This window comes from Jiella mangrovi, assembly GCF_017815135.1.
GTDB lineage: Bacteria > Pseudomonadota > Alphaproteobacteria > Rhizobiales > Rhizobiaceae > Jiella > Jiella mangrovi.
The window spans coordinates 338,567-451,551 of the sequence record NZ_JAGJCF010000003.1 but is presented as its reverse complement, the minus strand read 5'-3'; the positions used below and the strand labels follow the sequence as shown (position 1 = coordinate 451,551).

The following is a 112,985-nucleotide window of genomic DNA, read 5'->3' as shown; positions in this document are numbered from 1 at the left end:
CGGTGACGCCCTCCTCCGCCAGCACGAGCTCGTCGATGAAGAAGTTGCCCGAGCATTCCCGCGAGGGCTTCGTCAGGATCGCATGGGCGGCGTCGGCGACGATCTCGGGCGAGCGGCTCATCGAGGCGAGCGGCGCGCCGCCGAGGACGTTTCTGACGGCCGCCGTGTCGATCACCGTCAGCGGCCAGAGCGAGTTGGCGGCGATGCCGTCATCCTTCAATTCGCCCGCAAGGCCGAGCGTCACCATCGACATGCCGAACTTCGCCATCGAATAGGCGACATGGCCGGCGAACCACTTGGTCTGCATGTCGAGCGGCGGCGACAGGGTCAGGATATGCGGGTTCTCGGCCTTCTTCAGATGCGGGATGCAGCATTTGGAGACGAGGAAGGTGCCACGCGCATTCACGCCGTTCATCAGGTCGTAGCGCTTCATGTCGGTCGACAGCGTGTCGGTGAGCTGGATGGCCGAGGCGTTGTTGACGCAGATGTCGATGCCGCCGAAGCGCTCCACCGCCTTGTCGACCGCCGCGCGAACCTGCTCCTCCTCGCGGATGTCGCAAAGGACGGCGAGCCCCTTGCCGCCGGCCTTCTCGATCTCTTCCACCGCCGTGTGGATGGTGCCGGGAAGCTTGGGATGCGGCTGGTCGGTCTTGGCCGCGATCACGACGTTGGCGCCGTCCCGCGCGGCTCTCAGCGCGATGGCGAGGCCGATGCCGCGCGAGCCGCCAGACATGAGAATGGTCTTGCCTTTGAGTGTTCCGGCCATGGTTTCGTCTCCTCCGATTGACGTTTACGTCAAAGTGGACCGGCGCGATCATCGAAGCAAGAGCCATTGCACTGGCTGACCTTCGTTCGGCGAAAACCGGCGCAAATTGGTCGCGCATGTCCGACTTTTCGTCGTCACGCCCTAACTGCGGCAACGCAGACCAATGGCGAGGGGCGAAACATGTCCGGAAAATCCATCGATCACGCCTTCACGGCCGGCGGCGACCGCGAGGGCGCCAGCGATCCGACCTATGCCGGCGCTCTTTCCTTCCTTCGGCGGCGCTTCACCAAGGACGTCGATGGCTCTGACGTCACCATCTGGGGCATCCCCTTCGACAGCGCGGTTTCGAACCGGCCGGGGACCCGCTTCGGGCCGCAGGCGCTGCGCCGCGCTTCGGCGATCTTCGACAACGATCCGCAATATCCCTTCGACCGCGACCTCTTCGAAGCGCTTGCCGTGGTCGACTATGGCGATTGCCTCCTGGATTACCGCCTGCCCGAAACCGCGCACAGCTCGATCTTCGAGGAAGCCTCCGTGATCCTGAAGAAAACCGGCTTTCTCCTGACCCTCGGCGGCGATCATTCGGTGACCTACCCCCTGCTTCAGGCCCATGCGGCCAGACACGGCAGATTGTCGCTGGTCCAGTTCGACGCCCATCAGGATACCTGGCCGGTCGCGACGGGGAGCAATGGCAGACCCCGCGTCGATCACGGCTCCTTCGTCAAACAGGCGGTGGAGGACGGGCTGATTGATCCGGCAACCTCGATCCAGATCGGCATCCGCACCCATGCGCCGGAAACCTGCGGCATCGAGATCCTCGGCGGCGAAGAGATCGAGGAGATGAAGAGCGCCGAGATCGCCGCGCGGATCTACGAGCGCACCGGCGGCACCAATGTCTATCTCACCTTCGACATCGACTGCCTCGACGCCGCTTTCGCCCCCGGCACCGGCACGCCGGTTTCGGGCGGTCCCTCCAGCGCCAAGATGCTGGCCGTCCTCCGGCACCTGAAGAACCTTCAGCTGGTCGGCGCCGACGTCGTCGAGGTCTCGCCGCCTTATGACCACGCCGACATCACGGCCATCGCCGGATCGACGATCGCGATGTACATCCTCGGAACGCTTGCGGAAAAAAAGGCCGGCTGAGGACGTGCCGCCCGCGGTTGACGCCGCGCCAGAGTGCCGTGATCACCGTCGTAAGCTTGCGACACCAAACTTGAGTGGCGCGCGGGCTTAATTTGGCGCACCTCGTCGGCTAGCCACCTCACATACGATTCGCAATCTTTCCAAGGGCCTGAGGCATGCAGACCATCCCGCTCATCGATCTTGCCACCCAGCGCGACCGCATCCGCGACAAGGTCGATCGGCGGATCGCCGCCGTGCTCGATCACGGCGCCTATGTCATGGGCCCCGAGATGCGCGAACTGGAGGCCGCGCTTTCGGCCTTCGGCGGCATGGAGCACACGATCTCCTGCTCCTCCGGCACCGACGCTTTGTCGCTGCCGTTGATGGCCTGGCAGATCGGCCCCGGCGACGCGGTGTTCTGCCCGAGCTTCACCTTCGCCGCGACCGCCGAGGTGGTCGCACTTCTTGGCGCGACGCCCTATTTCGTCGACGTCGACATCGCGACATTCAACATGGACGTCGCCAGCCTGGAAGCGGCGATCGCCGAGGTAAAGGCCAAGGGTGACCTGCAGCCGCGGGCGATCATCGCCGTCGATCTGTTCGGTCAGGCCGCAGACTATCCGGCCATCCGCAAACTGGCCGACGCGCACGGCCTGAAACTCGTCTCCGACGCCGCCCAGGGCTTCGGCGCGACGATCGACGGCAAGATGTCGAGCCACTGGGCCGACGTCGTGTCGACCAGCTTCTTCCCGGCAAAGCCGCTCGGCTGCTATGGCGACGGCGGCGCGGTGCAGACCAATGACGCCGATCTTGCGGGCATCATGACGTCGCTTCGCGTCCACGGCCAGAACCTCGAGGACAAATACGACAACGTCCGCATCGGCATGACCGGCCGGATGGACACGTTGCAGGCGGCGATCCTTCTGGAAAAGCTGACGATCTTCGAAGACGAGATCGCGGCGCGCAAGCGAATCGGGGCACGCTATTCGCAGAAGCTTTCGGGGGTCGTCACGCCGCAGGCGCTCTTGCGCGACGCCGTCTCGACATGGGCGCAATATACCGTGCGCCTGCCCGACGGTGTCGATCGGACGCAGATGCAGACGAAGCTGCGCGAGGCGGGTGTGCCGACAGCGATCTATTATCCCAAGCCCCTCCATCGCCAGACCGCCTACCGGAACTATCCGGTGGCGCGTGGCGAACTTCCTGCCTCCGACGCCCTGTCCCGCGACGTGATCAGCCTGCCGATGCACGCCTATCTGAGCGAAGACACGCAGGATTACATCGTCGAAACCGTGATCGGTGCGGTTCGCGGCTGAGCGCCGAGAAAAGCCGGCAGACTTGCCTTTGACGGCGAACGAAAGGTTCTGCGCGGCAGGCCGAGCGCATCGGCTCGGCATGGAGTCGGTTTGGCCGCCATTCAAGCTCGCGCCGGGACTGTGCGAGGTGCCTGACCGACATTCGGCCGGTTCATCGCAGAAACTGTCTCCATAGTCCCAAGCCAGGACGGGCGATCGAGCGCCCGTCCTCCCGACCCCTCATCCGGACCACATGACGTTGCGAGACAACGTGATTGTGCCTTAAATCCTCTGGCCTTGCGGGCTCACCGGGCCTGTCATAAAACTGTCATGTCAACGCCTGCTGGCGATGCCGCCCGAACACATCTTCGGGCGTCATCAAGCTGTTGCAGAGACTGACCAATAAGCGGCCCACCGCATCTGTCTCAGAGGAAACCCCCATGTCCCTTCGCACCCTGATTCTGTCCGGCATTCTCGCCGCGACGACTGCCCTGCCCGCCTTCGCCCAGACCGAAATCCAGTGGTGGCACGCCATGACAGGTGCCAACAACGAGGTCGTCGATACGCTCGCCAAGGAGTTCAACGACAGCCAGAAGGACTACAAGATCGTCCCGGTCTTCAAGGGCACCTATCCCGAGACGCTGAACGCCGGCATCGCCGCCTTCCGCGCCAAGCAGACGCCGGGCATCATTCAGGTCTTCGACGTCGGCACCGGCGTGATGATGGGCGCCGAGGGCGCGGTGAAACCCGTTGCCGAGGTGCTCGAGGCCGCCGGACAGACATTCGACAAGTCGCAATATCTGCCGGGCATCGTCGCTTATTATTCCAAGCCCGACGGCACCATGTTGTCGTTCCCCTATAATTCCTCGTCGCCGATCCTCTACTACAACAAGGACATCTTCGAAAAAGCCGGCCTCGACACGGCCAATCCGCCGAAGACCTGGCAGGAGGTCTTCGAAGCGGCGCGCAAGATCAAGTCCTCCGGCGCGGCCAATTGCGGCTACACCTCGACCTGGCTCACCTGGATCCATCTGGAGAACTTCGCGGCCTGGAACAACGTGCCCTACGGCACCGAGGAGAACGGCCTGGCCGGCACCGACGTGAAGCTCGAGCTGAACGCGCCGATCTATGTCGAGCATTTCAAGGATCTCGCCGAGCTCGCCAAGGAAGGCGTGTTCCGCTATGGCGGCCGGACCTCGGAGGCCAAGCAGCTCTTTCTCTCCGGCGAGTGCGGGATCCTCACCGAATCGTCCGGCGGCCTCGGTGATGTCGTGAAATCCGGCATCAATTACGGCATCGGCCAGCTGCCTTATGACGCCAACGCCGAGGGCGCGCCCCAGAACACCATTCCGGGCGGCGCCAGCCTCTGGGTCTTCGGCGGCAAGTCCGACGAGGAGTACAAGGGCATCGGCGAGTTCTTCAAGTTCCTGTCGCGGACCGACATCCAGCAGCAGCTGCACGAGAAGTCGGGCTATCTTCCGGTGACCATGGCGGCCTATGAGGCGACCAAGAAGTCGGGCTTCTACGACAAGAATCCCGGCCGCGAGACGCCGATCACCCAGATGATGGGCAAGGAGCCGACGGCGAACTCCAAGGGCGTGCGCCTGCCGAACCTGCCGCAGATCCGCGACATCGAGAACGAGCAGTTCGAGGCGCTTCTCGCCGGTAAGCAGGATGCCCAGACGACGATGGACAACATTGTCAGGCTTGGCAACGAGGCGATCGCCGAGGTCCAGTAAGGCGAAGTGCCCGATCAAGCAGACGGCGTCGCCTCCCCGGCGGCGCCGATGAACGGTCAGGCTGTCCTTCACAGCCAAGCCGGTCCTGGCCACGATGGATGGCCGGACCCCATTCGCAGGCACCGCGTTGCAAAAAGCCGTCTTTCCCAACAAGCTTCTGCCTTATCTGCTGCTTGCGCCGCAGGTGGCCATCACCATCGTCTTCTTCTACTGGCCGGCCAGCCAGGCGCTCTATCAGTCGATGCTGAAGGAAGACCCCTTCGGCCTGAAGAGCCAGTTCGTCGGCCTCAGGAACTTTGCCCAGGTCCTCGGCGATCCCGATTACCTGAATTCGGTCAAGGTCACGATCGTCTTCAGCGTCTCGACGGCGGTGCTGGCCATGGCGCTCGCGCTCTTCCTTGCGACCGCCGCCGAGAAGGTGGTGCGTGGCAAGGGCTTCTACCGGACCATGCTGATCTGGCCCTATGCCGTTGCTCCGGCGGTGGCCGGGCTTTTGTGGCTGTTCATGTTCAACCCTTCCATGGGCACATTCGCCTATCTCCTGCGCAGCGCCGGCTATCGCTGGAACCCGCTGCTCGACGGCGATCAGGCGATGCTGCTCGTCGTGGTCGCGGCAGCCTGGAAGCAGATCAGCTACAATTTCCTGTTCTTCGTGGCCGCGCTCCAGTCGGTTCCGCGCTCGCTGATCGAGGCGGCGGCCATCGACGGCGCATCCTCGACCAAGCGTTTCTGGACGATCGTCTTTCCGCTGATCGCGCCGACGACGTTCTTTCTTCTCGTCGTGAACACCGTCTACGCATTCTTCGACACCTTCGGCATCATCGACGCGGTGACCGGCGGCGGGCCGGCACAAGCCACCCAGACGCTGGTCTACAAGGTCTATAACGACGGCTTCGTCAATCTCGACCTAGGCGGTTCGGCCGCCCAGTCGGTGATCCTGATGGCCATCGTCATCGCTCTGACCGCCGTCCAGTTCCGCTATGTCGAAAAGCGGGTGCACTATGCCTGAGGGCTTTTCCCGATGATCGAAAAGCGCGGCATCGGCCGCCCCATCGCCCATGTGGTCCTGATCCTCGGCGTCCTGATCGTCGCCTTTCCGATCTACTACACCTTCATCGCCTCGACCCAGTCGCTGACGACGATCCTGCGCCCGCCGCTGCCGCTGACGCCGGGCGACCAGTTCGTGCCGAACTATTCCGAAGCGATCTTCGGCGGCATCGGCCGGATCGGCGGCGTCGATGTTCTGACGCTCCTGTTCAACACCCTCGTCATGGCGCTCGGCATCGCGCTGGGAAAGATCTTCATCTCCATCCTCTCCGCCTTCGCGGTCGTCTTCTTCCGCTTCCCGCTCCGGATGCTGTTCTTCTGGCTGATCTTCGTGACGCTGATGCTGCCCGTCGAGGTGCGCATTCTGCCGACCTACAAGGTGATGGTTGATCTCGGCATGATCGACACCTATGCCGGCCTGATCCTGCCGCTGATCGCCTCGGCGACCGCGACGCTTCTGTTCCGGCAGTTCTTCATGACCATTCCCTCGGAGCTGGTCGAGGCGGCGCGCATCGACGGCGCCGGGCCGCTGCGGTTTTTGAAGGACATCCTCCTTCCCCTGTCGAAGACGAACATCGCGGCTTTGTTCGTCATCCTCTTCATCTACGGATGGACGCAATATCTCTGGCCGCTGCTGGTCACCAACGACAATCAGATGAACACGATCGTCATCGCGTTGCGGAAGATGGTTTCCTTCGCCGATGCCGATACGCCCTGGCACATGGTGATGGTGACCTCCATCCTCGCCATTCTCCCGCCGGTGCTGGTCGTGGTGCTGATGCAGCGCTGGTTCGTGCGCGGCCTCGTGGAATCGGAAAAGTAACGTGGCGAAGATCGAACTGACTGACGTGCGCAAGGTCTATCCCGGCAATGTCGAGGCCGTGAAGGGCGTATCCCTCTCCATCCCCGACGGCAGCTTCGTCGTCCTCGTCGGCCCATCCGGCTGCGGCAAGTCAACCCTTCTGCGCATGGTGGCGGGTCTGGAATCCATATCGTCGGGCACCGTCGAGATCGGCGAGCGCGTCGTCAATGAGCTCGAGCCGGCCGAGCGCGACATTGCCATGGTGTTCCAGAACTACGCGCTCTACCCGCATATGAGCGTCCGGGGAAACCTCCAATACGGCCTGAAGAACCGCAAGATGGCGTCGGACGAGATCGCCCGGCGGGTCGACGCCGCCGCAAAGATGCTGGAGATCGGCCCGCTTCTCGACCGCAAGCCGGGGCAGCTTTCCGGCGGGCAGCGCCAGCGTGTCGCCATGGGACGGGCTCTGGTCCGCGAGCCGGCTGCCTTCCTCTTCGACGAGCCCTTGTCCAACCTCGACGCCAAGCTGCGTGTCCAGATGCGGGCGGAGATCCGACGGCTGCAACGCCGGCTGGGAACGACGAGCCTTTACGTCACGCACGACCAGCTGGAAGCCATGACGCTCGCCGACAAGCTCGTGGTGCTGAATTCCGGTCGGATCGAGCAGGTCGGCTCGCCGATGGATGTCTACGAGAAGCCGGCGAGCCTGTTCGTTGCGACCTTCATCGGTTCGCCGGCGATGAACCTCCTGCCCGTCGGCGAGGGCGGCGTGCCGGGCGTATCGGCCTCAGACCATCTTCTGTCGCCTGGCGGGCGTCCGCAGATCCTCGGCGTCAGGCCGGAACACATGCGGCTTGTCGCAGAGACTGACGCGACGCAGCCGGGAGACGCGATCTTCGAGCTGACCGTCAACGGCGTCGAGGTCGTCGGTGCGGAGAGCTTCGTCTATGGCGGATTGCCGCAGGGCGGTCCCGAGGTCGCGGTCCGGGTCGCGGGCTACAGCCATCTCGAGCCCGGCACGCAAGTGCGGGCTGCCACCTCCCACGATGCGTTCCATCGTTTCGATCGGGAATCCGGCCGACGCATCGTCGTGGCCTGACGCGGGCTGAAGCCGCCCGTGCGTTCCGTTCAAAAGTCCTGGCATTCCTCGCAGTCGTCGCAGATGGCGATGCCGCCGATGACGGTGCCGTCGGCCATCCCGAAAGGCATGGCGCAGTGGACGCACACGCCCACCGGCCGCTGATCGAAGAAGAACGGTTTCGGTCTTTCCCGCCGACGCTTGCGCGCGAGCCATTCGCGCCTTTCCTCTTCCGAAAAAACCACGGACCGCACCTCCGATGGACAGCGCAGCGTCGCCAAGAACTCCAACCGATCTTGCGAGGCGATCGCGCGCGCGCCGAAACAGCTTGGACGATGGAGCCGGGTATCGGCCCAAAACCATTCGACCAGACGGGAAGAGAATACCGGTTTGCGATTAAGGATTGCTGAGCGCAAGCCAAGCACGCCTGCTCATTCGCAAGCGTTATCAATCAGCTCTCCCGGTGACGCCGTCTTCAGCTTGCCGTTAGATCAGGCCGAGCGTCCACGTGACGATCTCGCCGGAAATCTGATCGAAGGCCCTGTTCAAAGCGGCGACATAGGCGCCGTTGCCGGACCCTGTGACGGGAGCCGATGCCGAGAAAATCCTCGTCTGACGCACCGAGCCGGTGCGATCGTTGAGCGCCTTGACCGAAATGTCGATCCGGGCCGTCCTGCCGCCCTCGATGTCGATCTCGAAGCGGCGGATCTCCATCACCAGCTGATAGTCGATTGCCAGTCCCTGCCCCGGCACGCCGACGGCGCCGATGCGGCCGGTATTTTCGAAGGCCTGCAGAAGCCTCAGCTGCACCATGCGCGGCAGCCGGTCGCTCCACTGGCTCTGGCCGAGATACTCGACGGCGTAGGGCGCCGTCTTGACGACGATCTTGTCGTTGTCGAGCGTCTTGATCGCGGTCGGCTCGGGGATCAGGATCTGCGCCCGGGTCGCGCCCCTGACGGGGACATTGGCGGGTGAGGACAGCTCGAACGTGTCCGGCGGAACCGACGTGCAGCCCGCGACCAGCCCCGCCACGAGCATAGCCAGTATCGGTGTTCTCACGCCGTTCATCGTCGCGATATTCCTTCATCCGTCGGCGCTAGGCGGGCGGACCCGCCTGTCATGTGCCAGGCGCACGCCAACGGGCGCGCTCCCCGTTGCTTGCATCCGCAACCGGAGCTGTCAATCGGACGAACCATGGTGAGCCCCCCGCCCCCGAACAAACTTCGGCGGCGGGACGAGATTGCCACAAACCGTCAGGGTGATTGGCTTCCGGCCGCGGCTGCCGCACCGAATTCTGCGAAAGACATGATCCGGGCCGGACCGCCCTCAGCGCCGGTTGCGTCCGTTATACTGCTTGACGTCGTCGCCGCCGTAGATGATCCGGCTCGGATTGTTCGAGAAGTCCGTCACGGCGTCGTCGATGCGGTTGACCGTCCGGTTGACCGATCGCATCAGCGTCTGGAACTCCTGCAGTCCCTGCCCCGAGAAACGCTGCAGATTCGCCGAGATCGGCTGCACCTGCGCCTGGATCGACGTGGCCGCACCGCGCACGGCCTGCAGGGCGCCGGCAAGGTCGGCCCCCAGCTTGTTGCCGCTGCCGGCACCCGCGAAGACGCCGTCGATCGACTGGATCACGCCGTCGATCTCGCCCGATGCGCTTTTCAGGCTCTCGCTGGTCGCCTGGACGTTGGCGATGATGGTGTCGATCTGGGGCTGCTTGTCACCGATGTCGGTCGCGACCCTGGCGATCGAATCGGCAGCCTTGGCGACGTTTCCGGTGGCCGCCGAAACGTTGTCGACGGCCTGGTTGACCTTGCCGGGATCGATGCTGGCGAGCAGCGTGTCAAGTTGCGCCCGCGTTTCGGAAAAGCCCTTCACGGCGCTGTCGATCGTCAGGACCGCCGAATTCACCCGGTCGACGATCGACTGGATCTGCGGCGTCTTTTCGCGGACCGCGTCGGTGATTGCGCCGACATTGTCGATCGACTTGTTGATCATCGCGGTGTCGATCGAATCGACCACGCCCCTGGCGCCGTCGAGGGTCGAGTTGAGCTTGGCCGAAGCTTGGCTGACATTGCTGCTGATCGGCCCGAGGCTGGCAAGCAGCGTGTCGATGTCGTCGACGCGCTGGGCAACGGCCGTGCTGATGCGGTTGACGTTCTGCGCAGCATTGGCAAAGCCGCTGATCGCGGACGAGATCGCCTCCTTCTGCTGGTTCACCGTATCCGTGAGCGACGCCGCATTGGCAGCCGTGGTGGAAACCGAATCGATCACCGAACTGACCTTGTTCGGGTCGATCGAGGCGACCACGCGGTCGGCGTTCTGTAGCGTGACGTCGAGGCGGTTGGCGACGCGATTTGCCGTGTCGGTCAACGGCGCGAAATTGGCGATCGCACGGTCGATCTCCTGGCTCCGCCCCGCAACGGCGCTGGTCACGGTTTCGACATTGGTCACGACATTCGAGGCGCCCTGCACGATCGTGTCGATGGCTCCGGACTGGTCCCGCAGGTTCTGGCTGAGAGCGGCGACGTTGGCGGCCGTGTTCGAAACACCGTCGAGGGTCGTCGAGACCTTTGCCGGATCGATCGCGGCGATCACCGTATCGGCGCTTTCGAGCGTCGTGCCGAGCTTCGTCGCAACGCTGGTTGCGGTATCGGCGAACGGCCCCAGCGCGCCGACGAAGCGATCGATGCCGTCGGCGTTGCGGGTGATCACGTCGCCGATTTCGCCAACGCCATTGGCTGCGGACTGGACTGAATCGACGACGCTGCCAATGCGGTCCGACTGGGTGCGGATATTGGCCGTGACCTGCGTCACGTTGTCGACGATCTGGGAAACTTCGTTGGTATCGACCGCCGCAAGGATGGCCTGCGCCTGGCCGATCGCCGCCGGCAGAGCATCGGCCACGCGCCGCGCGCTGACCGACATGTCCGACAGGTTTGACACGAAGGTGCTGATCTTGTCGGTGTTTGCCGCAAGGCTCGAGGTGAAGGTCTCGATGTTCTCGGAGGTCTTGGCCACGTTGGCGACCGTGGTCTGGACCCCTGGCCCTGCGCCCTTCACGATGTTCTCGAACTCGCCGAGAATGTTGTTCGCCCGATCGGCGATGTCGCGGGCCGTCGCCAGAATGTCGGTGACGTCCGAGGGATTGGCGCGAATGACCGGCGTCACCCCCTGCTCGCGGGCCTCCTCGATCAGATTGCCTTCCGAAGGATTGCCGCCCTTCAGCTCGATGAAGGCGTAGCCGGTGAGGCCCTGGAAGCCGATATTGGCCTGGGTGTTTTCCTTGATGGGGATCGTCGGGTCGACCATCGTCGTGGCGATGACGACGCCGGGATTGTTGTTGTCGATCCGCAGCGAGCTCACCTGCCCGACCGGCAGGCCGTTGAACAGGACCTGGCTTCCCTGCTGCAGACCGGTGACCGAGCCCTCGATGCGAACGAGCAGCGGGACCCGGTTGTCGCCGCTCGAGGCAAAGACGGTCCAGTAGGTGAGCCCGACCGCGAGCGCGAGAACGACAAGCGTGAAAATGCCGACACGGACGTAGTTGGCACTGGTTTCCATCAGGCGGCTCCATCGTATGCGGGCGACGGCGCAGGCGCCGCGTCGTCGGTGACGACGGTCCGGGCGCGCTTGCCGTGGAAGTAGGATTTCACCCAGGGGTGATCGTAATCGAGCATCTTCGACAATGGCCCTTCGACCAGCACCTTGCGATCGCCCAGAACGGCGATGCGGTCGCAGGCCTGGAACAGACTGTCGAGGTCATGCGTCACCATATAGACGCTGAGGCCGAGCGTATCGCGCAGCGTCATGATCAGCTGGTCGAATTCGGCAGCGCCGATCGGATCGAGGCCCGAGGTCGGCTCGTCGAGGAAGACGATCTCGGGATCGAGCGCCAGCGCCCGCGCGAGCGCGGCGCGCTTGATCATGCCGCCGGAGAGTTCGGAGGGGTATTTGTCGATGGCGTCCGGTGCGAGCCCGACGAGGTCGATCTTGAGCCGCGTCAGTTCGCGCATCAGCTTGGGCGACAGGTCGAGATATTCGCGCATCGGCACTTCGATGTTCTCGGCGACGGTCAGCGCCGAGAACAGCGCGCCCTGCTGGAACAGGACGCCCCAGCGCCGCTCGACCGAGAGCTTCTCGCGCTCGCTGGCCTCGTGATAGTCGATGCCGAAGACTTCGATCGACCCGCCCTGTTTGGGATTGAGGCCAAGGATGGTGCGCAGAAGCACCGACTTGCCGGCGCCTGACGGCCCGACGAAACCGAGGATCTCGCCGCGCCGCACGTCGAGGGAGAGGTTCTCCAGGATCTTCTTGCTGCCGAAGGCGACGTTGACCCCGCGCGCGCGGATCAGCACGTCGTCGTCGGACGCCGTCGAGACGATCGCGTTCGAGGGGTCGCCATCCTGTGCCGAAGGTTCACGTGTCACTGTGTCAAAGTCCGATCGAGGCATAGAAGATCGCGAAAAGTCCATCCATGACGATGACGATGAAGATCGACTTGACCACCGACGAGGTCACCCTGAGGCCGAGGCTTTCAGCACTGCCGCCGACCTTCATCCCCTCCAGCGCGCCGATGATGCCGATCGCGATCGCCATGAAGGGTGCCTTGATCAGGCCGGAAAAGACAGTGAACAAATCGACGCTGTTCTGAATGCCCTGCAGGTAGTTCGTGTAGGAGATGTCGGAATAAAGCTTCAGCGTCAGCATGCCGCCCGCGAGCGCCGAGATATTGGCGAGCACCGTCAGCAGCGGCAGCGCGATCGTCAGAGCGACGAGGCGGGGAAATACGAGAACGCTGATCGGATTGAGCCCGATGACATGCAGCGCGTCGATTTCCTCGCGCATCTTCATCGAGCCGAGCTCGGCGGTGATGGCGCTTCCCGAACGGCCGGCGATCATGATCGCGGTGAGAAGGACGCCTATCTCGCGCAGCACCAGAATGCCGACGAGATTGACCGCATAGACCTCTCCGCCGAAGCGGCGCAGCTGAAAAGCGCCCTGCTGGGCGATGATCCCGCCGATCAGGAAGGTGATCAGGACGATGATCGGGATCGCCTTCACGCCCATCTGGTCGATCTGGTTGAAGACCGCCGCCGGCCGGTTGCGGGTGCGGCCGGTCAGCCGGTAAGCGGCGCCGTAGATCGCGCCACCGATGATGTTGAGGGCGGCGACCGCTTCGTTGAAGACGGCAAAGACGCCGCGGCCGACATCGCCGACAAGCTCCGTCACCGGATTGGTGCGAGCGGGCGTGGCGGTCGGCGCCTCCTTCTCCATCGCGCCGCGAACGGCCTGAAACAGCGCCTCGTTGCGGTCGGCAATCCCGGCAAGCTCGACATTGCGGCCATCGGTTTGGAGGTCGCGCGAAAGCCGCTCGAGGACGAAGGCCCCGGCGGTGTCGATCCGGCCGACCCTGGAGCAATCGACAATGATCTGTCTGCCGAGATCGGAGCGAGCCGTCTCGGCAAGGAGGCTCTCCATTTCGCCGACGGTGCGGGCAAGCCAGTCCCCGCTGGCCACCAGCCGGACCCCGCCCTCGCGCTTCTCGCCTTCGAGTGCGGGCTTCACGGCCGAAAGCCGGCCGCGCGGAGCGGTCTTGTCGGTCGTTTCAGCCTCCAGCATGGTCCTCTTTCCGCATCCGGCGCGATCTTGTCGCCGACAGGAACCGATTTTCCCGCAATCTGATCGGGCTCGATCGGCCTGTCATGCTATTCGCATCGCAGCCAACCACTTCACTGGCACAGCGCTTCGTGGGAATAAACCGAAGCCGGCTTAAAGGAGATCATTTACCATGCCGCGTCGACTTTCGGTCACAGTGGAGCGTTTTCCGCTGCAACAGCCATTCCGGATCGCGCGCGGCGTCAAGACCGAGGCTGCGGTGGTCACCTGCGAGATCGGCGACGAATACGGCAAGGGCTGGGCCGAATGCGTCCCCTATCCCCGTTATGACGAAAGCATCGAAAGCGTCCTCGCACAGATCGAGGACGTCCGTCAGCTGATCGAGCGGGGCGGCTCGCGCGACAGTCTGGAAAAGGCTCTCGGCCCCGGCGCGGCGCGCAACGCTCTCGACTGCGCGCTGTGGGATCTCGAGGCCAAGTCGACGGGAGGCCGGGTTTCGGCCATCGTCTGCGGGCAGACGCCCCGCCCGGTCGAGACCGCCTATACGATCGGCCTGGACACCGCCGAGGCCATGGCCAGCGCTGCGCGAGCCGCGGGCCGCGACCTCCTCAAGATCAAGCTCGGCACCGACGACGACCGCGAGCGCATCCGCGCGGTCCGGGGCGCGGCACGCGGGGCGCGGCTCATTCTCGACGCCAACGAGGGCTGGACGGCCGAGAACATCAAGGCACATCTGCTTGCGGCCGCCGATGCCGGCGCGGTGCTCGTCGAGCAGCCTTTGCCGGCCGGGCAGGACGAGATCCTGCGCGCAATTCCGCATCCCGTGCCGATCTGCGCCGACGAATCCCTCCATGTCGGCGACGATCTGGACCACCTCGTCGGCCTCTATGACTATGTGAACGTCAAGCTGGACAAGACCGGCGGCCTGACGGAGGCAGTGCGCCTGACGAAACAGGCGCGCCAGCACGGATTCGGGCTGATGGTCGGCTGCATGGTCGGCTCATCGCTGGCCATGGCGCCCGCCCTCCTCATCGCCCAGAGTGCCGATTTCGTCGATCTCGACGGACCGCTGCTCCTCGCCAAAGACAGGGAGAACCCGCTGCGCTATTTCGGCTCGACGGTCTCGCCACCTGATCCGAAACTGTGGGGCTGACGGGCCGGACCTCACATGGCCTTGATCCTGTCCCGCAATCTTGCCTCGACGGCCTCCCGCTTAGCCTCGAGGGACTTGGTTTCGTTGTCGATCGCGCGCAGCTGATCCTCCTGCCCACGCATCATGTCCAGATAGCTGTCGCGGAGATCACCGGGGCCGACAGCCTTGATATTCTCGCGGATTCGATCCTGAGCAGCGTATATGTTGGACTTGTCCCCGTTCAGCTTGTCGATCTGCCGGTCGAGATCGGTCTTTTCGCCCTGGATGGCGGCGATGTCCTTGAGGCTCGCTGCCATTTCAGGATCGCCGGACTGGCTCGAAAAGCGCAGGAGCTCCGACTGGCTGGCATCGACGAGCGCGAAGCCCTCGTCGCGGACGAACCGATAGGTCGCGTCGATGTCGCGCGTCCCGCCGGCAGGGACAACGGCCTCCAGCCTGTAGGTGTTTTCGGTCTCGTCGGTCTTGTCCGGAGCGACCAGCTCCCAGCCGGACAGCTTGGGATGATCGATGACGAGCTTGCGATCCTCGCCCGCAGCGTTGGCGGCGGAGTAGACCGTGTTGCGCTCCTGGATCTCCTTGTAGCGAAGGACGCCGTCGATGACGCGGATTTCGCTGATGCGCTGCTGCGGGCGCTCGGTTGTGTTGACCGTCAGCTTGCGATCGAGCGCGAACTGGACCTGCCGCTCCTGCCCGGCCGGCACCGGCAGAAGCGTCGAGTCGCCGACATAGCCGGAGGCGTCGTAGACCGTCACGATGCCCGCCGGCAGCGCCGAACCGGTCTCGTTGTCGAGCCTGACCGCCGCCGTGGGATGGATCTCGCCGCGCTCCGGTGTGAACACCGCGATCCGCTCGGCCGGCACCTTCGCATCGACGATCGGCACCGAGAGTGTCGAGCCGGCCTCGAGGTTGACGGGCTGCGGCAAGCGATAGGTCACCGACACGTCGCCCTCGACGGCTTCACCGACGTCGTTCGCCCCGGAGATCGTGAAGGGCTCGCTCTCGGGCGACGGGGCGGCGGCCATCAGATTGTCGGCAAAGGCCGAGGCGCCGTCGATGGATCGCGTCGCCTTCGCCATTCTTGGCGCGCTCGGCACGGCGCCCCCATCCGCGTTCGGGATCGATTGTCTGTCAACGAAGACTGGGACTTCCGGCCGATCCTTGAAGTATGGGTCGAAGAGGTTCTGGCGCAAAGTCACCGGAGAACCCGATGACAGCGACACCTTCACGTCCTGCCAGTTTTCCCCGGTGGCGTTCTCGATCACCGCCCAGCTCTGGAGGCTGCCCTTGCCGTCTTTGCCGAGCACGAGCCGGTGCGAGGACTTCCAGACCGGCGCGGCGACGACATAGTCGAGTTCGATCGTGCGTTCGCCCGAACCCTCCACCTTGACCGAGACGAGCCGCGTGTCGTCGGAAAGGCTCTGGGCGAGCGAGGCCGCCGCCTTCTGCAATTCTTGTGCGGTCTTTTCGTCGAGGATCTCGACGCCCGTATCCGCGAAGATCGGCATCGAGCGCACCTCGCCCGTCTCGCTCAGGATCGAGACGATCGCCAGAGGCGTTTCGGCCTTGTCGTCGGGAGCGATGCGCGCCTGCGATGTGCCGAGAACCGTGCCGGTGACCGAGCGGCTGCCCTCGATGCGCACCTTCGCGCCCTTCAGCTTGTTCAGGAGAAGCGGCAGGGAATTGAGGTCCGCCGGCGCAAAATGCGCCGCGCGCGACAGCTCCTTGGCGTTGACCGAGCCTTCGAGCGAGACCTGGCCGACGCCGCCGCCCGGATTGCGCAAGACGAGGCTCTTCAGGACGTCATTGACCTGGTCGAGCGGCACTTCCATGCCGACCGTCGCATTTCCGCTGACGGCGGCTGAACGGACGATTTCCGCGACGCCGCCGGAATAAAGCACGATCGAGCGGATGTCGCCGGTGCGGGCCGGCTCGGAACGCGCCGCTTGATCGACAGTCGTCACCGTCGCCTTCGCCGGCTGCTGGCCCGCCCCGCCCGTCTGGGCTCGCGACAAGGTTGTCGTCGCCATCAGTGCGGAAAGGGCTGCCGCGGTGATCAGGGGAATGTTGTGCATGAAGTCTCCCAAGGACATGACCAGGGACGCCTGCCGCATTGCCGATCCGACCCACCGGTCCCTGCGACAATGCGTCTTGTGCCCCGCCCCGTCCCATGCCGGCCATTCGTGGCAAGTTGAAGAAGCGCGAACCGTAAATTGCGCGAATTTGTCGCGCGGTGCGATGCGAGGCCCACGACGCCCTGCCAAACTTGCAGGATCTTGAGCGGCAGCTTGTCAGCGGGAAGCTTGCGCCCAATCTTGCGCAAAGACCGTCGGCGCCATTGCGATCTTCGGGCCGACGCCTTAGGAGCCAGCACGACGTGATGAGCGAAGAGATTTTCAGCAGGGCCAAAGCGGCGGCAGATGCGCTGAACGAAGCCTTGCGCCAAGCGGCGCGTGAAGAACTTGCCCTGTCTGTCGCAATTCGGAGCGAGCCGCCCGATCACGGCAAGCCTGGCCCGAACATCGAGGTCGTCGAGGTGACGCGGCACGCCTCACAGCAAGGCCGCAGGCCCGAGGATCTCAACTCCGCCAACGACGACTGAGCTGCTCGCCGGCATCGCGTCGGGCCGAGCCGGGCCGACCGGACCCGTCGCCAGCATTTTCCGGGATCGCGTCTCCGGTCTCTTCACGGGCAATTGACCGCGCCGGCGGTTCTCTCCGGGCGTTCCGGCGTAACTCTATGCTGGAACGCGAAATCCGGGAGAGCCCTCGATGCGATCAGCCGCCACAGTCTTCCTCGTCGCTTCGTTGACGATCGCAGCCCCATTGAGCGCAAAGGCGGACGACGCCAGCGACATCCGCGCGGCCATCTCCGCACAGCTCGGCGCCTTCAACTCTGGTAACGGCGCCGAGGCCTATTCCTACGCCGCACCGAACATCAAGTCGATGTTTCCCAATCCGGACGTCTTCATGGGCATGGTCCAATCCGCCTATGACCCGGTCTACCACTCGCAGAGCGCCGTCTTCGGGCCGATGAAACCGGAAGGCCCGGGCTTCCGCCAGGAGGTCTACCTCACCGACCGCAAGGGCAAGAGCTGGATCGCCAGCTACACGCTGGAGCGTCAGCCCGACGGCTCGATGAAGATCACCGGCTGCGCGCTGCGCAAGGGCGAAGACGTCGCCGTCTAAGGCAGGCCGGCCGAAATGCGGGGGGCGGTGGCGCCTCGGCCGGTTCAGCCGAGTGGCGGCATGTCGCCCTTCGCCCAGGCTTCGCTCACCTCGGCGTGGAAGTCGTCGAAGCGCGCGGCCTCGATCGCCGCGCGAATGCCCGCCATCAGATCCTGATAATAGGCGAGATTGTTCCAGGTCAGCAGCATGCCGCCCAGGGATTCGCCCGAGCGGACGAGGTGATGCAGATAGGCGCGTGAATAGTCGCGCGCGGCCGGACAACCGGACTCCTCGTCCAGCGGCCGGTGGTCTTCGGCGTGCCGCGAATTCTTCAGGTTGATCTTGCCCCGCCGCGTATAGGCGAGGCCGTGGCGCCCGGCCCTCGTCGGCATCACGCAATCGAACATGTCGATCCCACGCGCGACCGACTTGATGATGTCGTCCGGCGTGCCGACCCCCATCAGGTAACGCGGCTTTTCCTGCGGCAGGACGGGGACCGTCTCGTCGAGCGTCGCCAGCATCACGTCCTGCGGCTCGCCGACCGCCAGCCCGCCCAGGGCATAGCCCTTGAGGTCCATCGCCGCGAGCCGCTCGGCCGAACGAATCCGCAGATCGATCAGGTCGCCGCCCTGGACGATGCCGAACATCGCCTTGCCCGGCTGGTCCCCGAAGGCGATCTTGCACCGCTCGGCCCAGCGCAGCGACAGCTCCATCGCCCGTTCGATCTCGGCCCGCTCCGCCGGCAGCCGGATGCACTCGTCGAGCTGCATCTGAATGTCGCTGTCCAGAAGGCCCTGGATCTCGATCGAGCGCTCGGGCGTCAGCGAGTGGACGGAGCCGTCCACATGCGACCGGAAGGTGACGCCCTTCTCATCGAGCTTTCTCAGCTCGGCGAGCGACATCACCTGGAACCCGCCGGAATCGGTCAGGATCGGATGCGGCCATCTTGCGAAGTCATGCAGGCCGCCGAGCCGCGCGACGCGCTCGGCACCGGGGCGAAGCATCAGGTGATAGACGTTACCGAGGATGATGTCGGCGCCAAGTTCCCGCACCTGGCTGAGATACATCGCCTTGACCGTGCCGGCGGTGCCGACGGGCATGAAGGCGGGCGTGCGCACGGTGCCGCGCGGCATGGTGATCTCGCCGCGGCGGGCGCGACCGTCTGTCGCATGAAGGCGAAAGGAGAAGGAGTTTGTCATCGCCCTTCCCGTAGCGCGGTGACGAACGGCTGGCAACGGAGAAGCTTTGCGGGCAAGGCCCTGGCAGCGATACCGCGTAACGCCTGTTTTCTCACCCATTTCTCCGATCCGACGTCGCCCACGAAGCGGTACGTCGAAGCGAAACGCGCCATTCTTTTTTCCCGGTATGGGAACGCACGACCGTGAACCGGTGTTGTCGGGCGGGACGAAATTCCAAAAGGATGAATTTGATGAAACGCCTGCTCCTCGCCGCCGCCATTGCCCTTGTCGCGCCGGCGGCCGCACTGGCCCAGACGACCACGACGACGACCACGGTCCAGACGACCGAGCCGGACTACGGCGCGATCAAAACCTATGTCATCAAGGAGAAGCACGAGTCCTACATGGCGCCGGACGGCTATACGGTGACCGTCGGCAAGCCGCTGCCTGCGCCGGTGCCGCTCTATCGTCTGCCGGACGACATGGGTCCCAACGAATACGCGGTTGTCGACGGCCATACGGTGCTGGTCGATCAGAACCGCAACATCGTGAAAATCATCGACTGATCGATTTCGCAGATCGCGTGAAAATGCGGGCGGCGCTTTCAGGCGTCGCCCGATTTCGTTCGAACAGCCGCGTTCCTGTCAAAGCTCGGATCGGTCGAGGAGACAGGCGTCGCCATAGGAATAGAAGCGGTATCCGCTTTCGATCGCGTGAGCATAGGCCGCCTGCATCGCATCCAGCCCCGAAAAGGCCGAAACGAGCATGAACAGCGTCGAGCGCGGCAGATGGAAATTTGTCATCAGCCGATCGACGGCGCGGAACCGATAGCCCGGCGTGATGAAGATGTCGGTCGGCCCGGAGAACGGCCGGACCACACCATCTTCACCCGCGGCGCTTTCCAGAAGCCGCAGCGACGTCGTGCCGACTGAGACGATCCGCCCGCCCTTTTGCCGCGCGTCATTCAGCCGTTCGGCCGTTTCGGCGTCCACATGGCCGATCTCGGAATGCATCTTGTGGCCGTCGGTGTCGTCCGCCTTGACCGGCAGAAATGTCCCGGCGCCGACATGCAATGTCAGGAATTCGGTCGCGATGCCGCGTGATCGAAGCTGCGCCATCGACTCCGGCGTAAAGTGCAGCCCGGCGGTCGGCGCCGCGACGGCGCCGCTCTCCCTGGCATAGATCGTCTGATAGTCGCGCCGGTCTTCCTCGTCCTCGGCGCGCTTGGAGGCGATGTATGGCGGCAGAGGGATGTGGCCCACCGCGGCGATCGCTTCGTCGAGGGCCGGGCCCTGGCGATCGAACCGAAGCGTCGTCTCGCCGCCCTCGCCGCGCTCTTCGGCGACGGCAACGAGTTGGCCTGCCCCCGTCACCTGCGCGTTTTCAGTCTCCTGCGCGTTGTCGGCGCCGAAGACGATCCGGTCGCCCACCTTCACACGCTTGGCCGGCCGCAGAAAAGCCTTCCAGCAATCGGGCGAAAGCCGCATGTGGAGTGTCGCCTCGATCCGCGCGACGCCCTCGCCTTCCGCCGCGCCCTCGCGCCGCCGCAAACCGGCAAGCCGAGCGGGAATGACCTTCGTGTCGTTGAAGACGAGCACGTCGCCGGGCTCGATCATCTGCGGCAGATCGCCGACCGTCCGGTCGGCGAGGGAACCGCCCTGGCCAACGTGCAAAAGCCGCGCCGCTTCACGCGGCACGGCGGGCCGGAGGGCGATACGCTCCTCCGGCAGATCGAAATCGAAGAGATCGACGCGCATGGTTCGCGTTCGCTTTTCCGACCGCCGTCAGATGTCGGCGGCGACCCGCATGGTGGTGATGGAGTCGGGATCGCGAACCGGCTCGCCGCGCTTGATCTTGTCGACGTTGTCCATCCCTTCGATGACTTCGCCCCAGACCGAATACTGCTTGTTCAGCCAGGGCGCGTCTTCGAAGCAGATGAAGAACTGCGAGTTGGCCGAATTGGGATTGGCCGTGCGGGCCGCCGAGACGGTCCCGCGCTTGTGGGATTCAGCCGAAAATTCCGCGGCGAGATCGGGCTTGTCCGAACCGCCCGTGCCGGTGCCCGTCGGATCGCCGGTCTGAGCCATGAAGCCGTCGATCACCCGGTGGAAGACGACGCCGTCGTAAAAGCCTTCGCGGGCGAGTTCCTTGACCCGAGCGACATGGTTGGGCGCAAGGTCCGGCCGCAGCTTGATCACCACCTTACCCTTCGTGGTCTCCAGAACGAGTGTATCTTCCGGATTTTCATAGGCCATTGTGACGTCCTCTCATTGCGTTTGGCGGGGTGAAGCTCGTGTCAGCCCGTTTGGCAGACGCTCAGCTGAACTTCAAACTGGAAACAGGCACGCGATCATAGAGTTGCCGAGTGCCGTCTCGATTGCGCAGTCCATCACAGGCACGGCGGCCCTTTGACGAACGACGCAAGCAACACCCTGGCGCCGAATTGCCGGGACAAGCCCGGCGACGATGACGGCTGTTTGGACGTTTGCGCAAGGCGGCGCAAGGGGAGCGCCGAACAGTGCCGGCAACGAGACGCCTTAAAAGACGCCGTCGCAAGGGCATGACCGGCCGCCGGCCTATTTTTTGTCAGCCGCGACACGGACCGTGAGCATCTTGTCGGGATTGTCGACAGCGCCGTTCGCCTGCTGGTCGCCCTTCTTGATCTTGTCGACCACGTCCATGCCTTTGATCACGTCGCCGACGATGGTGTACTGACCATCGAGGAAGTCGCCATCGGCGAGCATGATGAAGAACTGCGAATTGGCCGAGTTCGGATCCTGGGCTCGCGCCATGCCCACAGTGCCGCGGTCGAACGTCTCCTTGGAGAATTCGGCCTTGAGGTCGGGCAGCTTCGAGCCGCCCATACCGGCCCGCTGCGGGTTGAAGGTCGGGCTGCCCTCCTTGCCGAATTCGACGTCGCCGGTCTGGGCCATGAAGCCGTCGATCACCCGGTGGAAGACGACACCGTCGTAAGCCCCCTCGCGGGCGAGCGTCTTGATCCGCTCGACGTGCTTGGGTGCGAGATCGGGCCGCAGCTGGATGTCGATTTCGCCGTCCTTGGTCTCGATGACCAGCGTGTTCTGCGGATCGACCTTCGGCGCAGCGGACGCCGCCAGCGCCGAAACCGACATCGCGACCGCAAGGCCGAGCGTTGCAACGAGTTTCATGATCTTCCCCAATTGATATCAGACCGGCTATTGCGGGCCGTATTTCCCCCGGATCGCCGCAGCGACATGGGCCGGAACGAAACGCGAAACGTCCCCGCCCATGGCTGCGATCTGCCGAACCAATGTGGCGGTAATGGGCCTCGTAGCGGGCGTTGCGGGCAAAAACACGGTGACGATCTCGGAGCGCATGGCGCCGTTCATCCCGGCCATCTGCATCTCGTAGTCGAGATCGGTGCCGTCCCTGATGCCGCGGATCAGCGCGGCAGCGCCCGCCTTCGCCGCGGCATCGACCACGAGCCCGTCGAAGGAGACCACCGACACCCGCCCGGGTTCGGCACGTCCGGCAAGGCAGGAGCGGATCATCTCAGCCCGTTCGTCGAAGGAGAACAGCGGCTTCTTGCCGGGATGGACGCCGATCGCCACGACGACCTCGTCGAAGATCCGCAATGCGCCTTCGAGCACGGCCAGATGTCCATTCGTCATCGGATCGAATGATCCCGGATAGAATGCACGGCTTGTCATGTTCACCGCCTTTTCACGCCAATTCGACGCGCTCACGCAAAATTTGATCGCTGATTGGAGCCAGCAATACTTACATCAGCCATACACGGCCGAAAGGATCCCGATAACGCGCTTTTTGGATACCCAATTGATCGCCGTCGCCCGCCGCGAAGAAAAATTGGAACAAATTGCGCGAAAATCTGTTTTCAGGTCGAATTGGAGATGCGCACATGCTGATGATCGCACTGTCTATGACGATGATCCTGACCCTCGCGACCGCGACGGCGATTGCTCTGAAGGAAGAGCGTGACGACGCCAGCATCAAGGTGCTGGCGAAGAAGCAGGACGGTTTTGGCTTTCGGTCCACCACCCGTCGCTGATCGCTCGGAAAATAGCGAACCCAGCTCGGATGCCGCCCTACCGGTGTGCGAAGGCGGTTGGCGATAGCGGAAGAATATGCTTCAAGTCGCGACAGGCTGATGCCCGGTTGCTGGATGAGTTTAGTCTCATGAATCGACAAAGCCACCCCAGATTTCTGGAGTGGCTTTTTTCATGCGGATCAATCAGCTCTGTGGATCGTCGTCGCCCGGAACATCGCCCGCAGCGCCGGCATCGTCTTCGCCATCCGGCCCCTCGGCGGGATCGGTGAGATCTTCCTCCGCTTCCCCCGCCTCGTCGCTTCCCTGATCGGGAATACGCTCGACTGACACCACGCGCTCGCCATCGGCGGTGCGGAAGATCGTGACGCCGCCGGTCGAACGGCCCTTCATGCCGATGCCGTCGATCGGGACGCGGATGACCTGGCCGCGATCGGTGACCAGCAGCAGCTGATCCTCGCTTTCCACCGGGAAGCCGGCGACCAGCTGGCCGAGCTTGTCGAGCCGGTTCGTGTCGGTGGCGCGGATGCCCTTGCCGCCGCGGCCCGAGGTGCGGAACTCGTAGGACGACGAGCGCTTGCCGTAGCCGAACTCGCTGATCGTCAGGATGAATTCCTCATTGGCACCGAGGAAGGCATAGCGCTCCTGATCGATGGAAACGTCCTCGACGCCCTCTTCCTCGACCGAAGTAGCCTCGGCGCCAGCCTCGCCATTGGCGTCGCCTTCGACCGCCCGGCGCATTTTCAGATAGGACGAGCGCTCAGCCGGCGTCGCATCGACGTGACGCAGGATCGCCATGGAGACGACGCTCTCGCCCTCGCCGAGGGAGATGCCCCTGACGCCGACGGAGTTGCGCCCGGCAAAGACGCGCACATCCGTCGTCGGGAAGCGGATGCACTGGCCCGAGGACGCCGTCAGAAGCACGTCGTCGTCTTCCGAGCAGGTGGCGACGGCGAGAATCTCGTCGCCATCATCCTCGAGCTTCATGGCGATCTTGCCGTTGCGGTTGACCTGGACGAAGTCCGACAGCTTGTTGCGCCGCACGGTGCCCCGGGTGGTCGCGAACATCACGTTCAGCCGCTCGGCCGCATCCGGATCGCTCGGCAGCGGCAGGATCGAGGTGATCCGCTCGTTCTTTTCGAGCGGCAGAAGGTTGATCAGCGCCTTGCCCCGCGCCTGCGGCGTCGACAGCGGCAGCCGCCAGACCTTTTCCTTGTAGACGATGCCGCGCGAGGAGAAGAACAGCACCGGCGTGTGGGTGTTGGCGACGAACAGCCGCGTCACCGAATCCTCGTCGTTCTTCAAGGACATGCCCGAGCGGCCCTTGCCGCCGCGCCGCTGCGCCCGGTAGGTGGCGAGTGGCACGCGCTTGATGTAGCCGGTATGGGTCACGGTGACGACCATGTCCTCGCGCGGGATCAGGTCCTCGTCGTCCATGTCGGCCGCGCCCTCGCTGAGCTCGGTGCGGCGCGGCGTCGCGAACTCGTCGCGAATGGCGATGAGTTCCGCCTTGATGATCTCGCGCACCTTCACGCGCGACGACAGGATTTCCAGATATTCCTTGATCTCGGCGCCGATCTTGTTGAGCTCGTCGCCAATCTCGTCGCGGCCGAGCGCCGTCAGGCGCTGCAGGCGGAGGTCGAGGATCGCCCGCGCCTGCGCCTCGGAAAGCCGGTAGGTGCCTTCCTCCGAAATGCGGTGGCGCGGATCGTCGATCAGCCGGATCAGCGGCGCGACGTCCTTGGCGTCCCACTCGCGGGTCATCAGCTGTTCGCGCGCCGTCGCCGGATCGGGCGCCTGGCGGATCAGCTTGATCACCTCGTCGATATTGGCAACGGCGATGGCAAGACCGACGAGGACGTGGGCCCGCTCACGCGCCTTGCGCAGAAGGTACTTGGTGCGCCGGTTGACGACTTCCTCGCGGAAGGCGACGAAGGCCGACAGCATGTCGGTCAGCGTGAGCTGCTCCGGCTTGCCGCCGTTCAGCGCCACCATGTTGGCGCCGAAGGAGGTCTGCAGCGGCGTGAAGCGGTAGAGCTGGTTGAGGACGACGTCGGAGGACGCGTCGCGCTTCAATTCGACGACGACCCGGTAGCCGTCGCGGTCGGATTCATCGCGGATGTCGGAGATGCCCTCGATGCGCTTGTCGCGCACGAGATCGGCCATCTTCTCGATCATCGACGCCTTGTTCACCTGATAGGGAACCTCGGTGACGATGATCGCCTCCCGCTCGCCGCGGATCTGCTCGACATGCACCTTGCCGCGCATCAGAATCGAGCCGCGGCCGGTCGAATAGGCCGACATGATGCCGGCCCGCCCGAGCACCAGCGCGCCGGTCGGGAAATCGGGCCCCGGAATGATCTCGACAAGCTCTTCCAGCGTGATCGCCGGATTGTCGATCATCGCGATGGTGCCGTCGATCACCTCGCCGAGATTGTGCGGCGGAATGTTCGTCGCCATGCCGACGGCGATGCCGCCCGAACCGTTGACGAGGAGATTCGGGAACCGCGCCGGCAGGACCACCGGCTCCATCTCGCGGCCGTCGTAGTTCTCCTGGAAATCGACCGTTTCCTTGTCGATGTCCTCGAGCATCGGATCGGCGATCTTCTGCAGCCGGCACTCGGTGTAGCGCATGGCCGCCGGCGGATCGCCGTCGATCGAGCCGAAATTGCCCTGCCCGTCGATCAGCGGCGCGCGCAGCGACCAGTCCTGCGCCATGCGCACCAGCGCATCGTAGATCGCCGAGTCGCCATGGGGATGGAACTTACCCATCACCTCGCCGACGACACCGGCGGACTTGCGATAGGACTTGGTCGAATTCAGCCCCATCTCGTGCATCGCGTAGAGAATGCGCCGATGCACCGGCTTCAGGCCGTCGCGCACATCGGGCAATGCGCGCGACACGATCACGCTCATGGCGTAATCGAGATAGCTGCGCTGCATCTCCTCGATGATGGAAATGGAATCAATGCCGCTTCCCGGCCCTCCGGTCGGGGGCGGTGGCGGCGTATTCTCGTTTTCGTCTGCCAAGAAGATATCCTGATCAGCGGATTTCGCTGGCTACGCTATAGCGCGGCGAGGCGCCGAGCGCAAATTTTTACCCCATGGCAGGCCAGACAAAACTCCATTTTTCACAAGGACTTACGCCAAGGGTTAAAGAAAGTTGGGCATCGCCTTGTGGGAGTCCGGTGTCATTGCCTGAAAGAGCACGAATCGTTTGCAAATTGCGCGGCGCCGCCCCCTTGAAGTCCTTGCTCGGCAACGGGAAGCTGTTACGCAGGATCGCATCTCTAGGCTCCCGGCGGTGACCCCCAATGTTCGACGTCCTTTTGAATGGCTTCACCACCCTGTTCGTCATCCTCGATCCTCTCGGGCTGATCCCGCTCTTTCTCGCTTTGACCCCTGGAGCGAGCTCACAGGCGCGCAGCAAGATCGCCCTCAGGGCCTCGATCATCGCCTTCGCCATCCTCGCCCTGTTCGGTCTGACGGGCCTCGCTCTTCTCGAAGTCCTCGGTATCACCCTCGGGGCTTTCCGCCTCGCCGGCGGGCTGTTCCTGTTCTGGATCGGCTTCGAGCTGGTTTTCGAGAAGCGCTCGGAGCGCAAGCAGAAGAGCGCCAGTCAGGCGATAGACGAGCAGGACAGCGGCGACGTCGCGGCCTTCCCGCTGGCGATCCCGCTGATGGCAGGTCCCGGCGCGATCTCGGCGGTCATCCTGCTTTCCGGCAATCTGCCGGGCGTCGTCGGCAAGGCGGCGCTTCTGGCCGTCGTCTTCGCCGCGATGCTGGTGACCTTCGCTTTTCTCGCCATCGCCCACCGGCTCGACCGGTTCCTCGGTGCCACCAGCCGCGCCGTCATTTCGCGGCTCCTCGGCGTCCTTCTTGCAGCGCTCGCCGTCCAGTTCGTCGCCGATGGCGCGGCGGCCCTCATGCAAACGACCGGCACCGTCGCTCCGCCGTCCGCATAACGCGCACCGGACGGATCGCGCCGACACCGCGCAATTCGGCCCGTGACGCAACGTTTCGCGCCATCGCGTGTTGTTCGCTCGATCACGAAAAGGAGAGCTGAGAATGGCGGAAAGCGAAAAGCAGACGGGCGGATCGGACAGCTCCGAGGGAAGCAAAGGCGCGATCATAGCCGCCGCTGGCGCAAACCTCGCGATCGCGGTGACCAAATTCGTCGCCGCGCTGTTCACCGGCTCGTCGTCGATGATGGCGGAAGGCTTCCATTCGGTGATCGACACCGCCAATCAGGGCTTTCTCTTGATCGGCCTCGCCAAATCCAAGAAGCCCCCGGACGAAAAACACCCCTTCGGCTATGGCGCCGAAGTGTATTTCTGGTCCTTCCTCGTCGCCATCTTCCTCTTCGCCCTGGGCGCCGGCTTCTCGACCTATGAAGGCGTGATGGGGCTTATCTCCGGCGAGAGCGAACTGACCTCACCCCTCGTGGCGCTCGGCGTCCTGTTCCTCGCCTTCTGCTTCGAGGGCTATTCCTGGTCGGTCGCCTTCAAGGAGTTTCAGCACCGGCGTCGCGGCGAAGGCTTCCTGCGCGACTTCCGCAACATGAAGGATCCGTCGATCTTCGTGGTGCTGTTCGAGGACACCGCCGCCTGCATCGGCATCGTCATCGCCGCCATCGGCGTCGGGCTTTCCTGGGCGACGGGCATTCACATCTTCGACGCCATCGGCTCGATTCTCATCGGCATCCTTCTCGGCGTCACCGCCATCCTGCTCGCCATCGAGGTCAAAGGCCTGATCATCGGCGAGGCCGCTGGTCCAGAGGTCGATCGCTTCGTCCGCGATCATCTCGGCAGCAAGAGCGAAATCGCCGCGATCAACGAGATGCGGACGCTGCATCTCGGACCCTCGGACGTGCTGCTGACACTCAGCGTCGACTTCAAGGACGACGTCGTCTCGCAACGGATCGAATCGATCGTCACCGAAACGGAACGGAAGGTTCGCGACGAGTTTCCCATCGTCAGGAAAGTCTATGTCGAGGTGCAGTCGCAGACCGGTCACCGGGACATGAAGGTCGAAGACGCCGAAGCGCATCCCGCGGCCTGACCCCTGAGCGATGCCGCCTCGTCGCGGCATCGCTTTCACCGCCCGGTGCGAGCGCTGCAGTTTCATGTGCCGTGCCGCGAAACGTGGCACGGCAGACGCGGCATCAGCCGCTTCGGCCTCTTCGCCCAATCGGCATTATCCCTGGCGCCAAGACAGCCGCGACGAAAATCAGAATCGAATTTCTCAAAGCACGAGTCACCGATTCATATGCTCAGAACGCCTTTGCGCGTCCGATAGGGATGAAGGCGCTCTGCCCGGTGCCGCGTCCAGACCAGAACGATTCTCCCCCGAAGATCACCCTCAGGGGCAATGCCCACCTCAGAACGGGATTTCGTCGTCGAGATCGTTGGAGCGACCGCCGCCGTAATTGCCGCGATCATTGTTGCCGCCACCACGGTCCGGTCCACCGCGATCGTAGCCACCGCCGCCACCACCGCTGCCGCCTCGGCCGCCACCGCCCTCACCATCGCCGCGGCCGCCGAGCAACTGAAGCTCGCCGCGGAAACGCTGGAGCACGACTTCGGTGGTATATTTCTTCTGGCCGGACTGATCCTCCCAGGAGCGCGTCTGCAGCTGGCCCTCGATATAGACCGTCGATCCCTTCTTCAGATACTGCTCGGCAACCTTGACGAGGTTCTCGTTGAAGATCACCACATTGTGCCATTCGGTCCGCTCGCGGCGCTCGCCCGACGACTTGTCGCGCCAGTTTTCCGAGGTCGCGATCCTGAGATTTGCGACGGCATCGCCGGAATTCAGCCGGCGGATCTCCGGATCGGCGCCGAGATTTCCCACCAAAATGACCTTGTTGACGCTTCCCGCCATGCCCGTACTCCAAATTCGAATAAGTTGCGCAGACCCTAAACGACCGCGTCAGCCGACGAAAGCCGGCGGAGCCCGCACGAGCCCATCGTCCACGCCTTCATTTTTCCGGCCCTGCACTGCCGGGATGTTGATTTACCGATCGACTTCGCTCTTGCGCCGGACGATTTTCACGGTATAGAACAAAAAAAGAACACGCAAGGGGCGAGTCCGAGAATCGGGCTTCATGCGAACCCCGCCTTGGAGTTCGGGCGCAGAGTCTTAAGTAGTGGCCTGCCCCTCGGACAAAGACATTAGACGGACCGGCGACTTTCATGGCCGAATTGAAGACCATTTCCATTCGCGGCGCACGCGAGCACAATCTGAAGGGCGTCGATCTCGACCTGCCCCGCGACAAGCTCATCGTGATGACGGGCTTGTCGGGCTCGGGGAAATCCTCGCTGGCCTTCGACACGATCTATGCCGAGGGCCAGCGCCGCTATGTCGAGAGCCTCTCGGCCTATGCCCGGCAGTTCCTCGAAATGATGCAGAAGCCCGACGTCGACCAGATCGACGGGCTGTCGCCGGCGATCTCGATCGAGCAGAAGACGACCTCGAAGAACCCGCGCTCGACGGTCGGAACCGTCACCGAGATCTACGACTATCTGCGCCTGCTCTTCGCCCGCGTCGGGATCCCCTATTCCCCGGCGACAGGCCTGCCGATCGAGAGCCAGACCGTCAGCCAGATGGTCGACCGGGTGCTGGCGCTCGAAGAGGGCACGCGGCTCTACCTGCTGGCGCCGATGATCCGCGGCCGCAAGGGCGAGTATCGCAAGGAACTCGCGGAGTTGCAGCGCAAGGGCTTCCAGCGCGTCAAGATCGACGGCGAGTATCACGAGATCGCCGACGCGCCGGCACTCGACAAGAAGTACAAGCACGACATCGACGTGGTCGTCGACCGCATCGTCGTTCGCGAGGACATGAAGTCCCGGCTGGCCGATTCCATCGAGACGGCGCTCGGCCTCGCCGATGGTCTCGCCGTCGCAGAATTCGCCGACAAGCCGCTGCCGAAGGAGCGGCTCGCCGATGCCGGCGCCAACCGCAACAAGAACGAGACTCACGAACGACTGCTGTTCTCGGAAAAATTCGCCTGTCCGGTTTCCGGTTTCACGATTTCGGAGATCGAGCCGCGGCTGTTCTCCTTCAACAACCCCTTCGGCGCCTGTCCGACCTGCGACGGCCTCGGCTCGCAGCAGGCGGTCGATCCCAAGCTGATCGTTCCGAACGAGGGGCTGACGCTGAAGGCGGGCGCCATCGCGCCATGGGCGAAATCCACCTCCCCCTATTACGGCCAGACGCTGGACGGCCTCGGCAGGGTCTACGGCTTCAAACAGACCGATCGCTGGTCCGATCTGTCGGACAAGGCCAGACAGGCGATACTTTTCGGCACGGGGCGGGAAAAGATCGAGTTCCGCTACAAGGACGGCATCCGCTCCTACGCGACCACCAAGACCTTCGAGGGCATCGTCAACAATCTCTCCCGCCGCTGGAAGGAGACCGAATCGGCCTTCATGCGTGAAGAGATCGAGCGCTTCATGTCGGCGACGCCCTGCCCTGCCTGCAGCGGCTACCGGCTGAAGCCCGAGGCGTTGGCGGTGAAGATCGCCGGGCGGCATGTCGGCGAGGTCACCGCCTTGTCGATACGAGACGCCGCGGCGTGGTTCGAGGCGCTGCCCGCCGATCTGAACGAAAAGCAGAACGCCATTGCCGTACGCATCCTCAAGGAGATTCGCGAGCGGCTGCGCTTTCTCAACGATGTCGGCCTCGACTATCTGACCCTGTCGCGCAGCTCCGGCACGCTGTCCGGCGGCGAAAGCCAGCGCATCCGCCTTGCCTCGCAGATCGGTTCGGGCCTAACCGGCGTTCTCTACGTCCTCGACGAGCCGTCGATCGGCCTCCACCAGCGCGACAATGCGCGCCTGCTCGATACGCTGAAGCACCTGCGCGACATCGGCAACACCGTCATCGTCGTCGAACATGACGAAGACGCCATTCTTGCCGCCGACTACGTCGTCGACATCGGCCCGGCTGCCGGTATCCACGGCGGCGAAGTGATCGCCTCGGGAACGCCGGGCGAGATCATGGCCCATCCCAAATCGCTGACCGGCCGCTATCTCGCCGGCGACCTCGGCGTGCCGGTGCCCGACAAGCGGCGCAAGGCGCCGAAGAACAAGCGGCTGAAGGTCGTCGGAGCGCGGGGCAACAATCTCAAGGACGTGACCGCCGAAGTGCCGCTCGGCGTCTTTTGCTGCGTGACCGGTGTTTCGGGCGGCGGCAAATCGACCTTCCTGATCGAGACCCTGTTCAAGGCGGCATATCGGCGGATCGCAAACGGTCGCGACATTCCGGCCGAACACGACCGCATCGAGGGGCTCGAACTTCTCGACAAGGTCATCGACATCGACCAGTCGCCGATCGGCCGCACGCCGCGGTCGAACCCGGCCACCTATACCGGCGCCTTCACACCGATCCGCGACTGGTTTGCCGCGCTTCCCGAGGCGAAGGCGCGCGGCTATCAGCCCGGCCGCTTCTCCTTCAACGTCAAGGGCGGGCGCTGCGAGGCCTGCCAGGGCGACGGCGTCATCAAGATCGAGATGCACTTCCTGCCGGACGTCTACGTCACCTGCGACGTGTGCAAGGGCAAGCGCTACAATCGCGAGACGCTGGAGGTCACCTTCAAGGAAAAGTCGATCGCCGACGTTCTCGACATGACGGTCGAGGAAGGCGTGAATTTCTTCTCCGCCGTCCCTGTCGTGCGCGACAAGCTGGTGACGCTGAACGAGGTCGGTCTCGGCTACATCAAGATCGGCCAGCAGGCGACGACGCTGTCGGGCGGCGAGGCCCAGCGCGTCAAGCTCGCCAAGGAACTGTCGCGCAAGGCGACCGGCAAGACCCTCTACATCCTCGACGAGCCGACGACCGGCCTGCATTTCCACGACGTCGCCAAACTCCTCGAAGTCCTTCATGACCTCGTCGATCGCGGCAACACGGTGGTGGTGATCGAGCACAATCTCGAGGTCATCAAGACCGCCGACTGGCTGATCGACATCGGTCCGGAAGGCGGCGACGGCGGCGGCGAAATCGTCGCCACCGGCACGCCGGAGGAGGTCGTCAAGGTGGAGCGCTCCTATACCGGTCGGTTTTTGAAGGAGCTGCTCGAACGGCGGCCCGGGGTAAAGAGAGAAGCGGCGGAGTGAATTGCCCCGCCGTTTGACTCGCGAGCAAGCGACCGCCTTCGAGACATGCAACACGATGTGAGGACGATGGCGAGACAGAACGGCACGATCCGAACCGGCATCGGCGGCTGGACCTTCGAGCCCTGGGACGAGACCTTCTACCCGTCCGATCTGCCGAAGAAGCGCCAGCTGGGATATGCGGCCTCGAAGCTGACGACGATCGAGGTCAACGGCACCTTCTATCGCAGCCAGAAGCCCGAGACCTTCGCCAAATGGACGAGCGAGGTGCCGGAGGGGTTCGTCTTTTCGCTGAAGGCGCCGCGCTTTGCGGTCAATCGCAGGGTGCTGGCGGAAGGCGGCGAGTCGGTCGAGCGCTTCGTCCAGTCCGGCATTGCCGAACTCGGCGAGCATCTCGGGCCGATCCTCTGGCAATTTGCCGCGACCAAGCAATTCGACCCGGAGGATTTCGCGGCCTTTCTCGCCCTGTTACCGGACAAGATCGGCGGCATCGCGCTGCGCCACGTCGTCGAGCCGCGGCATGAGAGCTTCGCGGTTCCCGAATTTACCGCTCTCTGTCGCAAGGCCGGCGTCGCCATCGTCTGCGCCGACAGCGACGAGCATCCACAGATCGCCGACGTGACGGCGAACTTCGTCTATCTGCGGCTCCAGTGCGGCGACGAGAGCATCGACACATGCTATCCGCCCAGCGGACTGGAAGAATGGGCCCGGCGGCTTGAGATCTATGCCGAAGGCGGCGAGCCCGGCGATCTGCGCAAGGCCGACCCGGCGACCCCGGCCGAAAAGACGCCCCGCGACGTCTTTGCCTATTTCATCCGTTCGGGAAAACCCCGGGCCCCGCACGGCGCGATGGCGCTGAAGGATCGCTTGCGGAAAAGCTGACGGCGCGCCGCGTGCATGGGCGAGGCTTTGCTTCCCCCCCCGACCACGGCCACCACGATCTTTAAGCGGCACCGCAATCGAACGGCGCGGCGGCTCTTCGCACACCGGCTGACGGCGTCGGCCCTTGCGTTTCACGCCCGGCGCCAGGCCTGAGGTTCGCGCATCGGCTCAGCACGAAGCTTCGACCCCGGCGTGCAACCGGGGCCGTCGGCCTTATGTCTTGGCCTGCCAGGCCTTCAGCGCGTCCTTGAACACCCGATCGCCCGGAATACCCTTTTCGATGGAGATAAGCGCCCGGCGTCCGGTCGCATAGGCGATCGGAATATCGATCCAGTTCTGGTTCTCAAGAAGCGAAAGGTTGTTCTGAACTGCCTGGTCCAAGTTATTGAGAGCGATGATGAAATAGTTATCGGAGATTTTTCCCGCAACGCCGATCAGCGGCTCCCCGCGCGCCTGCTCGGTCTCCTTCAGCGCAAGCCTCTGGACATTCGCGATACTGCCACCTGAGAAATCCTGCGGGACCTCGAACTCGAGTTCGATCACGTGGCTCGCCGGCAATGTCGGGTCGCTGTTGCGCTTGATCGTCATGGTCAGCTTGAGCTTTTCCTCCGGCACGGTGACGACGGCCTGGATGGCAGGCTCGCCCGGATTGCCCTCGCTGGCGGGCTGATTGACGAGTGTCCAGACCGCCGTTCCGGTCTCCTGCGTCCCGGGAAGATCCTCGGTCTTTTCCTGATAGAAGACGGCCTTCTGCGCGACTTCGAGCTGACCCCCACTTGCAGAGGCGCTGTCGTTCGTTGCCGTTTGCGGATCGGCCGACGTCGCGTCAGGCGCGGCCGCGTCATCGGCCTGGCCGTCAGCCTCCTGGTCGGCGTTCTGACCGCCGACGACGGCCGGATCCTGACCGATTTCGCTCGAGATCGTCGGCGTCGCGCCGGAACCCGGGGCGTTCGGGTCGACATTCGTCGCGGCCGCGACATTCGTGCCCTCGTCGAAGGCGTTGGGCGTCTTGCGCGCCGGCCCCTCGTCGACCTCGCTTCCATCGGGCAGGAGCCGCTGGGTGAAACGGCGGGTCGAAGCAGGCTCCGATTCGGCAGAAGCCGTCTCGGTCGTCTGGCTTTCGTCGCTCGGCGTTCCCGCTACGGGCTGTTCTTGCTCGTCGGTGCCGGACTGCTCGGCGATCGTCCCGATGTCGCCGGGGCTGACAAGAAGCGCCTCGATGTCGTCGCGGTAGAGCCAGGCGGCCGTGCCGGCCCCACCAAGAAGCAGAATGACCGCCGCTGCCGCCGCGATCTTGCCGCCGCTCCCCGAGCGCTGTGGCCGCCTCGTCGGATAGCGCGGGGCCGTGACGTCGGCTTCCGGAATGTCGCTGTCGTCGATGCGGATATCGCTGGGGATGCGGGTCTCGCCGCCATCGTCGTCTTCGAGGGCCTGAGGCGCATGGGGGGGCTGGCCATGGGCCTGCCGCTCGTCGGGCACGAGAAAGGGCGCGCCGATCGCCTGGGGCTGATTGCCGGTCTCCGGCTCGGCGGTCTCGGGCGGAAAGAAGGGCTCGGCCTTGCGCTCGCCATTGTCGGAACGCTGTCCCGGCATGGTTGCGGCCGGAAGCGACGGTCGGCCCTGCGCCGGTTGCTGCTGCGGGCGAGGCGCCGCAGCGCCGCCATTGGCCGGCGCCGCATCTGTCCGCGCAGCGCTGGATTGGGCACTCGGCTGAGACCCGGCATCGGGCTTTTTGGGGGGACGCGCCTGCCCCTCCGCCGGCCCGTTTCGTGCCGGCGCCGGATCTCCCATCGGCGGCATCTGGCGCGGCGGCGCGCCCTCTGGCGAGCCCTGGACCGCCGAATTTTGCCGGGGCTGAGCCGGACGGGCCTGCGGCGCCGGCTTGTCTGCCGAGGCAGCGGGCGCAGTCTCGGACGACCGCTGGTCATCGCTGGCCGGCGGTTCGGATCGGGCGGGAGCTGCGGTCTTCGGCGGAGCGGGCGCTGGCTGGACGGTCTCGCCGGCTTCGCGCTGCGGGTCTGGCCGCTGCCCGCGGCCGGCGGCGTCCTGGCCCGGCGTCTGTGGCGCAGCGGGAACGGGAGCATCAGCCTGCGCATCGGCGGCCTCTGCGGCGCCGGCCTCCTGCGCGACATAATGCGCTTCGGTGCGAGAGATCGCATCTTCGAGCGCGCCAAGCCGCGCCGAGACGATGTTCTCCGCCAAAGGCGGATTGGCCGCGTTGATCTGCCTCTGGATCGCGGCGCGGGCCTTTTCGTAGACCTTTTCCCGCATTTGCGGCGATGCACGCGGCAGGCCGTCGATGGTCTTGCGAAGAACGCCGCTCAGATCCGCCATGGAATGCAGTCACTCGCTTGTCTTGAAGGATTAAGTCCCTGCGAACTCTAATCTAGTCCTGAAACGGATCGCGAACAAGTATTGTGTCCTCGCGCTCGGGCGATGTGGACAACAGCGTCACCGGCGCTTGAACCAGCTCCTCTATGTGTCTGACATATTTGACCGCCTGCGCGGGCAGCTCGCTCCAGCTGCGGGCCCCGGCCGTCGTCGCCTGCCAGCCCTCGAAGCTTTCGTAGATCGGCTCGATGCGCTTTTGCTCGGATAGACTTGCGGGAAGATAGTCGATCGTCTCGCCATCGAGCTTGTAGCCCGTCACGACCTTGATCTCTTCGAGACCATCGAGCACATCCAGTTTGGTCAAGGCGAGGCCGTGAATGCCGTTGATGGCGACGGCCTGGCGCACCAGGACGGCATCGAACCAGCCGCAACGGCGCTTGCGCCCGGTCACGGTGCCGAATTCCTTGCCCTTTTCGCCCAGAAACTGGCCGATCTCGTTGTCCTGCTCGCTCGGAAACGGTCCCTCACCCACCCGTGTCGTATAGGCCTTGGTGATGCCGAGGACGAAACCGAGGCTGCTCGGCCCAAGTCCCGAGCCAGCCGACGCCTGTCCCGCGACCGTGTTCGACGAGGTGACGAAAGGATAGGTGCCGTGGTCGATGTCGAGCAGCGAGCCCTGGGCACCCTCGAAGAGGATGCGGTCGCCGGCCTTGCGGCGTTCGTCGAGGAGCCGCCAGACGCGGTCCATATAGGGCACGATCTCGTCGGCGACGGATGTCAGCTCCTCAAGAATCGTCGCCGCGTCGATCTCGTCCTGGCCAAGGCCGCGGCGCAGAGGATTGTGATGGGCGAGCAGGCGCTCGATTCGCTCGGGCAGTCCCTCGGGATGAGCGAGATCCATCACGCGAATGGCGCGCCGACCGACCTTGTCCTCATAGGCCGGACCGATTCCCCGGCCGGTGGTGCCGATCTTTGTGCCGGAGTTGGAGTTTTCCCGGGTGGCGTCGAGCTCGCGATGCAGCGAGAGAATCAAGGCGGCGTTGTCGGCGATCCTGAGGCTCGTCGGGTCGATGGCGACACCCTGCCCGATCAGCCGCTTGCGCTCGGCGACGAAGGCATGGGGATCGAAGACGACGCCATTGCCGATCACCGAAAGCTTGCCGTTCCGCACGACGCCGGAGGGCAACAGCGAGAGCTTGTAGGAAACGCCGTCGACGACGAGGGTGTGGCCGGCATTGTGCCCGCCTTGAAAGCGCACGACGACATCGGCCCGTTCGGACAGCCAGTCGACGATCTTGCCCTTGCCCTCGTCGCCCCACTGCGACCCGATGACGACAACGTTTGCCATGAAATTCCCCACGAAACCGCCCGTCCGCGCCCCTGGCGCGTCGGATCACTGTCGGCGATGCTTCGCCCTTGAAGCTTGAAGTGCGAGACCTTCGTCAAGCTTGCCGGCTTGAATTCGCGTCGCGCTGTTAGCGCGTCAGACCCTCGCCTGTCCACAAAGTCGGCATTTTAGTTTCCTCCTCTGCGTGTCGAGGCCAGGTGGATCGCCCCAGCTTTGCAGGCAAAATCATCGGCGGCTCTGGCCAGCAGGCACAATCACGCCTAGACAACGAACGATGCCGCGACCATCCCCCGGCCACAATGAGGGGATCGGGGTCGGCGATCGGGGAAGAAATGCCGCAGCGCCTCATCCATCCCTATCTCGTTCTGACGACCGTCGCGCTTCTGTGGGCCGGCAATGCCGTCGCCGGCAAGCTCGCCGCTGGCCACATCTCGCCGATGCTGCTGACGCTCGTGCGCTGGTTCTTCGCAACCGCCCTGGTCACGCCCTTTGCCCTGCCGCATGTTCGGGCGGACTGGTCGGTCATCCGGCCCCGGCTCGTCTATCTGTCCCTTCTCGGCGCGATCGGCTTTGCCTCCTTCAACGCGATCTTCTATCTGGCGGCGAACTATACGACCGCGATCAACATCACGATCGAGCAATCGGCGATGCCGCTGGTCGTCTTCATCGCCAATTTCGTCCTGTTCCGCACACGGGTCGCATCCTTGCAGATCCTCGGCTTCGGGCTGACCCTCCTCGGCGTCGCCCTGACGACGGCGCACGGCGATCTCGGCACGCTGCTCGGTCTCGATCTCAATCGCGGCGATGCGCTCATGGTCCTCGCTGTCCTGTTTTACGGCGGCTATACGGTCGCCCTCAGAACCAAGCCACAAATCCACTGGCTGTCGATGATCTTCGTCCTGTCAGCGGCGTCGCTGGTGGTCTCGCTCGTCTATGCGGCGATCGAGTTCGCCCTCGGTCACACGAGGCTGCCAGACCTTCAGGGCGCGACCGCGGCGGCCTATACGGCGATCTTCCCCTCGCTCATCGCACAGTCGCTCTATATCCGCGGCGTCGAGATGATCGGGCCGAACCGGGCGAACCTCTTCATCAATTTCGTGCCGGTCTTCGGTGCGCTGCTCGCCGTCGTCATCATCGGCGAAGAGCTGCACCTTTACCACGTCGTCTCGCTGATCTGCGTTCTGGGCGGAATCACGCTGGCCGAACGGGGCGCGCGCGGCCGCCGGGGCTGATCGCTCATCCCAGAGCGCCGTGCGTGCGAATGCAGGGTGCACGACAGTCTCGTCGCACGGCGCATATCGAGTGCCTGACACTCCGAGATTAGGCGTCCGCTTTTATCACGTTCGTCATGCTCGGGCCCCGTCCCGAGCATCCAGTGCGCCGATCAAGCTGCTGTTGTGTCAAACGTTTCCGGATTCTCGGGACGGAGCCCGAGAATGACGAAGCGTCGAATGGTGCGCCTTGTCGATCGAGTCGTGGCCGGCCTTCGAGGATCGCATCGTGCACACCGGTCCGAATGGATGCACGCGCTCTAACCTATTGAATCCACGCTTCGCGCTCTCAAAAACTCGATTCCGATTTTCAGGCCGATGCAGTAAATCCAACGAAAAATGGCCGGAAGCGACATGCGCTTCCGGCCATCCGAACGGTTCGCCGTCGGCGAAAACCTTAAGCCAGCACCACGATCAGATGCCGAGGCCTTCGTAACGCTTCTTGAAGCGCGAAACGCGGCCACCGCGATCGAGCAGGTGCTGGTTGCCGCCGGTCCAGGCCGGATGGCTCGTCGGGTCGATGTCGAGGTTGAGCTTGTCGCCCTCGGCGCCCCAGGTCGAGCGGGTCTGGTACTCGGTGCCGTTGGTCATCACCACGGTGATGGCGTGATATTCGGGGTGGATGTTCTTCTTCATCGCTCGCTCAGCCTTGCGCCAATAGGGGTTTCGCCAAAACATCCCCGTCGCATCGGCGAGCCCTCGTTTCAAAACCGGAGGCCCGACGCGATGTCGCGGGGATCATGAAGCTTTGATCGCTTCCAAAATCGGGTTCGAGCCTATACATGAGGCGTGGGGCCGGCACAAGCTCCGGACGGCTTTTCGCGTCCGGCTCATGGTAATGCGGACGACGGAGGCATTTGTGCCCGACGACCAGACTGCCCCCACGAGCCAGAAGAAATCACGCCGCAATCTCAAACCGCTCGGCAGGCTCGTTCCCTATCTCCTTCAGTACAAGGCGATGGTGGCAGGAGCCTGTTTTTTCCTGGCTCTCGCGGCGCTGACGACCCTGTCCCTGCCGCTCGCCGTCAGGCGCGTCATCGACCATGGCTTCATCGAGGCCGATTCCGGCCTGATCAACGCCTATTTCGGGATGCTGATGGTGCTCGCCGCGATTCTGGCGCTTGCGAGCGCCGGACGGTATTTCTTCGTCATCACCCTCGGCGAGCGGGTCGTCGCCGACCTTCGCAAGGATGTCTTTTCACATCTGACGAAACTCTCACCGACCTTCTACGACACCGCCGAATCGGGTGAGATCGTCTCGCGCCTTGCCGCCGACACGACCCAGGTGAAAGCGGCCGTCGGCTCGACCGCGTCGCTGTTCTTGAGAAACGCCATCCTCTTTCTGGGCGCGCTCGCCATGATGGTGGCGACGAGCCCGGCCCTGTCTCTCATCGTCATTGCGGCGATCCCGTTCATCGTCCTGCCGCTGGTCGCCTTTGGCCGCGGCGTCCGGCGTCGTTCGCGCCATGCGCAGGACACGCTGGCACTCGCCACCGCCTATGCCTCCGAGGCGATCGGCGCGATGCGCACCGTCCAGGCCTTCACCTCCGAGCGTGCGGTGACCGGCCGCTTCGGCGCCGCGGTGGACGAGGCTTTCGGCGCGGCGCGCGCGTCGATCAAGGCGCGGGCCCTTTTGACGGCGATCGCGATCTTCCTGATCTTCGCCTCGGTCGTCGCCGTCATGTGGATCGGCGCAGCCCGGGTCACCTCGGGGACGCTTTCGCCCGGAACGCTCAGCCAGTTCCTGCTCTATGCGGTCTTTGCCGCCGGCGCGCTCGGCCAGCTCTCCGAAGTCTGGGGCGAGCTCTCGCTGGCGGCCGGTGCTGCCGAGCGTCTTTCGGAACTCCTCGCCGAGGAACCGGTGATTCTCGCCCCGGAACAGCCGGCCGCCCTGCCCGCCCCGGCCACCGGCCGCGTTGCCTTCGAGGCCGTCGCCTTCGCCTATCCGAGCCGGCCGGACATGCCGACGCTGAACGGGCTGTCCTTCACGGTCGAACCCGGCGAGACCGTCGCGATCGTCGGCCCTTCCGGTGCCGGCAAATCGACGGTCTTTTCGCTGCTCGAACGCTTCTACGATCCGACGGGCGGGAAGATCCTCGTCGATGGCGTCGACCTGACTGCGGCCGATCCCGTCGATCTGCGCGCTCGCATCGCCCTGGTGCCCCAGGACACGACGATCTTCGCCGCATCGGCCCGCGACAACATCGCCTTCGGCGATCCCGGCGCGACCAACGAGGCGATCATCGCGGCGGCGCGGCAGGCTCTGGCAGACGGCTTCGTCACCGCTCTGCCGGAGGGCTACGACACGCTTCTTGGCGAGCGCGGCGTGACGCTGTCGGGCGGCCAGCGCCAGCGCATCGCCATCGCCCGCGCGCTCTTGCGCGACGCGCCGATCCTCCTCCTCGACGAGGCGACCTCGGCCCTCGACGCCGAAAGCGAAGTGCTCGTCCAGCAGGCGCTCGACAAGCTGATGGTCGGACGCACGACCCTCGTTATTGCCCATCGGCTTTCGACGGTCCTGAAAGCCGACCGGATCCTGGTGCTCGATCACGGGCGACTGGTCGAGGAAGGCAACCATCAAAGCCTGATCGCCAAGGGCGGCACTTACGCCCGCCTCGCCAAGCTGCAGTTCGAGGCCGGGCGGCTGGAGGACGCGGCGGAGTAGGGCTTTCAATAGACTGCGCTTCGCCCGCCCCTATCCCGCCCGCTTGAATGGAGTGCCGGCGGAACACGCTTTGGAGGGGGGAAGCGACGATGACGGAAGACGGCGTTCATGGCGTCTCACTCGACGGCTATGGCCGCGCCGCGCATGTCGGGCGAACGGACGCGGTCTTTGCCTGGTGGAGCTTCACGAAGACGATCCTCGCCATCGCCGCCCTGCGGCTTTGCCATGAGCAGCGGCTCAGCCTCGACACGCCGTTTGCAGGCCAGCCCTACACGCTGCGGCACCTCCTCCAGCACAGGGCCGGCGTGCCGGACTATTTCGCCCTCGCCGCATATCACGCCGCCGTTGCCCGCCGCGAGCCGGCCTGGCCGCGCCAGAAGCTGCTTGCGGCGACGGGGAGCGACCAGCTTGAATTCGCGCCGGGAACCGGCTGGCGCTACAGCAATGTCGGCTATCTCTTCGTCCGCGATGCCATCGAAGCGGCGACGGGCAGCGATCTGAACACCGCTCTGGAAGAACTGGTCTTCGGCCCACTCGGCCTTCGACGAACGCGCGTCGCACGAGGACCGGCCGACCTCGCCTGCGTCCACGGACCGTCGCTGCGCGGCTACGATCCCGGCTGGGTCTATCACGGCTGCGTCACCGGGCCGGCGACGGAGGCGGCTGCGATACTCGCTACAACGATGTCGGGCCGGCTCCTGCGCGCCGACAGCCTCGCGATCATGCTGGAGCGTCACGAGCTCGGCGGCGCGATCGAAGGGCGACCATGGACCTCCCACGGCTACGGTCTCGGCCTGATGATCGGCACGATGGCCGGCGCCGGGCGAGCGATCGGCCATTCGGGCGGCGGCCCCGAGGGGGTCTGCGCCGTCTATCACTTTCCCGATCTTCGAGAGCCGCGAACCATTGCCGCCTTCACGGGCGGGACGGATGAAGGCCGCGCGGAATGGTCCGCCGCGCGGCTTGCACTCGGCGCCTGATGGGCGTCAGCACCCCTCGGTACACGCCCCACTGCCATCGAACGTCATCGTCTTGCCACTCAGCGGCAGATAGGCGTTGGCTTTCACGGCCTGCATGAAGGCCTCGGTCTTCGTTCCCGCGACGACCTTGCCGCCTTCGGTCGCCGCCTCGTTGGCATGGGACGGGATCACCGAGGCCGGCTTGATCAGTTCGTCGATGACGAAGGCCGCTTCCGTCGGCCCTGTCGTATAGACGTCGCCGATATTCATCACCACGAGCTGTGCGCCATACTGCTTGGAGACCACCGTGTCCTGCTCGGCCGTGACGCCGGTGTCGCCAGAAAGATAGGCGACGAGACCGTTGGAGAAGGTCAGGACGTAGCCCGTCGGCGGGCCGACATAGGCGTTGAGGCCGGCGGTCTTCAGGTTCTCGCCCAGCGGACCGTCGATGAAGTCGCCCGACAGGCCGTTGGAATGGACCGCCGGCACCGTGGTGATCGCAACGCCGCCGACCTTGCGCGAAGCGCCGAAGCGCACGAGCTGGGCGTTCTCGGGATCGGCGCCGAGCGCTTTCAGTTTGGTCGAGAAAAACTGCGACATCTCGCTGCCGACGACGACCTTGGCGTTCTTGGCCGCTGCGATCTCGGCGCTGTTGGAGTTCGGCGTCGTCGAAACGCCGGTGTCGGGCTGGGCGCAAGTGCCGGCATTCACCGCCGCGATGCGCTGGTCACCGAGATGATCGCCATGGACGTGGCTGACGAGAACCGCGTCGATGTCGCCGAGCCGCGGATCGTCGGCGCCGGCGACGGTGCGGCCGGCATCGTAGAGAATGCGCGTTCCGTCCGGATCCTCGAACACCATCGCCCGGTCGCGCGAGCAGAACTCGCCGTCATGGCTGCCGAGCGGCGTCACCTTCACGCCCTGGCTCGTTGCCGTCTCGGCGGCCGGCTGCGTCTCTTGCGCAAAAACCGGACCGGCGGTAGCGGCCATCAGAATGGCGACGAGTGTCTTCTGCATGAATGGATCTCCCTCAACCTTCCACCGCAAGCGGCGGCGTTTCCATCGCGTGACTTAGAGCCTGGGACACACCTGCAAGTCACCCATCGCCAAACCACCCGGCTTCCGTGATCACGATCGATCACGATCTCATCAGCTGCCGGGCATCGGTCGGCGGCGTCAGTCCAACTTGGGGAGTGTCGCGGTCACCTCGATCGCCGCGTACCAGGCGGCGAGATCGGCGATGTCCGCATCCGACAGGCCCTTGGCGATGATCGACATCTGCTCGTGCTGGCGCTGGCCGGAGCGGAAGGCCTTCAACTGCTCGGTGATGTAATAGGCGCTGTCGCCGGCAAGGTTCGGCGCGTCCGGCGCCACGGCGAGACCGTCCGAGCCATGGCAGGTGGCGCATTGGCTGGCCTTCTTCTTGCCGGCGGCAAGATCGGCCGCCTGCCCTGGCGTGGTGGAGCAAAGGAGGGCTGCGACGGCAAGCGCGGCGGTGGCACGCGAAACCAATGCGGTCATTCCAACTCCTTCGACAAAGTCCCGACATTCAGACCGCGCAGAGCGATCTCACCGATCTGCCGGTTCACGACGCTGGCAATGGACTGGCCCGGCGCGGACCGCATCTACGGACGCGGCCGCGCCGGTGTCGGTTCCTACTCGTCGTAGGAGATCCGGTAGACCGCACCGGCAAGATCGTCCGAGACGAGGAGCGAGCCGTCCTTCATCACTTCGACGTCGACCGGCCGGCCCATATATTCGCCGCTGTCCGTCAGCCAGCCCGATGCGAAGACCTCCGGCTCGCCGGCCGTGCCGTCCTCGTTGAGCGGCGTGAACATCACCCTCGCCCCGACAGGCTCGGTGCGGTTCCACGAGCCGTGCTGGGCCGAGAAGATCCCGCCGCGATATTTCTGCGGGAAGCTGGTTCCGGTGTAGAAATCCATGCCGAGGTCTGCGGCATGGGCCGTGAACTTCACCTGCGGCATGACGGCGTCGGCCGGTGGCTCGGAGTTCTTGTATTCCTCGGTCCTGACGTCGCCCCCGCCAAACCAGGGGAAGCCGAAATTCTGGCCGGCGGCCGTCGCACGGTTGAGTTCGCCCGGCGGAATGTCGTCCCCCATGCCGTCGACCTGGTTGTCGGTAAACCAGAGTTCGCCATTGGCCGGATTGAACTGCATGCCGACCGAATTTCGAATACCGGTGGCGAAGACCTCGCGGTTCTTGCCGTCCCGATCCATGCGGATGATCCCGCCGATCCCCTCTTTCTCGTAAAGGTCCATCTTGTCTTCGGGCGGCACGTTGTAGGGCTGACCAAGCGCGATATAGAGCTTGTTGTCCGGCCCGATCCGGCAGACGCGGGCGGTGTGATTGAAGGATTCCTCCGAAGCCGGCACCAGCTTGCCCTCTTCCACCACCACTCCGACCGCGACGTCCGGGCTCTCGTAGAAGAACTCGGCCGCCGGCAGTGTCAGGACGCGGTTCTGCTCGGCGATAAACAGGAAGCCGTCCTTGGAAAAGCAGACACCGTTGGGAATGGTGAAGCTGATCGACGGCGCCAGTTCCTTCACCTCGTCGGCGACGCGGTCCTTGTTGCGGTCGGTGACCACCCAGACATTCTGCTTGCGCGTGCCGACGAAGAGCGCGACGCCCTGCGGCCCGACCGCCATGTGGCGCGCATCGGGCACGACGGCGTAAAGATCGATCTTGAAACCGTCGGGCAGTTTGATCTCTTCGAGATTCTTGCGAAGCTGATCGGCGTTCGCGCCCGTCTGCTCGATGGTCTTGATGTCCATCGAGGTCCCGGTCGACTGCATGCCTTGGAGTTTCGTCATGTTGTCGTCGCCGGACTGGGCGAAAGCATGCGAGGCTGCCACGAGGCCGAGCGCGGCCACCGTGCTGAAGAGCACCTTGTTCATAGTTCCTCCCTGCCGCGCTGAGCGCGGTCGTTGACCGGGGCCGTTGCCCCCGCAGGAAGATGCTGTCATCAGGTCAGGCTGGCGTCAATCTTATCGTTGCATTTCGAACCAATTGCTCGCATCGGACGTCATACGTCACGCCGCCGCCTACCAGCCCATACTTCCGGGCACACCCTTGAATGGCCCGGCCTGTCTGGACGTGATCCAGCCGCCATAAAAGCTGCCGGGCTGCGGCACGACGGTTTCGCCATCGACGCTGCAGCGATCGAAGGGCGCGGCGTAGAAGGCGACGTGGTCCCGCAACAATTCGAATGCCGGTGTCGGCCTTGGATAGCTCCAGCCGACGCGCGCCAGCACGACGTCGCCGAGAACGACGTCGAAATAGGCCGCTGCCCCCTTCCACTCACAGATGGAGCCACCGCCCGCCGGGTGAAGAACACCCGGCGCGATGTCGGCCTTCGGAATGTAGTAGCTCGGCGGATGGCTGGTCTCGAGCGTGCGGATACTGGCCGTCGTATCGGCGACGATCCGGCCGGCATGCTCGATCACGATACGGGCGTTACAGGCTTCGGCGATCGCGGGCCTCGGATAGTCCCAGACGCTTTCCTGTCCCGGCGCCGGCTTGTCGGGTTTCGGCCTCATGATGCTGAACTCCCATTGGCGACGAGACGCTGCAAACGTGGCCGGACCCGCAGAAAGGCGCGATAGGCCCGTTCGAAGAGCGCAAGGACGACCGGCGACCTGGCGGCGAGCCCGAGCGGGCGCAGCACCGGGATCTGACGCCACATCGCCGCGAAGGCCGCAGCGCCGGACAACAGGCGCCCATCCTCGCGGGCATGAAAGCGCGACAGAAGATCGGCCCGGTCGATCGGACAATCGCCGAGCTCGGCCGTCGCCGCGTCGACGAAGCGGATCGCACCGCGCCGGTCGAGCCGCCGCATCAGGGCGATCTCCTTGCGGCAAAGGGGGCATGATCCGTCATGCCAGACGATCAGTTCGCTCATGCGCCAGATATGGGGCGTGAAACGCCGCGCAACATCACCGTCGCTTGCGGCAAGATCACGACGCCGTCAGCGCTCGGTCAGCTTGAACTCGATGCGGCGATTGCGGTCCCTTGCCTCGGGCGTGTTGGCGTCGTCGAGCGGCTGAAACTCGCCGAAGCCCGTCGCGGCGAGACGGTTGGGCGGCACGCCCTGATCGATCAGGAAGCGGACCACCGCGTCGGCGCGGGCCGTCGACAGCGCCCAGTTGTCCTGAAAGCGGCCGCTGATCGGAATGTTGTCGGTATGCCCATCGACCCGGATGATCCAATTGATGTCGGAGGGAATCTCCTTGACCAGTTCCTTGATCGCGTCGGCGAGCTTGGCCATCTCCGCCTTGCCGGCGGGCTGCAGGACATCCGAGCCGGACGGGAAGAGGATCTCCGACTGGAAGACGAAGCGGTCGCCGACGATGCGGATATTCTGACGGTCCGCGAGGATTTCCCGCAAGCGACCGAAGAAGTCCGACCGATAGCGCGACAGCTCCTGCACCCTCTGGGCCAAGGCGACGTTCAGCCGGCGGCCAAGATCGGCGATCTTCGTCTGGCTCTCTTTGTCGCGGGTTTCGGATGCCTCCAGCGCGCCTTCCAGAGCGGCAATCTGCTGGCGCAGCGCCGCGAGCTGCTGGTTGAGAAGCTCGATCTGCGAGCGCGCCCGCTGCGACAGCGCCCGCTGGTCGTCGAGCGCGCCTTCGAGCTCCGCCACCTGGGCGTTTGCCGTCGCAGCCGACCCGCTACCCGAATCGAGCGCCTGCTGGAGTTTGGAGCGCTCGTCCTCGGCGCTGGCGAGAGAGGCCTGAAGGGTCGCGATCTGGTCCTGGTAATCCTGTGAGGAGGATCGCTCCAGGGCCAGAAGCTGGGTCAGCTCGTTGATCTGGCTGTTCAGCCGGTCGAGCACCGCATCCTTGCCCGAGATCTCCCGGCTGAGCAGAAACTGGGCCAGGACGAAGACCGAGAGCAGGAACATGATCGCCAGAAGCAGCGTCGAGAGTGCGTCGACGAAGCCCGGCCAGTAGTCGATCGTCCGTTCGCTGCGGCGGTTTCGCGAAAGGGACATCTCGCGTCAGCCCTTCGGCTCGGCGCGGGGCTGCTTGGCAGGCTTTGCCGCCTCGTTGACCGCCGTCAGAGGCGGCCTTTCGCGACCGATCTGCCCGGCCAGTTTTTCGAGGACGAGGCGCATTTCCCGCTGCTCGTCGGCCTGGCTCTCGACGAAATCGCGCAACAGCTGCTGTTCGGAGCGCATGTGCTGGACGAGGCCCTGAATGCTCTCGGCAAGATTGGCCATCGCCGCCGAGGTGCGCGGGTTGGCGCTCTGCTCGGTGATCATCTTGTTCAAGCGATCCGACAGCATCCGCAGCTCGTCGCTGCCGTCGCGCGTCTCGCCGGAAGCGGCCGGCAGAACCATGTCCGATCCGACGTCGGTGATCGAGGAGAGCCAGTTCTCCAGCTCGGTATAGAACCGGTTCTGCGCCCGGCCGATCTGGAGATCGAGAAAACCGAGGATCAGCGAGCCGGAAAGGCCGAAAAGCGAGGAGGAAAATGCCGTCCCCATGCCGGCAAGCGGCGCCGAGAGGCCGGCTTTCAGCGAGTTCAGGACCGCATTGGTGTCGCCGCCCCCCGGATCGAGACCCTGGATCGTCGTGCCGATCGAGCCGATGGTGCGCAACAGGCCCCAGAACGTGCCGAGCAGGCCGAGAAAGACGAGAAGGCCGATCAGATAACGCGCGATGTCGCGGGTCTCGTCGAGGCGGGTCGCGATCGAATCGAGGATCGAGCGCATTGACATGGTCGAGAGCGAGACCGAGCGCCGCCGGCCGATCAGCGCGCGCATCGGCGCGAGAAGCACCGGATCGCGCAATTTGTCGAAGTCGGCCGAGCCGTCGCGATAGGCATTCACCCACCGCACTTCCCGCGAAAGCCGGATGACCTGGACGAGGGCGAGCAGGATGCCGACGCATAGAACGCCGATGATCAGCCCGTTCAGGCCGGGATTGGTGGTGAAGGCGGTGGAGATCTGACGGCCAAGAATGGCGGCGACGAAACCGGCAAGCGCCAGGAAGACCAGCATGGACCAGAGGAAGACGAGCGGGCTCGACAACCGGGTCGGATCGAAATCGACCGGTCTTCCCGTCTTTTCAGTCGGCGCGTCGAAGACCTGCATTTCGCGTTTCACTCAACTCTATGGCCGGTCATACCATGGCCCGTCGGGATGATCGTGTCGGCGCACCGGGCCACAAACCACCCCGCCGCGGGCGATTCCGACCGGCGGCCCCGTCTCTTACGGGGAAACCATAGTAAAGATCGTGCGGAATGGAAACGTCAGTGTCTGAAATGACCTATGCCGATTTCGCGGATGCGAGACGCGCCTCGTCTCACCCCGCGGCCGGGGCATCGGCGCTGCGCGCATCCGCCCGCTTCTTGGCCGCCGAGCCGAGAAGCGACGTCAGCGCCTTGTGGAGCTGCTCGTTGCCGCAGGCGATGTCTCCGACCATATGGTCGAACTTTCCGCCCTTGAGATCGGTGACGAAGCCGCCGGCCTCGCGCACGAGGATCGACCCGGCGGCCAGATCCCAGGGCTTCAGACCCTTCTCCCAGAAACCGTCGAGCCGTCCGGCCGCAACATAGGCAAGATCGAGCGAGGCCGCCCCCATGCGCCGGATGCCCGCCGTCTCGGCGATCACTTGGCGCAGTTCGTAGAGGTAGCCGGCATGATCGCCATGGCCGAGAAACGGCGTTCCGGTGCCGAACAGCGCCTCGGGCAGCCGCGTGCGGGCCGAAACGCGGATGCGCCGGTCGTTGACGAAGGCACCGCCGCCTTTTTCGGCGACGTAGAGTTCGTCCTGCGCCGGATTGAAGATCACGCCCGCGACGATCTGCCCGTCCCGCTCGAGCGCGATCGAGACCGCGAAGTTCGGGATGCCGTGCAGGAAGTTGGTGGTTCCGTCGAGCGGATCGACGATCCAGCGATGCTGCGGATCCCTGCCCTCGACCTCGCCCCGCTCTTCCATCAGGAAGCCCCAGTCGGGTCTGACCCTGGAGAGTTCCTTGTAGACGATCTCCTCGGCCTTGGTGTCGGCATTGGAGACGAAGTCCGCCGGTCCCTTCACGGAGACCTGCAGGTTCTGGACCTCGCCGAAATCGCGGATCAGCGAGCGGCCGGCCTTCATGGCGGCCTGCGTCATGACATTGAGCAGTGCGGAGCGGGCCATCTCGACCTTTCACGTATTTTCATCCGGGCGCCTTTCCCCGAAAGCCGAGGCGGCGCGGCGCGGCAATGAGCGTCAGTCGGCGCGGCGCAGATAGGTGATTTCGTTGGTGTCGACGAGAATCTTCTCACCAGCCTCGATGAAGGGCGGAACCATGACCCTGACGCCGTTCTCCATCACCGCAGGCTTGTAGGACGACGTCGCCGTCTGACCCTTCACCACCGGGTCGGCCTCGACGATCTGAAGCACCACCTGGTCGGGGAGCTTGATGCCGATCGGCCGGTCCTCGTGGCTTTCCACCGTCACCATCATGCCGTCTTGCAGGAAGGAGGAGCGCTCGCCGACGAAGTCCTGCTGCAGTTCCAGCTGCTCGTAGGTCTCGCTGTCCATGAACACCAGCATCTCGCCCTCGGCGTAGAGATACTGGTAGTCCTTCTGCTCGAGGCGGATGCGCTCGACGGTCTCGGCGGCGCGGAAGCGCTCGTTGAGCTTGGTCCCGTCGATCAGGTTCTTCAACTCGACCTGGGCGAAGGCGCCGCCCTTGCCGGGCTTGACGTGGGCGGTCTTCACCGCGACCCAAAGCCCGCCATTGTGCTCGATCACGTTGCCGGGGCGAATTTCGTTGCCGTTGATCTTCATTGGAGTTCTCGAATTCTTCTCGTTCGTTTCCGGCCCGGCGGATTTCGCCGGCCGCCAATCTGTCGCGCGCCAGGTATTCACGGTGCGTCCTGCGTCCGTTGGCAGGCAGCGGCGGGATGCCGCGCCCGCCTGCGCGTCCGGTCGGCGCTCAAGACCATAAATCGCCGACCCGTTCAAGCCATGAGGCTCGGGCAAGGGTCATCCGGACCGGATCCGATTCGCAGCTTCGAGGGCGGCCTTCTGCGCCGCGGCGTCGAGACCACGGAAAAAATCGTCGAGGACGGGATCGCTGTTCTTCATGCGTTTGGCGAGAACCGCCCATTTCGCCGCCTCGGCAAGGTCGGGTTCCGTGCCGATCCCGTCCTTGTAGAGATGGGCGACGCGATTGACGGCAATCGGATTGCCCAGCACGGCTGCGTGTTTCAGGAACAAGAACCCTTCCTTCAACCGGGCCGGCCCGCCTTTGCCGTTGATCAGCCAGATGCCGTATTCGATCTGGGCGATGGAAAAGCCGTTGAGCGCCGAAGCATGCAGGAAGGCTCTCGCCCGGTCGAGGTCGCGCGGAACGCCGCGTCCGTTGGCAAAGAGCTGCGACATCGCATACTGGGCCTCGGCGACGCCGGCGCTCGCCGCCTTCTCGAAATAGCCGGCCGCGTCCTTGAAGCCGCCCGAGGGTGAAGCCTCGATCAGCATCTGGCCGAAATTGTATTCGGCGAGCGGCAGCCCGCGGTCGGCCGCCGCCTGCATCAGATCACGCGCCTGGGCTTCGTCCTTCTCGACGACGGTTCCATCGAGAAGGATCATCGCATAGCGAAACTGCGCTTCCGGATTGCCGGCCGTCGCGGCCGCCTTGAACCAGCGTGCCGCCTCCTTCATGTCGCGCCGGACGCCGAGCCCGCGAGAATAGATCTCGCCAAGCAGGGTCTGTGCCGCCGGATCGCCGAGATTGGCGAGCGGCTCGGCCAATTTGACGGCCGTCAGATAATAGCCGCGCTGAAAGGCGCCATAGGCCAGATCGGCCTTGCTCGGCCCCTGGCTTTTACCGGCAGCAGCGGCGTCCTTCGACCCGGCGGCCGGGGCGGCGGTGCCCTGCGCGGCGGCTTGCGACGGGGCGTGACAGGCGATGATGGCCAGGAAAACCGCAGCCAGGACAGATCGCGTTGGCACATCGGGCCCGATGCTCAGCTGATGCCTGAAAGGGTTCGCCCGGCGCTTCACTGCGACATCCGTTCGAACACTGCGTCGAAGGTCGAATTTGCCTGTGCCACGGCCGCCGCAGGATCGACGCCATCACCGAAGACCGCACGCGACAGCGCCACGAACTCGGCTCGCGTGGCGGCGGCGACCTCGAGCGTGGAAAGCTCCGCGCCGCCCATCACGATGCAGGGCACCTCGACGATCTGCGCCCACCATTCGGCGAGCGCGAGGTTCTTCTTGTGCGGCTCGGCTTCGGTGTCCCCGGCAAATCGGCCGAACAGGATATAGTCGGGCATCCGCTCGCCGGCCTCCAGCGCGCCGTGCCGCGACGTGAAGCCCGAGCCGCCGACGATCAGCTTCGGCTGATGCCGGGAGACGGCGTCGCCCAGGGCCTCGATGTCACCGCCCGTCAGATGCAGGCCATCGGCCCGGCTTCGGCCGGCGACACGGCTGTCGTCGACGACGATCGCCGCCGCACCCGCCGCCTGGGCGAGCGGTACCAGCGTTTCGGCAAGCCGCTGAAATTCGGCGGCGTCGCGTCCTGCGGCGTCGATCAGCACGGAGGCGACGTCGCCGCCAGAGAGTGCGGCACGCATTCTCTCCTCGGCGTCGGCGTCGGTCAGCGGCGTCGTGACGAGCACGAGCCTCGGGCGAATGAGATCATCAGAAGTCATAATCGATCGTCGATACTCCAGACGCGGCGGACTGTGAAGCGGCAAGGCCGGATCGCCCGTCACGGCAGCTCGCGAGTGCCTTCAGCCGCGCGGCGGAGCGCGGGGTCTGCCTGGGCTGCGCCGGATGGCCCTTGCCGGCAACAGGATCGCTGCCTATCGACATGGGATCGAAAGGACGCGAAGACCCGTGATTACCGACCCGCTCTTTTATGCCCTGGCCGTTCCGGCGGTGATCCTGATCGGTCTGTCGAAAGGCGGCTTTGGCGGCACGGCAACGCTCGTCGGCGTGCCGCTGATGGCGATGGCGGTCGATCCGGTCACGGCGGCCGGTGTCCTTCTGCCGATCCTCGTCGTCATGGATCTCATCGGCCTCGTCGCCTGGCGCGGTCAGTTCGATCGCGGCATCGTCCGGACCATGATCCCCGCCGCCGCCATCGGCGTTCTCGTCGGCTATCTGACCGTGGCTTCGGTCTCCGCAGACGCCTTTCGCCTGACACTCGGCCTTCTGGCCCTGTGGTTCTTCGCGAACTGGTTCCTCGGGCGCGGCAGGGATCGGCCCGCCCGGCCCCAGCAGCCGGCGAGAGGAGCCTTCTGGGGCGCCGTCTCCGGCTTTTCCAGCTTCGTCAGCCATGCCGGAGGCCCGCCCTTTCAGGTCTATGTCGTGCCCTTGAAAGTTGATCCGCCGATCTTCGCGGGAACGTCCGTCGTCTTCTTTGCCGCCGTCAACGCCATGAAGCTCCTGCCCTACGGGCTTCTCGGCGAATTCTCGCCCGGCAATCTGGGAACCTCGGCGGTGCTTCTGCCCCTCGCTCCGCTGGCGACCCTGGCCGGGATCTGGCTGGTCAAGCGCGCCGATCCGGCCGTATTCTACCGCATCATCTACTGGCTGCTGCTGCCGATCGGCCTGAAACTTACCTATGATGGCGCGACGGCGCTTCTATCATGAAGCCGGCTATGCAATCGATGTCGGCGCAAGACCGACACGAAGTCCAGAATGGGAGGGCCTCTTGGGAATCTACGACGACGATCTCGACCGAAACGCGGCGAATTACCAGCCGCTGACGCCGCTGAGCTATCTGTCGCGGGCGGCGCAGGTCCATCCCGATCGCACCGCGATCGTCCACGGCGCGCTGCGCCGCAGCTATCGCGACTTCTACGCTCGCTCGCGCGCCCTCGCCTCGGCCCTGACGCAGCGCGGCATAAAGCGCGGCGAGACCGTCGCGGCGATGCTCTCCAACACCCCGGCGATGCTCGAGGCCCATCACGGCGTGCCGATGGCCGGCGCGGTGCTCCTGTCGATCAACACGCGGCTCGATGCCGACATCATCGCCTTCCAGCTCGATCACGCCGAAGCGAAGGTCGTCCTCGTCGATCGCGAATTCTCTGCCGTCATGGCGGAGGCGCTGAAGAAGGCGACCGTCTCCCCCCTCGTCGTCGACTATGACGATCCGGACTTTCCCGAAGACGCGCCGGCGAGGAAGGGCGATCCGATCGGCGAAATCGAATACGAGGCGCTCGTCGCCGAGGGCGACCCGGAATTTGCCTGGCAGATGCCGGGCGACGAATGGGACGCGATCTCGCTGAACTATACGTCGGGCACGACCGGCAATCCGAAGGGCGTCGTCTACCACCATCGTGGCGCGGCCCTGATGGGCTACGCCAACATCGTCGCGGCGGGAATGAGCGGTCATCCGGTCTATCTGTGGACGCTGCCGATGTTTCACTGCAACGGCTGGTGCTTTCCCTGGACGCTCGCCATCCAGGCCGGCACCCATGTATGCCTCAGATGGGTGCGGGCCAAGGCGATGTACGACGCCATTGCCGATCACGGCGTCACCCATCTGTGCGGTGCCCCGATCGTCATGGCGACGCTGATCAATGCCGACGAGGGCGACAAGCGCCCCTTCGAGCAGACGGTGACGTTCAACACCGCCGCCGCGCCTCCGCCCCAGTCGGTGCTTGCCGGCATGAGCGAGGCCGGCTTTCAGGTGACCCATCTCTACGGCCTCACCGAGACCTACGGACCGGCCGTCGTCAACGCCTGGAAAGCCGAATGGGACGCGCTCGACGCGCCGGCGCGAGCCGCTCAGAAGGCGCGTCAGGGCGTGCGCTATCCGGCGCTGGAAGACCTCGCCGTGATGGATCCCGACAGCATGGAAAAGGTGCCGTCCGACGGCGAGACCATCGGCGAGGTCATGTTCCGCGGCAACATCGTGATGCGCGGCTACCTGAAGAACCCGGACGCCACCGAAGAAGCGTTTCGCGGCGGCTGGTTTCATTCCGGCGATCTCGGCGTCATGCACGAGGACGGATATATCGAGCTGAAGGACCGGGCGAAGGACATTATCATCTCGGGCGGCGAGAACATCTCTTCGATCGAGGTCGAGAACGCGCTCTACCAGCATCCGGCCGTGGCGACGGCGGCCGTGGTCGCCAAATCCGACGACAAATGGGGCGAAACACCCCTCGCCTTCGTCGAGTTGAAGCCCGGCCGCGAGGTCTCGGAGGAAGACCTCATCGCCCACTGCCGGGAGAAGCTCGCGCGATTCAAGTGTCCCAAGGAAATCCGCTTTGCCGAGGTGCCGAAAACCTCGACCGGCAAGATCCAGAAATACGTGCTGCGCAAGATGGTCGACGGGTAGCGGGCCCGGCATTCGATTCGCGTCTCCGATCCGAAGGCCGGGCACAAAAAAGGGCCTTGCGGCCCCCTGAAAACCGAGCGTGGCAATCGCCACGCCCGGCATCTGATTTGCGCCGATCAGTGCTCGGCGCGCCTCAGCCGTTCGATTTCATCCTTCAGCCGAAGCTTTTTCAGCTTCATCCCCCTGATCTCCGCATCGCTCATGGCTGGCTTTGATGCCATCGCTGCCGTAATCTCCTGATCGAGGACAGTGTGGCGCTGCTCCAGCGTCGTGATGTGGGTGTTCAAGGACATGGGCATCTCCCTTCGAGAGTTGGGTCCGGCACGCCAGACTTGAGCCGTGACTGAAACCAGTCGAGCGTGTCACAAAACCTTGGTACTGTCGAACGGGGAAACAAGATTCCGGCGGGTCAACTCAGCGGGCGGTTTACAAAATATGACGGTGTGGCAAGAGCTTCGAACCGGCTCGCGGTGAGCGTGCGGCGAAGTGTCTCGAAAGGAGTTTCATGGGGGAACAAGAGCAGGCAGGGCTGAGGCTCGCAGTGGCGCGGCTTCGCCAGGATCACGCCGACTTCGACGTCGCGATCGAGGCGATGGAGGCGATGGGCTGTGACAGGCTGCGCATCCAGCGGATGAAGAAGAAGAAACTTGCGGTCAAGGACAAGCTGCAGGACCTCGAGGACCAGATCATACCGGACATCAGTGCGTGAGCATGCCATCCACACCCGTCGCCATCATCATGGGCAGCCAGTCGGACTGGCCCGTCATGAAAAACGCCGCCGACACGCTGGATGGTCTCGGCATCGGCTATCAGGCGCGCATCGTCTCGGCCCACCGGACCCCCGACCGGCTCTACAGCTTTGCCAAGGGCGCCCGTGACGAGGGCTTCAGCGTGATCATCGCCGGCGCCGGCGGCGCCGCGCATCTGCCCGGCATGACCGCGGCAATGACGCCGCTGCCGGTGTTCGGCGTGCCGGTCGAAAGCCGCGCCCTTTCCGGCGAGGACAGCCTGCTTTCGATCGTCCAGATGCCGGCCGGGATTCCCGTTGGAACACTCGCCATCGGCCGGGCCGGCGCGGTCAATGCAGCCCTCCTTGCGGCAGCCGTCCTCGCCTTGTCGGACGAGGCGCTCGCCACCCGCCTCGACGCCTACCGCGCGGCCCAAACGGCGGCGGTGGAGGAAATCCCGAGGGACGAAACGTGACCGACTTCCCGCTGCGCCCAGGCGCTACCATCGGCATCGTGGGCGGCGGTCAGCTCGGCCGCATGCTGGCCATGGCCGCTGCAAGATTCGGATACCGGATCACCGTCCTCGATCCGAGCGCGGCCTGTCCCGCAGCCCAGGTCGCGACGGAGATGATCGTCGGCCCCTATGACGACGAGGCCTGCCTGAGGCGTCTCGCCGGCCTGTCCGACGTACTCACCTACGAGTTCGAGAACGTCGCTGTCGCGCCGCTCCGCAAGGCGATGGGGGAAACACCGCTGGCCCCGCCGGCCGAAGCCCTCGAGGTCTCCCAGGACCGCGTCGTCGAAAAGGCTTTTCTCAACGGCATTGGCGTCGAGACGGCGGACTGGCGGGCGATCGATGCCGCCGACGAGCTCGGGCACGCTCTCCTCGACCTTGGCGGCGACTGCATCCTGAAAACCCGCCGATTCGGCTATGACGGCAAGGGACAGGCGAGGCTGAACGCTGATACGACCTTTACCGACGCATTCGAGGCGATCGGGCGGGCTCCGGCGATTCTCGAAAAGCGCGTCCCCTTCGCCTACGAGATCTCGATCATCGCCGCGCGCGGCCAGGACGGCGCCATCGCCGCCTACGATCCGGCGGAGAACGTCCACAGCCTCGGCATCCTGAAGTCCTCGACCATCCCGGGCCGGGTAACGGACGAGCTGGCGGAGCGGGCGAAAGCGATCGCGGCGCAGATCCTGTCGCATCTGAACTATGTCGGGGTGATCGGCGTCGAGTTCTTCGTCGGCAAGGACGACACGCTCCTCGTCAACGAGATTGCCCCGCGCGTCCACAATTCCGGCCACTGGACCGAGGCCGCCTGCCTCGTCTCGCAGTTCGAGCAGCATGTCCGGGCGATCGCGGGCCTTCCTCTTGCGAGCCCGGAGCGGCATTTCGACTGCGTGATGGAAAATCTCATCGGCGAGGACGTGGATCGATTCGATCGCCTCGTCGCCGAGCCGCGCAGCGTCCTCCATCTCTACGGCAAGGCCGAGGTGCGCCGCGGACGCAAGATGGGCCATGTCACCCACGTAACGCCACTCTCCCGCGGGGCATGACCGGGTTTTCGGGCTTAGACAGATTGACATCAAAGCGTCTTCTGGCTATCTGCCACCCATCAACTTGGCGCGCTCGAAATGGCGCGCCTTTCCTCATGCGGCGGAGCGGAAGGACCCGATCGTCGCGACGATCGATCCGGTGAAGTCATGAAGATCAAGAACTCTCTCAAAGCTCTGAAGTCCCGCCATCGCGCCAACCGCATGGTTCGCCGCAAGGGACGCATCTACATCATCAACAAGGAAGCGCCGCGCTTCAAGGCCCGCCAGGGCTGACGCGCCGATCCGGGCCCTGGCCCGGGCGCTTTGTTGTTCGAGACTGCAAGACCCGCCCTTGGATCCGTTCCAGGCGGGTTTTCGCTTGTGGCCTCACGCGATCGTCAAATTGACAGGCGGGCTGCGATCGATGATTCTTCGCTGATGCGGCACGCTCTTCATTTCGCTCTCGCCCTGCCCCTCGGCCTCGGTCTTGGCCTCGGTCTTTCGAGCCACGCGGCGGCTCAGGAGCAGACGCCACCCTCCGTCATGCCACCGGAGGGCGGGAAGGCTCCCGAGGCACCCTCCGCGCCCGGCGGCGAGGAATCGCCGATGATCGTCCCGGCGCCCGACGTAGCGCCCGACACGCCGGACGCCTTCGGCAGCGCGCCCCTTGCCGAGGACGACGCGACCAGCGATCCCGCTCCCGTCGATCAGGCCGACACCGCGCCCGCGAACCGGCCGGACGAGACCCGGGAGGAGAAGATCGAACGGCTGTTCTCGGAGCTGCGCAAGCAGGCCGACGGCACCAAGGCCGCCCGCATCGCAGCCAGAATCGAGCGCGAATGGCGCCGCTCCGGAAGCGCCACGATCGATCTGTTGATGCAGCGTGCCGCAAAGGCCATGGGCCACAAGGACAATGCGGCCGCGATGGACGTCCTCGATCAGACGCTGGTTCTCGACCCGGATTATGCCGAGGCGTGGAACCGGCGAGCGACGTTGAATTTCAGCATGGACCGGTGGGGTCGATCGCTGGCCGACATCGAGCAGACCCTCAATCGCGAACCGCGCCACTGGGGCGCCCTGATGGGGCTCGCGATGATCCTCGAACGGCTCGACGAGAAAAAGAAGGCGCTCGAGACCTACGAGAAGGTCCTCGCCGTCTATCCCGCGCTGAAATCGGCGCAGGACGCCGCCGGCCGGCTGTCCGAGGAGCTGACGGGCCCAGCGATCTGAGGCGCCCCCCCCCCGGACGCAACGCATCCGTCTGTGTCCTGACGCTCCTAGAGAGGATGAGATGAGCTTCGCTCATTCTCCCGCTCTGTCCTCTCGTTGGGGGCCGGATATTTTCCGAAAATCGGCTCCCATTGTTCGGGATCATGCTCCAGGGGTGCGGCGGTCTCTAGTATCCTCGTTTGAGGATAGATTTGCTGGCCAACAATACAGCGATTATCACCGGCCCCCTCTTCTGACAGGTGATGCTCTTGCCTGGCTAATTGCTCTTAATGATTTTCTAAATTCGTCTTTTGGAACGATCGAGACATCTTGGGATTGGCCTTCGTGAACCCGGCGCGAACCGGCGCCTGGATAAAGAACGGAGGAACACGATGAAAAAGTTCATTCTCGCAACGACCGTCTTTGCTTTCGCCGCAGCGCCCGCACTGGCGCAGTCCGATACGTCCGGATCGACGACCACGCAGCAGCCGGCGATGTCCGGGGACAGTGGCTCGACCGATCAGTCGACATCGACGTCGGGCACCAAAGCGATGTCGGCCGGCGACATGGTGACCTCGCAGAACAAGGTTCTGAAGGCGCTGCAGTCCGCCGGCTACACCGACGCCGCGATCATGGACGCTGCTTATATCGTCGGCGCCACCACCCCCGACGGCGAACGCGTCGTCATGATGATCGACACCAGCGGCCGCGTCATGGGCGCCCAGCGCCGGGACGGACAGGGTGGCCAGTCAGGCTCGAACATGTCGTCGGGCGGCTCCTCGAACAGCTCGATGCCCGCCGACACATCTTCGGATAGCACCGACACCGCGAAGTAGCCCGCGGTCACGGGAATTCCGCTGCGAATCGAAAAGGCCCGGCGTGGAGATTCACGCCGGGCCTTTCGTTCGAGCGGCGAGGCTGTCTACACGGCTGACAGGCCGTCCGAACCGATATAGGCGATGCGCAGCATGTTGGTGGCTCCCGGCGTCCTGAGTGGCACGCCGGCTGTGACGATCACCCGTTCGCCGGACTTGGCGTATTTTTCCTCGACGGCGATCCGGCAGGCGCGATCGACCATGTCGTCGAGGTCCTGGGCGTCCTCCGTGACGACGCAGTGCATCCCCCAGACCAGCGACAGCCGCCGCGCGGTCCCGAGCACCGGCGAGAGCGCCAGGATCGGGATCTGGGGCCGTTCGCGCGCCGTTCGCAGCCCGGTGGTGCCCGTGGCGGTGTAGGTGACGATGGCCGCGACGCCGAGGGTTTCGGCCATCTGCCGCGCGGCGAGCGAAACGGCGTCGGCGCCGGTCGGCTCCGGCTCGGGCCGCTGGGCGAAGATGATGCCCGGATAGAGCGGGTCCTTTTCCACGCGCTGGGCGATCCGGTCCATCATCGAAACGGATTCGATCGGATACTGCCCCGCCGCCGATTCGGCCGACAGCATGATGGCGTCGGCGCCCTCATAGACGGCGATCGAGACATCCGAGACCTCGGCTCTCGTCGGAACCGGCGCGGAGATCATCGATTCCAGCATCTGCGTGGCGACGACGACGGGCTTGCCGGCCTTGCGCGCCGCGCGGGTGATCCGCTTCTGGATACCGGGCACCGCTTCGAGCGGCAGTTCGACGCCGAGATCGCCGCGCGCCACCATGATGGCGTCGGACAGCTCGATGATCTCGTCGAGACGCTCGACCGCCTGGGGCTTTTCGATCTTCGACAGCAGGAACGCCCGGCCCCGGGCGATCTTGCGCGCCTCGGCCAGATCGTCCGGCCGCTGGATGAAGGAGAGCGCCACCCAGTCGACATCGGCGGCGAGGACCGCATCGAGATCTTTTCTGTCCTTGTCGGTCAGGGCGCCCGTCGCCAGCGTCGTGTCGGGCAGCGAGACGCCCTTGCGGTCCGAGATCTTGTCGCCGGCCACGACCTTGCATTCGATGTGGCGGTTATCCGTGGCGACGCATTCGAGCTGCAGCCGGCCGTCGTCGATCAGGAGCCGGTGTCCGACCTCGACAGCCTCGAGGATCTCGGGATGCGGCAGCTGCACCCGGTTCGCGTCGCCGGGCTCGGGATTGTCGTCCAGCGTGAAGGTCTGGCCGAGCGAGAGCGACACCTTGCCCTCGGCGAACTTGCCGACCCGCAGCTTCGGCCCCTGCAGATCGGCGAGAATGCCGATCGGCCGGCCGAGCTCGGCCTCGACCTTGCGGATGCGGGCGACGAGGTCGCGCATCAGGTCGTGATCGGCGTGGCTCATATTGATGCGGAAGACGTCCGCGCCGGCCTCGTGGAGGCTGCGGATCATCTCTTCGGACGAGGATGCCGGTCCCAAGGTCGCGAGGATCTTGACCCTTCGGTTTCGTCTCATTCGTTCCCCGATTCGGTTCTTGGCGCTTCGGTGAGCTGCACCATCCAGCTCGCCTGCTCGCCGGTGTCGTACTCCCGGAACCCCATACGCTGATAGCCGCGTTTGAGGCAGTCCTTGCGTCCGGTGATCTTGAACTCGTTTTCTGCGATGCAAAGGTTGATCTGGCCGGCCCAGCGGCTGCGGCCATCGGCATCTTCGGCGTAGAGATAATAGTAGCGCGAGGAAAGCGGCCCCTCGATGATCGACTTGCAGGTCGTCGCCGGTATGCGCCACCAGCCCTCCGTCGTCCAGCCGGCTTCGGCCCGGTAGCCGATGGCGACGCCGACGAGCGACTGCGTGCCATTGCAGACCCTGAAGTCGGCCCTGGCGCCGACGGCACTAAGCGGCGCACTGAGCACGAAGGCGCCAATGGCAATCGTGGCGAGACGAATGGGCTTCGGCACGGCCTTGAACACGCCTAAGAGCTTCATATTGCACTTCCTGAAAACAATCGACCCTTCGATCCGCAATGTTCGCGTTGCACCAGGCGGTGTCAACGAGGGGAAGAACGCGCCGCGTCCTACCTAGCACCTATCGATGACAAGCTTGCGCGACGCTGCAGCCGACCGGACGAAACAGCCAAGGCAACAGCTGATCCTTGCCCCGCGCCCTCGCCGTCTGCCTCCAAGCCCGTGCCGATCACGCCGCAATGCCTCCCCCGAACGGCAATCACCGGCCAGAAGAAGGACGGCGATAGCACGGCAAACGCAACCGTTAGAAGCCCCCAGCGCGCCTGCAAGGCCCAGAACGTTTCGCTGGCGCAAGGAATGATCGACCCGCCACGGCTGATCGGCCCTCGAAGGACAGCCCGGCTCCGGCATCCTTGATGCCGGCCGCCCGAGGGTCGATATGCGGGCGACGAATCATAAAACCGGAGACTGAGCCATGCCCGATCTTTCCAAGGAGCAGCGCATCGCACTCGAGGCGGCGGCGTTTCGCCGGCTGCGCGATCACCTGTCCGAGCGAACCGACGTCCAGAACATCGATCTGATGAACCTCGCCGGCTTCTGTCGCAACTGCCTGTCCAACTGGTACCGCGAGGCGGCCGAGGCCGACGGCATCGCCATGACCAAGGACGAGTCGCGCGAGATCGTCTACGGTATGCCCTACGACGAGTGGCGACAGAAGTATCAGCGCGACGCCAGCCCTGAGGCACAGGCGGCGTTTGCCGCGGGCGCAACGGGCGATCGGCACTGATCGGGCCCACCATCCTCGCTTTCCACACCTTTCTCCCCTTGCGCGTCCGATCCGGGCAGGCGCATTCGCCATGGTAACGAAAGGCTTAGGAAAGCCCTTTAAAGGCTGCCCATCGGAACCAACGAACACGGAGTGCCAACATGTCTGACGTCAACGGAGTCGCACAGGATCAACTCCGCTCTTTCGTCGAGCGGATCGAGCGGCTCGAGGAAGAAAAGAAGACGATCTCGGACGACATCAAGGACGTCTATGCCGAGGCCAAGGGCAACGGCTTCGACACCAAGGTGCTTCGCCGCGTCATCTCGCTCCGCAAGCAGGACGCCGAGGAGCGCCAGGAAATGGAAGCGGTCCTCGACCTCTACCTTCAGGCGCTCGGAATGGCGCCCAGCGCTTCCGAAGAGTAAGGCACCGCCTGTTACCGATAGTCTTCGAGACGATCGCCGTTCGGCGCAACACCGGTCGACCAACGCCTTCATCCTTATCGCATGAACGCTGGCTGACCGGTGGATTTTCTTAATATATGCAACGGTTACGAAAACTACGTTTTCAGGTTGTGTTTTCTCTGCAATACCTGAAACAACGCTTCCATGATTACTGGTTCTCCGTTCATAAACGAGGGAATCAACCATGCTATCGTTCCGTAATGCTCTGTTGGCGGGTGCAGCATTCGTCACCTTGACCTCGGCAGCTGAGGCGGCCGACGTCATCTACGACGCTCCGGTCGCCGTTGCGCCGATCGTTTCGGCCTATGACTGGAGCGGCTTCTATGTCGGTATCTACGGCGGCTACGGCTCAGGCGATCTTACCGCCGAGTCGGAAGGTGGTGTCTTCCACTCGCTGAACGACTTCGCCGATCCGCTCGATGATGCGAAAGGCGGCTTCTACGGCGGCACGCTCGGCTACAACTATCAGATCGACAACTGGGTTCTCGGCCTCGAAGCTGACTTTGCCGGCAGCGATTTCGACGCAGACTTCGTCAGTTCCGATCCCGAGTGGCACGCCGACCTCGACTGGCTTCTGACCGTGAGGCCTCGCGTCGGTTATGCCTTCGACAAGTTCCTGCCCTACGTGACCGGCGGTCTGGCGGTCGGCCGCGTCGGCATCGACACCTTCGACCGGGTGGCCGACGACGATGGCGGCTCGGACTCCCGGACGATGACCGGCTATACGGTCGGCGCCGGCGTCGAATATGCCGTGTTCGACAATCTGACTCTCAAGGCCGAATACAACTATGTCGATCTCGGCAGTCGGGAATTCGATCTGACCGGTGGTCCGGCGGACTTCTTCGGCGTCGAGGATGTCGATGTCGATTTTCATCTCGGCAAGATCGGCCTGAACTATCGCTTCTGAGGTTCAGTGACGAGAAAGGCGCGATCGTCGGCCTGGCCGATGGTCCGCCGCTTCATATCGCCATGGCCGGATTGGGGTCACCTGCAAAGCGTTGCCACGGACATCGCTTGTATTCGCACGCAGCGCATGCTGCCTTGGGACGAGAGGATCGCTATCGGTGCTGAAAACATGGCTGGTGCGGTCGAGAAGACTCGAACTTCCACGGGTTGCCCCACAGCGACCTCAACGCTGCGCGTCTACCAATTCCGCCACGACCGCACGCCGTGATTCCGACGGTTGTTTTCCGTCGGTGGCGGGCGTGTAACAAGAGATGCCGGGCGGCACAAGACCAAACTTCTCGCCCGTCGCGGAAATCGTGATGTTGTCCGCCCCTGGCATGAGACAGGCCCGTCTTCAGCGCATGATGCGCCGGCAGAATGCCGATCGAGGCCGCGTGATTTCCCTTTCCCGGTGAAGCCCCCCTTCCCCGGTGACGGTTGGAATCGCTATATCCCGCCCATGACGAGCCATCCCCCGCAGACCGCAGCGCCCCGGCTTCTCGCCGCGACCGATCGCTTCTTGCCCTCCGACGGGTCGCCGCCGGTCGAGTGGATCGTGCTCGACGGCCTGACATCCTATGACACGGCGCTTGCGGCCATGGAGGCTCGCGTCGCCGCCATTGCCGAGGGTGAGGCGGCCGAAGCGGTCATGCTGGTGGAACATCCGCCGCTTTATACGGCCGGCACCGGCGCCAGGGACGATGACCTGCTCGATCACCGCTTTCCGGTGTTTTCGGCCGGGCGCGGAGGCCAGTACACCTATCACGGGCCCGGCCAGCGGGTGGCCTATGTGCTCCTGGATCTCAAACGCCGGCGCCAGGACGTCCGCGCCTTCGTCGCCGCGCTGGAATCCTGGATCATCGCCACGCTCTCGGAGTTTCAGATCGTCGGCGAGCGACGCGAGGACCGCGTCGGCGTGTGGGTCGCGCGGCCGGAGGGTGAGCGGTCCTCAGACGGGGCCGTCAGCGAGGACAAGATCGCGGCGATCGGCATCCGCGTTCGCCGCTGGGTGACGTTCCACGGCATCTCGCTCAACGTCGATCCCGACCTCACGCATTTTTCCGGCATTGTGCCCTGCGGCATTCGCGGCCACGGCGTGACCAGCCTGGCCGATCTCGGCATACTCGTCTCGATGCCCGAGGTGGACGCCCTTTTGCGGAAGAATTTCGAGACGGTGTTCGGAGCCTCGCGGCCCGCGACCGTCGGGGGGTGACCCCAGCGCCCCCCGTGCTGGCCGGCCGCCTTACTCCGTCGGGCGAACCTCGAATTCGCCCTCATAGCTCTCGACATCGCCGATGACGCGGACATCGTGGACGTTGCTGCAGGCCGGCCCCGCCTCGGCCGCGCCGAGCATCTCGTCGACGGCGGCATCCTCACCGCTGAAAACCGCCTCGACGGCGCCGGAGCGGCAATTGCGCACCCAGCCCGACAATTCCAGCCGCCGCGCCTCCTCTTCGCACCAGGCGCGATAGCCGACGCCCTGCACCCGGCCGGTGATTTCGACGTGAACGCTCTTGACCATGCAACATCCCCTGTTCGCGCGGCTCGCGCCTGACGCCTCACGGTTGATAGTAGTCTTCGCGAAGGATGTTTCGAATCCGATGAACAGCGCGCTTCCGAAAAAAGCCGAATCGGAAGATCGAGACGCTCAGTGCGGCGGCGGCACCCGGCGGATTTCGACGACGGCCATTTTGGCCTTGCGTTCGCGCAGGAAGACGAAAAGGCCGGATGCGACGATGATCGCCATGCCGAGCCATTTCGCGAGGTTCGGCAGGTCGCCGAAGACCAGATAGCCAAGACCGATCGCCGAGACGATCTCGACATAGCCGAACGGTGCGAGGACCGAGGCGGGTGCGAGGCGATAGGCATAGATGAACATGAGATGGCCGACGGTTCCGACCAGGCCGGCGAGAAAGAGCAGCATCCATGCCGTCGCCGTCGGGGGCCAGCTGAAACGAAGCTCCTCGATGCCGCTCCCCTGCCCGAGCGCGATGGCCAGCGCCAGGGCAAGGGCGCCAACGAGACCGCCATAGACCATCATCGCCAGCGGGCTCGTCCCGCGCGAGACCTTGCGACTGAGAATGAGATAGAGGGCGACCGCGAAGGCCGCCATCAGCGGCAACAGCGAAGCGGGGCCGAAAATGGCGTAGCTCGGCTGGATGATGATCATCGCTCCGACAAAGCCGATCGCGACCGCCGCCACCCGTCGCCAGCCGATGGTTTCCTTCAGAAAGACGGCCGACAGGAGCGTGACCATCAAGGGCTCGACCAGAAACACCGCCGTCGCGTCGGCAAGCGGCATGAAACGAAGCGCTGCGAAAAACGACAGGGTTCCGAGTGCGAGGAGCAGACCACGCAGGACGTTGAGAAACGGCCGCGTGGTCGCAAGCCCTGCCCATCCATTGGCGACGAGGACGATCGGCAAGGTCAGGCCAGCCTGGATACCGAGGCGAAACATCCCGACCTCGCCCGGCGAGAGCTGATGGACCGTCACCAGCTTCTTGCCGAACACGTCGAGAATTGGAATGAAGGCGGCGGCGAGGATCATGATCGCCATGCCTCGCAGGGTCTCGCTCGGCGTATTGGTGTAGGATTGGCTGGTGTCGGTCATTCCGCTGCATGGCATGGTTCGAAGGATCCCGCCATCGACGGAAACGAAGTGCGATGGATTTGCTGTCCGGTTAAGGCGCCTTTCCGGCCGGGCGACAAGCCCGCCCGTTCGCCTGGCCCGCCCCGAAAAGACCGATCGAAGCGAGGATGAGACTGCCGTGACGACCCTTTTTGTCGATGCCGACGCCTGTCCGGTGAAGGACGAGGCCATCACCGTCGCCACCCGCAAGGCTGCGGCGGTCATCCTGGTCTCCAACGGCGGCATGCGGCCGTCGCGCTTTCCCGAAGCCCGCATCGTTGTCGTCCCGGATGGCGCAGACGCTGCCGACGACTGGATCGTCGAGAACTGCACTGCCGGCGACGTGGTGATCACCGCGGACATCCCCCTGGCGGCCCGGGCGCTCGAAAAAGGCGCTGCGGCCCTCGGCCCGACGGGCCGCGAGTTTACCGCTGAGACGATCGGGACCGCCCTGTCGATGCGGGCCTTCAAGCAGCATCTGCGCGAAACCGGCGAATCGAAGGGCTACAATGCCAGCTTCACCGCCGCCGACCGCTCGCGCTTCCTGCAGGCGCTCGATCAGGTTCTCACAAGGGTTTCGCGCTGATCCCTTCGCGCCTCGCCTGAGATCACGATGGGGAGAGCGACCTGAAACCTCCTGGCACTTCCGTGCGAACAAGGCCCTGATCCGTCGTCCATCTGCAACGACGGAAAATCCGCAGAAGAGCGAAGGAAGACTTTCGCAATGGCGACAATGAGCGATGTCGACGCCCCGAAAGACCGGGGCGGCGGCGATGAAACGGAGACCGAAACTTCAAGCAGAGATGCCGGCCGGCTCGTCTACCGCCAGAAGATCGCGACCCGCGTGACCCACTGGATCTGGGCGATCACCCTGTTCTTCATGCTGCTTTCCGGCCTGCAGATCTTCATGGCACGGCCCGACCTTTATATCGGCCAGCAATCCGGCTTCGGTTTCGACAATTCCATCCTGTCGATCGGCACGGTCCAAGTCGGCGGCGAGCTTCAGGGTGTGACCACCATCTTCGGCCACCAATTCGAGACGACGGGCTGGCTCGGCCTCGTTCCGCAGGGCGACGGCATGGCCCGCAAGAGTTTCCCCGGCTGGCTGACGATCCCCGGCTACCGGGATCTGGCGACCGGCCGCGTCGTCCACTTCTTCTTCGCCTGGGTGCTCGTCGCGACGCTCCTCGTCTGGCTGATTGCCAGCATCGCCAACGGTCACCTGCGCGAGCTGGTGCCGACATGGCGAGACCTCAAGCGCCTGCCGCGCGACGTCGCCGATCATCTGCGCCTGCGGTTCCGTCACGACGGCGCCTACAACGTCCTGCAGAAGCTGTCCTATGCCGGTATCCTCTTCGTCGTCCTGCCACTGATCGTCCTCACCGGGCTGACGATGTCGCCGGGGGTCGTTGCAAAGTTTCCTGTTCTGCTTGACCTTTTCGCCGGCCGGCAGACCGCCCGCACGATCCACTTTGCGCTGATGCTCTGCCTCGTCGCCTTTTTCCTCGTTCATATCCTCATGGTGGTTCTCGCCGGCCCAATTAACGAGCTCCGCTCGATCATCACCGGCTGGTACCGCACCGCCCCGGAGAAGCGCCGATGACCCGCCTCACCCTTTCCCGGCGCAGCTTCCTGACGGGCGCGGCCGTCGCTTCGACTGCGCCGCTCGCCGGCTGCTTCGACGGCGTGGCATCGAGGGACTCCACGATCCGCGACGTTCTCGAGACGGCGAACTCCCTGACCTACCGCGTCCAGCGCATGCTGCTCGGCAGCGACGATCTCGCCCGCGAGTATTCGCCAAGCGAGATCCGCCAGCCGCAGCGGCCCAACGGAACGACCAACCCCGGTGACGTGGATTACCGGCAGCTCGCGGCGGACAACTTCGCGTCATACCGGCTCAAAATATCCGGCCTCGTCGAAAAGCCGGCGCAGTTCAGCCTCGACGAACTGCGCGCCATGCCGAGCCGAACCCAGATCACACGGCATGATTGCGTCGAGGGCTGGAGCTGCATCGCCAAATGGACGGGCGTCCCGCTCGCGGCGCTGCTCGACGAGGTCAGACCCACGGCGCCAGCCCGTTTCGTCGTCTTCGACTGTTTCGACACGATGGAAAATGGCTTCGCCGGTCCGATCAGATACTACGAATCGATCGATCTCGCCGATGCCCGCCATCCCCAGACGATCCTCGCCTACGGGCTGAACGACCAGGCTTTGCCGGTCTCCAACGGCGCTCCGCTCCGCGTTCGGGTCGAACGTCAGCTCGGTTACAAGATGGCGAAATACATTCGCAAGATCGCACTGGTCGATTCCCTTTCAGCTTATGGTCAGGGAAACGGTGGCTACTGGGAGGACAGGGGCTACGAGTGGTTTGCCGGAATCTGAGTGCGGGCGCCGGAAGCAATTTGCTCAAAGAGCGATATTCTTCGCAACCACAACGTTAAATTAAGGATATGTTATAGAAGTTGGCTTTTTCTGGAAACGAGGAATTGGGAGATCGTTTCCGATGAGAGCGATAAGGCAGCACCGGAATTTCGCGGTTCGCTTGATGGAGCATCTCGTTGTTCCGACATTCGTCCTCGACGAGACCGGCCGCGTCATCATCTGGAACCGATCCTGTGAGCGTCTGACCGGAATAAGCGCCGGTGACGTCATCGGCACCAAGGACCATTGGCAGGGATTTTATACCGAAGAGCGTCCGTGCCTTGCGGACCTCGTGATCGGCAATGCAGCCGAAGAGATCGCCGACCTTTATTCGGTCGACTGCTCGTCCGACCCAGCCCGGGGAATCTTCTCAGCCGAGAACTGGTGCCATCTGCCTGTCGTTGGAGGTCAGAGATATCTCGCGATCGATGCCGGGCCGATCAAGGACGAAGACGGCAGACTGATCGCGGTGGTCGAGACGCTGCGCGACATCACGGTCCAGAAGATGGCGCAGGAAAAGCTCGAGGTCCTCGCTCGGCAGGACCCTCTGACAGGGATCGCCAACCGGCGGATGTTCGATGAGTATCTGGAGACCGAGTGGCTTGCCTCGACCGCCGTCGGACACTCGATGGCACTGCTGATGATGGATATCGACCACTTCAAGGCCTACAACGATACCCTCGGCCACCTCGCCGGCGACAGCTGCCTGCAGCGAATCGCGCATCTCGTCACCAATGAGACGCGGCGCGATTGCGACATGTGCGCCCGCTATGGCGGCGAAGAATTCGCCATCATCCTGCCGCGAACCAATCTTGCCGGAGCGGTTGCCGTCGCCAAACGCATCAGCATGGCGGTCGCGCTGGCCGCTATACCCAATCCGGGAGCTGGTCGCGGCGCCAAGCTGACGCTCAGTATCGGCGTCTCCGCCTTCGACGGCGACAACCGCCCAAATTCGCCGACGGATCTGCTCAATGCCGCCGATCTGGCGCTCTACGCTGCCAAACAGTCCGGACGCGCCTGCGTATGCACGCCGCATCAGACACTCGCTGCGTGAGAAGGTGGGGCGAACGCAAGCTTGGATCTGCAGAGCCGATGGCCCGAGGAACCGGGTATTTTGCGGATTGTGCCACAGTTTATGATTGTGAATATTTAGACCACCGCTTAACGTAACGGCACTCATCAACGTCGATTCTTCGCAGTCGAGATCTATACCGCAGGGCAGATGCACCGTGAAATCAGCGAAGGATAAGGGCCTCTGGTTATGGTGGCAGGCGATCTTTCCGATTGGCGGTCCCGTTTTCGTACCGATCGCGTGCCTGGGGCTTTGGTCTACCGGCAATGACGCGTTCCATATCGAACTTCAGACGGTGTTCGCCGAAATTACGCCTTGGGCATTGTTATTCTACTCTGCCACCATGATTGGAACGGCTCTGCATCTCTGGTTTCCAAAGTTCAGCCAACATCCCATGCTGAGTTCGGCGCTGATTGCTGACCTCGTCGCAGTCACGATTTACGCGTCGTTTGTCGCAATTTGGCGGCATGAGGAGAACTATTCTCCACCTCTCGCGGTTTATATGGTGAGTTGCGTTATCCTGTTCGTCACCATCTTCTTGTCCTACATGACGTGGACGAAATCCTGAACCAGGCCTTTTCAATGTCCTCAACCGACGAAAAATCTCCCAAATCCTCGTCCAGCGAAGACGTCGGAGCCGGCGCCCTGGGCGGCGCCGCGCTCGGATCCGTCATCGGGCTCGTGGGTGTCGGCATCGCATTGCCGCTCGTCACGTCGGGGGCCGGTGCGCTGATCGGCGGGGGCATCGGATATCTCGTCAACCGATCATTGCGCCCGCGGGATGTGGACGGTGCCAAGAGGCCGGTTACGCCCGAAGTCGCGAAGGAAGGATAGGCAATCCATACGGTTGCCTGAAACGAACTCAGACAGCGAGCGTGGCGGGATCTATTGCCGCTCGCGGGCAAGCATCACCGCGGCCGCCTGCATTTCCTGCCAACGGGCATCGCGCCGCGCCATCGCCTCGTCATCCGCGCCCCACTGCTCGACGTTCCAGTCCTCGTCGAGATGGGCGAGCGCCCATGCCTCTTCCGCCGAAAGCCGTCCGTCGGCAATGGCCATCGCCAGTAGGGCCGAGCCCGTCAGCGTCGTCATCTGGTGAAGCGCAGCGACCGAGAATCCGTCGGCAAAGCCCTGAAGATGCGCGCGGACGACCGCAAGCGAGGCGTCCGGCTGGGCGACATGCATGACGCCCTCTGCAAGGGTGAACCGCGCCCCCAGACGCTCCTCTGCCCATGCGAGGATCGGATCCCAGCGCTCACGCTGGCGCTCCACCAGCCGCTCGGGTTCGCCGGCCCGGTAGAACATCATGTCAGTCTCGGCGAAGCGGGCAATCTCGGCCCGAACCGGCTCGGGATCGTCCAGGATGCCGTCGATGACCGTGTTGGCGAGCCGCGTCACCGGCATCGAGGCGGGATCGATGCGCTCGCTCTGGGCTTCCCACTCGGCCGCGATCGCATCCGCCGCCGGCTTCGTCGGCACCGCGAGAGGCTTTCGCGCCGGCGTCTTCACCGGCCGGCCGTCCAGCGACACGGCAAAACCCTGCGGCGTTTCGGTGACCGCGACGGCCTTGTAGAAACGCTTCGGCAGTTCCGGTCGGGCAAAAGGGGGCGTGTTCGACATGATGACCCTTGGTGGCGCTGCAGAATCGGGCTCGACTTTCGCAAAGCACGATGCGGTGCTTCAATAAGTTAGAGCGTTCTTTGTGCGTTTATTCGGACGCACGGCGCATTATGGAACGCGCGGCGAGGCTGCGCGCGCGGTGCCCTTGGCCTCTCACCTTGCCAGAAAACGCTCGAGCGCCGCGACCAGCGCATCGACGTTTTCGGCGATCTCGTCGGCTCCGGCCCCGCGCATCAGCTCGACCGAGTGGCTGCCCCAGGACACGCCGACGGCATGAGCGCCCGCCGCCTTCGCCATCTCCATGTCGAAGGTCGTGTCGCCGACGACGACCGCCTCCTTCGGGGCGACGCCGAATTCCTCGCAGCATTCGAGCACCATCGCCGGATGCGGCTTCGAGGGACAATCGTCCGCCGTCCGCACCGCGGAAAAGCACGTCTCGATGCCATGATGGGCGGTCAGGGCGGCAACGCCGCGACGCGACTTGCCGGTGACCATGCCGACAAGCACCTCGTCCCGTGCCGAGAGCTCACGCACCAGATCCGCCATGCCGGCGAAGAGTTCTTCCGAAAAGTCCGGCCGGGCCCGTTCGGCGCGGTATTCGACGCGATACCCCTCGGCGATCTCGCGCGCCTGGGCTGGATCAAGCGATGGTCGCAGCGCCTGCACCGCCGTTTCCAGAGACAATCCGATGATCGCCCGCGTCGCCTCCGGCGGCGGCGGCTCCAGGTCGAAGCGGCGAAACGCGCGCGTCATGATGGCCGAAATCAGCCCGGCGGAATCGGCAATCGTTCCGTCGCAGTCGAACAGGACGGCCTTCATCTGAGCCGCCTCAGTCACCGAGCTCTGCCTCGTCGAAGCCGAACAGGTTGAAGGTCTGCACCATGTGCGGCGGCAGTGGCGCGATCTGATCGATCACGCCGCCGGCCGGATGCGGAATGACGATCCGCCGGGCGTGCAGATGCAGCCGCTTCTGCACGCCGCCGGGAAACTCCCAGTTGGTGTCGTGTTCGAAATATTTCGGATCGCCGATGATCGGATGGCCGAGATGAAGGGCATGCACACGCAGCTGGTGGGTGCGGCCGGTATGCGGCTGCATCTCCAGCCAGGCGAAATTCTGCGCCACCTGATCGATCACCCGGTAGTAGGACAGCGCGTGGTCGGCCCCCTCGTCGCCATGCTTGGCGATGCGCATCCGGTCCCCGTCCGGCGTCTGCTCCTTGGCGAGATAGGTCGAGATCCGCCCCTCATGCGGCGCCGGCACGCCCTTGACGATCGCCCAGTAGTGCTTCTGCGTATCGCGCTCGCGAAACGCCTTGGTCAGCGCCGTCGCCGCGCCGCGCGTGCGGGCGACGACGAGAATACCGGAGGTGTCGCGGTCGATGCGGTGGACGAGGCGCGGCTTCTCGCCCTTCTTGTTGCGCCAGGCCTCGAGCATCATGTCGACATGGCGCACGACGCCAGAGCCGCCCTGCACGGCGAGCCCCGCCGGCTTGTTGAGGACGATGACCTTGTCGTCCTCGTAGAGCAGCATCTTCGACAGGATCTCGCCGTCCTCCCGGTGCTTCATCGTGTTGGCGGTCAGGGGCTTGCTGTCGAGGGTCTTCAGGTCGCTGCCGACCGGCGGCACCCGGATCATCTGTCCCGGCTCGACGCGCGTGTCGGATTTTGCCCGGCCGCCGTCGACGCGGATCTGGCCGGAGCGGAGCAGCTTCTGCAGATGACCGAAGCCGAGGCCCGGATAATGGAGCTTGAACCAGCGATCGAGCCTGAGACCCGCCTCGTCCTCCTCCACCCGTTTTTGCTCGACGCCTGCCAACGGTCCATGCCTTTCGATTTAACGCAACTGTCCATGTGAGATGGCCGAGGCGCTTGTGTTTCTCGTTTCCTAATGAAAGCGGCAGCAATGAGCAATGAAGTCCCGTTTCTGCACATTCACGCGTCCTGTCTCAACGGGCCGGTGGTGCTCAATAGGCCATGTTTTGTCCGGTTGGTCTCGTCGCCAAGCAAAACAGCCCACCTTGAAATGTACATACAAACGTGCATATTTTAACCTATGCGGGTCGCCGGATTCGACTGGGACGCCGGAAACTGGCCCAAATGCGGCAAGCATGGTGTCGGTCGAGCGGAGATAGAGCAGGCGATCCGCGCCGCGGACTTCCGCGTGATAAATCCGCATCCCACGGAGGAGCGATGGCGCATCGCGGCGCCCGCAATTTCGGGTCGCTACGTGTTCGCCGTCATCACCTATCGCGAGACGACCGAGGGAATGTTGATTCGCCCCATCAGCGCCCGCTACATGCATCGAGACGAGGTCAAGCTCTATGAGCAGCATAGACAAAAAGCCTTGGCCCAGTCTGCCGACCGATGAAGCCGCCGAGCAATTCGTCGCGGAGGCAGACCTGACGGCCTACGACTGGAGCCGGATCGAACCAGTTCATCACGAATTCGATGAGAAATCGGCGCGCGTCACCATGCGGATGCCGGAACGCCAGCTCGCCGCGATAAAGGCCGAAGCCGCACGGCGCGGAATGAAGTATCAGCGTTTCATGCGCGAGCTTCTCGAGCGCGGCCTGCAGTCGCTTCATTGATCCCCAACTGCCCGGCTGCCTTGTCGAAGGGCTCCTGCTCGACGCCACCATCACTGTCGATTGAGTCTAGCCCAGCTCCCGGTTCGTCGAGACTGGACGCGACCTCTCCTTCGGCGACACGTAATTGGGATCGTGATGAAACGGCAGGTCGGCGCCCTCCTCCAGCACTGCCAGAATGGCGGCGAAATCCGTCCGGCAACGAAAACCGAGGACACGCTCCATGCGGCGCGCGTCGTAGACCCGGCCAATCGATCTTGGCAGCAGCCAACCGCGCCGCGCGTATAGCTCGGCGGCATCGGGGAAATAACGGGCAATCACCGAAGCCGCGTCGGCCTTCAGCTCCCTCGCCTCAGACCGCGCGAACGGCGTCGGCGCCGAAACCACGAGAACGTCGAAGCCGATCTCCGGCGCCTTGTCCAGCGCGGCGATGTGAGCGTCGGCCGCATCCTCTACAGTCAGTCGCCGGTTCAGGAATTCGTTCGCCTTCAGATTCGGTCCAGACAGGTGGTCGAGCGTGTCGTCGTCTTCGGGGAAGAAGCGCGATGTTCGCAGTACGATCGTGTTCAGCCCATGCTCGATATGGAACAGCCGGCAAAGCCCCTCTGCGGCGAGCTTGGTGACCCCGTAGATGTTGCGTGGCGCAAGCGGCCCTGCCGCTTCGTCGAGCCACACCGCAGCGTCCCCGGCCTCGGCACGGATCGCCTGGGAAATCATCAGGGACGTCGTCGAGGTGAAGACGAAGCGATCGTGCCCCGCTTGCGTCGCGGCTTCGAGAAGGTTCAGCGTGCCGGTCACATTGACGTCGACGAAGCTTTGCGCCGGATAGCGGGCGATGTCCGGCTTGTGCAGCGCGCCCGCATGGATCACCGCCTCGATGCCGTTTTCCGCGAACACACGATCGACCAGGGCCCCGTCGGCAACCGAGCCCAGCACGTCGGTGTCGGCGCCCGGCGCCACGTCGAGGCCGATCACCTCGTCGCCCCTCGCCCGCAGCCTTGGGGCTAGAAACCGCCCGAGCCAGCCGGACGAGCCGGTCAGAAGGATGCGCAACGCCCTCTCCCCGCAGTGAGCGGATCTCAGGAGGCCGGCTTCGCCGCCTCGCCCCGCCGGTCGATCATCTTCCAGTTCTTGTAGAACATCGCCTTCAGCCGGTCGGCCAGAGCCGAGACGCCGATCAGAAGCGTCGACAGGAAGCCAGGCACCGGGCTCGGCCGGATGACGTCCATGAAGACGTTGTAGCGCCGCGCGTCGACCTCGTTGACGGACTGGTGAAACAGCGTGTCGTCGAAGATGTAGAGCGGATCGTCACGCCACAGATGCTTGACGCCGTTGCATTCGATGAACACGCGGTCGCTGTCGGCCGGCTCCAGATTAAGAAGAACCCGCAGGGTCAGCCGCAGCGGGCCATAGTGCCAGGTGGTCGATTCCTTGCCGGAAAACACCGAGACGGCGATCGTCTTGACGTATTTGAACTCGCGATTGAACTCCGGCACGTCGTCGACGAACTGCTTGCCGAACCACTGATAGACATACATGCCGCGCCGGCCGGCCGGGAACTGCTGGTCGATGTCGGCGATGATCTCGGTCTTCTTTTCGCGGAAGGTATCGAGCACGGTATCGATCTCGGCCCGCCATTCGGGCGGAAAATCCTCAAGCCGCCATACGCCGGGATTTTTGTAGCTGAGAAGATCGATCAAAAGATTGAACGGGGAAAGCAGCCAGGTTGGAATGCCGTTGCCCATGAAATAGCGGCTGTACATCAGCTGCGTCTTGGCCTTGTTCCTGCCGACGTCGATCAGCCCGCAGACGATCCAGACGATCGTCACGATCGGGATCAGCCAGAAACATAAAACCGCCAGAGGGAGGGCGATCGCGATCCGGCGGATCAGTTTTCTTGTCTTGCGGGTCATGCCAACGGTCCTTGCGCAAACTCGGCGCCACACGGCTTCTTTCGTCTGGCCATACGCCCGGCCAAAGCGCCAAGGCAAGAGGCCGGCGGTTCAATCTCGACTGGGGCGTGATCGGATGGGATGCGCGGTGGGCGGTCGAATCGGCGCGAAAATCGCAACCGACTGGCGGCCAGGACGATGCTCGGGTCCGGAGATCGAGAGCGCCTTCCTTCCGGCCGACGCGACGCAGGGCGCCGTTCCGGGCGTCAGGCCAGAGCCCGGACGATCGCCAGCCCCGCGAAGAGAGCGGCGATACCGATGACCACCGATCCGATGACGTAAACCGCCGCCAGCATGAGATCGCCACGCTCGGTGAGAAAGGCCGTGTCGAGAGAAAACGACGAGAAGGTGGTGAAGCCGCCGAGGACGCCCGTCGCAAAGAACAGGCGCAGATCGGCAGAGGCGCCGAACCTTCGGGCGAGGAGCTCGATGAAGACCCCCATGACGAAGGAGCCGACGACGTTCACGAACATCGTGCCATAGGGAAATCCGGCGCCGAAGAGCCTGAGGGCGGCAATCCCGGAAAGATGCCTGAGGGCCGCGCCGAGACCGCCGCCGAGCGCCACGAGAAGAAGCTGATACATCGGGTCACTTCGCTCAATAAATCGTCCGACAAAACACATTCGGCCGGCGCGGGAGGCGCCGGCCGAGGGGAACGAACCGTTCCTTGGCCCGAACCGGGCCTAGATCTTGTTCTGCGCCTTCATCTTCTCGAGGAAGGGCTGCTTGCGCTCTTCCGCCAGGCCTTTCCATGTCGACCAGCAGAGGAACAGAAGCAGGATCGCGAAGGGGAAACCTGTCGCGATCGCCGCCGCCTGCAGGGCGCCGAGGCCGCCGCCGAGAAGCAGGGTGATCGCCACCAGCCCCTCGAACGTCGCCCAGAAGACCCTCTGGGGCACCGGTGCATCGATCTTGCCGCCGGCGGTGATCGTGTCGATGACCAGCGACCCCGAATCCGACGAGGTGACGAAGAAGACGATGACGAGAATGATGCCGATGAAGGACGTGATCTGCGACAGCGGCAGCTGAGCCAGCATCTCGAACAGCTTCACCTCGAGGTCGGCGTTCACGATGCCATCGAACCCGCCGATGGTCTCGTAGAGCGCCGTTCCACCGAAAACGGTCATCCAGATGATCGAGACGATGGTCGGGATGATCAGAACGCAGATCAGGAACTCACGCACCGTGCGGCCGCGCGAGACGCGGGCGATGAACATGCCGACGAAGGGCGACCAGCTCATCCACCAGGCCCAGTAGAACGTCGTCCAGCCGGTGCGGTATCCGTCGTCGGCCCGGCCGAACGGGTTCGACAGCGGAACGAACTCGCGGACATATGCCCAGGTGTTGCCGACGAAGCCCTGCAGCAGCTGGACCGTCGGTCCGATGAAGAACACGAAGAGCAGAAGCAGAAGCGCGAGCACCATGTTGATCTCGGACAGGCGCCTCACGCCCGAATCGAGACCCGCCAGCACCGAGACCAGCGCCACGCCGGTGATCAGGCAGATCAGCACGATGTTGGACATCACCCCGTCCGGCACGCCGAACAGGTAGTTCAACCCGCCGGTCGCCTGCTCGGCACCGTATCCGAGCGACGTCGCGAGGCCGAAGAGCGTCGCGAAGACGGCGAGAATGTCGATGAGGTGGCCGGGCCAGCCCCAGGCCTTGTCGCCGAGCAAAGGATAGAAGACCGAGCGCATGGTCAGCGGCAGGCCCCAGTTGTAGCTGAAGAATGCCAGAGCCAGCGCCACGACGGCGTAGATCGCCCAGGGATGCAGAGCCCAGTGATAGATCGTGGCGGCCATGCCCAGCTGGCGCGAGGCCTCGGTGTCGCCGGCAGCGCCCATCAGCGGCGCCGACGCCCCGCCTTCCATCGAGGCGGAGAAATGGGTGATCGGCTCGGAAACGCCGTAGAACATCAGGCCGATGCCCATGCCGGCGGCGAAAAGCATCGCGAACCAGCCGAAATAGCCGAATTCGGGCTTGGCATCCTTGCCGCCGAGCCTGACCTTGCCGAGCGGCGAGACGACGACGGCGAGGCAGAACAGCACGAAGATGTCGCCGGCGAGGATGAACAGCCAGTCGAAGGTCGAGGTGATGGCCGGGCGCAGCCAGTTGAAGAAGCCGTCGGCCTGCCCTGGGAAGAGCAGCGCGAAGGCGACGAAAGCGATGATGATGCTCGCCGAAATCGGGAAGACCGGATTGTGGATGTCGAGCCCGAAACGCTGGATATTGTCCTGGCCGACCTCATAGTCGGTCACGGACACGTCCGGTATCTCGGTGGTCTGTTGTGTGGACATCGAGACCTCGTCGTTGAAAAGAAAAAAGCGCCTCGTTGAGACGCACGGGATGCCGGGAGCCTGTCGCGCGGCTCCTGATCATTGAGCCGATTAGATGGCTCAAACCCCAACCGATCAACCCCGCAGGGCCCGATTTTTACAGGTTTTTGCCGGTTTTTCGCCAGAATTCGCGAGTCCGCCCGGTCAGCCGAGGCGAGCTACCCGGCCGGATCCGGGGCTCTGATGGCGGATCAGATCCGCGTTCCCGATGCGGACGCGGCTTCAGACGACGCGCCGGCGATGGTGTTCCTGGCGCGCCGGCAAGCACCCCGATCCCGTGGAGATCGCAGCTCTTCGATCCCGCCGGTCGCCGCACTCTCCGTCGCCCGCGACAGGGTCTGCGGGCGGCGCAAGGACGGCCGGCACCAGGGCTCAGGCCCCGTTTACCAGCCTAAGCCAGCCGTCTTCGTCGATCACCTCGATGCCGAGCTCCTCGGCCTTCTTCAGTTTCGAGCCGGCGCCCGGCCCGGCGACGACGAGATCGGTGTTCTTCGACACCGAGCCGGCGGTTTTCGCCCCGAGGCCCTCCGCCATGGCCTTGGCCTCGTCGCGGGTCATCTTTTCGAGCGAGCCGGTGAAGACGACGGTCTTGCCGGCGACCGGCGAGGCGGCGGTGCTTGTCGAAGACAGATCGTTGGTCGTGGTCACCCCCGCCTCGAGAAGCTCGGCGACGGCTTTGCGGTTGTGCTCCTCGCCGAAGAACTGGATCAGCGAGGCCGTGGCCACCTGGCCGATGTCGCGATCGGCCTTCAGCAGCTCGTAGGTCGGACCCGGCGCGGCCAGACGCGCCGCGCGAATGGCCTGCCGGAGGCCGGCCGCGTCGCCGAACCGTTCCTTCAACGCCGCGCGCTGGTTGGCCTTCAGGCCGATCGCCTTGTCGCGGAAGGGATCGTATGTCTCGTCGTCCAGCGCCTCGTCACCGACGCCGAGCAGCGCCTCGAAGCTGCTGTCGCCGACGAAGGGCGTGGCCTTGAGCCGATGCCAGGCCTCGCCCGGCTGCTCGCTTGCGGCGGCGTCGACGCCTTCCAGAAAGGCCGGAACGTCGCCGAAATGCCGCGCCAGCGCCTTGGCCGAGGTTTCGCCGATATGGCGGATGCCGAGACCGAAGATGAAGCGGTGAAGCGCGACCGTCCGGCGCGCCTCGATCGCTTCGAGAAGATTCTCGATCGCCTTGGAGGTCTCGGCCTTCTTGGCCGGCTTCTCGGGCTCGGATTTGCCCAAAGACTTGCGACGCGCCTCGGACACCTCCCGGCGGCGCGCCTCGATGGCCTGTCGCAGCGGCTCGAAGGTCAGGGTGAAGATGTCGGCTGGCTGGCGCACGAGCCCGGCGTCGAAGAGCGTCTCGATGTAGGTTTCGCCAAAGCCCTCGATGTCGAAGGCGCCGCGCGAGACGAAGTGCTTCAGCCCCTCGCGCCCCTGGGCCGGGCAGGTCAGACCCGCCGTGCAGCGGCGCTTGGAATCCGGCCGGCCGGTGCGCGGGTTCGTCTCGCGCACCGCCTTCGATCCACAGACCGGACAGTGATCGGGAAAGACGTAAGGCTCTGCGCCATCCGGTCGCTTGTCCATGACGACGTCGAGCACCTGGGGGATGACGTCGCCGGCGCGCTGGACGATCACCGTGTCGCCGATGCGAATGTCGCGCCCGTCGCGAATCGCCTCGCCATCGGAATCGCGGCCGGCGATGTAGTCCTCGTTGTGCAAGGTCGCGTTGGAGACGACGACGCCGCCGACGGTAACCGGCTTCAGCTTGGCGACCGGGGTCAAGGCGCCGGTGCGCCCGACCTGGATCTCGATCCCCTCGAGCACCGTCGTCGCCTTCTCGGCCGGGAACTTGTGGGCGATCGCCCAGCGCGGCGAGCGCGAGACGAAGCCGAGGCGGGACTGCAGATCGAGATCGTCGACCTTGTAGACGACGCCGTCGATGTCATAGCCGAGATCGGCACGCGCCTCCTCGATCAGATGGTAATGCGCGATCAGGCCCTCGATCGCGTCGAATCGCTTCATCATCGGGTTGACCGAAAAGCCCATCTTGCCGAGCGCAGCGACCACCTCGGTCTGGGTCTTGCCCGGAACCTCGCTGACCTCGCCCCAGGCATAGGCGAAGAACTTCAGCGGCCTTGACCGCGTCACGCCGGCATCCTTCTGGCGCAGGGAGCCCGCGGCGGCATTGCGCGGATTGGCGAATTGCCGGACCTTGACGGCGGCATCGCCCGCCTCCTCCAGCGCCTCGGCGCCGGCCGCCTCCCCTTCGGCGCCCTCGCCCGTCTCGTCTGCCGTATCCGGCTCTACGCCGGCGGCCAGCCGCTCGTTGAGGGCGGCAAAGTCGGCATGGCTCATATAGACCTCGCCGCGCACCTCGAAGACGGCCGGGCGGATACCGCTGAGGCGATGGGGGATGTCTTCGATCGTCAGGGCGTTGGCCGTCACGTCCTCGCCGACGGCGCCGTCGCCCCTCGTCGCCGCCGAGACGAGGCGTCCGTCCTCGTAGCGAAGAGACAGGGAAAGGCCGTCGATCTTCGGCTCCGCGGTGATCGCCAGCGGGGCATCGTCGGCGAGCTTCAGAAACCGGCGCACCCGCTTGGCGAAATCCTCGACGTCCTCGTCGGAAAACGCATTGTCGAGGGAAAGCATCGGGATGGCATGGGTGATCTTGGCAAATTTCGACGACGGCGCCACGCCGACGCGCACCGAGGGCGAATCTTCGCGCACGAGCGCCGGAAAACGGCGCTCGATGGCGCCGTTGCGCCGCCTCAGCGCGTCATATTCTGCGTCCGAAACCGTCGGCGCGTCCTCGCTGTAGTAGCGCGCGTCATGCTCGGCGATCTCTCTTGCGAGCCGCCGCAGCTCCTCAGCGGCCTCGGCCTCGTTCAATTCCGCGACCGGTCGTTCGGCCATGTCCAACATCCACCTTCATGAATCTCGATCGGAGCCTGATCGGCCGCCCGCTTTATAGCAAGGACGGGGCACGACCAAATGCTTGGGTCTCAGGCTTGTCCGAAGCGTCTTTAGGCGTCCGCGTTTCGGCCCCTGACGCTCGACCAGCCGTCATCGCCACATTCTGCGGCGAAATCGTCGCGGAGCGATCGAGGGGCGCGGGCGATCGGCGAGAGCCGTCACGGCTGTGGCAGGTCGAGGGCGAGAACCCGCTCGGCGATCTTGCGCCGGAACGAGGGCACCATTTTCGCCATCGGCATGGCGTATTTCAGGACCGGAGCGAGATGCGTTGGCGGCTGTGCCAGTCTGTCCGTCATCTGGCGGGTCTGGGCGATGACGGAGCCAATAGCCGGCAGACGCCGCGATTCGTATTCGCTCTCCCGGCGCTCGGCAAAAAGCCGGGCGAAGACCGCGGCGTCCCAGATGCCGAGATTCATGCCGCGCCCGCCTACGGGCGAATGGATGTGCGCGGCATCGCCCGCGAGGAAGATCTGGCCGCGCGCCATCCGCTCGGCGTGGCGGAACGAGACGTGGAAGCTCGAACGCCAGGTGACGGAGGCGATTCCCTCCACCGAAGCCACAAGCGCGTCCGGCGTGTCCTCGAAGCCGATCAGCCGCGCCCAGTTGTCGCTCATCGGAAGGAGCGCATGGGAAGCGCGCTTGTCCGACCCGACGACGATCATCGCGCGATGCGGGTCGATCTTCTTGTCGAATGTGACGTCAGCCAGAGCGAAGGCGCCCGGATAGCCTTCGCCGCTCCACGGCACGCCGAGTTCCTGGCGCACCCGCGAGTGGCTGCCGTCACAGCCGAGAATCGCCGCAACCTTGATACTTTCGCCCGTCGAGAGCCCGGCGACCGGACGATGGGTCTCGCCAATCTCTTCCAGCGCGACATTCCATTCGACCTCGACGGATCGCTCGGTGAGCCAGTCGATCAACAGCCGCTCGGTCCTTCCTTGCGGCAAGGAGAGAATGAAGGGAAAGGCGGTCTTTGCGCCGGAGAAATTCATCGAAAAGGACGGTTTGTCACCAAGCCAGATATCGGCTCCGGTGATCTTCGTTCCTTCGGCGATCATCCTGCCGCTCAAACCCGAGGCTTCGAAGATCGTCAGCGTCGTCGGCAGGACAGCCAGCGCCCGCGACTGATCGGCCGATGTCGGCCCGTCTTTCGCATCGACGATCCGCACCGGCACGCCGCGCCGCGTGAGCTCGACGGCGGCGGCAAGCCCGACCGGGCCGGCGCCTGCAATGAGGACAAGATCTTCGCGTGCCATACCATCTCCGACTGTCGGGCTCATGGTATCACAGGTGGCGAAAAGCCGTCGACGAGGATCAGATCCCTTCCGCGCCGATCAACCGGGCAGCGGCGGCCCTCGCCTCCTCCGTGACGCTCTCGCCGGCAAGCATGCGGGCAATCTCTTCACGGCGTCCGTCGGGGTCGATCGTCACGACGCGGGTCGCGACGCGATCGTCGGCGCCGACCTCGATGCTGGCCTTGGAGATCAGGAGATGGGTCGAGGCCCGCGCCGCGACCTGGGGGGCATGGGTCACGGCCAGCACCTGGACGGAGCCCGCGAGGCGTTTCAGACGCCTTCCGATCGCATCGGCGACGGCGCCGCCGACGCCCGTGTCGATCTCGTCGAAAACGAGGGTCGGCGCCGAGCCGCGATCGGCAAGCGCGACCTTGAGCGCGAGGAGAAACCGCGAGAGTTCGCCGCCGGACGCCACCTTCATGATCGGGCCGGCCCGCGTGCCGGGATTGGTGCGCACGTGGAACTCGGCGGTGTCGATGCCGGACGCGTCCCGGCGCTCGGCATCGGTCGCGATGACCACCATGAAGCTGGCGCGATCGAGCTTGAGATCGGGAAGCTCGCTCATCACCGCAGCTTCCAGCATGACGGCCGCCTGACCGCGCTTTTCAGAAAGGCTTGCAGCCGCCCGATCGAATCGCTCGCGCTTTTCCTCGACCTCTTGCTCGAGCAGCATCAGCCGTTCCTCGCCGGCGTCGAGATCCGCCAGATCCCCGATCATCTTGGCCGTCAGCTCCGGCAGGTCGTCGACCGGAACGTTGAACTTGCGCCCCGCCGCCCGCAGCGCGAACAAGCGCTCCTCGGCCACCTCCAGCGCCCGGGGATCGAATTCGAGGTTTCTGAGCGCCGCCTCGAGAGACGTCTGGGCGTCGGACAAGGCGTCCAGCGCGGTGTCGAGCTGCTCGATCGCGTCATCGAGAAGGCCGGGCAGTTCGTCCCGCTTTCGATCGAGACGCTTCAACAGATTGGCAAGGCCCGGAATCGGCGAAGCCGGCCCCGAAAGTTCCTCGCTCGCATCGTTGACGTCCGTCGCGATCTTCTCGGACCGCATCATCACCTGCCGGCGCTCGGCGAGTTCCTCCTCCTCGCCGGCGATCGGCTGAAGTTCGGAGAGTTCGTCGACGGCGCTTCGCAGGAAATCCGCCTCCCGTGCCGCGGCCTCGACCTTGGCGCGATGCTTCGACAGCGCCTCGCGCGCCGCCCTCCATTCGCCGTGCAGCTTTCCAACGGCGGCTGCGTCGAATTGCAGCCCGCCAAATTCGTCGAGCAGCGCGCGGTGGCTGTCGGTCTCGACCAGAGCGCGATCGTCGTGCTGGCCGTGGATCTCGACGAGCGAAAGGCCGATCTCGCGCATCAGAGAGACGCTGGACGGGCGATCGTTGATGAAGACACGGGTGCGCCCGTCGGCATTCTGGACGCGGCGCAGAACGACGTCGCCGTCGTCGTCGAAGCCGTTGTCCGAAAGAAGCCGGCGCGCCGGGTGCTCGAGCGCGACGTCGAAGGCGGCGATCACCTCGCCCTGCTTGGCGCCCTGGCGCACGAGGCTGCCATCGCCCCGCCCACCAAGCGCGAGAGACAGGGAATCGAGCAGGATCGACTTTCCGGCGCCGGTCTCGCCGGTGAGCACCGACAGGCCGGCCCCGAGCGTCAATTCGAGGCGCTCGATCAGTACGATGTCTCGGATGGAAAGATGGACCAGCATGTCCGTATCAGCGAGCAGACCAGGATTGGGCTGGGGCTATCTTGGTCTTCGGCGGCGATTCCGCAACCCGTCGACGAATCTGAGCGATCGATCCGACCGTCATTCGAAACGAAACGGGCGCCGCCGCCGCGCCGCCCGAACGACTGTGTCGACCGAAGGTCCGCGCTTTGCGGGTGCGAACGGATACCAACGTCGATCGATCAAGATGCGCCGATGATCTTCTTCGTCGCTTCGGCAAACCAGGAATTCGACGCGCCTTCGCGCGGCTCGAGACCGTTCCCCTTCAAGAGCGCGTAGGAGTCCCGGTACCAGGGCGAATCCGGGTAGTTCTGGCCAAGCACCGACGCCGCGGCCTGCGCCTCGCGCACGAGCCCCATGGCGTAATAGGCTTCGGTCAGACGGGCCAGCGCCTCTTCGACCTGACGAGTGTCGGGATAGACGTCGACGACGTTCTTGAAGCGGTTGATCGCGGCGAGATAGTCGCGGCGCTCGAGATAGTAGCGGCCGACAAGCATCTCCTTGCCGGCGAGCTGGTCCCTGGCAACCCGCAGCTTGGACTTGGCGTCTTCGGCATAGGCGGTATCGGGAAAGCGATCCATCAGCGCCCGCATGGCCTGGGCCGTATAGGCGGCCTGCTTCTGGTCGCGAGTGACGTCCGAGATCTGGCGGTAGTGCGAAAGGCCGATGATATACTCGGCATAGGCGGCGTCGTCGGACTGCGGATAGAGCGAAATGTAGCGCTTGGCCGCGGTGGTCGCCTCTTCGTAGTTGCCGCCACGATAGCTGGCGAAGGCCTGCATGATCAGAGCCTTGCGGGCCCATTCCGAATACGGATGCTGGCGGTCGATCGCCTGGAACTTCTTGGCCGCCTCACCGAGGCGGCCGCCTTCGAGATTGGCGAGCCCCTGATTGTAGAGTACGTCCGGCGGATCGGTCTCGGCGGCCAGAGCCAGAGCGTCGACATCGTTGTCGCCACCGGACATGCATCCGCCAAGACTGAGCGCAGCGCCGATGACCGTTGCGCTCAAGGCCATGCGTGTCGCAAATCTGAGTGGTCCGGCAAAATGCCTGTTCGCTTCGATCATGTCGTGCGAGTCCCCTACCCCGGTTCAGCCCCCGCCGGCATCACTACCGCCCACGCCGGGCTCCGACAATGGCGAAGCGGGAGCAAGGTGCCTTTTTTGTGACCGCGGCGTGGAATTGCGTCGCGGCGCGAAGTTTCACGAGACGCTTGTTACCGCAGCGTCACCATTCGTTACTGAAGGGCGAGCGTGATGCGGTGTCACGGGGCGGCTCGGGCCCGGCTCTCCGTTAAGGTCTTCGCCAAGCGAAATGCGGAAAATCATCGGCCGAGAGCGTCACCGCCGCGTGCGAAAGCATGAGGCGCTCCAGGTCGTCATCGAGGAAGCGATGCTGCATCCGGGACGGCCACCGCCAGCCAGCCGGCGTTCGAAGACCGCTTAAGAGCCTCTTAGAGGACCTGCGGCCCGTAAGCCGGGGCCGCCACCGCGACCAGCGGCGCATGCCGCACGGGATCGACCCGGCGCGACGGCATTTCGACGATCTCATAGGCCTTTCGGTCGGCCAGAAGCGCCTGCAGCGCCAGGGCGTTCAGCCTGTGCCCGCCGCGATAGGACCGGTAGCAGCCGAGAATGCGTGCCCCCGCGAGCGCCTGATCGCCCACCGCGTCGAGCGCCTTGTGGCGGACGAACTCGTCCTCGAACCGCAGGCCTTCCGGATTGACCACTCCGCCGTCGTCGGACAGGACGACGGAATTCTCCAGCGAGGACCCGAGCGCATAACCAGCCGCCCAGAGCCGCTCGACATCGGCCATGAAGCCGAAGGTGCGGGCATTGGCGAGATCCTTGGCGAAGCGGCCCGCGGTCAGATCGGCGCGATAGACCTGCCGCCCGATCGCGGCATTGGCGAAATCGATCTCGATTTCGAACCGTGTGCCGGCATAGGGACGGTATTCCGCCCTCGCCTCGTTCATTTCGACCGAAACCGGCTTGAGAACCCGCAGGTAGCGGCGCTTGGCGACCTGGCTGACGACACCAGCATCGGCGATGCCCCGGATATACTGCGCCGAACACCCATCGAGGATCGGCGTTTCCTTGGCGTCGATCCTGACGACGACATTGTCGACGTCCATGGCGTAGAGCGCCGCCATCAGATGTTCGATGGTGGAGACGTAGGCGCCCTTCAGATCGCCGACGACGGTCGACAGATCCGTCAGCGCCGAGTGTGCGGAGATCGCCGGGATTTCGTGGACGAGGCCGTTCGAGCCGGCAAGATGAAACACGATGCCGGTATCGATTTCGGCCGGGAGCAAGGCAAGCCGCACCGGCAGACCGCTGTGCACACCCACGCCGTCGAAATCGATACGCGATGCTATCGTCTGCTGGAACATCAACACGTCTTCAAAACCTTTCCAACCCGGTCTCCGGCGATACATTCGCACCAGATCCGATCACACACGAAAATCGCGCCTTCTCTCCGATCGACGCCCCTCGAGGAATCATTGAACGTTCCTCTGTCGTTGAGATCGTTGGTAAATCGGTCATCGCAATTGGCAAAATCACGGTTCGTTACCCCATGTTAAAACAAAGACGGCAACGGCCGATCGGACCACAGTAATTTCAAAGGGTTAAACAAATACGCCCGCCGGATTGCTCCGACGGGCGGTGTCACTGTCCCGCAACAATGGCGGGTATTCAGTTCGCCTGGCGCCGAAGGAAGGCCGGAATTTCCAGCTGGTCCTCTTCGCTGGTCGGCCGCGTTGCGGTCGCCGGACGCGCGGCCGAGTCGGCGGCGACGCGGCGCGGAGCATAGGAGCTGGGCTCCACATGCGGCCGGCGGGCCGGCTCGCTCGCCTGGCCCTCTTCCTCCTCGCGGCGCGACAGGCCGGTGGTCAGGCGACGCAGGAGCCCCATGGCGCCGCGCTCGTCGACACCCTGGTCCGCATTCGCGGCCTGGCGCTGCTCGATCTCGCCGCGAATGACCGGCGGAAAGTCCTCGACGCGGGGCATGCGTGCCGGCTGGACCGGATCCATGGCCGTGTCTTCGCTCGGCACGCTGGTGCGAGCCGACGCCTGCGGTGCGACCTGGGCGATCTCTGCGGCGAGGGCCGCGGTGAAGGCATCCTCGACCTCGGCTTCTTCTTCTTCCGGCTGGGCCGTCGCGGCCATTGCCGGGGCGGGCTGTGCCGCCGGCGCGGGCTGCGGAGTGGCGCGCTGCTGCGCGACCGCGGCCGACTGGTTGGCCGTCATCATCGAGCGCTCGGCCATCTCCATCTCGCTCTTGTCGATGCCGGTGGCAACGACCGAGACCCGGATGACGCCTTCGAGGTTTTCGTCGAAGGTCGCGCCGAGAATGATGTTGGCGTCGTGATCGACTTCCTCGCGAATGCGGGTCGCGGCCTCGTCGACCTCGAACAGGGTCAGGTCACGGCCACCGGTGATCGAGATCAGGAGGCCCTTGGCGCCCTTCATCGAGGTCTCGTCGAGCAGCGGGTTGGCGATCGCAGCTTCCGCGGCGGCCATCGCGCGGCCCTCGCCCGAGGCTTCGCCGGTGCCCATCATCGCCTTGCCCATCTCGCGCATGACCGAGCGGACGTCGGCGAAGTCGAGATTGATCAGGCCTTCCTTGACCATCAGGTCGGTGATGCAGGCAACGCCCGAATAGAGCACCTGGTCGGCCATCGCGAAAGCGTCGGCGAAGGTGGTCTTGTCGTTGGCGATGCGGAAGAGGTTCTGGTTCGGAATGACGATGAGCGTATCGACGTTCTTCTGCAGCTCCTCGATGCCCTGCTCGGCGATGCGCAGCCGGCGCTGGCCCTCGAAGTGGAAGGGCTTCGTCACGACACCGACGGTTAGGATGCCCTTCTCACGCGCCGCCCGTGCAACGACCGGGGCAGCGCCCGTGCCGGTGCCGCCGCCCATGCCGGCGGTGACGAAGCACATGTGCGAGCCGAGGAGGTGATCGCAGATCTCGTCGATCGATTCTTCGGCGGCCGCGCGGCCGACTTCAGGCTGCGAACCGGCGCCGAGACCCTCGGTGACGGCGACGCCCATCTGGATGATGCGCTCGGCCCGCGAGGAACGCAGCGCCTGCGCATCGGTGTTGGCGATCACGAAGTCGACCCCCTCGAGGCCGGCACTGATCATGTTGTTGACGGCGTTGCAGCCACCGCCGCCGACACCGAAGACGGTGATGCGGGGCTTCAGTTCGGTGATGTCCGGCTTTTTCAAGGTGATACTCATGCCCTCATTCCTCTTTCAATTCGCAAAGGCCGTCTCGCCGCGCGGCCGTTCCTTGCCAGTCTCAAAGGGCGCGCGGCGCGCACCGTTGGTCTTCGTTCCGGAGCAGCGCCCGCTGCGTCCGATTCTTTAGAGCGCCCTGCGCAGCCAGGAGCCGAATCGCCCCCCCTCAAAGGCCTTGTCGAAAGCCTGGACGGCGATCGATCGCTCGGCGACATATTCGCGGTGGGCAACCTGCGGGTAAATCAACAGGCCGACCGACGTTGAGAAACCCGGTCCCTTGCTGGACGGGTTCAGACCCGTAACACCCAGCGGTCGCCCGAGCCTTACGTTTCGCTGAAGAACAGTCCGCGCGGTTTCCGCCAGACCGGCGAGCTGGCTGGCGCCGCCCGTCAGCACCACCCGCTTGCCGATCACATGGCCAAGGCCCGAGGCATTCAGGCGGTCGCGGACGAGTTCCAGCGTCTCTTCGACGCGCGGACGGATGATCTTGGCGACCAGCGAGCGCCTGACCACGATCGGATGAGCGTCAGGGCTCTCGCCGAGCGGCGCGACGCTGATCGGCTCGCCCGTATCGTCGAGAAGCTCGGCCATGGTCGAACCATGCATGACCTTGATGCGCTCGGCGTCGGCCGGACTGATCGACAGGCCGCGAGCGAGGTCCATGGTGATGTTGGAGCCGCCGACGGCGATCTGGTCGGCATAGACGAAGCGGCGATTGTGAAAGATCGCGATCGTCGTCGCGCCGCTGCCCATGTCGATGCAGGCCGAGCCCATCGCCGCCTCGTCCTCGACCATCGTCGCGAGCGCGCTAGCATAGGGCGTGGCGACGAAGGCCTCGACCACGAGCTGTGCCCGGTTGATCGCGGCCTCGAGATTGCGCAAGGGCGCGATTTCGGCCGTCAGCACATGGAGATTGGCCGAAAGGCGGCTGCCGGTCATTCCGACGGGATTTTCCAGCCCCGCCTCGTCGTCGAGCGCCACGTCGTAAAGCGTGGAATGAAGCGCGACGCGCCCCTCGTCGAGGGGCAGCTTGCCGGCATTGGCGGTCACCCGCGACAGATCGGCGGAAGAAACCTCACCGACGACTTCCGTCTCGGCGCGCCGGCGCATGCTCTTCGGCCGCCCGGCCGTAAACGAGACGATCAGCGATTCGACGGTGAGGCCGGCCATGCGCTCGGCCGCATCGACGCATTGGCGGATCGCCATCTCGGCCGCGGCGATATCGACGACGGCGCCGGCCTTGATCCCGCGCGAGCGGTGATGGCCGATGCCGATGATCTCGATCGTGTGGGACCTGTCGGGCAGCATTTCCCCGGCGACGCGGGGCCGAAGCCGCGCGATCAGGCAGGAGATCTTCTCCGAACCGACGTCAAGCACGGAGATGACGCGAGCGCGCCGAGGCGACAGCCCCTTGATCCTGGGCAGATCGGATGTGCCGAACCCAAACAGACTCATACCGGCTTGTCCTTGCCAAGGCGTTTGATCAGCTTGGCGCGCTCTGCGAGACGCTCCTTGCGACGAGAAGCGGAACCCTCCGTGAGCTGCACCACCACGCGATCGGAGAGCCGCATGTCCACCGCGGCGATATCGCGCTCGAGCAGGGGGTTTTGCCGGTCCATCTTCACGACTTCCGCCAACGCTTCCAAAGGCTTGTCCTCGGGCAGCCGGATCAGGACACCATTCTTGAGTTCCAGATCCCAACGACGACCGCCGACTCGAATGTAGGCTTTGACCCTTGCGCGAAGCTCGGGAAATCCCTCCATGTCGTCGATGATGCCGGCGGCGGTTTTCGCCGCGCCCTCGCCGACGACGACGGGCAAGGCATCGAAGCGACCGGGCACGTAAGGGACGATCGTCTTGCCCAGCCGGTTGACGACATAGAACGACCGATCGCTCTGCCAGATCGCATAGGGGCGATGCTCATCGAGGTCGATGTCGACGCGGTCGGGGAAGATCTTCGACACCGAGGCGCGATCGATCCAGGGCATGGCTTCCAGCGTCTGGCGCGCATCGGTCGGATCGAGCGAGAGCAGCGTCGTCGAGCCGGTCTGCCAGAGCGCCTGCAGAACATCGATCTCGGAGGTTTCGCTGTTGCCGTGGACCGTGACCTTGTCGATCGAAAAGCCGAGCGGCTGGCCGACGCCATCGAGCACGTCGTCCGTATGCCCGCCCAGAATCACGCCATAGACGACGGCACCGGCGACGATGACGAAGGCGAGCGATCCGAATCGCGGCAGCGAGTAGCTGGAGACCGTCGCCGAAAGGCTCGCGACCCGGCGCGTCACGCGCCCGGCCAGTATCGACAGTCGGCCCTGCCTCGGCTCCAGCGGAAAATCCATGTGGTGGTTCAGCGGCCGCAAGACGCATCCTCCACCATCCAGCCAACGAGCTCTTCGAAGCTGTGTCGGGCGGCCTTCGCCATGTCAGGAACGAGAGAGGTCGGTGTCATGCCCGGCTGGGTGTTGACCTCCAGCCAGATCAGCTCGCCACCCTCCCCGAAGCGATCGTCGTAGCGAAAGTCCGAGCGGCTGACACCACGACAGCCCATCGCCTTGTGGGCGGCCAGCGAATGCTCCTGAACCCGGCGGGCGACGCCCTTCGAGATCTCGGCCGGCACCACGTGGCGAGAGCCACCGGGCCGATACTTCGAATCGTAATCGTAGAAGGCATGGCCCTCCGGCACGATCTCGCAGACATCGAGCGCGACATCGCCCATGACGGCGCAGGTCAACTCGCGGCCATGGACGTAGCGCTCGACCATCACGATGTCGCCATAGGGCCAGTCTGCGGAATAAAGCTCCTGCGGCGGCGTCGACTGATCCTCGCGCACGATCAGGACACCGAAGCTCGAACCTTCGGCCACGGGCTTGATGACGTAAGGCGGCGACAGGACATGGGCGGGCGCGGCATCGAGGCGGTGAAGAACGCGCGCCTCGGCGACCGGAACGCCGGCCGCCCTGGCGACGATCTTCGCCCGCTCCTTGTCCATCGCCAGTGCCGAGGCGAGAACGCCGGAATGGGTATAGGGAATCTGCAGATATTCGAGGACGCCCTGAATGGTCCCGTCCTCGCCGTAGGGACCATGGAGCGCGTTAAAGGCGACGTCCGGCCCGATCTCGGCAAGCTTCGCCGCGACGTCCCGGGAGACGTCGAGACGCGTCACTTTATGGCCGATCGCCTCCAGGGCATCGGCGCAGGCATTTCCCGAGGAGAGGCTGACCGGCCGCTCCGACGAGAATCCGCCCATCAAGACAACCACGTGCTTCGCCATCACCCGCAATCCGGAATTAACAAAAGGTTTGAATCAATCTTTTGCAGACCGATGGTTAAGCAGTGGTTAACCGACTGTGGCGAAAGCAAGAATTTTGAAAGGGTCGGGCGGATCGGGCCTGTGGCCAAGAAAATGACGCGCGACGCAGATTTGCAAAACTTGGCCCTCGCGCCTCTTGCGAAACGAAGGCCATGTCAGTAGGTAGGCGCCGTTGAGGCCTCGTGGCGGAGTGGTTACGCAGAGGACTGCAAATCCTTGCACGCCGGTTCGATTCCGGCCGAGGCCTCCAGCACCCCGCCCCTGTTCAGCTCACGCGTTGCGGCAATGCCGTCTTGCCTGTGATGCAAACCATCACAGGATCGATCGCCTCTGGCGATGGGTTCGTTGCCATCGCGAACGCCGGGACAGCGCGCAATGAGACGGGCGGAACGGATGGTCACAGCCGAGTCCCGCCACATCGCACCGGCGCAAGGGAGCTTCCCGCCTGGCATTTGCCGGTCGACACACCACATCCTCGCTCACGACGGCCGGGCCGATTGTGATCAAGGGGGTTTTGGTCTATTCACCGGCTCGATATGCGCTCGCTCCCATGCGATTCCCGCCGGGGAGCGTAGCCTTACCATGATAGAGTATTCGTGATGACACGTCGCCGCCGCATCTATGAAGGCAAGGGCAAGATTCTTTATGAGGGCCCCGAGCCCGGCACGCTCGTTCAATTCTTCAAGGACGACGCCACCGCCTTCAACAAGAAGAAACACGAGATCGTCGACGGCAAGGGCGTCCTCAATAACCGGATCTCGGAATACATCTTCTCGCACCTCAACAAGATGGGCATTCCGACCCACTTCATCCGCCGGCTCAACATGCGTGAGCAGCTGATCAAGGAAGTCGAGATCATCCCGCTCGAGGTGGTGGTACGCAACGTCGCCGCTGGCTCGCTGGCCAAGCGCCTCGGCATCGAGGAAGGCACCGTGCTGCCGCGCTCGATCATCGAGTTCTACTACAAGGCCGACGCGCTCGACGATCCGCTGGTGTCCGAAGAGCACATCACGGCCTTCGGCTGGGCGAGCCCGCAGGAAATCGACGACATCATGGCGCTCGCCATCCGTGTCAACGACTTCCTCTCCGGCCTTTTCCTCGGCGTCGGCATTCAGCTCGTCGACTTCAAGATCGAGACCGGACGGCTGTTCGAGGGCGATATGATGCGCATCATCGTCGCCGACGAGATCTCGCCGGACTCCTGCCGCCTCTGGGACGTCCAAACCAACGACAAGCTCGACAAGGACCGGTTCCGCCGCGACATGGGCGGCCTCGTCGAGGCCTATCAGGAAGTCGCGCGTCGTCTCGGGATCATGAACGAGAACGAGCCGCCCCGCCCCTCCGGGCCGGTGTTGGTCAAGTGAAGCGGCGAAGGCCCGTGAAACAGCCGGCACCGGCACTCAAGCTCGTTCATTCAAGCGATCCGCTCAAGGAGCGCCCGCAGCCCCGCGCAGAGGACCAATGATCAAGGCCCGCATCATCGTCACCCTGAAAACCGGCGTTCTCGATCCGCAAGGCAAGGCGATCGAGTCCGCCCTCGGCAATCTCGGCATCGACGGCGTCGGTTCCGTGCGCCAGGGCAAGGTCTTCGACGTCGAAATCGACGGCGAGGATGCGGCGGGTGCCAAGACCAAGCTCGACGCCATGTGCGAACAGCTCCTCGCCAACACGGTGATCGAGAACTACCTCGTGGAGATCCACCACGGGTAGCATGGAGCCTTTGCGGTTGCCGAGGTGACGAACGAACTGATCTTCGAAGTCTCGAGGCAGCTTCAGGCCAGAATGGGCAACGTAGAGGGCGGCCTTCGGGAGGTGAAGCAGGAACACATCTCGATCCGAGGGCATGCCGTCTCGATGCAGACCGATATCCACAGCATCTACGACAAACTGGATCGCCACGAAGAACGCCTGGAGCGAATCGAGCGCCAGCTGGAATTTCGTGAACTGGCCGAACCACACAAACCGTTTGAGCACGATCGATGAAAACCGCCGTCGTCCTCCTCCCCGGCCTCAACCGTGACCGCGACATGATCGCTGCGCTGAGGACGATCACGGGCAAGAAACCCGTCACCGTCTGGCAGACCGAAACGGCCCTGCCCGACGTCGATCTCGTCGTCGTTCCCGGCGGCTTCTCCTTCGGCGACTATCTGCGCGCCGGCGCCATCGCCGCCCGTTCGCCGGTGATGCGGGCCGTCGCCGATGCGGCGGCCAAGGGCGTTCCCGTTCTCGGCGTCTGCAACGGCTTCCAGATCCTGTGCGAGGCGGGCCTCCTGCCCGGCGCGCTCATGCGCAACGCCGCGCTGCGCTTCGTCTGCCGCGAGGTGAAGCTCGAGGTGGTGAATGCCCGGACGCGGTTTTCCACAGCTTATGAAGAGGGCCAGATCATTCGCTGTCCGGTCGCCCATCACGACGGCAACTATTTCGCCGACGACGCGACGCTGAAGAGCCTGAAGGACGACGGCCAGATCGTGTTCCGCTATGCCGAGGGCACCAATCCCAATGGCGCGATCCACGACATCGCCGGCATCGTCAACAAGGCCGGCAACGTCCTCGGCATGATGCCGCATCCGGAAAATCTGGTCGAGCCGGAGCATGGCGGCACCGACGGTCGCGGCATCTTCGAGAGCCTTCTGGGGGCATCCACGAGCGTCGCGGCCTGAGTCCCGAGTGATGGGCACCCTTCCGTCGATGACGGTCCCCGCCATGGCTTGCCTGATCTTGCTGACGGCATGCGCCGCCAGACAGGAGGCGGCGACACGGCCGAGCGCCGATACCGGCCTCGACCGGATGGAGCGGCTGACGCTCAATGCCAATCGCTGCTGGTTCAAGTCCCGCGATCCGGCTTTCGCATCCTATTCGCTGGCGCCGGAGCTTTCGTCCTTTTCAGGCCGGCCCCGGTTCCTGCTGGTGCCGAAGGGCAAGCCGGAGGCCCGTCCGCTGGTCGTCGTCGAGGGCGAGAGCGGCTCGGCAAGCGTCGCCACCTACGGCCCGCTGATGAACCAGACGATCGGTTCGCGTATTGACGCCGATGTGACCCGCTGGGCCGCCGGCGGCAACGGCTGCTCGACCTGACGATCCGATGCGCGCGCGACGCTCCCTACCTCTCGCCATTATGGGTATGTTTGCCCTGCCCGGCTGCGCTGCCAGTGGCAGCACCGACACGCTGGCGCTCGCGTCCCTGCCTCCAGCCACGATGGCAAGCGGAATACCGGCGCAGGACAGCGGTGTCGGCGTCAATGGAGACGCTGAAACGACCCCAGACCGCAGCGGAGCGTCATCATCAGCCATGGCGAGGGCCGGAGCCGGAGGTGGCACGCCTTCCAAGGCGGAAATCGCCTATGCCGACGCCACGGCCGCCGGCGTCTTTCGCCGTCGCAAAGCCGAGCGGGCAAGGACCTTTCTTCCGACCGGCACCGTCGATGGCTACGGGCTGTGCCTGCGCTCGCCATCGCGCAAACATGCCGGATACGACTACGTCCTGATCCTGCAATCCAGCCGCGACGCGGGCGGTCCCATCTCCCAAGTCGACGACGACACTCTGGTGATGCGCCGGCCGGCCGACACCGCGCCCTGCGCGACCGCGCGACTGGACTGGGTCAATGCGGGGTGATGCCCCCTAGCCGCGAACGCAGCACAGCCTCGTCGAAGCGGACCACCGTGCCCTCCTCTCGAAGCGGCGTGAATGCCAGCTTCCACGAGGTGCCCGGGACGTCTTCCCGGGTGAGCGTTGCCTCGAGTTGCCTGACCAGTGCCCGAACGATCCCGCTGCCGGATCCGCGGTCATGCCCGGCCCGGTCGCCAAGACCGATACCGTCGTCGGCAATGACCACAGCCACTCCGCCTTCGAGATCCGTCGTAAGCCGAATCGACACATTGCCGACAGCGCCTTTGGGAAAGGCATGCTTGACGGCATTTGTGACGAGTTCGTTGACGATGAGCCCGAGCGTCGTCGCTTGTGAAATATGCAATCGCACCGGCGCAAGATCCCACGATATCACCACGCTCGGCGGCGCCAGAGAGCGGGACAGCTCGCCGCAGATCTCCGCGATCAGGATATCGGCCGACAGATGGTCCGTCTCGCGATCGCGGTCGAGAAGGTCGTGGATCTTGGCAACCGACTGTATCCGCCGTTCGAGAGTCTCGAACTGCGTCCTCGCGGCAGGCAGACCGCAGCGCAGGCGACCGATGGAAACCATCGAAGCGAGCAGCATGAGATTGTTCTTCACGCGATGGACGAGCTCCCGGTGCAACCGCTTCTGCGATGCGAGCAGATCCGTCAGCATGGCCTCCATCCGCTGGCGGTGGGCGAGTTCGACGTTCAGCTTCTGAATCAGCGCCCGGTGCTCTTCGAACTGCCTGCCGCGCGAGACGTCCTGGACGAGTGCCACGTAGAGGCTGCGGCCGCTTTGCGTGTCGGCGAGAAATCCCCGTGCTTTGAACGCAACGGCCTCGCCCGCTTCGCCCTCGCCTCGGCGGCGGAGCGAAATTGCCTGCCACGTCGAGGTCGCGGCAAGCCGGTGCAGCATCTGGGCGGCAGACCGCTCGTCGAGTTCCCAGTAGAGACTGAAACTGGAATGAGGGGGGTCTGAGGGCCCCAGACCGGCGCGGCCCTGCGCGCGCGGATTGGCATAGACGACGGCTCCCTCGGGCGAGGCCACCAGCACTTCCAGTTCGAGACTTGCCAGGATCTGGTCGGAAAGGTCGATGCGCACCAGAGAAGCCGGATCACTGTCAGCGATCGGCGGGGACGGCACTCGGCCGCAAGCGGTAATACTCGCGCTCATCGGCTTCCAGCCCGTTCCGCGGAGACAGATGCACCTCGACATGACATTCGCGATCCCCCCTGGCGATGGATTGGAGCAGTTGAACGCGCGCATAGCCGCGATTGTCGGCGGCTATCCGGCCAAAGACATTGGAGGTCATCATGCAGAGAGACGGCCGTCCGATCACATTGTCGCCAAACGGACATCGCGTGTTCCGCAAGACGATCCGGTCGGGTTCGATCGCCACGACATAGAAGCCGCCATCGATGCGGCGCTTCAGGTCGACGAAGATCTGCGCCACCGTCTCGATATCGAAGTCCTGCTCGCCGAGGCCGTCATGATACGCAGCGTTCAGCCATTCGCCCATCATGCCGCCGACCGTGGCGACATAACCGCCGGCATCCTCCTCGCCGACGACGCGCTCGATCGTACCGCTCAAATCGCGCAGGAGCTTGAGGACGAAAGATTCCCGATCAAGGTTGAGATCGACCGCTTCGAGGCGATCGAGCCGTGCTTGACGAAGTTGTACCGTCATGGACAAGAAACCCTCACCCTTTGCACGAACAACTTACTTCATAAGCGAAGCAATTCGCCATGATAACACCCCACGTAAGAAGCGATTTGGATGAAAATTCACGACGATACAGTAACACAGATACCCTTCGCTGCAACACCATAAATTGCATCACCGTCAGTTTTCAATGAATACTATATTCTTTATTATCTAGGATCATTACTTTCTGCAAAGACGGATAGTCGGAAAGGCCCGCACGGTCGCGGTCAGACACGACATGTGGCGTCCTCTTTTGACAAGACATCGCCAGGGCGGCGGCGGAATTCCGCACGCCCATCTTCGTCATCGCCGGGCAAAGAGACTTGGTGAGGAGGAAGCGGAATGCTAACAGCCCCACCTAAAGGTCAGCGTGGATGGACGAACGATGCCGACGGAGTTGAAGATCACACCAGAGCTCGTGGCTTTGCACGGCCTGAAGCCCGAGGAATATGAGCGCGTGCTCTCGCTCATCGGCCGCGAGCCCAGCCTCACCGAGCTCGGCATCTTCTCGGCCATGTGGAACGAGCATTGTTCCTACAAGTCCTCCAAGCGCTGGCTGCGGACGCTGCCGACGAAGGGCGAACGCGTCATCCAGGGCCCCGGCGAGAATGCCGGCGTCGTCGATATCGGCGACGGGCTCTGTGTGGTCTTCAAGATGGAGAGCCACAACCACCCCTCCTATATCGAACCCTATCAGGGGGCGGCGACCGGCGTCGGCGGCATCTTGCGCGACGTATTCACCATGGGCGCGCGGCCGATCGCGGCGATGAACGCCCTGCGCTTCGGCGCGCCGGATCATCCCAAGACCCGCCATCTCGTCGCCGGCGTCGTCGCCGGTGTCGGCGGCTACGGCAATTCCTTCGGTGTTCCGACCGTTGGCGGCGAGGTGAACTTCCATTCCCGCTACAACGGCAACTGCCTGGTCAACGCCTTTGCCGCCGGCCTGGCGAAGAGCGACGCGATCTTTTATTCCGAGGCCAAAGGCGTCGGCCTTCCCGTCGTCTATCTCGGCGCCAAGACCGGGCGCGACGGCGTCGGCGGTGCCACCATGGCGTCCGCCGAATTCGACGAGACCATCGAGGACAAGCGCCCGACGGTCCAGGTCGGCGATCCCTTCACCGAAAAATGCCTGCTGGAAGCCTGCCTCGAACTGATGCAGACCGGCGCGGTCATCGCCATCCAGGACATGGGCGCGGCGGGCCTCACCTGCTCCGCCGTCGAGATGGGCGCCAAGGGCGGTCTCGGCATCGAGCTCGACCTGAACGCCGTGCCCGTGCGCGAAGACGGCATGACCCCCTACGAGATGATGCTGTCGGAGAGCCAGGAGCGCATGCTCATGGTACTCGATCCGGACAAGCGCGCCGAGGCGGAGGCGATCTTCGTCAAATGGGGCCTCGATTTCGCGATCGTCGGCAAGACCACCGACGACCTTCGCTTCCGCGTCCTCTTCGACGGCCAGGAGGTCGCAAATCTCCCGATCAGGGAGCTCGGCGACGAGGCGCCGGAATATGACCGCCCCTGGGTGGAGCCGAAGCCGCGCCCGGTGATTTCGGCCTCTGACGTTCCTGCCCCGAGCGACTGCGGCGCGGCGCTCCTGTCGCTTCTCGGCTCGCCGGACCTTTGCTCCCGGCGTTGGGTCTTCGAGCAGTATGACACGATGATCCAGGGCAATTCGCTGCAGCGGCCCGGCGGCGATGCCGGCGTCGTGCGCGTCGACGGCCATGCGACCAAGGCGCTGGCCTTCTCCTCGGACGTTACGCCGCGCTATTGCGAGGCCGATCCCTATCAGGGTGGCGCCCAGGCCGTCGCCGAATGCTGGCGCAATCTTTGCGCCGTCGGCGCCGAACCGCTGGCGGCGACCGACAACCTCAATTTCGGCAACCCGGAAAAGCCGGAGCTGATGGGCCAGTTCGTCAAGGCCGTGGAGGGCATCGGTGCCGCCTGCAACGCCCTCGCCTTCCCGATCGTGTCGGGCAACGTCTCGCTCTACAACGAGACCCACGGCCAGGCGATCCTGCCGACCCCCACCATCGGCGGCGTCGGCCTGATCGAGGACCGGACGAAAACCGCCCGGATCGATTCGCTCAAAAGTGGCGACGTCCTCTTCCTCGTCGGTGCGGACGGCTCGCATATCGGGGCTTCCGCCTATCTCGCTACGATCGAGGACCGCGAGGACGGCACGCCGCCGCCCGTCGATCTCGCCGTCGAAAAGCGCAATGGCGACTTCGTGCGTAGCGTCATTGCCAAAGGCATGGTGCGCACCTGCCACGACCTTTCCGACGGCGGGCTTGCCGTCGCTCTGGCGGAACTTGCCATGGCCTCGCGTCTCGGCGCCGACATCGAGGCCGGCGACGGCCCGGATCACGCCATTCTCTTCGGCGAGGATCAGGCCCGCTATGTCGTCGCCCTCGCCCCGGACGACGCCCAGCGCTTCGAGGCGGCAGCCAGGGATGCCGGCGTGCCGATCCGCAGGCTCGGCACCGCCGGCGGCGACAGGCTGCGGATCGCCGGGCGGCTCGACCTGACCGTCAGGGCGATGACCGTGGCCAACGAGAGCTGGTTCCCGAGCTATATGTCGGGAACGCTCGTCGAGCCGCCGGCCGCAGCCTGACGCCTTGAGTGAAACCGCGTCCTGATTGCAGCGAGACCACGCGCCCTCTATCATCGTGACGCAAGCGACCCGAGCCGGAGATGCGACATGCCGATGAATGCCCAGGACATCGAAACGATGATCAAACAGGAGATCCCGGACGCGATCGTCTCGATCCGTGATCTTGCGGGCGACGGCGACCACTACGCAGCCGAAATCGTCTCGGAGAGTTTCCGCGGCAAGTCGCGTGTTCAGCAGCACCAGATGGTCTACAAGGCCCTGCGGGGAAACATGGGCGGCGAATTGCACGCGCTTGCGCTGCAAACCAGCGCACCTAAATAGTCAGGATGCGCGTCGAAAAGACCATTGCCAGCCCAGGAAGCGTCCGTCTGGTGCGGGGCTACCCCTGTTTCCCGCCGGTCGCTGAGCCAGCGACCGGGCGGCGCGGCCGAGGCGCGCAACTGTATCGTTCGGCGAGCGAGGGTTACGGTATCGATCAACGCGGCGAGCCCGCATTCGGAGGCCGCCGGACCGAAATGACTGAACATTTTTCCAATCTCGCGTACCCGGCAGCCAGTCGCGTCATTCCGGCCATGGGCCTGAACCGACGACGCGAACGTTGCGAGACAATCACGGCACCAGGGATGGCCCGTCCGGCGTCCCCAGCCAACGAAGGAGCTTTTTCATGAGCGGCATCAACGAGTGGATCGATAACGAGGTCAAGTCGAACGACGTGATCCTCTTCATGAAGGGCACGCCGTCCTTCCCGCAATGCGGATTTTCCGGTCAGGTGGTGCAGATCCTCGATTATCTCGGCGTCGAGTACAAGGGCGTCAACGTCCTGACGTCGGACGATCTGCGCCAGGGCATCAAGGAATATTCCGAGTGGCCGACGATCCCGCAGCTCTACGTCAAGGGCGAGTTCGTCGGCGGTTGCGATATCCTGCGCGAGATGTTTCAGGCCGGCGAGCTGAAGAGCCACTTCGAGGAGAACGGCATCAAGACCGGTCAACCTGCCGGCGCCAACGGCTGACGCCGCCGCGCTCGTAAGGGGCGCGACACGGACGGCGGATTTGCAGGCATTTCAGCGGGATGCGGGGCTTTTTTGCTTGGCAGAACTCGCGCAAGCTTTGGCGGGACACCCGGTCCCGCCTTTTCGATTCGGGCGACACCTGCTCCGCGCCCGGCCTCCCGCCCATGTCGATGCCGATGACTCGGCCCCGTCAGGCCTTGACCGCCGGTCGGACGCGCGCACCGGTCTTGAGGCACCGACCCGACGACAGGTTCGCCACCTGCGTTGAACGCAGCGTATTGCTGCAATGCGACTTTAGTCGCCCCGCCGCCTTATCCGGCTGCTATTGGTATGTTCGGCTCCCCGGCGAATCTTCCGGGACGTGTCGATGAGCCCATGCTTTTTGCAATCGCGTCGACCCCATCTGTCCGTTGCGGGCCAGACAGGCTGACGGCGGCTTTGCCACTTCAAGAACCCGAGGACTTCATGGCTTTGCCAGCGCAGAAGACGGAAACACACGGCCTGCCCTATTGGGAGCTGGTGATGATGGTGGCCTGCCTGATGGCGATGAACGCGGCCGCGATCGACATCTTCATTCCCGCTCTTCAGGATATCGGCACCGCTCTTCAGGTTTCTGACGCCAACCAGCGACAGCTGGTGATCACGGCCTATCTGCTCGGTTTCGGCGGCGGGCAGCTCCTCTACGGCCCGATCAGTGACCGGTTTGGACGGCGCAACGTGCTTCTGGTCGGCATCACCATCTATGTGATCGCGGCAGGCCTCGGAACCTTTTCGACTTCCTTCAGCATGCTCCTTGCCCTTCGCGCGATCCAGGGTTTCGGCGCCTCGGCGACCCGCGTCATCGCCGTTTCGGTCGTGCGCGACTGCTTCGGCGGGCGGCGCATGGCGAGCGTCATGTCCCTCGTCATGATGGTGTTCATGGCGATTCCGGTCGTCGCGCCCAATATCGGCCAAGGCATCATGCTGTTCGGTTCCTGGCGCGAGATCTTCGTCATCGTTGCGCTGTTCGGAGCCGGCGTCGGCATCTGGGCGGCCATCCGGTTGCCTGAGACCCTCGCGGCCGAGAACCGCCGCGAGCTGACCGGCAAGCGGGTCGCGGAGGCCTTCCGCATCGTCCTCACCAACCGCATCGCCTTCGGCTATACGATGGCGACGGCGATGATCTTCGGCGTCCTGTTCGGCTTCATCAACCAGGCGGAACAGATCTACACCCAGGCCTACGGCCTCGGCCCCTATTTCACGCTGGTCTTCTCGGCCACGGCGATCTTCATGGCCGCCGCCTCCTTCATGAACTCCCGCCTTGTCGAGCGGTTCGGCATGCGCCGGCTCTCGCACGGCGCCCTGATCGGCTTCATGGGCATGGCGGCCTTGCACCTTGCCGTCGCCTATTTCTGCGGCGGGCGGGCGCCCCTGTGGTTCTTCGTTCCCATGATGACGCTCAATTTCTGCCTGTTCGGCTTCATCGGCACGAATTTCAACGCCCTCGCCATGGATCCTCTCGGCCATGTCGCCGGCACCGCCTCGTCCGTCCTCGGCTTCATGCAGACCTTCGGCGGCGGCATCATCGGCGCGGTCATCGGCTATTTCTACGACGGCACGCTGATCCCGCTGCTCCTTGGCTTCATCACCCTGTCGATCCTCTCGACCCTTTGCGTGTTTCTTGCCGAGGGACGGCTCTTCGACGCAAAGTACGAGCCCGTCACGACCCCGCATCCCGACAGGATAGAGCCGAGCGCCGCCGAATAGGACCGCGTCACTTCGATCTTGCGGTATTCGGGGAAAGGGGTCCTTTCTGCGTCCAGCTGGACGCAGAGCTCTCTATACCGCGCTGGGAAACAACGTCGCCTTCACGGCATGCCAGGCTTCCTCGCTCGCAGCCGCGATCATCGCGCCCTCGCGGTCGAGCGGCGTGTAGGGCGAGCCGTCGATTTTGGCGACGTGGCCGCCTGCTTCCATGGTGATCAGCGCGCCGGCGAGATGATCCCATGGCATGAGCTTGGCATAGGCCGAAAACTGCGAGCCGCCCGAGGCCAGAAGCCGGTATTCGTGGCCGGCGCAGCGATAGTTGGCGGCGATCTTGATCGCCCCGAGGCCGGGCAGAAGGTGCGCCTTCAGCGCCTGCGGAAAATAGCTGGTGCTGATGCAGCCGACGGCCTCTGACAGCGGCATGGGGGCAGCGGTGGAGAGCCTTGCCTCCTCGCCTGAAGCCAAGAGGCGTCTGGCACCGCCGCCTTTTTCCGCCAGGATGCAGTCGTCGCCAAGCGGGTCGTAGATCAGCCCGGCCACCGTTTCGCCCTTTACGACGATGGCCGCCATCACCGCAAAAAGCGGAAGCCCGCCCGCGAAATTGGCCGTGCCGTCGACCGGATCGACGACGATCGCCAACTCGGCCTCGTTCAGACGGTCGAGAAGCCCCGGATCGGCGGCCACCGATTCCTCGCCCACGAACAGCGCATCCGGCAACAGGCGCTGGCACTCGCGGGCGATGAAGCGCTCCGCCGCTTCGTCGGCTTCGGTGACGAGATCGGTCGCCGAGGTCTTCTGGCGAACGTCGCCGTCGGACAGATTGCGAAAGCGCGGCATGATCTCGGCTTTCGCCGCCTCGCGCAAAAGCTCGGCGAAACGGGCGACATCGATGGTCTGGGTCAAGCGTCGGATCCTGGTTTGATGGAGAGGCCGGCAAAGTCGAACGCTGCGGGATCGACCAGATGACCCGGCCGGACATTCGACAAAGCCCGCATCATGACGGCCTTGCGGCCGGGATAGCGGGTCTCGATCTCGTCGAGCATCTGCTTCGTCAGATTGCGCTGCAGACCGTCCTGGCTGCCGCAGAGATCGCAGGGAATGATCGGGAACTGCATCGCTTGGGAAAAGCGCTCGAGATCGCTTTCCGCCGACTGGATCAGCGGCCGCAAGACGAAGAGGTCGCCCTCGTCATTGAGGAGCTTTGCGGGCATAGCCGACAGCCGGCCGCCATGCAGGAGGTTCATGAAGAAGGTCTCGAGACAATCGTCGCGGTGATGGCCGAGAACGAGCGCCTCGCAGCCTTCTTCGCGCGCGATGCGATAAAGGTTGCCGCGTCGCAGGCGCGAGCAGAGCGAGCAGTAGGTCGCCCCCTCGGGCAGCGTGTCGGTGACGATCGAATAGGTGTCGCGATACTCGATGCGGTTGGCGATGCCGTATCGCGCCAGCCATTGCGGCAGAACGTGCTTGGGAAAATTCGGCTGCCCCTGATCGAGATTGCAGGCCAGGAGATCGACCGGCAAAAGCCCCCGCCACTTCAGATCATGGAGAAGGGCGAGAAGCGCGTAGGAGTCCTTGCCGCCGGAGATCGCAACCAGCCAGCGCGCGCCCGGGCGCACCATCGCGAAGCGCTCGACGGTCTCGCGGACCTCGCGCAGCAGTCGCTTGCGCAGCTTCTTGAAGCCGACGCTCGATGGAACGTCGCGAAACAGCGGATGGGCGCCCTCCGCAGTCTCGCCACCTTCGGGCAGGCGAGCCGCCGCGGTCTCGTCGTCTGAGGCCTTCGCCTCTTGAGCATCGAGCATGTCGTCACCTCGCGAGATTGCGAGGCCGGTGTAGAGCGTCGGGGCTGAAAACGGAAGAGCGCCTGGGGCGACGAAGCGCCCGCTCTTCAGCCGCCGGAGTTTCTCTGTCGAGCGACAGGCCGCCTCGCCGGCGGGTGACGCCGGGAATGCCACTCGGACGCAGCGAGAAGAGAGAGAGCACCGAGCGGGAGCACTGAAAGAAGGACAAGCTGATACAAAGTCATTGGTCCAATCCCTTCAGGGTGGCATATGCCCGAATATGTAAGATAAAAGCGATCGCGAGGCAAATCAGCCCAACCAAGATCGATTGAAAGACTTCACTGAGGTTCAAACCCGATTGGAAAAGCGCTCGCGACGTCGAGGCAAGCGTCCCCACCGCAAACGTCGCCACCGAAAGGCCGTTCAGCCAACTTGCGCGGAATTTGATCTGCTCCTTCGCCGCTTCGGTCAGCGGCAGAGCCTTCTCCCCGCTGTCGAACTCATCTGCCATGCTACCTGAAACCGCTTTATGAAATGAACACGCCTTTCGAGAGCATAAGCGAAACCGGCCTTTGGCAAAGCCCGTGAAATGAAAAAGGCCGCCCCGAGGGACGGCCTTTCGAAATCGTCGCGGTGATCGATCGATCAGCGCGAATAGAACTCGACGACGAGATTCGGTTCCATCTGCACGGCGTAGGGAACGTCGTGGAGACCCGGCACCCGGGTATAGGTCGCGACCATCTTGTGGTGGTCGGCGTCGATGTAGTCCGGCACGTCGCGCTCGGCGAGCTGGGTCGCCTCGATGACGTTGACGTTCTGCTTGGACTTTTCGCGAACCTCGATCACGTCGCCCGGCTTGCAGACATAGGACTGGATGTTCGTGCGAACGCCGTTCACATTGACATGGCCGTGGTTGACGAACTGGCGGGCGGCGAAGACCGTCGGCACGAACTTCGCGCGATAGACGATGGCGTCGAGCCGGCTCTCCAGGAGGCCGATCAGGTTCTCCGAGGTGTCACCCTTGCGACGGGCGGCCTCGTCGTAGATCTTGCGGAACTGCTTCTCGCGGATGTCGCCGTAATAGCCCTTCAGCTTCTGCTTGGCGCGCAGCTGCACGCCGAAGTCGCTGACCTTGCCCTTGCGGCGCTGGCCGTGCTGGCCCGGGCCGTACTGGCGCCGGTTCACCGGGGACTTCGGACGGCCCCAGATGTTTTCGCCCATACGGCGATCGAGCTTGTATTTCGCGGATGTGCGCTTTGTCATCGCATTTCCTTTTGGAAAAAACACAACAACCCGCGGATCACCCACGGGCCGTTCCAGGAAACGCGCCCTCCTCTGTCCTTGCGGACTGACAGAGCGATGTGGGCACAGACCGACACCGCTCACGGGACACGTTGAAAACCGGCCAAAGCGTTGCTCCAGCCGGTTGGTGGGGTGTTAGTCGGACATGTGGCAGCTGTCAACCGGTCTGCCGGTCCGATTGCGCCGAAGGTGTCAGTACTTGGCGATGACCCAGACCGCGTGGACAATGCCCGGGATATAGCCAAACAGCGTCAGGATGATGTTGATCCAGAAATGCTTACCGAGGCCGACCTGCAGAAAGACGCCCAGTGGCGGCAGCAGAATTGCGACGATGATGCGGACGATATCCATGAACGGCAGGCTCCGTAAGTAAGGGTTCTGACCTTAACGTGACCGGCCTGCGCCCGTTCCCGAGCTTTTCCGGCGCAATGGCCGTCGTTTCGCCATTTCGTGCGGCCATGCAAGAATTAAGACCCGCCCCTGACGAAGGGGCTCGATCCGATGGCCCGGCCATTCCCCGACCATTCAAGGAGCCCGGCTCTTGCCTTCATCGACTTGTCTCGCCTTTGCGGGAACGCTCGCCCTTTGCGCAGGTCTTGCGATCGGGTCTCCCGCCCTCGCCGCCTCCGACTATTTTTCCCGCTTCGACGGCCAATGGCGCGGCGGGGGTAGCGTCAAGGTCAAACAGCTTCCCGCGCCGACCAACGTCTCCTGCACCGTCTCCGGCACCCGCAAGGGGCCGAGCAGCTTCGACATCGCCGGAAGCTGCCGGGCGATGTTGGTGATGAGCCGCGACATCGCCGCCCGGCTCACCTACGACAAGGGCGCGAGGCTCTATCGTGGCACCTATACGGGCTCCTCGAGCGGACCAGCGACGCTGGCCGGCAAGCTGCGGGGCGATACGCTGGATCTGAGGGTGAAATGGGCCAAGAAGATCTATGACGACGATTTTGCCCGCATGCTGATCAAGAACACTGGCCGTGGCGCCTTTTCCATGCAGGTGGTGGAGAAAATCAACGGCAAGAACGTCGTCGTCTCGAACCTGTCCTTCAAGGGTCGATAAGCGCCTTATGCTGTGAGGCCAAATCCCTGCATGAGCCGCCGGGTGACCGCATCGGCCCCGCCAGAGGTGAAGACCGCGAGGTCGACGTGCCGCTCGAACGCTGCGTTGGAATCGACCTTCGGCAGGATCGACAGCGCCCGGCGGGCAATCGCTTCCGCCGGATCCAGCCAGTCGACCGGCCAGGGCGCCATCTTGCGCATGCGATTGACCAGAAACGGATAGTGGGTGCAGGCGAGGACGACGATATCCGTCTGCCGCCCATCGGCATCGACGAAGCAGGGCGCGATCTCCGTCCGGATCGCCTCCTCGTCCACCAGCCCCTCGCGCATATAGATCTCGGCGAGCCGCGCCAGCGTCACGCTGCCGACCAGATTGACCTCGCACTTCATGGCCCACTGCTCGATCAGGTCGCGGGTGTACTGACGCTTCACCGTGCCCGGCGTCGCCAGAACGGTCACGAGACCGGACCGCGTGCGCTCCGCCGCCGGCTTGATCGCCGGCACGGTGCCGACGAAGCTCATCCCGGGATAGGCGGCGCGCAGCGCGTCGAGACTCAAGGTCGATGCCGTATTGCAGGCGATCAGGCAGGCGACCGGATCATGCTCGGCGATCAGATCGCCGAACAGATGGACGAGCCGCTCCCTCAGCGCCGCTTCCTCCCAGTCGCCATAGGGAAAGGCGGCGTCGTCGACGACGTAAACGAAACGCCGGTCGGGCATCAGCACGCGCGCTTCGCGCAGGACGGTCAACCCGCCGATCCCGCTGTCGAGGACGAGCAGCGGCCGGTTCGAAGGCGGGGCCCCGGTCATTGACCCTCGGCCTCGCCGTCGTTCTGACCGCCAGTGCGTGCCAGCCGCCCCACCTCGTAGTCGAACGCCTTGATCACGCCTCTCAGTGTTCGCACCTCCGGCTCGGAGAACGAGGCCTTCGTCAGCATCGTCCTCAGATTCTGGGCGAGCACGTCGCGTTTCGGCTCGGGAAAGAAATATCCGGCCCGATCGAGCGATGCTTCGAGATGCTCGAACAGCCGGAACAGATCCGCCTTGGTCGCCGGCGGCGGCACCTTCGCCTCGAATCGCGGCGAGAGGTCGCCGCCCTTGCCGGCCACCTGATAGGCGTAGCTCATCAGGAGAACCGCCTGGGCGATATTGAGCGAGGCGAAATTCGGATCGACCGGAAAGGTGACGATCTCGTCCGTGAGCCCAACCTCGTGATTGTTGAGGCCCCAGCGCTCGCGGCCGAAGAGGATGCCGCAGCCCTGCCCGTCGCCGGTGCGTCGCCGAAGATCCACCGCCGCCTCCTCGGGACCGCGAACCGGCTTGAAGCTGTCGCGCGGCCGCGCCGTCGTCGCGAGAACGAAATTGAGATCGGCCGTCGCCTCCTCGACCGTATCGAACAGCCGCACGGCATCGATCACGTGATCGGCCCGAGACGCCGCCGCCCGCGCCTTCTCGCTCGGCCATCCGTCGCGCGGTTTGACGAGGCGCAGATCGCCGAGGCCGAAATTCGCCATGGCTCGCGCGACCATGCCGATATTCTCGCCGAGCTGCGGCTCGACGAGGACGATGGCCGGGCCCTTTTGGTCTTCGTCAGGCATCACGTCGCTCAAGGCTTCCAAAACTCCACTTTCGCCCGGACGGGCGAGCTCGACGGACGATCCATCCGTCATCCATGCTCAACCCTTCAGGCTCACAAGCGTCGATAACGCTTCGCGGAGCGCGGGCCAAGCGGCGCAAGGACGGAATTCAGCTGGCAAAACCGTCTATGCCCTTCCATGCGATCCGGTGCACCGCCTCGGGATCGGCGCCCACCCGGTCCTCGACGTTGAAGATCATCGTCTCACGCGTGTTCGGGCGGTAGGCCGGCCACCCTTCCCCCGGCCTTCCGTCGCGCACGAACGAAAGCCAGTGATCGCGCATTCTCTCGGCCAGCCTGTGGCGCCCCGGATCGGGAAGGACGCCGAGATAGGCGGAGCGGAACGGCCGCAGAAACCCTTCAAAGAGCAGCGGCAGATCGACCGAATGGGTGGCGCCGAGCTTGGACAAGAGACCCTTGGCCTCCCAGTCGAGGCGATAGAAATAGACGGAATTGTCGTTCTTGGCGTGACCATCGGCGAATGCGATCGCCGGCATGCGAAAGATGAGATCGGTGCCGAAGGCGATGCGGCCCGGCCGGTCGTCGCGGTAGAGGCTGGCGATGCGCTTCGACGCTTCTTCCCCGGCGAACTCCGCGACCATCGCCGCCATCTCGGCCTTGCCCGTTTCCATGGGCAGGATCGGCAACTGGCTGAAGAAGGAGAACTCGTCGCGGTTGGTGCCGATCAGGAGGGGGACGGGCTTGGCGGCTCTGGCAAGATCTGCGGGAAGCGACGCGCCGATTTCCACTTCGTCCGCATAGGGCCGCGAGATCACCCCGGTATGGCGCGAAACGGCAGCCTCTGCGGCCTCCTGGAGCTGCTTCGGCGACAGCTGGAACAACGGCTCGGGCCCGGCGGCGAGCGAAAGGCCGGCGCGCAGTTCGTCGCCGATCGCCCGCGCCCGTTCCAGGCCGTAGAACAGGCTGAGCGTGCCCGATTGCATGATGGCTCGAGCGTAAAGGGGCTGCGATCCCTTCGTCACGAGATGCCAGGCGACGGAAACCGACCCGGCCGATTCGCCGGCGATCGTCACCTTGTCGGGATCCCCTCCCAAGGCCGCGATATTGTCGCGAACCCATGTCAGCGCCAGCCGCTGGTCGAGGAGACCGGCATTGGCGACGAACCGATCGTCGCCTTCGAATACCTCGGCAAACGGATTGAACCCGATCAACCCGAGCCGGTAGTTCAAGGTGACAACGACGACGTCGCCGCGAATGGCGAGATCATCGCCCGGATACTGGCTGCCGGCGCCGATGATGAAACCGCCGCCATGGATGAAGACCAGCACCGGCCGCGAGCCCTTGACGTCGGGCGTCCAAACGTTGAGCGACAGGCAGTCCTCGGAAATTTCTTTGGTCGCACCGGCAATCCTTGCGATCGGCGCGGGCACCGCGCGTTTCTGCGGGGCCGCCGCGCCATAGGCGAAGGCTTCGAAGGGCCTTGCGAACGGCGCCTTCGCCCGGGGTCTGGCAAAGCGTCGATCCCCCACCGGCGGCTCGGCGTAGGGAATTCCCAGAAAACTGACGAAACCGTCGTGTCTTTGTCCGACGAGGCGGCCGCAGGCTGCCTCGACACGTACATCTCTCACCATCGGCCCATCTCGAACGGTCTCGCGGCAGGGCCCTTCGATCCGGCGCTGCACCAAAGCTTCGCCCGTCTCACTTTGCGTCTGCCATAGTGGGTGTTATAGGGCCGGGCACAGGATCACCCATCCGAACATGGCGCGGCGATGACCGCACCCACTCTTTTCCCAAGGAAGGCCCCAATGGCGAAGATCAAGGTCGCAAACCCGGTCGTAGAGCTCGACGGCGACGAGATGACCCGGATCATCTGGCAGTTCATCAAGGACAAGCTGATCCATCCCTATCTCGACATCGACCTTGAATATTACGATCTCGGCATGGAGCATCGCGACGCCACCGACGATCAGGTGACCGTCGATGCCGCCAACGCCATCAAGAAGCACGGCGTCGGCGTCAAATGCGCGACGATCACGCCGGACGAGGCCCGCGTCGAGGAATTCGGCCTGAAGAAGATGTGGCGCTCGCCGAACGGCACCATCCGCAACATCCTCGGCGGCGTCATCTTCCGCGAGCCGATCATCATGAAGAACGTGCCGCGCCTCGTTCCCGGCTGGACCCGGCCGATCATCGTCGGCCGCCACGCCTTCGGCGACCAGTACCGCGCCACCGACTTCAAATTCCCCGGCAAGGGCAAGCTGACGATGAAGTTCGTCGGCGAGGACGGCGAGACCATCGAGCACGAGGTCTTCGACGCCCCGGCCGCAGGCGTCGCCATGGGCATGTACAATCTCGACGAGTCGATCCGGGATTTCGCGCGCGCGTCGTTCAACTATGCCCTGCAGCGCAACGTGCCCTGCTATCTGTCGACCAAGAACACCATCCTGAAGGCCTATGACGGCCGCTTCAAGGACATCTTCCAGGAGATCTTCGACGCCGAGTTCAAGGCCGAATTCGACGCCAAGAAGCTGACCTACGAGCACCGTCTGATCGACGACATGGTCGCCGCCGCGCTGAAGTGGTCGGGCGGCTATGTCTGGGCCTGCAAGAACTACGACGGCGACGTCCAGTCGGACATCGTCGCGCAAGGGTTCGGCTCGCTGGGCCTGATGACCTCCGTCCTGATGACGCCGGACGGCAAGACCGTCGAAGCGGAAGCGGCTCACGGCACGGTCACCCGGCACTATCGCCAGCATCAGAAGGGCGAGCAGACCTCGACCAACCCGATCGCCTCGATCTTCGCCTGGACCCGCGGCCTCGCCCACCGGGCCAAGCTCGACGACAATGGGGACCTCGCCGAGTTCGCGGCGACCCTGGAAAAGGTCTGCATCGCGACCGTCGAAAGCGGCTTCATGACCAAGGATCTGGCGCTTCTTATCGGCCCGGACCAGCCGTGGCTCTCCACCACCGGCTTCCTCGACAAGATCGACGAGAACCTCCAGAAGGCGATGGCGTCTTCCTGAGCTTTTTCGAAGCCAGCCTGATAAGATCGAAGCCCGGCGTGGTCGTTCCACGCCGGGCTTTTTTGCGCCCATAGGAAAGAACCGTTCGATGCCCCACAAGAGCCGCCTCGGATGTATCGTCGTCGATTGCCAGACGTCGGACCTTCACAGCGCCGTCGCCTTCTGGTCCGGCCTGTTCGGCTGTGCCGGCAAGGTGGACGACGACGGCAAATATGCCGTTCTCAAAATGCCGGACGGCGAAGCAAAGGTGCTGATCCAGGCCGTGGATCATCCGGCCCGCGTTCATCTCGACATCGAGACCGACGACAAGGAAGCGGAGGCAGCCCGCCTCGAAGGCCTTGGCGCAAAACGCATCGGGCCGGTCAAATCCTGGATCGTCATGGAGGCCCCGACCGGCCATCGCTTCTGCCTCGTCAATCCGCAGCGGGCGGATTTCGACGAGCGGGCGACGACCTTTTCGCACTGACCGCCGCCCGCCTCGCGGACAGGCGAAGATCGCCTCCGCCTCACTCTGCCGCGCTGCCGACAACGCCCTCCCGGGCGGGCTTTTCGGCAGCGCCAAGCCCCTCGCCGGCGAAGGATCGATTGGACCGATCATACCCGAAGCCGGCCAACGCAGCGACGGCGATCGCCACGACGATGATCTCGGCGATCAGCACGAAGCCGTAGTCGTTGTTCCAGTGCGCGGCAAGGCCGGTCTGCATCGTCGCATTGGCCGACGCGATCAGATTGCCGAGCTGGTAGACGACGCCCGGAAAGGTGCCGCGCACGGCGGGCGGCGACAATTCGTTGAGATGGGCAGGCACGACGCCCCAGGCCCCTTGCACGAAGAACTGGACGAGAAACGCGCCGATGGCGAGCAGGATCGCGCCTGGCGCATAGACCCACAGCCAGGAGGCGGGAATCACCAGGACGGCCGCGATGACGATCGCGTTCTTGCGGCCGATCCGCTGCGAGAGCGCCCCGAAGAACAGACCACCGAGAATGGCGCCGACATTGAAAAAGATCGCGATCGCCCCGGTGACGTGGCTGTCATAGCCGCGCTGGACTTCGAGGAAGGTCGGATAGAGATCCTGGGTGCCGTGGCTGAAGAAGTTGAAGGCGGTCATCAGCAGGACGGCCCAGACCACCAGCATCAGATTGCCCTTCAGCACCGCGCCGAAGGACGGACGCTCCTTCGCGTGGGTCCTCGCCACGAAGTCGGGCGATTCCTTCACCGACTGGCGGATATAAAGGACGAGCAGAGCCGGCAGGACGCCGACCATGAACATGCCGCGCCAGCCGATCACCGGATAGAGAAAGAAGAAGATCAACGAGGCGAGCAGGTAGCCGGAGGGATAGCCGGCCTGCAGCAGGCCGGAGACGATGCCCCTCGCCTTCGGCGGCACGCTTTCCATGGTGAGCGACGCGCCGACGCCCCATTCGCCGCCCATCGCGACGCCATAAAGGGTGCGCAGGATGATCAGCATGGTCAGGCTGGTCGAAAAACCAGAGGCGAATTCCAGGACGGAATAGCTGAGGACATTGAGCATCAGCACCGGCCTTCGCCCATAGCGGTCCGCCGCAAGGCCGAAGATCAGGGCGCCGACCGGCCGCGCCGCGAGCGTCAACGTGATCGCCAGCGCCACCGCCGGGATGCCGGTCGCGAACTCCTTGGCGATGTCCTTCAGGACGAAGACGAGGATAAAAAAGTCGAACGCATCAAGCGTCCAGCCGAGATAGCTCGCCGCCACGGTGTGGCGCTGGTCGCGATCGAGGCTCTTGAGGTCGTCGAGAAACTGCATCGGATCCTCCCTGCCGAACCGGCGAGGGAGCGATTCGCGCGGCCGGCTGACATACCGCCCGCCGGCTTGGCCGAGCACAGGGCACCCGGCCGGAACAGGCCGGCGACGCGACATCGATTGAATGCAGGGACGTCGTGAAAATGTCGGCGAACTGGCACGTTGCGCGGCGACCCGTCTGACCAGGCCAAAATCGCAAGGAGCGATGTCCGGCCATGGTTGCAAAAGCAATCTTGCGCCACCGCGTTCCGAAAAGACGAATTAACTTTCGGACAGGCAGGCCGACGGCTCGCGAGCTGGTGAGACGGCGGAAGAAAAGCCCATCGGATTTCGGATCGCCGCCGAAGATCGGACATCGCGGCAGCAAAGCGCACGCGGGTGGCAATCCCCTCCCGCGCCTTCAGCCCTGCCGACGGCCTCGCCCGATCATGGCTTGGGGACGCAAGACATCCCGAAGCCGGTCCCGGCCAGCCCTGATCAGCCAGCCATGGCGGCTTCGACCGCGGCGATGGCCTCGCCGGCCTTGTCGCCGTCGGGGCCGCCGGCCTGCGCCATGTCCGGCCGCCCACCGCCGCCCTTGCCGCCGATCGCGGCGCTCGCGGCGCGTACCAGCGTGACCGCATCGAAACGACCGACGAGATCAGCCGTCACACCGACGACGACGGAGGCCTTGCCGTCCGCCACGGCGACGAGAGCGACGACGCCTGATCCGATCTGCGCCTTGGTCTCGTCGACGAGGCCCTTGAGCTCCTTGGCCGGCACGCCCTCCAGCACGCGGCCGACGAAGGCGACGCCCGCGACCTCTTTCGGCGCCGCGCTGGCGGAGGCGCCGCCACCGTCGCCGACAAGGGCAAGCTTCTTGCGCGCTTCGGCGAGTTCACGCTCCAGCCGGCGGCGCTCCTCGACGACCGCGTCCAGCCGGTCGGCGGCCTCGGCCTGCGAGACCTTCAACGCCGCAGCCATGCGGCGGACGCGGCGATCCTGCTCCAGAAGATGCGCGCGCGCCGCATCGCCAGTCAGAGCCTCGATGCGCCGGACACCGGCGGCAACGCCCGCCTCCGCGACAACGTGCACGAGACCGATATCGCCGGTCGCCCGCACATGCGTGCCACCGCAAAGCTCGACCGAATAGGCCTTGCCTGCCTTCTCGCCCTCCTGCGCGACGCCCATCGAGACGACCCGCACCTCGTCGCCGTATTTCTCGCCGAACAGCGCCATGGCACCGGACTCGATCGCGTCGTCCACGGCCATCAGCCGCGTCTCGACCGGGGCG

General features: G+C 64.5%; 112 protein-coding genes and 2 tRNA genes (2 of these 114 running past the window's edge). 52 read left to right on the top strand and 62 right to left on the bottom strand.

What is annotated here, in order from left to right; translation table 11 throughout:
• Nucleotides 1-766: the 5' portion of an SDR family oxidoreductase gene (locus J6595_RS07360; RefSeq protein ID WP_209593790.1), read on the bottom strand. 110 nt of this gene lie to the left of the window's left edge; 766 of the gene's 876 nt are visible here — the first part of the coding sequence; its start codon is at nt 764-766; its stop codon lies beyond the left edge, outside the window.
• Nucleotides 767-946: 180 nt separating this feature from the next.
• Between J6595_RS07360 and speB the strand changes: the two genes are divergently transcribed.
• The 6 genes from speB to J6595_RS07330 all read left to right on the top strand — a co-directional run bounded on the left by speB (nt 947) and on the right by J6595_RS07330 (nt 7,870).
• Complete coding sequence (speB, locus tag J6595_RS07355; RefSeq protein WP_209593789.1) at nt 947-1,909, top strand: agmatinase; 963 nt, start codon at nt 947-949, stop codon at nt 1,907-1,909.
• Between the two features lie 155 nt (nt 1,910-2,064).
• Nucleotides 2,065-3,204, top strand: coding sequence for a DegT/DnrJ/EryC1/StrS family aminotransferase (locus tag J6595_RS07350; protein ID WP_209593788.1), 1,140 nt, complete (start codon nt 2,065-2,067; stop codon nt 3,202-3,204).
• 419 nt (nt 3,205-3,623) lie between these two features.
• Nucleotides 3,624-4,922 (top strand): sn-glycerol-3-phosphate ABC transporter substrate-binding protein UgpB, encoded by a 1,299-nt coding sequence (gene ugpB, locus J6595_RS07345; protein WP_209593787.1) that lies wholly within the window; start codon nt 3,624-3,626, stop codon nt 4,920-4,922.
• 127 nt (nt 4,923-5,049) lie between these two features.
• Entirely contained in the window at nt 5,050-5,931 is an 882-nt protein-coding gene (ugpA, locus tag J6595_RS07340; protein ID WP_209593786.1) for a sn-glycerol-3-phosphate ABC transporter permease UgpA, read from the top strand.
• 12 nt (nt 5,932-5,943) lie between these two features.
• On the top strand, nt 5,944-6,792 hold the full coding sequence (ugpE, locus tag J6595_RS07335) for a sn-glycerol-3-phosphate ABC transporter permease UgpE (RefSeq protein ID WP_209593785.1): 849 nt from the start codon (nt 5,944-5,946) through the stop codon (nt 6,790-6,792).
• 1 nt (nt 6,793) lies between these two features.
• Nucleotides 6,794-7,870, top strand: a complete 1,077-nt coding sequence (locus J6595_RS07330) for a sn-glycerol-3-phosphate import ATP-binding protein UgpC (RefSeq protein ID WP_209593784.1) — start codon at nt 6,794-6,796, stop codon at nt 7,868-7,870.
• 29 nt (nt 7,871-7,899) lie between these two features.
• On the opposite strand, the gene J6595_RS07325 is transcribed toward J6595_RS07330, so the two are convergent.
• The 5 genes from J6595_RS07325 to J6595_RS07305 form a co-directional block, all read right to left on the bottom strand.
• Entirely contained in the window at nt 7,900-8,274 is a 375-nt protein-coding gene (locus tag J6595_RS07325) for a hypothetical protein (protein ID WP_209593783.1), read from the bottom strand.
• Nucleotides 8,275-8,335: 61 nt separating this feature from the next.
• A complete protein-coding gene (locus J6595_RS07320) occupies nt 8,336-8,917 on the bottom strand; it encodes an ABC-type transport auxiliary lipoprotein family protein (RefSeq protein WP_209593782.1) in 582 nt (193 codons plus the stop codon).
• A 258-nt stretch (nt 8,918-9,175) separates the two neighbouring features.
• Nucleotides 9,176-11,413 carry an MlaD family protein gene (locus J6595_RS07315; RefSeq protein WP_209593781.1) on the bottom strand — a complete coding sequence of 746 codons (2,238 nt, stop codon included), beginning with the start codon at nt 11,411-11,413 and terminating at the stop codon, nt 9,176-9,178.
• The gene (locus J6595_RS07310) at nt 11,413-12,234 is read right to left on the bottom strand and encodes an ABC transporter ATP-binding protein (RefSeq protein ID WP_425342131.1); all 822 of its coding nucleotides are present in this window, start codon (nt 12,232-12,234) and stop codon (nt 11,413-11,415) included. Before J6595_RS07310 ends, J6595_RS07315 begins: the two co-directional genes overlap by 1 nt.
• Before the next feature lie 49 nt (nt 12,235-12,283).
• On the bottom strand, nt 12,284-13,471 hold the full coding sequence (locus J6595_RS07305; RefSeq protein ID WP_209593780.1) for an ABC transporter permease: 1,188 nt from the start codon (nt 13,469-13,471) through the stop codon (nt 12,284-12,286).
• Between the two features lie 169 nt (nt 13,472-13,640).
• Between J6595_RS07305 and dgcA the strand changes: the two genes are divergently transcribed.
• Nucleotides 13,641-14,621, top strand: a complete 981-nt coding sequence (dgcA, locus tag J6595_RS07300) for an N-acetyl-D-Glu racemase DgcA (RefSeq protein ID WP_209593779.1) — start codon at nt 13,641-13,643, stop codon at nt 14,619-14,621.
• An 11-nt stretch (nt 14,622-14,632) separates the two neighbouring features.
• Here the strand turns inward: dgcA and J6595_RS07295 are convergent, their stop codons facing one another.
• Nucleotides 14,633-16,732: a DUF4139 domain-containing protein gene (locus J6595_RS07295; protein ID WP_209593778.1), complete on the bottom strand. Its 2,100-nt coding sequence runs from the start codon at nt 16,730-16,732 to the stop codon at nt 14,633-14,635.
• Between the two features lie 263 nt (nt 16,733-16,995).
• Here J6595_RS07295 and J6595_RS07290 point away from each other — a divergent pair, with 263 nt between their 5' ends.
• On the top strand, nt 16,996-17,220 hold the full coding sequence (locus tag J6595_RS07290; RefSeq protein WP_209593777.1) for a hypothetical protein: 225 nt from the start codon (nt 16,996-16,998) through the stop codon (nt 17,218-17,220).
• Nucleotides 17,221-17,389: 169 nt separating this feature from the next.
• A complete protein-coding gene (locus J6595_RS07285) occupies nt 17,390-17,806 on the top strand; it encodes a DUF4864 domain-containing protein (protein ID WP_209593776.1) in 417 nt (138 codons plus the stop codon).
• Nucleotides 17,807-17,850: 44 nt separating this feature from the next.
• Here the strand turns inward: J6595_RS07285 and tgt are convergent, their stop codons facing one another.
• Nucleotides 17,851-18,984 (bottom strand): tRNA guanosine(34) transglycosylase Tgt, encoded by a 1,134-nt coding sequence (tgt, locus tag J6595_RS07280; protein ID WP_209593775.1) that lies wholly within the window; start codon nt 18,982-18,984, stop codon nt 17,851-17,853.
• A 230-nt stretch (nt 18,985-19,214) separates the two neighbouring features.
• Between tgt and J6595_RS07275 the strand changes: the two genes are divergently transcribed.
• Nucleotides 19,215-19,529 carry a DUF1236 domain-containing protein gene (locus J6595_RS07275; protein ID WP_209593774.1) on the top strand — a complete coding sequence of 105 codons (315 nt, stop codon included), beginning with the start codon at nt 19,215-19,217 and terminating at the stop codon, nt 19,527-19,529.
• Nucleotides 19,530-19,607: 78 nt separating this feature from the next.
• On the opposite strand, the gene queA is transcribed toward J6595_RS07275, so the two are convergent.
• The 4 genes from queA to coaD form a co-directional block, all read right to left on the bottom strand.
• Nucleotides 19,608-20,720 carry a tRNA preQ1(34) S-adenosylmethionine ribosyltransferase-isomerase QueA gene (gene queA, locus J6595_RS07270; RefSeq protein WP_209593773.1) on the bottom strand — a complete coding sequence of 371 codons (1,113 nt, stop codon included), beginning with the start codon at nt 20,718-20,720 and terminating at the stop codon, nt 19,608-19,610.
• A 27-nt stretch (nt 20,721-20,747) separates the two neighbouring features.
• Nucleotides 20,748-21,218 carry a peptidylprolyl isomerase gene (locus J6595_RS07265; protein ID WP_209593772.1) on the bottom strand — a complete coding sequence of 157 codons (471 nt, stop codon included), beginning with the start codon at nt 21,216-21,218 and terminating at the stop codon, nt 20,748-20,750.
• Nucleotides 21,219-21,539: 321 nt separating this feature from the next.
• Nucleotides 21,540-22,130, bottom strand: a complete 591-nt coding sequence (locus J6595_RS07260; RefSeq protein ID WP_209593771.1) for a peptidylprolyl isomerase — start codon at nt 22,128-22,130, stop codon at nt 21,540-21,542.
• Between the two features lie 27 nt (nt 22,131-22,157).
• The gene (gene coaD, locus J6595_RS07255; protein ID WP_209593770.1) at nt 22,158-22,652 is read right to left on the bottom strand and encodes a pantetheine-phosphate adenylyltransferase; all 495 of its coding nucleotides are present in this window, start codon (nt 22,650-22,652) and stop codon (nt 22,158-22,160) included.
• Nucleotides 22,653-22,819: 167 nt separating this feature from the next.
• Here coaD and J6595_RS07250 point away from each other — a divergent pair, with 167 nt between their 5' ends.
• On the top strand, nt 22,820-23,011 hold the full coding sequence (locus J6595_RS07250; protein WP_209593769.1) for a hypothetical protein: 192 nt from the start codon (nt 22,820-22,822) through the stop codon (nt 23,009-23,011).
• A gap of 183 nt (nt 23,012-23,194) precedes the next feature.
• Here the strand turns inward: J6595_RS07250 and gyrA are convergent, their stop codons facing one another.
• A complete protein-coding gene (gyrA, locus tag J6595_RS07245) occupies nt 23,195-25,924 on the bottom strand; it encodes a DNA gyrase subunit A (RefSeq protein WP_425342130.1) in 2,730 nt (909 codons plus the stop codon).
• 398 nt (nt 25,925-26,322) lie between these two features.
• Between gyrA and J6595_RS07240 the strand changes: the two genes are divergently transcribed.
• Both J6595_RS07240 and J6595_RS07235 read left to right on the top strand, forming a co-directional pair.
• Nucleotides 26,323-26,973 carry a MarC family protein gene (locus J6595_RS07240; protein WP_209593767.1) on the top strand — a complete coding sequence of 217 codons (651 nt, stop codon included), beginning with the start codon at nt 26,323-26,325 and terminating at the stop codon, nt 26,971-26,973.
• A gap of 103 nt (nt 26,974-27,076) precedes the next feature.
• Complete coding sequence (locus J6595_RS07235) at nt 27,077-28,069, top strand: cation diffusion facilitator family transporter (RefSeq protein ID WP_209593766.1); 993 nt, start codon at nt 27,077-27,079, stop codon at nt 28,067-28,069.
• Nucleotides 28,070-28,387: 318 nt separating this feature from the next.
• On the opposite strand, the gene ssb is transcribed toward J6595_RS07235, so the two are convergent.
• The gene (gene ssb / locus J6595_RS07230) at nt 28,388-28,891 is read right to left on the bottom strand and encodes a single-stranded DNA-binding protein (protein ID WP_209593765.1); all 504 of its coding nucleotides are present in this window, start codon (nt 28,889-28,891) and stop codon (nt 28,388-28,390) included.
• 311 nt (nt 28,892-29,202) lie between these two features.
• Here ssb and uvrA point away from each other — a divergent pair, with 311 nt between their 5' ends.
• Both uvrA and J6595_RS07220 read left to right on the top strand, forming a co-directional pair.
• Nucleotides 29,203-32,124, top strand: coding sequence for an excinuclease ABC subunit UvrA (gene uvrA / locus J6595_RS07225; RefSeq protein ID WP_209593764.1), 2,922 nt, complete (start codon nt 29,203-29,205; stop codon nt 32,122-32,124).
• 66 nt (nt 32,125-32,190) lie between these two features.
• Nucleotides 32,191-33,003 (top strand): DUF72 domain-containing protein, encoded by an 813-nt coding sequence (locus J6595_RS07220; RefSeq protein ID WP_209593763.1) that lies wholly within the window; start codon nt 32,191-32,193, stop codon nt 33,001-33,003.
• A gap of 213 nt (nt 33,004-33,216) precedes the next feature.
• Here J6595_RS07220 and J6595_RS07215 read toward each other — a convergent pair whose 3' ends face one another.
• Complete coding sequence (locus J6595_RS07215) at nt 33,217-35,337, bottom strand: hypothetical protein (RefSeq protein ID WP_209593762.1); 2,121 nt, start codon at nt 35,335-35,337, stop codon at nt 33,217-33,219.
• Between the two features lie 52 nt (nt 35,338-35,389).
• On the bottom strand, nt 35,390-36,682 hold the full coding sequence (locus tag J6595_RS07210; RefSeq protein ID WP_209593761.1) for an adenylosuccinate synthase: 1,293 nt from the start codon (nt 36,680-36,682) through the stop codon (nt 35,390-35,392).
• Nucleotides 36,683-37,014: 332 nt separating this feature from the next.
• On the opposite strand from J6595_RS07210, the gene J6595_RS07205 reads away from it, so the two are divergent.
• Nucleotides 37,015-37,914 carry a DMT family transporter gene (locus J6595_RS07205; protein WP_209593760.1) on the top strand — a complete coding sequence of 300 codons (900 nt, stop codon included), beginning with the start codon at nt 37,015-37,017 and terminating at the stop codon, nt 37,912-37,914.
• 453 nt (nt 37,915-38,367) lie between these two features.
• On the opposite strand, the gene rpmE is transcribed toward J6595_RS07205, so the two are convergent.
• Nucleotides 38,368-38,589 carry a 50S ribosomal protein L31 gene (gene rpmE / locus J6595_RS07200; protein WP_209593759.1) on the bottom strand — a complete coding sequence of 74 codons (222 nt, stop codon included), beginning with the start codon at nt 38,587-38,589 and terminating at the stop codon, nt 38,368-38,370.
• A 196-nt stretch (nt 38,590-38,785) separates the two neighbouring features.
• Here rpmE and J6595_RS07195 point away from each other — a divergent pair, with 196 nt between their 5' ends.
• Both J6595_RS07195 and J6595_RS07190 read left to right on the top strand, forming a co-directional pair.
• Nucleotides 38,786-40,618, top strand: a complete 1,833-nt coding sequence (locus tag J6595_RS07195) for an ABC transporter transmembrane domain-containing protein (RefSeq protein ID WP_209593758.1) — start codon at nt 38,786-38,788, stop codon at nt 40,616-40,618.
• Nucleotides 40,619-40,707: 89 nt separating this feature from the next.
• Nucleotides 40,708-41,598, top strand: coding sequence for a serine hydrolase domain-containing protein (locus J6595_RS07190; protein ID WP_209593757.1), 891 nt, complete (start codon nt 40,708-40,710; stop codon nt 41,596-41,598).
• Between the two features lie 6 nt (nt 41,599-41,604).
• On the opposite strand, the gene J6595_RS07185 is transcribed toward J6595_RS07190, so the two are convergent.
• The 11 genes from J6595_RS07185 to J6595_RS07135 form a co-directional block, all read right to left on the bottom strand.
• Nucleotides 41,605-42,594, bottom strand: coding sequence for an MBL fold metallo-hydrolase (locus J6595_RS07185; RefSeq protein WP_209593756.1), 990 nt, complete (start codon nt 42,592-42,594; stop codon nt 41,605-41,607).
• A 159-nt stretch (nt 42,595-42,753) separates the two neighbouring features.
• Nucleotides 42,754-43,098 carry a c-type cytochrome gene (locus J6595_RS07180; RefSeq protein WP_209593755.1) on the bottom strand — a complete coding sequence of 115 codons (345 nt, stop codon included), beginning with the start codon at nt 43,096-43,098 and terminating at the stop codon, nt 42,754-42,756.
• A 134-nt stretch (nt 43,099-43,232) separates the two neighbouring features.
• Nucleotides 43,233-44,492 (bottom strand): PQQ-dependent sugar dehydrogenase, encoded by a 1,260-nt coding sequence (locus J6595_RS07175; RefSeq protein ID WP_209593754.1) that lies wholly within the window; start codon nt 44,490-44,492, stop codon nt 43,233-43,235.
• 147 nt (nt 44,493-44,639) lie between these two features.
• Nucleotides 44,640-45,134, bottom strand: coding sequence for a DUF427 domain-containing protein (locus tag J6595_RS07170; RefSeq protein ID WP_209593753.1), 495 nt, complete (start codon nt 45,132-45,134; stop codon nt 44,640-44,642).
• On the bottom strand, nt 45,131-45,496 hold the full coding sequence (locus tag J6595_RS07165) for a thiol-disulfide oxidoreductase DCC family protein (RefSeq protein ID WP_209593752.1): 366 nt from the start codon (nt 45,494-45,496) through the stop codon (nt 45,131-45,133). Before J6595_RS07165 ends, J6595_RS07170 begins: the two co-directional genes overlap by 4 nt.
• Nucleotides 45,497-45,562: 66 nt before the next feature.
• A complete protein-coding gene (locus J6595_RS07160; protein ID WP_209593751.1) occupies nt 45,563-46,588 on the bottom strand; it encodes a peptidoglycan -binding protein in 1,026 nt (341 codons plus the stop codon).
• Between the two features lie 6 nt (nt 46,589-46,594).
• Entirely contained in the window at nt 46,595-47,692 is a 1,098-nt protein-coding gene (locus J6595_RS07155; protein WP_209593846.1) for a MotA/TolQ/ExbB proton channel family protein, read from the bottom strand.
• 211 nt (nt 47,693-47,903) lie between these two features.
• Nucleotides 47,904-48,740, bottom strand: coding sequence for an inositol monophosphatase family protein (locus J6595_RS07150; protein WP_209593750.1), 837 nt, complete (start codon nt 48,738-48,740; stop codon nt 47,904-47,906).
• Nucleotides 48,741-48,812: 72 nt separating this feature from the next.
• Complete coding sequence (gene efp, locus J6595_RS07145; protein WP_209593749.1) at nt 48,813-49,376, bottom strand: elongation factor P; 564 nt, start codon at nt 49,374-49,376, stop codon at nt 48,813-48,815.
• Between the two features lie 198 nt (nt 49,377-49,574).
• Nucleotides 49,575-50,543, bottom strand: coding sequence for a tetratricopeptide repeat protein (locus J6595_RS07140; RefSeq protein WP_342453116.1), 969 nt, complete (start codon nt 50,541-50,543; stop codon nt 49,575-49,577).
• Between the two features lie 47 nt (nt 50,544-50,590).
• Nucleotides 50,591-51,247: a thiamine phosphate synthase gene (locus J6595_RS07135; protein ID WP_209593845.1), complete on the bottom strand. Its 657-nt coding sequence runs from the start codon at nt 51,245-51,247 to the stop codon at nt 50,591-50,593.
• Nucleotides 51,248-51,434: 187 nt separating this feature from the next.
• Here J6595_RS07135 and J6595_RS07130 point away from each other — a divergent pair, with 187 nt between their 5' ends.
• Both J6595_RS07130 and J6595_RS07125 read left to right on the top strand, forming a co-directional pair.
• On the top strand, nt 51,435-52,193 hold the full coding sequence (locus J6595_RS07130; RefSeq protein ID WP_342453114.1) for a sulfite exporter TauE/SafE family protein: 759 nt from the start codon (nt 51,435-51,437) through the stop codon (nt 52,191-52,193).
• A gap of 61 nt (nt 52,194-52,254) precedes the next feature.
• Nucleotides 52,255-53,889, top strand: a complete 1,635-nt coding sequence (locus J6595_RS07125; RefSeq protein WP_245197669.1) for an acyl-CoA synthetase — start codon at nt 52,255-52,257, stop codon at nt 53,887-53,889.
• 116 nt (nt 53,890-54,005) lie between these two features.
• On the opposite strand, the gene J6595_RS07120 is transcribed toward J6595_RS07125, so the two are convergent.
• On the bottom strand, nt 54,006-54,182 hold the full coding sequence (locus tag J6595_RS07120) for a YdcH family protein (protein WP_209593746.1): 177 nt from the start codon (nt 54,180-54,182) through the stop codon (nt 54,006-54,008).
• 212 nt (nt 54,183-54,394) lie between these two features.
• Here J6595_RS07120 and J6595_RS07115 point away from each other — a divergent pair, with 212 nt between their 5' ends.
• From J6595_RS07115 to J6595_RS07090, 6 genes are all read left to right on the top strand, one after another.
• Complete coding sequence (locus tag J6595_RS07115) at nt 54,395-54,598, top strand: YdcH family protein (RefSeq protein ID WP_209593745.1); 204 nt, start codon at nt 54,395-54,397, stop codon at nt 54,596-54,598.
• Between the two features lie 2 nt (nt 54,599-54,600).
• Nucleotides 54,601-55,092 (top strand): 5-(carboxyamino)imidazole ribonucleotide mutase, encoded by a 492-nt coding sequence (gene purE / locus J6595_RS07110; RefSeq protein ID WP_209593843.1) that lies wholly within the window; start codon nt 54,601-54,603, stop codon nt 55,090-55,092.
• On the top strand, nt 55,089-56,177 hold the full coding sequence (locus tag J6595_RS07105) for a 5-(carboxyamino)imidazole ribonucleotide synthase (protein ID WP_209593744.1): 1,089 nt from the start codon (nt 55,089-55,091) through the stop codon (nt 56,175-56,177). The genes purE and J6595_RS07105 overlap by 4 nt, the downstream gene beginning before the upstream one ends.
• 147 nt (nt 56,178-56,324) lie before the next feature.
• Nucleotides 56,325-56,450, top strand: coding sequence for a type B 50S ribosomal protein L36 (gene ykgO, locus J6595_RS07100; RefSeq protein ID WP_084411784.1), 126 nt, complete (start codon nt 56,325-56,327; stop codon nt 56,448-56,450).
• Nucleotides 56,451-56,594: 144 nt separating this feature from the next.
• On the top strand, nt 56,595-57,386 hold the full coding sequence (locus tag J6595_RS07095; RefSeq protein WP_209593743.1) for a tetratricopeptide repeat protein: 792 nt from the start codon (nt 56,595-56,597) through the stop codon (nt 57,384-57,386).
• A 371-nt stretch (nt 57,387-57,757) separates the two neighbouring features.
• Nucleotides 57,758-58,201 carry a hypothetical protein gene (locus J6595_RS07090; protein ID WP_209593742.1) on the top strand — a complete coding sequence of 148 codons (444 nt, stop codon included), beginning with the start codon at nt 57,758-57,760 and terminating at the stop codon, nt 58,199-58,201.
• An 86-nt stretch (nt 58,202-58,287) separates the two neighbouring features.
• Here the strand turns inward: J6595_RS07090 and pyk are convergent, their stop codons facing one another.
• Both pyk and J6595_RS07080 read right to left on the bottom strand, forming a co-directional pair.
• On the bottom strand, nt 58,288-59,724 hold the full coding sequence (gene pyk / locus J6595_RS07085) for a pyruvate kinase (protein WP_209593741.1): 1,437 nt from the start codon (nt 59,722-59,724) through the stop codon (nt 58,288-58,290).
• Complete coding sequence (locus J6595_RS07080) at nt 59,721-60,194, bottom strand: DUF1036 domain-containing protein (protein ID WP_209593740.1); 474 nt, start codon at nt 60,192-60,194, stop codon at nt 59,721-59,723. The genes pyk and J6595_RS07080 overlap by 4 nt, the downstream gene beginning before the upstream one ends.
• Before the next feature lie 454 nt (nt 60,195-60,648).
• On the opposite strand from J6595_RS07080, the gene J6595_RS07075 reads away from it, so the two are divergent.
• The 3 genes from J6595_RS07075 (at nt 60,649) to J6595_RS07065 (ending at nt 62,310) form a co-directional block, all read left to right on the top strand.
• Nucleotides 60,649-60,960 (top strand): DUF1244 domain-containing protein, encoded by a 312-nt coding sequence (locus tag J6595_RS07075; protein ID WP_209593739.1) that lies wholly within the window; start codon nt 60,649-60,651, stop codon nt 60,958-60,960.
• A 140-nt stretch (nt 60,961-61,100) separates the two neighbouring features.
• The gene (locus J6595_RS07070; RefSeq protein ID WP_209593738.1) at nt 61,101-61,364 is read left to right on the top strand and encodes a DUF2312 domain-containing protein; all 264 of its coding nucleotides are present in this window, start codon (nt 61,101-61,103) and stop codon (nt 61,362-61,364) included.
• Between the two features lie 223 nt (nt 61,365-61,587).
• Nucleotides 61,588-62,310 (top strand): outer membrane protein, encoded by a 723-nt coding sequence (locus tag J6595_RS07065; protein WP_209593737.1) that lies wholly within the window; start codon nt 61,588-61,590, stop codon nt 62,308-62,310.
• Between the two features lie 173 nt (nt 62,311-62,483).
• Here the strand turns inward: J6595_RS07065 and J6595_RS07060 are convergent.
• Nucleotides 62,484-62,568: transfer RNA gene (locus J6595_RS07060), tRNA-Leu, on the bottom strand.
• A gap of 240 nt (nt 62,569-62,808) precedes the next feature.
• Here J6595_RS07060 and lipB point away from each other — a divergent pair.
• A complete protein-coding gene (lipB, locus tag J6595_RS07055) occupies nt 62,809-63,561 on the top strand; it encodes a lipoyl(octanoyl) transferase LipB (protein WP_209593736.1) in 753 nt (250 codons plus the stop codon).
• Between the two features lie 30 nt (nt 63,562-63,591).
• Here the strand turns inward: lipB and J6595_RS07050 are convergent, their stop codons facing one another.
• Together J6595_RS07050 and J6595_RS07045 are read right to left on the bottom strand one after the other, a co-directional pair.
• Nucleotides 63,592-63,870: an acylphosphatase gene (locus J6595_RS07050; RefSeq protein WP_209593735.1), complete on the bottom strand. Its 279-nt coding sequence runs from the start codon at nt 63,868-63,870 to the stop codon at nt 63,592-63,594.
• 126 nt (nt 63,871-63,996) lie between these two features.
• Nucleotides 63,997-64,959 (bottom strand): DMT family transporter, encoded by a 963-nt coding sequence (locus tag J6595_RS07045; protein WP_209593734.1) that lies wholly within the window; start codon nt 64,957-64,959, stop codon nt 63,997-63,999.
• 157 nt (nt 64,960-65,116) lie between these two features.
• Between J6595_RS07045 and J6595_RS07040 the strand changes: the two genes are divergently transcribed.
• From J6595_RS07040 to J6595_RS07015, 6 genes are all read left to right on the top strand, one after another.
• Nucleotides 65,117-65,563, top strand: a complete 447-nt coding sequence (locus tag J6595_RS07040) for a YaiI/YqxD family protein (protein ID WP_342453113.1) — start codon at nt 65,117-65,119, stop codon at nt 65,561-65,563.
• A 147-nt stretch (nt 65,564-65,710) separates the two neighbouring features.
• On the top strand, nt 65,711-66,580 hold the full coding sequence (locus tag J6595_RS07035) for a cytochrome b/b6 domain-containing protein (protein WP_209593841.1): 870 nt from the start codon (nt 65,711-65,713) through the stop codon (nt 66,578-66,580).
• Nucleotides 66,577-67,359, top strand: coding sequence for a molybdopterin-binding protein (locus J6595_RS07030; RefSeq protein WP_209593733.1), 783 nt, complete (start codon nt 66,577-66,579; stop codon nt 67,357-67,359). The genes J6595_RS07035 and J6595_RS07030 overlap by 4 nt, the downstream gene beginning before the upstream one ends.
• A 163-nt stretch (nt 67,360-67,522) precedes the next feature.
• Nucleotides 67,523-68,452, top strand: coding sequence for a sensor domain-containing diguanylate cyclase (locus J6595_RS07025; protein ID WP_245197668.1), 930 nt, complete (start codon nt 67,523-67,525; stop codon nt 68,450-68,452).
• Nucleotides 68,453-68,627: 175 nt separating this feature from the next.
• Nucleotides 68,628-69,038 carry a hypothetical protein gene (locus J6595_RS07020; protein WP_209593731.1) on the top strand — a complete coding sequence of 137 codons (411 nt, stop codon included), beginning with the start codon at nt 68,628-68,630 and terminating at the stop codon, nt 69,036-69,038.
• Entirely contained in the window at nt 69,023-69,304 is a 282-nt protein-coding gene (locus J6595_RS07015) for a hypothetical protein (RefSeq protein WP_209593730.1), read from the top strand. Before J6595_RS07020 ends, J6595_RS07015 begins: the two co-directional genes overlap by 16 nt.
• A 51-nt stretch (nt 69,305-69,355) precedes the next feature.
• On the opposite strand, the gene J6595_RS07010 is transcribed toward J6595_RS07015, so the two are convergent.
• The 3 genes from J6595_RS07010 to J6595_RS07000 all read right to left on the bottom strand — a co-directional run bounded on the left by J6595_RS07010 (nt 69,356) and on the right by J6595_RS07000 (nt 71,906).
• Nucleotides 69,356-70,090, bottom strand: a complete 735-nt coding sequence (locus tag J6595_RS07010) for an ATP12 family chaperone protein (protein WP_209593729.1) — start codon at nt 70,088-70,090, stop codon at nt 69,356-69,358.
• Between the two features lie 153 nt (nt 70,091-70,243).
• Complete coding sequence (locus J6595_RS07005) at nt 70,244-70,909, bottom strand: HAD-IA family hydrolase (RefSeq protein ID WP_209593840.1); 666 nt, start codon at nt 70,907-70,909, stop codon at nt 70,244-70,246.
• Between the two features lie 10 nt (nt 70,910-70,919).
• Nucleotides 70,920-71,906 (bottom strand): RluA family pseudouridine synthase, encoded by a 987-nt coding sequence (locus J6595_RS07000; protein WP_209593728.1) that lies wholly within the window; start codon nt 71,904-71,906, stop codon nt 70,920-70,922.
• A gap of 237 nt (nt 71,907-72,143) precedes the next feature.
• Here J6595_RS07000 and J6595_RS06995 point away from each other — a divergent pair, with 237 nt between their 5' ends.
• Together J6595_RS06995 and J6595_RS06990 are read left to right on the top strand one after the other, a co-directional pair.
• Nucleotides 72,144-72,458 (top strand): BrnT family toxin, encoded by a 315-nt coding sequence (locus tag J6595_RS06995; protein ID WP_209593727.1) that lies wholly within the window; start codon nt 72,144-72,146, stop codon nt 72,456-72,458.
• Entirely contained in the window at nt 72,412-72,678 is a 267-nt protein-coding gene (locus J6595_RS06990) for a CopG family antitoxin (protein ID WP_209593726.1), read from the top strand. The genes J6595_RS06995 and J6595_RS06990 overlap by 47 nt, the downstream gene beginning before the upstream one ends.
• 66 nt (nt 72,679-72,744) lie before the next feature.
• Here J6595_RS06990 and J6595_RS06985 read toward each other — a convergent pair whose 3' ends face one another.
• The 13 genes from J6595_RS06985 to J6595_RS06925 form a co-directional block, all read right to left on the bottom strand.
• On the bottom strand, nt 72,745-73,728 hold the full coding sequence (locus J6595_RS06985; RefSeq protein WP_209593725.1) for an NAD-dependent epimerase/dehydratase family protein: 984 nt from the start codon (nt 73,726-73,728) through the stop codon (nt 72,745-72,747).
• Between the two features lie 26 nt (nt 73,729-73,754).
• Nucleotides 73,755-74,588, bottom strand: coding sequence for an aspartyl/asparaginyl beta-hydroxylase domain-containing protein (locus tag J6595_RS06980; RefSeq protein ID WP_209593724.1), 834 nt, complete (start codon nt 74,586-74,588; stop codon nt 73,755-73,757).
• 245 nt (nt 74,589-74,833) lie between these two features.
• Nucleotides 74,834-75,211, bottom strand: coding sequence for a fluoride efflux transporter CrcB (gene crcB, locus J6595_RS06975; RefSeq protein WP_209593723.1), 378 nt, complete (start codon nt 75,209-75,211; stop codon nt 74,834-74,836).
• Between the two features lie 99 nt (nt 75,212-75,310).
• On the bottom strand, nt 75,311-76,924 hold the full coding sequence (locus J6595_RS06970; protein ID WP_209593722.1) for a BCCT family transporter: 1,614 nt from the start codon (nt 76,922-76,924) through the stop codon (nt 75,311-75,313).
• Nucleotides 76,925-77,335: 411 nt separating this feature from the next.
• Nucleotides 77,336-79,867, bottom strand: coding sequence for an NAD-dependent DNA ligase LigA (gene ligA, locus J6595_RS06965; protein WP_209593721.1), 2,532 nt, complete (start codon nt 79,865-79,867; stop codon nt 77,336-77,338).
• Nucleotides 79,868-80,076: 209 nt separating this feature from the next.
• Nucleotides 80,077-81,171, bottom strand: coding sequence for an FAD-dependent oxidoreductase (locus J6595_RS06960; protein ID WP_209593720.1), 1,095 nt, complete (start codon nt 81,169-81,171; stop codon nt 80,077-80,079).
• 58 nt (nt 81,172-81,229) lie between these two features.
• Nucleotides 81,230-82,909 (bottom strand): DNA repair protein RecN, encoded by a 1,680-nt coding sequence (gene recN / locus J6595_RS06955; protein WP_209593719.1) that lies wholly within the window; start codon nt 82,907-82,909, stop codon nt 81,230-81,232.
• Between the two features lie 200 nt (nt 82,910-83,109).
• Complete coding sequence (locus J6595_RS06950) at nt 83,110-83,994, bottom strand: outer membrane protein assembly factor BamD (RefSeq protein ID WP_245197666.1); 885 nt, start codon at nt 83,992-83,994, stop codon at nt 83,110-83,112.
• Between the two features lie 386 nt (nt 83,995-84,380).
• Complete coding sequence (gene lpxC / locus J6595_RS06945; protein WP_209593718.1) at nt 84,381-85,319, bottom strand: UDP-3-O-acyl-N-acetylglucosamine deacetylase; 939 nt, start codon at nt 85,317-85,319, stop codon at nt 84,381-84,383.
• A gap of 304 nt (nt 85,320-85,623) precedes the next feature.
• Nucleotides 85,624-87,171, bottom strand: coding sequence for a cell division protein FtsZ (ftsZ, locus tag J6595_RS06940; RefSeq protein ID WP_209593717.1), 1,548 nt, complete (start codon nt 87,169-87,171; stop codon nt 85,624-85,626).
• A 126-nt stretch (nt 87,172-87,297) separates the two neighbouring features.
• On the bottom strand, nt 87,298-88,626 hold the full coding sequence (gene ftsA / locus J6595_RS06935; protein ID WP_209593716.1) for a cell division protein FtsA: 1,329 nt from the start codon (nt 88,624-88,626) through the stop codon (nt 87,298-87,300).
• Nucleotides 88,623-89,531 carry a cell division protein FtsQ/DivIB gene (locus J6595_RS06930; RefSeq protein ID WP_245197665.1) on the bottom strand — a complete coding sequence of 303 codons (909 nt, stop codon included), beginning with the start codon at nt 89,529-89,531 and terminating at the stop codon, nt 88,623-88,625. Before J6595_RS06930 ends, ftsA begins: the two co-directional genes overlap by 4 nt.
• Nucleotides 89,519-90,445 (bottom strand): D-alanine--D-alanine ligase, encoded by a 927-nt coding sequence (locus tag J6595_RS06925; protein WP_209593715.1) that lies wholly within the window; start codon nt 90,443-90,445, stop codon nt 89,519-89,521. Before J6595_RS06925 ends, J6595_RS06930 begins: the two co-directional genes overlap by 13 nt.
• 212 nt (nt 90,446-90,657) lie before the next feature.
• Between J6595_RS06925 and J6595_RS06920 the strand changes: the two genes are divergently transcribed.
• From J6595_RS06920 to J6595_RS06890, 7 genes are all read left to right on the top strand, one after another.
• A tRNA-Cys gene (locus J6595_RS06920) sits at nt 90,658-90,731 on the top strand.
• Nucleotides 90,732-91,080: 349 nt separating this feature from the next.
• Complete coding sequence (gene purC / locus J6595_RS06915) at nt 91,081-91,845, top strand: phosphoribosylaminoimidazolesuccinocarboxamide synthase (RefSeq protein ID WP_209593714.1); 765 nt, start codon at nt 91,081-91,083, stop codon at nt 91,843-91,845.
• A 97-nt stretch (nt 91,846-91,942) separates the two neighbouring features.
• Nucleotides 91,943-92,191 (top strand): phosphoribosylformylglycinamidine synthase subunit PurS, encoded by a 249-nt coding sequence (gene purS, locus J6595_RS06910; RefSeq protein WP_209593713.1) that lies wholly within the window; start codon nt 91,943-91,945, stop codon nt 92,189-92,191.
• A 24-nt stretch (nt 92,192-92,215) separates the two neighbouring features.
• Nucleotides 92,216-92,464 (top strand): hypothetical protein, encoded by a 249-nt coding sequence (locus tag J6595_RS06905; protein ID WP_342453112.1) that lies wholly within the window; start codon nt 92,216-92,218, stop codon nt 92,462-92,464.
• On the top strand, nt 92,461-93,141 hold the full coding sequence (gene purQ / locus J6595_RS06900; protein WP_209593712.1) for a phosphoribosylformylglycinamidine synthase subunit PurQ: 681 nt from the start codon (nt 92,461-92,463) through the stop codon (nt 93,139-93,141). The genes J6595_RS06905 and purQ overlap by 4 nt, the downstream gene beginning before the upstream one ends.
• Nucleotides 93,142-93,184: 43 nt before the next feature.
• Nucleotides 93,185-93,553, top strand: a complete 369-nt coding sequence (locus J6595_RS06895; RefSeq protein ID WP_245197663.1) for a hypothetical protein — start codon at nt 93,185-93,187, stop codon at nt 93,551-93,553.
• 214 nt (nt 93,554-93,767) lie between these two features.
• Nucleotides 93,768-94,091, top strand: coding sequence for a hypothetical protein (locus J6595_RS06890; protein WP_209593710.1), 324 nt, complete (start codon nt 93,768-93,770; stop codon nt 94,089-94,091).
• On the opposite strand, the gene J6595_RS06885 is transcribed toward J6595_RS06890, so the two are convergent.
• Nucleotides 94,078-95,265: a sensor histidine kinase gene (locus J6595_RS06885; RefSeq protein ID WP_209593709.1), complete on the bottom strand. Its 1,188-nt coding sequence runs from the start codon at nt 95,263-95,265 to the stop codon at nt 94,078-94,080. The two genes, J6595_RS06890 and J6595_RS06885, sit on opposite strands and share 14 nt — an antisense overlap.
• Nucleotides 95,213-95,779, bottom strand: coding sequence for a methanogen output domain 1-containing protein (locus J6595_RS06880; RefSeq protein WP_209593708.1), 567 nt, complete (start codon nt 95,777-95,779; stop codon nt 95,213-95,215). Before J6595_RS06880 ends, J6595_RS06885 begins: the two co-directional genes overlap by 53 nt.
• A gap of 403 nt (nt 95,780-96,182) precedes the next feature.
• On the opposite strand from J6595_RS06880, the gene purL reads away from it, so the two are divergent.
• From purL to J6595_RS06860, 4 genes are all read left to right on the top strand, one after another.
• Nucleotides 96,183-98,408, top strand: coding sequence for a phosphoribosylformylglycinamidine synthase subunit PurL (gene purL / locus J6595_RS06875; RefSeq protein ID WP_209593707.1), 2,226 nt, complete (start codon nt 96,183-96,185; stop codon nt 98,406-98,408).
• An 87-nt stretch (nt 98,409-98,495) separates the two neighbouring features.
• Nucleotides 98,496-98,729: a BolA/IbaG family iron-sulfur metabolism protein gene (locus J6595_RS06870; protein WP_209593706.1), complete on the top strand. Its 234-nt coding sequence runs from the start codon at nt 98,496-98,498 to the stop codon at nt 98,727-98,729.
• Between the two features lie 343 nt (nt 98,730-99,072).
• A complete protein-coding gene (gene grxD / locus J6595_RS06865; protein ID WP_209593705.1) occupies nt 99,073-99,420 on the top strand; it encodes a Grx4 family monothiol glutaredoxin in 348 nt (115 codons plus the stop codon).
• 465 nt (nt 99,421-99,885) lie between these two features.
• Nucleotides 99,886-101,166 carry a multidrug effflux MFS transporter gene (locus J6595_RS06860; RefSeq protein WP_209593704.1) on the top strand — a complete coding sequence of 427 codons (1,281 nt, stop codon included), beginning with the start codon at nt 99,886-99,888 and terminating at the stop codon, nt 101,164-101,166.
• Between the two features lie 72 nt (nt 101,167-101,238).
• On the opposite strand, the gene J6595_RS06855 is transcribed toward J6595_RS06860, so the two are convergent.
• From J6595_RS06855 to J6595_RS06835, 5 genes are all read right to left on the bottom strand, one after another.
• Nucleotides 101,239-102,069, bottom strand: a complete 831-nt coding sequence (locus J6595_RS06855) for an inositol monophosphatase family protein (protein ID WP_209593703.1) — start codon at nt 102,067-102,069, stop codon at nt 101,239-101,241.
• A complete protein-coding gene (gene ttcA / locus J6595_RS06850) occupies nt 102,066-102,968 on the bottom strand; it encodes a tRNA 2-thiocytidine(32) synthetase TtcA (RefSeq protein WP_209593702.1) in 903 nt (300 codons plus the stop codon). Before ttcA ends, J6595_RS06855 begins: the two co-directional genes overlap by 4 nt.
• A gap of 220 nt (nt 102,969-103,188) precedes the next feature.
• On the bottom strand, nt 103,189-103,458 hold the full coding sequence (locus tag J6595_RS06845; protein ID WP_209593701.1) for a hypothetical protein: 270 nt from the start codon (nt 103,456-103,458) through the stop codon (nt 103,189-103,191).
• Between the two features lie 134 nt (nt 103,459-103,592).
• Nucleotides 103,593-104,210: a 30S ribosomal protein S4 gene (gene rpsD / locus J6595_RS06840; protein ID WP_209593700.1), complete on the bottom strand. Its 618-nt coding sequence runs from the start codon at nt 104,208-104,210 to the stop codon at nt 103,593-103,595.
• Nucleotides 104,211-104,441: 231 nt separating this feature from the next.
• Complete coding sequence (locus J6595_RS06835) at nt 104,442-104,600, bottom strand: YqaE/Pmp3 family membrane protein (RefSeq protein WP_209593699.1); 159 nt, start codon at nt 104,598-104,600, stop codon at nt 104,442-104,444.
• 190 nt (nt 104,601-104,790) lie between these two features.
• Here J6595_RS06835 and J6595_RS06830 point away from each other — a divergent pair, with 190 nt between their 5' ends.
• Nucleotides 104,791-105,312, top strand: coding sequence for a hypothetical protein (locus J6595_RS06830; protein ID WP_209593698.1), 522 nt, complete (start codon nt 104,791-104,793; stop codon nt 105,310-105,312).
• A 5-nt stretch (nt 105,313-105,317) separates the two neighbouring features.
• Here the strand turns inward: J6595_RS06830 and murI are convergent, their stop codons facing one another.
• The 3 genes from murI to J6595_RS06815 all read right to left on the bottom strand — a co-directional run bounded on the left by murI (nt 105,318) and on the right by J6595_RS06815 (nt 108,539).
• Complete coding sequence (gene murI / locus J6595_RS06825) at nt 105,318-106,121, bottom strand: glutamate racemase (RefSeq protein ID WP_209593697.1); 804 nt, start codon at nt 106,119-106,121, stop codon at nt 105,318-105,320.
• Nucleotides 106,118-106,909 (bottom strand): RNA methyltransferase, encoded by a 792-nt coding sequence (locus tag J6595_RS06820; RefSeq protein ID WP_209593696.1) that lies wholly within the window; start codon nt 106,907-106,909, stop codon nt 106,118-106,120. The genes murI and J6595_RS06820 overlap by 4 nt, the downstream gene beginning before the upstream one ends.
• Before the next feature lie 148 nt (nt 106,910-107,057).
• A complete protein-coding gene (locus J6595_RS06815) occupies nt 107,058-108,539 on the bottom strand; it encodes a carboxylesterase/lipase family protein (protein WP_209593695.1) in 1,482 nt (493 codons plus the stop codon).
• 174 nt (nt 108,540-108,713) lie between these two features.
• Here J6595_RS06815 and J6595_RS06810 point away from each other — a divergent pair, with 174 nt between their 5' ends.
• Both J6595_RS06810 and J6595_RS06805 read left to right on the top strand, forming a co-directional pair.
• Complete coding sequence (locus tag J6595_RS06810) at nt 108,714-109,931, top strand: NADP-dependent isocitrate dehydrogenase (protein ID WP_209593694.1); 1,218 nt, start codon at nt 108,714-108,716, stop codon at nt 109,929-109,931.
• 88 nt (nt 109,932-110,019) lie between these two features.
• Complete coding sequence (locus tag J6595_RS06805) at nt 110,020-110,397, top strand: VOC family protein (protein WP_209593693.1); 378 nt, start codon at nt 110,020-110,022, stop codon at nt 110,395-110,397.
• Between the two features lie 40 nt (nt 110,398-110,437).
• Here the strand turns inward: J6595_RS06805 and J6595_RS06800 are convergent, their stop codons facing one another.
• Nucleotides 110,438-111,715 carry an MFS transporter gene (locus J6595_RS06800; protein ID WP_209593692.1) on the bottom strand — a complete coding sequence of 426 codons (1,278 nt, stop codon included), beginning with the start codon at nt 111,713-111,715 and terminating at the stop codon, nt 110,438-110,440.
• A gap of 474 nt (nt 111,716-112,189) precedes the next feature.
• A protein-coding gene (alaS, locus tag J6595_RS06795) for an alanine--tRNA ligase (protein WP_209593691.1) crosses the window boundary here: on the bottom strand, nt 112,190-112,985 show its 3' portion. The gene runs 1,868 nt beyond the window's last position; 796 of the gene's 2,664 nt are visible here — the last part of the coding sequence; the start codon falls outside the window, past its right edge; the stop codon is at nt 112,190-112,192.

Bases quoted from the DNA above. Each gene is read 5' to 3' on its own strand.
- pyk (WP_209593741.1), bottom strand. From the start codon at position 59,724: ATGAGACGAAACCGAAGGGTCAAGATCCTCGCGACCTTGGGACCGGCA.
- J6595_RS07165 (WP_209593752.1), bottom strand. From the start codon at position 45,496: ATGAGCGAACTGATCGTCTGGCATGACGGATCATGCCCCCTTTGCCGC.
- J6595_RS07350 (WP_209593788.1), top strand. From the start codon at position 2,065: ATGCAGACCATCCCGCTCATCGATCTTGCCACCCAGCGCGACCGCATC.
- coaD (WP_209593770.1), bottom strand. From the start codon at position 22,652: ATGACAAGCCGTGCATTCTATCCGGGATCATTCGATCCGATGACGAAT.
- lpxC (WP_209593718.1), bottom strand. From the start codon at position 85,319: ATGTTCCAGCAGACGATAGCATCGCGTATCGATTTCGACGGCGTGGGT.
- J6595_RS06845 (WP_209593701.1), bottom strand. From the start codon at position 103,458: ATGGCAGATGAGTTCGACAGCGGGGAGAAGGCTCTGCCGCTGACCGAA.
- J6595_RS06970 (WP_209593722.1), bottom strand. From the start codon at position 76,924: ATGTCCACACAACAGACCACCGAGATACCGGACGTGTCCGTGACCGAC.
- J6595_RS06870 (WP_209593706.1), top strand. From the start codon at position 98,496: ATGCCGATGAATGCCCAGGACATCGAAACGATGATCAAACAGGAGATC.
- ykgO (WP_084411784.1), top strand. From the start codon at position 56,325: ATGAAGATCAAGAACTCTCTCAAAGCTCTGAAGTCCCGCCATCGCGCC.
- crcB (WP_209593723.1), bottom strand. From the start codon at position 75,211: ATGTATCAGCTTCTTCTCGTGGCGCTCGGCGGCGGTCTCGGCGCGGCC.
- rpsD (WP_209593700.1), bottom strand. From the start codon at position 104,210: ATGACAAAGCGCACATCCGCGAAATACAAGCTCGATCGCCGTATGGGC.
- purS (WP_209593713.1), top strand. From the start codon at position 91,943: ATGATCAAGGCCCGCATCATCGTCACCCTGAAAACCGGCGTTCTCGAT.
- J6595_RS07025 (WP_245197668.1), top strand. From the start codon at position 67,523: ATGGAGCATCTCGTTGTTCCGACATTCGTCCTCGACGAGACCGGCCGC.
- J6595_RS07295 (WP_209593778.1), bottom strand. From the start codon at position 16,732: ATGCGGCAGGCGTCCCTGGTCATGTCCTTGGGAGACTTCATGCACAAC.
- J6595_RS06980 (WP_209593724.1), bottom strand. From the start codon at position 74,588: ATGACCCGCAAGACAAGAAAACTGATCCGCCGGATCGCGATCGCCCTC.
- J6595_RS07220 (WP_209593763.1), top strand. From the start codon at position 32,191: ATGGCGAGACAGAACGGCACGATCCGAACCGGCATCGGCGGCTGGACC.
- J6595_RS07320 (WP_209593782.1), bottom strand. From the start codon at position 8,917: ATGAACGGCGTGAGAACACCGATACTGGCTATGCTCGTGGCGGGGCTG.
- lipB (WP_209593736.1), top strand. From the start codon at position 62,809: ATGACGAGCCATCCCCCGCAGACCGCAGCGCCCCGGCTTCTCGCCGCG.
- J6595_RS06950 (WP_245197666.1), bottom strand. From the start codon at position 83,994: ATGATCGAAGCGAACAGGCATTTTGCCGGACCACTCAGATTTGCGACA.
- J6595_RS07185 (WP_209593756.1), bottom strand. From the start codon at position 42,594: ATGCAGAAGACACTCGTCGCCATTCTGATGGCCGCTACCGCCGGTCCG.
- J6595_RS06820 (WP_209593696.1), bottom strand. From the start codon at position 106,909: ATGCCTGACGAAGACCAAAAGGGCCCGGCCATCGTCCTCGTCGAGCCG.
- purC (WP_209593714.1), top strand. From the start codon at position 91,081: ATGACACGTCGCCGCCGCATCTATGAAGGCAAGGGCAAGATTCTTTAT.
- J6595_RS06885 (WP_209593709.1), bottom strand. From the start codon at position 95,265: ATGAGCGCGAGTATTACCGCTTGCGGCCGAGTGCCGTCCCCGCCGATC.
- gyrA (WP_425342130.1), bottom strand. From the start codon at position 25,924: ATGAGCGTGATCGTGTCGCGCGCATTGCCCGATGTGCGCGACGGCCTG.
- purL (WP_209593707.1), top strand. From the start codon at position 96,183: ATGCCGACGGAGTTGAAGATCACACCAGAGCTCGTGGCTTTGCACGGC.
- J6595_RS07275 (WP_209593774.1), top strand. From the start codon at position 19,215: ATGAAACGCCTGCTCCTCGCCGCCGCCATTGCCCTTGTCGCGCCGGCG.
- J6595_RS07180 (WP_209593755.1), bottom strand. From the start codon at position 43,098: ATGACCGCATTGGTTTCGCGTGCCACCGCCGCGCTTGCCGTCGCAGCC.
- grxD (WP_209593705.1), top strand. From the start codon at position 99,073: ATGAGCGGCATCAACGAGTGGATCGATAACGAGGTCAAGTCGAACGAC.
- J6595_RS06810 (WP_209593694.1), top strand. From the start codon at position 108,714: ATGGCGAAGATCAAGGTCGCAAACCCGGTCGTAGAGCTCGACGGCGAC.
- J6595_RS07120 (WP_209593746.1), bottom strand. From the start codon at position 54,182: ATGTCCTTGAACACCCACATCACGACGCTGGAGCAGCGCCACACTGTC.
- J6595_RS07050 (WP_209593735.1), bottom strand. From the start codon at position 63,870: ATGGTCAAGAGCGTTCACGTCGAAATCACCGGCCGGGTGCAGGGCGTC.
- J6595_RS07095 (WP_209593743.1), top strand. From the start codon at position 56,595: ATGCGGCACGCTCTTCATTTCGCTCTCGCCCTGCCCCTCGGCCTCGGT.
- J6595_RS06880 (WP_209593708.1), bottom strand. From the start codon at position 95,779: ATGACGGTACAACTTCGTCAAGCACGGCTCGATCGCCTCGAAGCGGTC.
- J6595_RS07035 (WP_209593841.1), top strand. From the start codon at position 65,711: ATGAGCGATGTCGACGCCCCGAAAGACCGGGGCGGCGGCGATGAAACG.
- J6595_RS06800 (WP_209593692.1), bottom strand. From the start codon at position 111,715: ATGCAGTTTCTCGACGACCTCAAGAGCCTCGATCGCGACCAGCGCCAC.
- purE (WP_209593843.1), top strand. From the start codon at position 54,601: ATGCCATCCACACCCGTCGCCATCATCATGGGCAGCCAGTCGGACTGG.
- J6595_RS07195 (WP_209593758.1), top strand. From the start codon at position 38,786: ATGGTAATGCGGACGACGGAGGCATTTGTGCCCGACGACCAGACTGCC.
- ftsZ (WP_209593717.1), bottom strand. From the start codon at position 87,171: ATGAGTATCACCTTGAAAAAGCCGGACATCACCGAACTGAAGCCCCGC.
- J6595_RS06960 (WP_209593720.1), bottom strand. From the start codon at position 81,171: ATGGCACGCGAAGATCTTGTCCTCATTGCAGGCGCCGGCCCGGTCGGG.
- J6595_RS07045 (WP_209593734.1), bottom strand. From the start codon at position 64,959: ATGACCGACACCAGCCAATCCTACACCAATACGCCGAGCGAGACCCTG.
- J6595_RS06835 (WP_209593699.1), bottom strand. From the start codon at position 104,600: ATGGATATCGTCCGCATCATCGTCGCAATTCTGCTGCCGCCACTGGGC.
- uvrA (WP_209593764.1), top strand. From the start codon at position 29,203: ATGGCCGAATTGAAGACCATTTCCATTCGCGGCGCACGCGAGCACAAT.
- J6595_RS06990 (WP_209593726.1), top strand. From the start codon at position 72,412: ATGAGCAGCATAGACAAAAAGCCTTGGCCCAGTCTGCCGACCGATGAA.
- queA (WP_209593773.1), bottom strand. From the start codon at position 20,720: ATGCGCGTCGATCTCTTCGATTTCGATCTGCCGGAGGAGCGTATCGCC.
- ligA (WP_209593721.1), bottom strand. From the start codon at position 79,867: ATGTTGGACATGGCCGAACGACCGGTCGCGGAATTGAACGAGGCCGAG.
- J6595_RS07205 (WP_209593760.1), top strand. From the start codon at position 37,015: ATGCCGCAGCGCCTCATCCATCCCTATCTCGTTCTGACGACCGTCGCG.
- recN (WP_209593719.1), bottom strand. From the start codon at position 82,909: ATGCTGGTCCATCTTTCCATCCGAGACATCGTACTGATCGAGCGCCTC.
- J6595_RS07265 (WP_209593772.1), bottom strand. From the start codon at position 21,218: ATGGCCTATGAAAATCCGGAAGATACACTCGTTCTGGAGACCACGAAG.
- J6595_RS06805 (WP_209593693.1), top strand. From the start codon at position 110,020: ATGCCCCACAAGAGCCGCCTCGGATGTATCGTCGTCGATTGCCAGACG.
- J6595_RS07315 (WP_209593781.1), bottom strand. From the start codon at position 11,413: ATGGAAACCAGTGCCAACTACGTCCGTGTCGGCATTTTCACGCTTGTC.
- murI (WP_209593697.1), bottom strand. From the start codon at position 106,121: ATGACCGGGGCCCCGCCTTCGAACCGGCCGCTGCTCGTCCTCGACAGC.
- ssb (WP_209593765.1), bottom strand. From the start codon at position 28,891: ATGGCGGGAAGCGTCAACAAGGTCATTTTGGTGGGAAATCTCGGCGCC.
- J6595_RS07135 (WP_209593845.1), bottom strand. From the start codon at position 51,247: ATGACTTCTGATGATCTCATTCGCCCGAGGCTCGTGCTCGTCACGACG.
- J6595_RS07075 (WP_209593739.1), top strand. From the start codon at position 60,649: ATGCCCGATCTTTCCAAGGAGCAGCGCATCGCACTCGAGGCGGCGGCG.
- J6595_RS06890 (WP_209593710.1), top strand. From the start codon at position 93,768: ATGGCGAGGGCCGGAGCCGGAGGTGGCACGCCTTCCAAGGCGGAAATC.
- dgcA (WP_209593779.1), top strand. From the start codon at position 13,641: ATGCCGCGTCGACTTTCGGTCACAGTGGAGCGTTTTCCGCTGCAACAG.
- J6595_RS06995 (WP_209593727.1), top strand. From the start codon at position 72,144: ATGCGGGTCGCCGGATTCGACTGGGACGCCGGAAACTGGCCCAAATGC.
- J6595_RS07260 (WP_209593771.1), bottom strand. From the start codon at position 22,130: ATGAAACTCGTTGCAACGCTCGGCCTTGCGGTCGCGATGTCGGTTTCG.
- J6595_RS07150 (WP_209593750.1), bottom strand. From the start codon at position 48,740: ATGGCCCGCTCCGCACTGCTCAATGTCATGACGCAGGCCGCCATGAAG.
- ugpB (WP_209593787.1), top strand. From the start codon at position 3,624: ATGTCCCTTCGCACCCTGATTCTGTCCGGCATTCTCGCCGCGACGACT.
- J6595_RS07305 (WP_209593780.1), bottom strand. From the start codon at position 13,471: ATGCTGGAGGCTGAAACGACCGACAAGACCGCTCCGCGCGGCCGGCTT.
- J6595_RS07160 (WP_209593751.1), bottom strand. From the start codon at position 46,588: ATGTCCCTTTCGCGAAACCGCCGCAGCGAACGGACGATCGACTACTGG.
- purQ (WP_209593712.1), top strand. From the start codon at position 92,461: ATGAAAACCGCCGTCGTCCTCCTCCCCGGCCTCAACCGTGACCGCGAC.
- J6595_RS07065 (WP_209593737.1), top strand. From the start codon at position 61,588: ATGCTATCGTTCCGTAATGCTCTGTTGGCGGGTGCAGCATTCGTCACC.
- J6595_RS07010 (WP_209593729.1), bottom strand. From the start codon at position 70,090: ATGTCGAACACGCCCCCTTTTGCCCGACCGGAACTGCCGAAGCGTTTC.
- J6595_RS06815 (WP_209593695.1), bottom strand. From the start codon at position 108,539: ATGGTGAGAGATGTACGTGTCGAGGCAGCCTGCGGCCGCCTCGTCGGA.
- J6595_RS07080 (WP_209593740.1), bottom strand. From the start codon at position 60,194: ATGAAGCTCTTAGGCGTGTTCAAGGCCGTGCCGAAGCCCATTCGTCTC.
- J6595_RS07070 (WP_209593738.1), top strand. From the start codon at position 61,101: ATGTCTGACGTCAACGGAGTCGCACAGGATCAACTCCGCTCTTTCGTC.
- J6595_RS07285 (WP_209593776.1), top strand. From the start codon at position 17,390: ATGCGATCAGCCGCCACAGTCTTCCTCGTCGCTTCGTTGACGATCGCA.
- tgt (WP_209593775.1), bottom strand. From the start codon at position 18,984: ATGACAAACTCCTTCTCCTTTCGCCTTCATGCGACAGACGGTCGCGCC.
- ttcA (WP_209593702.1), bottom strand. From the start codon at position 102,968: ATGCTCGATGCTCAAGAGGCGAAGGCCTCAGACGACGAGACCGCGGCG.
- J6595_RS06895 (WP_245197663.1), top strand. From the start codon at position 93,185: ATGGCTTGCCTGATCTTGCTGACGGCATGCGCCGCCAGACAGGAGGCG.
- ftsA (WP_209593716.1), bottom strand. From the start codon at position 88,626: ATGAGTCTGTTTGGGTTCGGCACATCCGATCTGCCCAGGATCAAGGGG.
- J6595_RS07155 (WP_209593846.1), bottom strand. From the start codon at position 47,692: ATGCAGGTCTTCGACGCGCCGACTGAAAAGACGGGAAGACCGGTCGAT.
- J6595_RS07235 (WP_209593766.1), top strand. From the start codon at position 27,077: ATGGCGGAAAGCGAAAAGCAGACGGGCGGATCGGACAGCTCCGAGGGA.
- J6595_RS07240 (WP_209593767.1), top strand. From the start codon at position 26,323: ATGTTCGACGTCCTTTTGAATGGCTTCACCACCCTGTTCGTCATCCTC.
- J6595_RS07170 (WP_209593753.1), bottom strand. From the start codon at position 45,134: ATGAGGCCGAAACCCGACAAGCCGGCGCCGGGACAGGAAAGCGTCTGG.
- efp (WP_209593749.1), bottom strand. From the start codon at position 49,376: ATGAAGATCAACGGCAACGAAATTCGCCCCGGCAACGTGATCGAGCAC.
- speB (WP_209593789.1), top strand. From the start codon at position 947: ATGTCCGGAAAATCCATCGATCACGCCTTCACGGCCGGCGGCGACCGC.
- J6595_RS07005 (WP_209593840.1), bottom strand. From the start codon at position 70,909: ATGAAGGCCGTCCTGTTCGACTGCGACGGAACGATTGCCGATTCCGCC.
- J6595_RS07175 (WP_209593754.1), bottom strand. From the start codon at position 44,492: ATGAACAAGGTGCTCTTCAGCACGGTGGCCGCGCTCGGCCTCGTGGCA.
- J6595_RS07210 (WP_209593761.1), bottom strand. From the start codon at position 36,682: ATGGCAAACGTTGTCGTCATCGGGTCGCAGTGGGGCGACGAGGGCAAG.
- J6595_RS07115 (WP_209593745.1), top strand. From the start codon at position 54,395: ATGGGGGAACAAGAGCAGGCAGGGCTGAGGCTCGCAGTGGCGCGGCTT.
- J6595_RS07190 (WP_209593757.1), top strand. From the start codon at position 40,708: ATGACGGAAGACGGCGTTCATGGCGTCTCACTCGACGGCTATGGCCGC.
- ugpE (WP_209593785.1), top strand. From the start codon at position 5,944: ATGATCGAAAAGCGCGGCATCGGCCGCCCCATCGCCCATGTGGTCCTG.
- J6595_RS07215 (WP_209593762.1), bottom strand. From the start codon at position 35,337: ATGGCGGATCTGAGCGGCGTTCTTCGCAAGACCATCGACGGCCTGCCG.
- J6595_RS07030 (WP_209593733.1), top strand. From the start codon at position 66,577: ATGACCCGCCTCACCCTTTCCCGGCGCAGCTTCCTGACGGGCGCGGCC.
- J6595_RS06860 (WP_209593704.1), top strand. From the start codon at position 99,886: ATGGCTTTGCCAGCGCAGAAGACGGAAACACACGGCCTGCCCTATTGG.
- rpmE (WP_209593759.1), bottom strand. From the start codon at position 38,589: ATGAAGAAGAACATCCACCCCGAATATCACGCCATCACCGTGGTGATG.
- J6595_RS07090 (WP_209593742.1), top strand. From the start codon at position 57,758: ATGAAAAAGTTCATTCTCGCAACGACCGTCTTTGCTTTCGCCGCAGCG.